Genomic DNA, 115,343 nt, shown 5'->3' with positions numbered 1-115,343 from the left:
CAAAATACGCCAAGTTTGCCAAGACTTCTTTTTGACGATCTGACAATTCAACTTTAGAGGCATTTACGAGGACATTCAACTCGGTTTTGAGACTTTTAATGCTATCTAGATGACTCTCATTTGCCAAAGTTAATTGTGCTAATTCTTGTTTGAGTTGTACATTCTCAGAAGAGAGTGTTTGCGCCAAGGTTTGTTGCTGTTCCTTCTCAGACAAAAATTTCCAACTATACAATAAGATGGAGAATAATAAAATAAATAAAAACTTAAAAGAAATGGCTGTAATGCTTCCCACCAAAGACCAAAAGCTTTGATCTATAAATTGCACCACTTGATCTTGTGGGATAATGCGATGCGACACCGCAATGACAATTAAGACAAATAATGAAAAAGTTGGCAAATACATAAACCTCATCTGTCGCCCAGAAAATGCATTGTTTAGTTCAAACAGCAATGAAATAGCCACAAAAATAGAAATTGGAATATCGATAAGCCAAGTGAAATTAGAACTCAAATCTGTGTTGGTGAAGGATGTTGCTATAAATACAAAAACAATCATTCCTAGTACACCGCCATACAACATGATAAACTCTTTTGTAGAAAACCGTTCTACCAAGCGCACCCCAAGTCCTCTAGTACTTTCATGTTCTATCGAAGGCAAAGACAGTAAAATAAACAGAGAATTTGCCAGCGAAATAAACACTCCCCAATAGACCGTAATTTTATGCGTACTTCCAAAGATTTCTGTACCTATTAAATTTCCAACAGCACCAATGCCCCAGGCAAAAATTGCCAAACCAAACCATTTAATTCCTTGTGCAGAAGCGGCACCTATTCCTTTTGCCCGCTCTTTTATAAAAATGCGTTGTATTACAACAGCACTAATGAGGCAAACAATGGCGGTGACAGTATATTCTATAGTTGCAAGCAAAGAAGTGTTTTTTGTTAAAGATATTATTTTCTTCGGAAATTTTAGAATCTATTATCCAGGATTAGTTTTTGACTTTTAAGTATGCGTAACTTTTTTATATCTGGATGCTTTGGATGTATTAAAATATTATATTCTAAAGGTAAAACAGCCGAAGGAACGCGTAATCCTAGACTTTTATAAGATTGTAACCAATTAGAGCCATAATCTTGGGTACTAGCATTTTGAGGATTATCTCTCCAATGTGTTGTAACCTTTTTTGGAGATTTTAAGGTAGTAATCAAAGCATCTGGCACCTCAACTTCCATATAGTAAAATGAATCATCCACAAATTGATACTCCATATGCACCAACATCTCTAGGGTTGCGAGTGATAAACTTTCAGAAAAATAAACCATCGCATCCCCTCTTCGGTTCCAACGCCCTCCATATAGTCGAGCGCCTTCACCACTGAGGTCTTTACGATATTTTTGTTTCGAAATTCTATAGATTTTCAAAATATAGCGCTATGAGTGAACACCATGTTCTATTCTACCAAGTATGTCTTTAATAAGCCGAGTTCCAAAACTAGTATCGAGAAAATCTAGCGGTTTTTTGTATTGAAGACTGCGTATATCTTTATGCAACCAAGCCACAAAAGTTTCTATAGTACCCATTACCTCGATACCTCTAGAAATTACCTGTGCAATTTCTAAAATCTGCTCTGTACTATATACATTGAGCAACTCATGACTTTCTTTGCGTTGTATGGTACGGTGCGATACATGAATAAGATTACTCATTTTCTCCATAGAAATACCAAGAATGGTACTTACCGTAACCACTACAGATTTGGGAAGCCCTTTACGGGTAATTTCAATTAAGTCTATATCACTATTTACAGTTTGACCTACTTGAACACTACCTCCTAAAACACTTACTATACGGTCATACTTATTTTGCATGCTATAGAAAGCTTGAGGCTCTTTAACCAAATTAATAACTTTTACTTCTTTTTTTTGAGCACACATAATCACGACATTTGACGCGAATATACTAATTTTTGTCGTGTTTTTGTATTTTTAACTCAACTATTTTTACTACTACACTACAAATAAGAGAAGATATTTACGGTCTCAAAGGGAAAGATTCACACACTTTTTCTGCGAAAAAGAGTACAGCAAAAAATCAAAAAGATCCCGAAGCATCCCGATAACTATCGGGACGGGATAAGCGATTCACACACTTTTTCTGCGAAAAAGTGGTTCTCTGCTTACATATTTCTTCTATACTGTCCGCCTACTTCGAACAACTTGGCGGTTATTTGTCCGAGAGAACATACTTTGGTTGCTTCCATGAGCTGCTCGAACATATTTTCGTTGCTAATGGCAGCATGCTGTACTTTCTTGATACTCTCTTGTGCTTTGTCTCCAAAGGCTTTGTGTAAGTTGTTAAGCGTTTCTATCTGGTACAACTTCTCTTCTTCGGTAGCTCGTATTACCTCGGCGGGTTGTACTGTTGGAGATCCTTTACTACTTAAAAAGGTGTTTACCCCAATGATAGGAAATTCTCCAGTATGCTTTAAAGTTTCATAGTACAAGCTCTCTTCTTGAATTTTACTACGTTGGTACATGGTTTCCATAGCTCCCAATACGCCACCTCTTTCGGTAATTCTATCAAACTCTAACAATACTGCTTCTTCTACTAAATCAGTAAGCTCTTCGATGATGAACGATCCTTGAATTGGATTTTCATTCTTAGCAAGCCCTAGCTCCTTATTAATAATAAGTTGGATTGCCATGGCTCTACGCACACTTTCTTCGGTTGGCGTTGTAATGGCCTCATCGTAGGCATTGGTATGCAACGAATTACAGTTATCATAAATAGCATACAATGCTTGTAATGTAGTACGAATGTCATTAAAATCAATTTCTTGGGCATGTAAAGAACGCCCAGACGTTTGGATGTGATATTTCAGCATTTGTGCTCTTGCATTGGCACCGTATTTATGCTTTAATGCTTTACTCCAAATCTTACGTGCCACACGACCAATAACCGAATATTCTGGATCAATACCATTACTAAAGAAGAACGATAGGTTAGGGCCAAATTTATTGATATCCATCCCACGGCTTAAATAATACTCAACGTACGTAAATCCGTTTGATAAGGTAAAAGCCAACTGTGTAATAGGATTGGCTCCTGCTTCTGCTATATGGTATCCACTAATAGAAACAGAATAGAAATTACGCACTTGCTTTTCAATAAAGTATTCTTGTACATCTCCCATCAATCGCAATGCGAATTCTGTAGAGAAAATACAAGTGTTTTGCGCCTGATCTTCTTTTAAAATATCTGCCTGTACCGTACCACGAACTTGCATCATGGTATCTGCTTTAATTTGATAATATACCTCTTTAGGTAATACCAAATCTCCAGTAACACCTAATAATAATAGTCCCAATCCATCATTACCTTCTGGTAAATCTCCTTGGTATTTGGGTCTGTCTACACCACGTTCTTTATAAATCGCTTCTATCTTAGCTTCTATTTCTTTTTCTAGACCATTTTCTTTAATATACTTCTCACAGTTTTGATCTATGGCTGCATTCATAAAGAACCCTAACAGCATAGGTGCTGGCCCATTAATTGTCATACTCACCGATGTCATTGGATGACTCAAATCAAATCCACTGTATAATTTTTTAGCATCATCTAGGCAACAAATAGAAACTCCTGCATTACCAATTTTTCCATAAATATCTGGACGGTGATCTGGATCATTACCGTATAAGGTTACACTATCAAAAGCTGTAGACAAACGCTTTGCTGGCATCCCAAGACTTACATAGTGGAAACGGCGATTGGTTCTCTCTGGTCCACCCTCTCCAGCAAACATTCTAGTTGGGTCTTCACCTGTTCTTTTAAATGGATACAGTCCTGAAGTGTATGGAAACTCCCCAGGCACATTTTCTTGTAAGGTCCAACGCAATATATCTCCCCAAGCTTGATACTTAGGTAACGCTACTTTTGGTATTTGTGTATGCGATAAACTCTCTGTATGGGTATCTATTTTAATCTCCTTGTCACGCACTTTAAAAGTGTACACAGGATTTTTGTACTTGTTTACTTTAGCATCCCAACCAAGAATTACTTCCCAGTTATAAGGATCTAGATTTAGTTTAACCCTATCAAATTCTGCTAAGAGTAATTTTAGCAGGTCTTTGTTTTCTTCGGAAATGTTAGCAGCATCTATTTCGATTCCTGATTTTTCGATGGAAGGAACAGCACCAGAAACAGATTCGATGGTTTTGAAAATCCCGTATAATTTTTGCGCAACTTCTGCTTGAATACCAGCTTGTTTATCGTAGGCTCTATTGCTTTCTGAAATTTCAGATAAATAACGAGTACGTGCTGGTGGAATCACAAATATTTTTTCAGACATCTCGTCTGTGATTTGGAAGGTAGATTTTAAATCGGTTTCTGTCTTTTCTTCCAACTCGGCCATAATAGCGCCATATAGTTTGTTCATCCCAGGATCATTAAACTGAGAGGCGATGGTACCATATACTGGCAACTCATCTTGAGGAGTTTCCCATAATTGATGGTTACGCATGTATTGCTTTTTTACATCACGAAGCGCATCTAAAGAACCACGCTTATCAAATTTATTTATGGCTACTAGATCTGCGAAATCAAGCATGTCAATTTTTTCTAACTGTGTCGCCGCTCCAAACTCAGGAGTCATGACATACAAGGAAACATCACTGTGTTCTAAAATTTCAGTATCACTCTGACCAATACCTGAAGTTTCTAAAATAATGAGATCGTATTCTGCTGCTTTAATTACCTCAATGGCTTCTGCTACATATTTTGATAAAGCAAGGTTAGATTGACGGGTTGCCAAACTACGCATGTAGACCCTTGGAGAGTTAATGGCATTCATTCTAATTCTATCTCCTAACAATGCACCACCCGTTTTACGCTTTGAAGGATCTACAGAAATAAGTCCGATGGTTTTTTCTGGAAAATCTATTAAAAAGCGACGCACCAATTCGTCTACTAATGAAGATTTACCAGCACCACCCGTTCCTGTAATACCTAGTACAGGAGTTTTTAGTGTTTTATTCTTTTTATGAATTTCATCTAAGGTTTCCGAAGCTATCTCAGGAAAGTTCTCTGCTGCAGAAATAATCCTTGCAATGGCCCCAGGTTTCTTATCAGCCAAATGTGTTAGTTCTCCATTTAAAGTATCCCCAATTGGGTAGTCTGATGTTTTTACTAAGTCATTTATCATTCCTTGTAAACCTAGCTCACGCCCATCATCTGGAGAATAAATCCTTGTAATACCATAGTCCATCAAATCTTTAATTTCAGAAGGAAGAATGACACCACCTCCGCCACCAAAGATTTTAATATGTCCTGCGCCTTTTTCTTGTAGCAGATCGTACATGTATTTAAAATACTCATTGTGTCCACCTTGATACGAAGTCATAGCGATAGCGTTTGCATCTTCTTGAATTGCAGTATTCACTACCTCTTCTACACTTCTGTCATGACCAAGATGAATCACTTCAACACCAGTAGATTGTATAATACGTCGCATAATGTTGATGGCTGCATCATGCCCATCAAATAGCGATGCTGCGGTTACAATTCTGACTTTATTTTTTGGTATATATGGTGTTTCTTGTTTCATCTTCTATTAGCTGAATCGTTTGATTGCAAATTTAGTTAAAAAGACAGTTTTTTTGTTCATCTAAAACCTTTAAAAACATTTAAAAAACATTTATTTATCTAAACTTATTGTTATATTGCCAGATATTACAAACTTAAATAACACATTATGAAAAAAATTTACATGTTAGCCCTTGTGGCTTTTGGTTTTGCATTTACCGGAAATGCACAGATTGCTGATGATTTCGAATCTTACTCGGAAGGTACAATCGCAGATCAATCTGATTACTTTAGTACTTGGTCTGGACCAACTGGTACAGGTGAAGATTCTGAAGTAACAACAATTCAAGCATCAAATGGAACAAAATCTATGAACGTTGTAGGTGGTAACGATATGTTATTTGACTTTGACGGTGGTGTGAGTGATGGAATCTACACATACCAATTTAAATTATATCCTGAAGCTGGAAGTACTGGTTTTATTGGTTTAATGTCTAGTCAAGGTGACACGAACACTTTTGGTGCTCAATTATACATCAATGAGCCAGTTAACGCATCTGGATCTGGAATTTTTGTTGCTGGAGGTTTAGAAGGTGACTTCTTTGACATTCCAGAAGAAGAGTGGAGTGTTGTAACAATGGTAATGGATCTTGATAATGACACTATGACTGTTGATCTTAACGGAACTCAAGTATATGATGGTATGTTAGCATTAGCTGGTGCTGGATTATTAGTTGCAGATATCTGGGCTAATGATGACAACACTGACTTCCACATGGACGAAGTAATTTTCCAAGAAGGTGTTCTTGGTGCTGATGATTTTAATGCAGATGTATTTTCTGTATATCCTAATCCAGTTGTAAACATGTTAAACATCAACTCTCAAGAGACTGTTGACAGTGTAATTGTTTACGATGTATTAGGTAAAGTTGTAGCTCAAGCTACTCCTGGAATCGCATCTCCATCTATCGACATGAGCTCTTTAAGCTCTGGTGCTTATTTAGTAAATGTTACTATCGGTAACACTTCTAAAACAATCAAAGTAATCAAGTAATTTATATTACTTCAATATACTTAAAAGGCTCTTCTTAAAAGAAGAGCCTTTTTTTTACCTTTATAAAAAAAATGAAAATGAAAATGAAAAAAATAGCCTTTATACTTATCCTTTTTAGTATTGCTTCCTGTGCCGAATTACAAAATGTGGTAAACACATTACCAACAAACACTGGACTAGACAGTGCCACTATAGCTAGTGGTCTAAGAGAAGCATTAGATAACGGTATTGATAAACAGGTAACAAAACTCACCCAAACAGATGGGTTTTACAAAAACAATCTCGTAAAAATACTACTCCCTCAAGAATTACAAAAAGTTGATCAAACACTACGAAACATAGGTCTAGGAAGCTTAGCAGACGAAGGATTAAAAGTTTTAAATAGAGCTGCCGAAGATGCCGTAAAAGAAGCCACCCCTATCTTTGTGAATGCAGTAAAAGGTATCACCTTTGCTGATGCTAAAAACATCTTATTAGGAAATGATACCGCAGCAACAAAGTACTTAGAAAATAAAACGACAACTGCTTTGTACCAAAAATTTAATCCCGTGATTAAAAACTCTTTTTCAAAAGTAGGAGCAGATAAAGTATGGAGCAACATTATCAAAAAATACAACGCTATTCCATTAACAAATAATGTAAATCCAGATCTTACCGATTATGTAACAAACGAAGCACTAGAAGGTGTTTACAAAATGATTGGTGAAGAAGAAAAACAAATTAGAAACAACTTAGCCTCAAGAACTACCAATCTTTTGCGCCAAGTATTCTCTCTGCAAGACTAATGCAAGCTTTTAAAGTATGAAAAGGCATGCTGCAATCTTGATCCATACCAAGAAAAATATTCACCATCTACTAGGATAACTTTTTTATTTGTTATTTCATGAAGCTCTCTAATATGCTTTTCTTTAAAAGGAAAAGGCTCTGAAGACAATAAGATGGTATCGGCTTGTTTTAGGGTCTCTTCAGTAACTTCTGGGTACCTAGAAGTTGGATCTTGAAATATATTTTGAAATTTATTTTCAAGCAATAGATCATGTATAAAGGTTTGCCGACCAGCAGCCATATAAGGATTTTTCCAAATAAGATAGGCGGCTTTTCTTGAGGGCTTTGAGGCCATAAAAGAACGAAATGCAGTAAGCTCATTTTCTATAGTATCAATAATTTTTCTTCCTTGTGCTTTCTTTTCAAATAAAGTAGCCAAAAGAGAAATCATTGCAAGACTGTCTTTAACAGTATATATATCACTCACCCAAACCGGAGCAATAGTAGCACAGGATGCTACAATTTCTTTTGTGTTTTCTTCCTTGTTGCAAATAATAATGTCTGGTTGTAAGGCTTCAATTTTATCTAAATGAATCGATTTTGTTCCTCCAATTATGTTACTTTTTGATACTAAAGATTTAGGATGAACACAAAACTTTGTAACTCCAACCAACTGAGATTGCAAGCCTAAATCGACTAGAAGCTCTGTTTGAGAAGGTACTAGAGATACAATACGTTTTGGTGTTTCTGAAAATTCTAAGACCCTATGTAATTGATCTTTACAACGCATCTATCACCACACTCATTTGTTCTTGTAAGTCTTTTGCAGCGGTGGCAGCGGCAGTAGCAAAATCGGTGTTATTAGAAGCGTAAATAATCCCTCTTGAAGAATTAATTAGTAAGCCTATTTGCGCATTCATTCCATAGGTACAAACCTCTTGTAAATTCCCTCCTTGAGCTCCTACTCCAGGAACTAACAGGAAATTGTTTGGCACAATCTTTCGGATGTCGGCAAGGTATTCGGCCTTTGTTGCACCTACGACAAACATCAAATTCTTTGCATTGTCCCAGGTGCTAGCTGTAGTGAGTACTTTTTTGTAGAGTTCTTCTCCTTCGGAAATTTTAGTTTGAAAATCAAAAGCCCCTTTATTTGAAGTGAGGGCTAATAAGATGGTATGTTTATCCTCGAAAGCTAAAAATGGTTCTACCGAATCTTTCCCCATATAGGGAGCCACGGTTACAGAATCGAATCCTAGGTCTTCGAAAAAAGCTTTTGCATACATGGTAGATGTATTGCCTATATCGCCACGCTTTGCATCTGCTATGGTAAATATTTCTGGATGGTTTGTATTGAGATACTGTATTGTTTTCTCTAGAGATTGCCACCCTTTAATACCATACGCTTCATAGAAAGCTGTATTAGGTTTGTAGGCTACAGCTAGATGATGTGTTGCATCAATAATTGCTTTATTGAAGGCAAAAATAGGATCTTCTTCTTCTAATAAGTGCTGGGGAATTTTAGAAAGATCAACATCTAATCCAATACATAAAAAGGATTTTTTTTGATGAATTTGGGCAACTAACATTTCAGTAGTCATAACAGTAAATTTAGAAGGTATCTCCAGATTCTTTGAGTCGTTCTGTATTGTCTACCAATTGTAATTCATCAATTATTTTTTGGATATCACCGTCGATGATATTTCCTAAATCATATAAAGTGAGTCCAATACGGTGATCAGTTACACGACCTTGTGGATAATTATAGGTTCTAATTTTTGCACTTCGATCTCCACTAGTTACTTGCGAGCCTCTTTTTAAAGCATCTTCGGCTTGTTTTTTTGCCAATTCTAAATCATACAATCGTGAACGCAATACTTTAAAGGCCTTCTCTTTGTTTTTATGTTGCGACTTTTGATCTTGACACTGCGCTACTAAGCCCGTAGGAACGTGTGTTAAACGAACCGCAGAATACGTCGTATTTACCGATTGTCCTCCAGGTCCCGAAGAACAGAAATAATCAATGCGCACATCTTTCATTTCAATTTGCACATCAAACTCTTCAGCTTCTGGAAAACACATTACGGTTGCAGCACTGGTGTGCACACGACCTTGAGTTTCAGTTTGTGGTACACGTTGTACACGATGTACTCCTGCTTCAAATTTTAGGGTACCGTACACATCATCACCTTCGATCTCCATTTGAATTTCTTTGTATCCACCACTGGTACCTTCACTAAAATCTACCACACTGGTTTTCCAACCTTTACTTTCGCAATATTTGGTATACATTCTATGTAAGTCTCCAGCAAAAATACTTGCCTCATCACCACCAGTTCCTGCTCTAATTTCCATCACGGCATTTTTAGCATCTTCTGGATCTTTAGGAATAAGCATAAACTTGATTTCATCTTCTAAAGTATTGATTTCATCTTTAGCATCGTCAAGTTGCATTTTTGCCATTTCTACCATTTCATCATCACTTCCATCTTTAATGATCTCTTCGGCCTCTTCCACTCTACTTGTAGCAGTGATATATGCCTCTCGTTTTTTCATTAAGGCGTTTAAATCTTTGTACTCCTTATTAAGCTGTACATACTGCTTTTGATCACTAATAATATCTGGCTGAATGATTAAATCACTCACCTCATCAAATCTATTTTTTACTATTTGAAGTTTTTCTAACATGGTATTATTTTAGTTCCTTAAATAGGAAGGACCACAAATTTACAATAATTTAACCGAACCTTTTTGAGGTTTTAATACTGAAATTACAAGAATTAATTTGGAGTAAAAAGAACAAAATATGGAGGCAGGAAATTTCCGAAGAAAAACAAAGCTTATTATAAAAATTTCTTATCCGAGACAGCTTTAGCTTCTTCATTAATGACAGTGTAATGTACTAACATCGATGATGACACAATTAACAATAGTCGACCAATATATACCGCCCAGTTACCATAAGCGAAATCGTAGTAACCAATTGCTCTGAACACCTCAGAAAACACCAATATGAAGAGAAACAATGAAAAAATAAGCGAAGCATTTGAGCTTTGTGTATAATTATACAATAAGGTAATAAAGCTTAAAAAAGTTATTCCTATTGCACTTATAAGCATAGAGACATACACAGTATTGCTACCTTCAATTTCCAGAATCATATCAATTAAAAGATACAACAAATAACCATTCAAGAGAATTAAACCCAAGAAAATAGCTATATAAGGTGCTGTAATTTTCTTTTTTCCAATCTTAGGTTTTAAATACAGGACTAAACTCATGTAACTTAAAAAATTAAGAGCCATCATTAACTCTGGGATTCTTGGTAATTCGTACCAAATAGATAGTACACTAGACGTGGCAAATAAAACTAAAAATATAGTAAGAAGTTTGCTGGTTTTAGGACCATGAAGATAAAACAACAACCCTAAAGACGATAGCGACACCATGGCCCTTAGAAAACGGTATATTTGGTAATCATTTTCTGTGTGAAAATATAAACTAGTCACAAACAAAATGACACCTACAATAAAGAGTAAGCTTTTGTGTTTTTTTTGTTGCACCAACGTTAGCGTGTTGAAAAATTTTTGAAATATAAGAAATAGTTCGCACCCAAAATAATAATTGTAAGAAAAACACTACTTAGTACTCGAATTTTCCATAAGCACTCTCGATAGTCAATTTTTTAGTATCTGCTGCTTCTACGCGCCCTATAATCTTAGCCGGAATATTAAATGATTCTGAAATTTTAATAATCTGATCAGCGATAGCTTCATTTACATACAACTCCATTCTATGCCCCATATTAAAAACCTGATACATTTCTTTCCAGTCTGTACCACTCTCTTCTTGAATAAGTTTAAAAAGTGGAGGTGTTTCGAAAAGGTTATTCTTTATAACGTGAACATTGTTTACAAAGTGAAGGACTTTTGTTTGTGCGCCTCCACTACAATGCACCATACCATGCAGCTGTTCTTTTTCACATTCTTGAAGTATTTTTTTTATAACTGGCGCATAGGTTCTTGTAGGCGACAAAACCAACTTACCCGCATCAAGATTTGTTCCAGCTACAGGATCGGTTAATTTTTTAGATCCAGAATAGACAAGATCTTCTGGTACAGCTTGATCGTAACTTTCTGGGTATTTATCTGCTAACTCTTTACCAAAGACATCATGACGCGCAGATGTTAATCCATTACTCCCCATACCGCCGTTATACTCGGTCTCATAAGTTGCCTGACCAAAAGAGGCTAAGCCTACAATAACATCTCCAGCTTGAATGTTTTTATTATCGATTACATCAGTTCGCTTCATACGCGCTGTTACTGTGGAATCTACAATAATGGTTCTCACCAAATCTCCAACATCTGCGGTCTCTCCGCCGGTAGAGTGTATGGCAACACCATGCTTTGCTAAATCTTCAATAAGTTCTTCGGTTCCATTTATGATAGCAGAAATAACGGCACCTGGAATTAAATTCTTATTACGCCCAATAGTTGAAGATAGGGTAATGGTATCTACAGCACCCACACAAATAAGGTCATCGATATTCATAATAAGCGCATCTTGTGCAATCCCCTTCCAAACAGAAAGATCTCCTGTTTCTTTCCAATACATATATGCCAGAGAAGATTTTGTTCCAGCTCCATCTGCATGCATCACTAAGCAATAGTCTTCGTCTCCTGTTAAATAGTCAGGCACAATTTTACAAAAGGCTTGCGGAAAGAGGCCTTTATCTACATTTTTAATTGCATTATGAACATCTTCTTTCCCTGCAGAAACTCCGCGTTGGGCATATCGCTTTGAAATATCTTGACTCATTGGTATGGCTTATTCCGCAAAAGTACAAAATGAAAAAACGCCTTAAAAACTTAAGGCGTTATATATTTTTAGAGATGAAATGTTAGTCTTCCCAATCTGGCATTTTTGCGTTTTCAAAGAGCACAATCGAGTTTCCTTCGGCGATATTGAAATCATGCGACCGAACGCTACTAACAGCATTTACATTTCTCGCTCTATATTCATACACCACTAGATTCTCTGCTGGAGAGAATTTAGGATCTAATTCATTAAATCCAATATCAATTCCTGTGGCTAATTGGGAAGCCACAAGTGTAGCTCTATCATACAAAAACAACCTTGAATCCCTAATTTTATAATCTGAAAATTCTAATCCAGATATATCATATGAATACAACACAATAGATCCATTTACATTTAAATCTAGCCCTCCAGCTGCGCCAGTAACCCCAGAAAGAATTGTTTCTTGTACAGTTCCAGAATCATCAAGAATGAGTATTTCTACATTATAGCCTATACTGTTATTAGTCTTAATTGCTATCACATTTTCTAGTGGACTCCATGCTATTTCTGTGATAAAATTACCATTCGAGCTAGTATAAAACTCTTGCCTTCCAGAACCATCTGTGTTAATACTAAAGATTTTGTCGAAAGAAGGATACAATAATTTATCTCCCTCTGGCTTCCAAGCAAATTCAATTTCATCAAAATTAAAACCATTTACAGGTGCTGTATTTGTTACTTGAAGTTGATTTGACCCATCAAAATTCATTGTAAACAAATGTATTTGACCGTTTACGGTTCTCAAAAAAGCTATTTTATTAGAAGCTAAGTTTCTTTTTGGCTTGAAACTATTTACGTTTTCGGAAGTAAGTTGAAAAAGATTCCCTTCGTCATCTGCAGAAAAAATAACTTGATTATCACCAACTTCTCTTACCACTAAAAAAGCACCTGTTGGAGAAGAAATTGTTGTAAACGAAAACACCTCACTTAACAAGGGTGTATTTAGTCCATCATTTACTGTTACCTGCCAAAAGTACTTTGTATTAACTTGTAAGTCGGTAAGCTCAAGCATAGGCTCAGTAAGTTCATCAAAAAGCAGCACATCATCATTATTTTCATTGAATAAAGATACCGTAAACATTAATTCATCTTCTGGGTCTGGGTCAATAGACTCCCACTCTAGTGTTACATCAACAGGAACTTCAGAAGCATTGTTCTCTGGAAACAATAACAATGGAGTTGATGGAGGTTCATTTAAAGAAGACTCTATCTCAAAGTCAAAAACTAAATCTATGGTAACATTCCCTAATACATTTGCTGGCTCAAATGCAGACACAAAGCCTTCTTTAGTAGCCTGAACAGTGTATGTGCCTTCTGGAACATTTTCTATGGTAAACGTACCATTACTCCCTGTAAAAACAGTACTTGTTGCGGGTACTGTAGAGATACGCACGTCTTCAATTCTTTCATTGCTATCTGCAGCTACAACAATACCAGAGATTGTACCTGTTTGCGCTCCATCTATTCTATCTTCGCTACATTGTATTAGCGTAAGAAAAACAAAGCTTAGCACTATATATTTTATTGTTCTCATCCTGTAATTATATTAAAAATCAAAACTATAATTTACCCCAATAGTAAAATTATAGAAGTAATCATTTCTTGAACCGTTTATTATATCGTCAATTTTATCTGTAAACGTATAATTAAACTTTGCCTTCGCGAACCAGTTTAATTTTTTAGATGTTTGATATTCAAAACCAACGCCATATTGTAACTTAAAAAATTGATCCCAAAGTTGGAGAAACTTACCTGGTGTATCATCTATAAAATAGCTAGTTCCTGGACCTGCAAAAACATAAGGTGAAAATTTATCTCGATCTAAGATTCTATATTCTAAACTAACATCTCCAGACAACCACCAATGCTTTATATCTGGGGCAGAAAACAGCCTAAAAATTTGAACATCCCCTTGAAGACGCCACTGATCTGACAAGTGATACTTTATACCAGCTCCCGCATTAAAATCAGGTTCTCTTGTACTAAGATCCCCATCTATATAGGATAGCCCAGCAAAAACACTCGCACTATATTTTGTATAATCGCGCTGTGTTCTTCCATAAAGACCTATACTTTCTTCTTCTACTTTTTCATTAAGGTAGTTAGAAACAATCTCATTTGATGTTTCTTCATCCCCTTCTGCTTTCCACAACTTATCTTTTATTCCTTCATAAATTAAGTTCTCTACAGCTTTTTCTATGGCTTCTTTTACAGCCAACTCTGTAGGTTCGTTTTTGGTGTATCCAATTTCTGCTTCTAATAAACGTTGAAAATTTACATATCTAAAAATACCAGCGTCAATTGCTTGAGATAGTATTGTTTTAGAAACATACACTGTTTTTAAAATTTCTCCTGTTGATGTAGAAACCGCTCTTAAATAAATTGTAATTCTATCCTGTCTGTATTGGGTGGAACCTCCAACACCAAAATAACGAGCCCCTGCACCACCTGTTAAAATGTTAGAATCGTATGACACAATTCCTCCCTCTAGTATGATTCCTGCAAAGAGCATTGGGTCTAGCCTTTTAACTTTACTTTTATCGGCAGCGTAATCAAAACGAGTTTTCTCAATCAACTTTCTTTCTTGTAGAAGGTTATTAAGGTTCTCTCTTTCGAGTGGCCTAAACCATTTGGAATCTTCGAGGGCTTTTAGGAGTATTGTTGTAGCCCCCTGTGGCACAGCTGTACTAAAATTACTTCCTGTTTGAGAAGCCTTATATTGCCCTGTTTGATCTTTAAAATTATAAACACCAACAATGATTTTTTTTGCTGGTTTAGGTAAATTCTCAAAGTCTTTTGTTTTCACTGTTAACTCCCCCAATCTAGCGTCCTGTTTATCAACAGGCTGATTTAAAAAGGAGCCACAACTTGTCATAGCTAGTGCTAACAAGACTATAAAAATGGATTGTATGTTACGCATTATTTTTAATTTAGTTAGGCACAATAATTTGCGTTTGCTCCCCATTGATAGTATCTAGAATATTGATCACTAGACCATCTAAGCTTTCTAAAATTTCTACTTCTAGTGTTCCAAAAGTAAAGGTCCCAGGCTGTAAGTCTTCACCATCAAATTGCTCTTCAAATAAATCGCGAGAAAGACGATTTAACAATTGCCTATTTAAGTTCTCAGAAAATCGATCTAAGGTAGAGTCATCGTTAGATTGCTGACTATTAGGATCTGTAAAACTATTTTGCTCATTGGCGGAGTTTAGCAACCACTGGTAATTGAAAGTATCTCCTCCAAAAGCAGGGTTCTTAGCCTTGTACACCAGTTGTTGAGAAAAACAAAACACAGGTGCTAAAAAAATAAATGCAAGTAGTATTTTTTTCAAAGTTAGTTGTTGTTTAGTTTTTAAATATATGTAATTACCATTAGAAATATCCTATGAATTTAAAACAATAAGAAATTAATACCCTTCAAACTGTTGATCCTGCCGTCTTCGTTGCTGAATAACTCTAACAATATTTGTTAAGGTAATAGATGACATTTGTTTTAAAAAGTCTTCTCTTGGTTGTAAAAAAAAATTAGCAACCAAAACGTCTCCTAGTCTCACTTCTATTCTTGTATTTCTTCTCCCTGCAAAAATTTCTTTTACCGAGATAATATCATCTGCATTTAAGCCTCTATTAAATTGTTCTTGAAAAAATATTCTATAAAAATCTCTTCCAGGTTTTGTTCTTGTGTCTTCTGTTACAAGTCCCTTAAAAAAGGAATTATCGTAACGTATAGACAAGTATTCTTTTTTAGACCATCTTGCTTTACCTAACAAAACATCGTTTTCATTATACAGTAACAAGAGCACAACAACATCTGCAAATTCTACTTTACTTACAGTTGTATCAAACAAGAGTTGGCTTTTGTATGATTCTAAAGAAATGACCCCTTCTTTCTTATCAGTAGAAAGCACCTCGCCATTTGCATCCTTGTTAATGATAGAAAAGTTATAGCGTACGTCTTGTATAACTTCTGAAATATTAGACGCTTTTGCAGTTAGGGAGATAAACTCTGTATTTTCATTCACTAAAATTTCCGAAGAAACAACTGTATTATATTGTGCGGTTAACACAAAAGGAACACAGACATAAAATATGAAGAGTAGATTTCTCATGAGTATACACTGAAATCTTAGAAACTAGTAACAGTTATCGTTTTAAAAGATCCTGTTTGATTTATTTGCAACCCATTTGAAATTGAATTGCTGCCAAATTTTTGAACACTTAGGTCATTCCCATTTTGTGTGATAGAAGTATTTATGACCCCTTGAGGATTGAAACTATAGTCTGTAACCGTATTATTGTTTCCATTTTGAACAACTAAAGAGTTAATCTCTGCTGCATTGTAATTTAAATCTATGGTGTTCTCATTACCATTTTGAAAGACCTGAACATTAGACTGTGAGGAAGTAACTTGTATAGATGCCAAATTATCTAAACCTATCTGTTCTACAAAAACAACATTTCCAGAGGTTTGAATATTCTTCACTGGTTGACTTGCCAAAAAAGCTTCCTGCAAATTTAATTGCCCAGTCTCATTTAGGGTGTTTACCTCTTCAATGGATTGCGCCAAAGAAAATGTAATTCCAAAAAAGAGAAAAATAACCGTTTTAATTTTTAGCATGTCAAAAAAATTTAAAAAAGGCACTATCCTTTTACTGGTTAGTGCCTTTAAATTTACAAAAATTTAAGTTACTCAAATCAAATTGAGTATGAGATTTTCTTAAATTTTAGTTGTTTACTTGCGTTACATTAGCTGTGTTAGCACCGCTTTGGTTTACAGTACTCAAGTTACCAGGTCCACCAACAGAATTAGTTTGTGTAACAGTAGCATTGTTGTTTGCACTTAAAACCATACCATCCATTTGGTTGATTGTAGAATCATTCAACTCTCCAGTTTGTAAAACAATTGCCTCATTCGTAAATGGATCTGCAGCAGGTCCACCAGCACTAGCACTTTGGTTTACATTAGAAATTTGGTTATCACCATTTTGAGTAACATTAGAGTTGTTTAAAGAACCTGATTGGTTTACAAAACTACCTTGTAGGTATCCTGTTCCACTTACAGCAGCTGCTAACCCATCACTAGTTTGGCTAGAAACAGAAACGTTACCATCACCATTTTGAGTGATAGATGCAAAGTTAGCATCGTTCATTTGATCAACATCAGAGTTGTTAGATAAACCGTCTTGATCAATCTGAGCGTTGTTACCTTGTGGATCTGCAGGACCATTTGTTTGTGTCACTGTAGAAATTTGTCCATCACCTTGTTGATCTACAACAGCTAAGTTTAAAGAACCTACTTGGTCAATAGTAGATGTTTGTTGAATGTCAAATGGAGTATAGAAACCATCTCCACCATCTTGGTCTACATCTGCTGTGTTAGATCCAGTTTGGTTTACTACAGAAGAGTTGTTACCAAGTTGCACAACATCTGCAAGGTTAGCGCCACCTTGATTTACATCACTGTAGTTTACATACGTACCAAGAGCAGTTTGTGCTACATTAGCTGTGTTAGCTCCTACTTGATCAACTTCACTTACGTTTTGTGCAAATGCAGTTGTTCCGAAAATTAGTGCAGTAGCACAAAGAATCATTTTTTTCATAATTTTAGAATTTAATTTATATTAATTGAGTTAAAAAAATACACTTCTATATACCCGCAGAGTTGATGCAGTTATAACTTAAAAATAATTCGAGGAGATAATTTAAGCTGAAGAGGAGAGCGCTTGAATTATAGTGGATTGTTTTAATAGTCTTATTCCACAACACAAATATCAACTTTTTTTTAATGCAAAAAACAACCCTAAAAAACGCGCTTCATTCCAATATTTGTATTGTAGGAAAAACCCTGTTAATTAAAGTTTTGTTTATCGTCATTTTATCCATTTCCTTCGGCGAAAAACAAAATAACCACGAAATATTTAAAATGTTAAAAAAACGTTAAAATAATTTATACGTAAGACCAACAAGATGAAATGTTTTATTCTGACGTTAAAGAACATAAACGATAGTTAGCAAGCTCAATTTCTAATAAAGTATGAATGCACAAACGCCTCATACAAATAAAATACCCCAACAAAGAGATCATTACTATATACACATACAAAAGCCCGTAATTTCTTACAAGTTTTTCGATCATAGCTAAGTATACATTTATTTTTAACATAGACTTTAAAATATCTTTTTAACATCCAGATACTATTACATCTTAGTATTTTCTCAAAAGAGATGCCTAAAACATCTAAATTAAAAAAGCCCGTAATTTCTTACGAGCTTTTTCTTATTTAGAAAGGTATGCTTATTATCGTGTAAACAATAATTCACGATACTTAGTTAAAGGCCAGATTTCATCATCTACCAATAACTCCAACTTATCACAGTGGTAACGAATTTCATCAAAATAAGGCTTAATGGTATCACAGTATGCAATAGCACGTTTCTCAGCATCATCAATCTTGTTTGCTTTTTTACGTGCATTGATCATATCGGTAATGCCGCTATTGATATTCTCAATATGGCTACTAATAGCTTCTATTAAGTTCATTTGCTCTTTGGCTAACTTCTTAAAGTCTTTACCATAGATATCCTTAATACCTTGCACATTCTCGATTAATACATTTTGGTATTTAATAGCGGTTGGTATGACATGATTTCTGGCAATGTCTCCTAATACACGTGCTTCGATCTGAATGTGCATCGCGTATTCTTCTACTTCAATCTCATGACGTGCTTCAATCTCTACTTTGTTCATGATGCCAAGACCTTCATACAAAGCAATGGTTTTTTTAGAAACTTGTTCTTTTAAAGCCACTGGTGTTGTCTTGTTGTTACTCAAGCCACGCTTCTTTGCTTCTTTCTCCCATGCTTCTCCATATCCATCTCCTTCAAAACGAATACGCTTACTATCTTTAATGTACTCTCTTAAAACATTGAAGATCGCATCATCCTTTTTCATCTTCTTTCCTTTGATAAGCCCATCTACTTGCGCTTTAAACTCCATTAGCTGTTTTGCAACAATGGCGTTTAATACTGTCATTGGTTTTGCACAGTTGGCTGTAGACCCTACTGCTCTAAACTCAAACTTGTTCCCAGTAAAGGCAAAAGGAGACGTACGGTTACGGTCTGTATTGTCTAATAAAATTTCAGGAATTTTACCTACAACATTTAATTTAAGCTCCGTTTTGTCTTCTGGAGACAACTTCCCATCCTTCACTTTTTCTAAAGCATCCAATACATCGGTTAATTGCGAACCAATAAATACAGAAATAATAGCTGGTGGCGCTTCATTAGCACCAAGTCGGTGATCATTACTAGCTCCAGCAATAGCAGCTCTTAATAATTCTTCGTATTCATTTACCGCTTTAATCGTATTGATAAAGAAGGTTAAAAACTGAAGGTTCTTCATTGGCGTACTTCCCGGGCTTAATAAGTTTACCCCAGTATTGGTAGCCAAAGACCAATTGTTATGCTTTCCACTACCATTAATTCCTTTAAATGGTTTTTCGTGAAACAGTACTTTAAAGTTATGTCGGTCTGCAACTTTGCTCATCACATCCATTAATAAGGAGTTATGGTCTACCGCAAGGTTGGTTTCTTCAAAAATAGGGGCTAATTCAAATTGGTTAGGCGCTACTTCATTGTGACGTGTCTTTACAGGAATTCCTAATAACATACATTCGGTTTCCAAATCACGCATATAATCTAAGGCACGTTTTGGAATTGACCCAAAATAATGATCGTCTAATTGTTGTCCTTTAGCAGAAGAGTGCCCTAATAAGGTTCTTCCAGCCAAGTTAATATCTGGTCTTGATTTCGCCAAGGCTTTATCAATCAAGAAATATTCTTGTTCCCATCCTAACGTTGGGTTTACTTTAGTAACGTTTTTATCGAAGTACTTTGCTACATCTGTTGCAGCGGCATCAATTGTCTGTAAAGCTCTTAATAAAGGTGTCTTATTATCTAAGGCCTCTCCTGTATACGAAACAAATACTGTTGGAATACATAAAGTAGTTCCATAAATAAATGCTGGAGATGTTGGATCCCAAGCAGTATATCCTCTTGCTTCAAAGGTGTTACGAATGCCTCCATTTGGAAAACTAGACGCATCTGGTTCTTGCTGTACTAATTGTCCGCCACCAAATTTCTCAATAGCACCATCTTCAGTAGTTTCAAAAAATGCATCATGCTTTTCTGCTGTGGTACCTGTTAAAGGCTGAAACCAGTGTGTATAGTGTGTAGCTCCTTTTGCAATAGCCCATTCTTTCATTCCCGTAGAAATATGATCAGCTATTTTACGGTCTATTTTTGTTCCGTTAACTACAGCATCTTGGACACTTCTAAATGAATCTTTTGTAAGGTATTGACGCATAGCTGCATCATTAAATACGTTGGTTCCAAAAATAGCTGAGCGTCTTTCTAGTTCTTGAACATCAATAACGGGACGGTTAAAGGTTTCTTTAATGGCATGAAATCTTAATGTGGACATAGTATGTGCTTTTTAAGTGTTTGTTTTTCTGAAATATCCTTCAGATTTAAAATATGAAAGTGCAAAATTACATTTTTATACCACATACCCCCTAATTTTTTAAATATTTTATCATGAAATCGCATTTATTTATCAACACACCCCCTATTTTTTGTTCAAACACCTAAAATAAATCAAAGCTTATAATATTTCCGAAGTTAAAAAGAACAATACTCCACTCTCAGGGCAAATTCCTATAATGCGGTAATAAAAAATGTATCGTCGTGAATTTTCATTTTCCCCGCCCTAAAGGGTGTGAAAATTCACTAAATTAAGATAAAACCACCCTTTAGTCCCGAAGCTTTGAGAGAAATCGATCTCGATAGCTATCGGGATGAAGTTGAAGTGATGTGCTACTGAATCGTATCTATAATATGCAACACACCATTTTGAGCTTCCACATCACTTAAAGATAGCTTATAAGAAACAGTGTCTTTGGCAACAACAAAATCCATGTCATTTCTTGAAAACTGAAACACCTCAGCTGTATAGCTTGGAAGCGTATAACTCCCCTGCCTATAGCGAATTGCTTTTGCAATAGCTATGGTAGAAAAAGCACCTTCTATTATATAGGTAGCAACAAAATCATTTTTCTCTTTTAAAGACAAGGAATCTTGTAAGGATAACACTTCCAGCACAGCATTTGAAGGCGCAAGTACCGTCCATTGTTTTCCTGAGAGCTGCAAGCTATCCTGCCAATCACTCTTTTCTATGATCGATGCAAAAGATTGTATTTCTTGTTTTGCTTGTATCCTATCTGCAATACTATGTTGCTTTAAAAAGATGGGCGTATGCGCTATCACAGCTGTGTCTTTCTCTTTTACTTTAGCATTAAAGGCTTCATGACTTGATTGCATAGACCCATCTGCACATGACAAAATCATTAGCAACAACAAACCAACTAAGAGACTAAAGGACTTATTATTCATGAGTTCATATTTCGGAGACAATCATCTAAATGTAGTAATTTTAGCTTCAACAAACCGACTAAAAATTGTACTTTTGTACTTTAATATGATTGCTATGGGATTACTATTTATTACACTCGCACTTTTATTGTTAGCCGTTGCCGGAATTGCTATTAAATTATGGGCAAAAAAAGATGGGGAATTTGCTGGAACTTGCGCTAGCCAAAGTCCTTTTTTAAACAAAAATGGAGAAGCTTGTGGTTTTTGTGGAAAAACACCAGATCAATTCGACACCTGCAAAGAAGAAACGCACGCCTAATCTTTTTCAACGTATCACACCTATTAACCTATGGTGCTACTCTACATACTAGGTGCAGTTACCTTTATTAATATACTTTATTATGTTTTATTTTCTCGTTTTGCCTTTAGCAAGACAGAAGCAATAACATATTCAAAAACTCCTGTTTCTTTAATCGTTTGTGCTAAAAATGAAGCAGATAATCTACAAGAAAACATTCCACATTGGTTGGCGCAAGCACATCCAAATTTTGAACTCATCCTTATTAATGATGCTTCTGTGGACAATACACTTGAAGTCATGGAAACATTTCAAGAAAAAGACTCCAGAATTAAAATTGTTAACGTAGCAAATAACGAAGCCTTTTGGGGAAGTAAAAAATATGCGCTTACCTTAGGTATAAAAAAAGCAACTCACCACCGCCTTATCTTTACAGATGCTGATTGTACTCCTGCAAGTAAGGATTGGCTTACTTCAATGAGTGCTCATTTTAAAGATAAAAAACACCTTGTACTTGGTTATGGAGCATATCAAAAAAAATCGGGAATTTTAAATGCATTGATTCGTTTTGAAACGCTACTCACAGCTACACAATATTTCTCCTACGCCAAAGCAGGAATCCCATACATGGGAGTTGGCAGAAATCTAGCATACACCAGCTCTTTATTCTACGAACAAAAAGGTTTTATGTCTCACATGAAAATTAAAAGTGGGGACGATGATTTGTTTGTCAATGAAGCAGCAACAAAAACGAATACAGCCTTATGTCTTGAACCAAATGGATTCACTTATTCGAAACCCAAAGCAACTTGGTCTAGTTGGTTTACCCAAAAAAGAAGACACATTAGTACTGCAGGACATTATAAAAAGAAGCATCAATTTTTATTAGGACTTTCTTTTATAAGCACTGTATTATTTTGGACACTCAGCATTCTCACTTTGTTAGGTCCTTATTGGATGATCGCTTCTGGTATCATTGGATTCAGAATCTTATTACAACACATGATTTTAGGCAAAGCAGCCTATAGGTTAAAAGAGCAAAGCCTAATCCCTTTTATCTTGTTCTTAGAGGCATTTTTATTTATACTGCATTTTGTTATCTTTATTTCTAATAGAATATCAAAACCAACGCAGTGGAAATAGACAAAGAACGTGTGCATATTCAAGTTGCCAATGCAAAATTAGGAAAACAGTCTGCATACAACTTCTTACTAGACCGCTTTTGGAATGAAGTGTACGGCTTTCAAATAAAACGAGTACAAAACGAATTTGATGCAGAAGATATCACCATTGAAACTTTTGCAAAAGCATTCGACAAAATAGACACCTTTAAAGAAGAACATGTATTTAGTACCTGGCTTATTGCTATCTCAAAAAACATACAGATAGACAAGACTAGAAAAAAGAATGCTGCTTTGCATGCACAAGCACATTCTGCTAGTGAAGCACAGTTAAAAAGTGTTCCCGACGCAAATCCAACCCCCGAAGACGTACTAATCACCAAGCAAAATTTAGCACAACTGTTACGGGATATCAAATTACTAAAACCAGCCTATCAAGAAGTAATTCAATTGCGTTATTTTCAAGAAATGAGCTATACCGAAATTGCTATAGAACTGGAAGAACCTCTTAGCAATATTAAGGTAAGATTACTACGCGCAAAAAAATTACTCGCTGCTATTATTACAAAAAACAACACGCATTGAAAACCCTCTTTTCTAAACTAGGACCTGGATTTTTATTTGCTGGAGCCGCAATTGGTGTATCTCATTTGGTACAATCTACCAGAGCAGGTGCCGATTTTGGTTTCGGACTGCTTTGGGCGCTACTCCTTATTAATGTGGTGAAATATCCATTTTTCCAATTTGGTCCTCGCTATGCTAGTGCCACTGGAGAAAGTTTACTAGAAGGATATAAAAAATTGAACAAAGGTGTCTTAGTGACATATTTCATTATTTCTTTTACCACCATGTTCACTATACAAACTGCCGTGACTATTGTTACTGCAGGTATTGCCACTTCACTATTTGGAACAGGCTCTTTACTTATCTGGACCCTCATTATCACCTTAGTGTGCGCTACCATATTACTTATTGGAAAATACAAAGTACTAGACACTGTGATGAAAGTCATTGTACTTTCCCTCACCGTGAGCACCGTTGCCGCTGTAGCACTTGCGCTTCCCGAAGCAAATACCATTAGTTTACAGCAAGTTATCCCAAACAACGCAGCAACTTTAGGTTTCTTAATTGCCTTTATGGGTTGGATGCCCGCGCCACTAGATATTTCTATTTGGAATTCTATTTGGACCGTAGAAAAGCAAAAAAACAATCCGAGTATCACGCCAAAACAATCACTATTTGACTTTAACACTGGCTTTATTACGACCACGATTTTGGCCATTGGCTTTCTTTCTTTAGGAGCCTTGGTTTTATTTGGAAGCGGCGAAACCTTCTCATCAAAAGGTGGCGAATTTGCAAATCAGCTTATTGGCTTGTACACCCAAAGTTTAGGAGAAGGTACAAAAATCATCATTGGTATTGCAGCTTTAACCACGATGTTTAGCACCACATTAACCACCTTAGACGGTTCTCCAAGAGTGATGCACCGTACTTCGGAAATTTTAGCAAACAAATCACTTCCCAAAGGATATCTATTTTGGTTAACCCTCTTAGTTACAGGAACACTTATTATCTTTTTCTTTTTTGTTTCTGAAATGGGCTTACTCATTCAAGTAGCTACTGTACTCTCTTTTCTCACAGCTCCTTTTTATGCTATTATCAATTATAAGGTAATCACTGGAAAAGACACTCCAATAGCTGCACAACCCAATAAGTTCATGAGACTGTATAGCTTGCTTTCCATTGCCATATTAATTGCATTTAGCGTTTGGTATATTACAACGCTTGTGTAGCCATACAACGAATATTTCCGAAGTTAAAAAACGTACATTATAATTTTCTATATGTATCTTTGTATTCTATGAGCACAGAAACGGTAGCACCAGAAAAAAGAACTCCAAAACCAAAGTGGCTTCGTGTAAAATTACCAACAGGTAAAAAATACACTGCGCTTAGAGGTTTGGTAGACAAATACAACCTACACACCATTTGCACCTCTGGAAGTTGTCCAAACATGGGCGAATGTTGGACAGAAGGAACCGCAACCTTCATGATATTGGGTAATATCTGTACTCGTTCTTGTGGATTTTGTGGTGTAAAAACAGGAAGGCCCGAAGATGTAGATTGGGACGAGCCAGAAAAAGTGGCGCGCTCTATTAAAATCATGGGCATTAAACATGCTGTTGTTACCTCTGTAGATCGAGATGATTTAAAAGATATGGGTTCTATAATATGGGCAGAAACGGTGAAAGCGATTCGCCGTATGAATCCAGAAACAACCTTAGAAACCTTGATTCCTGATTTTCAAGGAAACACCACGAATATAGATCGTATTATAGCAGTGAGGCCAGAAGTGGTTTCACACAATATGGAAACTGTAAAACGTCTTACCAGAGAAGTACGCATTCAGGCAAAATATGAAAAAAGTTTAGAAGTACTTCGTTACCTTAAAGACAACGGCATTAATCGTACCAAGAGTGGCATCATGCTAGGCTTAGGAGAAACAGAAGAAGAAGTATTGCAAACTATGCGAGACTTAAGAAATGTAGGTCTTGATGTACTTACCATCGGTCAATACTTGCAACCTTCCAAGAAACACCTACCTGTTAAAGAATTTATTACTCCAGAGCAATTCAAAAAATACGAAGAAATAGGCCTCGAAATGGGCTTTAGGCATGTGGAGAGTAGTGCATTGGTTCGTTCTTCTTACAAAGCACAAAAACACCTTACTTAATATAGTATGGCAGCAATTAAAGTTGGCATAAACGGTTTTGGACGTATTGGGAGACGTGTATTTAGACTATTACTAGAGCACCCAGATATTGACGTTATTGCTATTAATGATATTGCAGACGCCAAAACCCTGAGTCATTTGGTAAAATATGATAGTATTCATGGCGTGCTTCATAAAGATGTAAGTGCTACCGAAAATAGTATTATAGTAGATCAAACTTCGTATCGTTTTTCTTCAGAAAAGGAAATTTCAAATATAGATTGGAATGATGTAGACATTGTAATTGAGGCAACTGGGAAATTTAAAACCAAAGCTGAGTTACAACAACACATTCATTCGGGTGCTAAAAAGGTGCTACTTTCTGTCCCTCCCATAGATGATTCAGTTAAGATGGTTGTACTTGGAGTAAATGATGATATTCTACATGAAGATGATCTAATTATATCAAATGCTTCTTGTACTACAAACAATGCAGCACCTATGTTGCAGCTTATTCATAAAAGCTTTGACATTGAGCAAGCGTACATCACTACGGTGCATTCGTACACAACAGATCAAAGTTTACACGATCAGCCGCACAGGGATTTACGGAGAGCACGTGCTGCAGGACAATCTATTGTACCTACCACCACTGGGGCTGCAAAAGCACTCACAAAAATTTTTCCAGACTTAAACAATGCTATTGGTGGTTGTGGTATTCGTGTGCCAGTACCCAACGGTTCTTTATGCGACATTACTATTAATGTTAAAAGAGAAACTTCAATTGAAGCCGTAAATGCCTTGTTTAAAAAAGCAGCAGATACCACACTCCACGGAATTTTACAATACACAGAAGACCCTATTGTATCTGTAGATATTGTAGGGAATCCGCATTCTTGTATTTTTGATGCTCAGATGACATCTGTCATTGGCAAAATGATAAAAATCATTGGTTGGTACGATAATGAAACTGGATATTCTTCAAGAATTATTGATTTAATCTTGAAAATATCGAGGAAATAACTATATTTACCGACAAACTACATCTTTTTGATGAGCAAAGCGTTTATTTTTTACTTACGAACAGTAGTTATTTTTATCCTATGTATAGCCCCCTACACACTGGCGGCTCAAGATATGGATGCCACTCAAACTATGACACTACAAGACTCTATCATTCTTGTGGAACGCTACAAAGATGACACTAACAAAGCAATCAAAGCTTTAGATTTCGATCTTGCCGTAAAAAAAATAACCAAAGCAAATAAACTGGTACGTGACGTTGATAATTTTACCCTAAAGGGCGAAATTGTTCTCACAAATGCGCAACTTCAATATTATCTACAAAATTATGACAAAGCTGCAAAACTAAATAGTGATGCTATTGAGATTATAAAACTTTCAGATAATAAAGAAAATTTAGGTAGAGCGCATTTATTACAGGGGCTTATTACAACAAGGCTTAAAAAATATACGATTGCTGAAAGTAATTTCAAAAAAGCAGATTCTATATATACAAATGACGATGATCCTATTGGCAAATCTTCTATCCTTTTAGGAAAAGGGATTTTAGAACTTAAAAAAGGAAATCCTAAAGTCGCTGTCAATTATTTAAATGCAGGTATTCCTCAATACCAAGAATACAAAATGCCGTACCAAGAGGCATTTTCTTTATTAAACAAAGCACAAGCGCTGCTACTTCTTGAAGATACAGAAGATAAAAAATACCTAGCTGAAGCAAAAAAATCACTCGAAAATGCTCTAGAAATTATAGATGCCAGAGGATATGAAAAGCTTAAAATTGATAGTTACAAGATTGCCTCAGAAATAGCTATTAACGAAGGAGACACAGTAAAAGCATTAAGAATACTTGACCTTTACAGCTCCAAGATGGATTCTCTTAATTTGGTGTATATCAATGCTATCTCTGCTAGTATTGATGAAGATTCTAGTGTAGGAGAATTAAAAAAGACCATTGAGGCTCAAAAGAAAGATCTTCAAGACAAAGAAAAATCTGAAAGTTTTAATAAAGTAACAAACGGATTAAGTATTGCGCTTATCGCCATTTTATCATTGCTTACTCTCTCATTATATAAGAACAACAACTTAAGAGCAAAAGCCAATAACTTACTTCAAGACAAAAACACCGAGCTCCAACTAGCAAAAGAAAAAGCAGAAAAAGCATCCCTAGCAAAAGCGCAGTTCTTGTCTACGATTACCCACGAATTACGTACACCGCTCTATGCCGTAACAGGTCTTACCCACTTACTCATAGAAGAAAACCCAAAAGAACATCAAAAAGAACACCTTAACTCGCTTAAGTTCTCTGGTGAGTATTTATTATCACTCATTAATAATATCCTTGACTTAAATAAACTTGAAGCCAACAAAGTAGAGGTAGAAAAAACAACATTCGATCTCAAGAAAAGAATTAATGATGTATTGGTTGCCTTAAAGAAATCTGCAGACGACAAACGTACAGTACTAAAATTTGAGTATGACGACAGCATTCCAGAGAAATTATCTGGTGACCCATTAAAACTATCTCAAATTCTAATCAATTTGATTGGTAACTCAGTGAAGTTCACCCAAAATGGAGAAGTTGTTGTGCGTGTTAGAAAAATTGATCAACACAACAGAAGTATTAAATTGAACTTTGAGATACAGGATAATGGTGTGGGAATCTCCAAGAAAAAACAAAAAACTATTTTCGAAACCTTCTCTCAAGGATCACTTCAAATCAACAGAAAGTTTGGAGGAACCGGACTTGGATTATCTATTGTAAAAAACTTATTGGAGTTAATGAATAGTAAAATCCAATTAGAAAGTCAGCTAGGAGAAGGGTCAAAATTCTGGTTTAATCTTGACGTAGACATTTCTGAAGATGCACTTGTTGAAGATCTAGACAATTTAAGCAAGAAAGAAATAGACTATAAATTCCTTGAAGGCAAAAACGTCTTGGTTGTTGAAGATAACAAGATCAACCAAATGATTACCAAAAAGATTTTGGAGAAGAACAGTATGGTATGTCAAGTAGCAGACAATGGTATGGACGCTGTTAAATTGGTAGAAGAAAACAGATTTGATGTGGTACTAATGGACATTCACATGCCAGGTATAAGTGGTATTGAAGCTACTCAAAAGATTAGAGGCTTTAACAAAGAAGTTCCAGTAATTGCACTTACTGCTGTTACTATTGATGAAAATCTAGATGATTTTTACCGTGCTGGATTTAATGAAATTATTCCAAAACCATTTAAGCCAGAAGAATTCTTCGAAAAGATATTCAACACCCTTTCTTTAAATACAATAGACAACTAAACTATTGTTTCATTTCTTTGATAGCAGCTGTTATTGTTTCCTTAAAAAACACTTCTTGCTGGTTTAAGATAATCGTTTTGATTGGCAAATAATATAGGGCGTATTTACCAAGCGGCACTTGCAAACGCATAAAGTCTTTTTCTGTAGTAAGAATTAATTCTTCTTTTTGTAATGCTGAAATTTCCGCATCCGAAAAATTGTGATGGTCCGCATATTTTTTATGTGTAAATGAGAAGCCTTGTTGTTTAAGAAAAGTAACCAAAGGAGCTGGATTTGCTATACCCGTTACCAAGGTAAATGGCTTGTCTATTAAATATTGTAAGTGTTGTGTCTCGGTAGCACCAATAATAGTATCTCCATATCCAATTTTAGCAAAATATACTTTTTGATGCGGTTGTAACTGCAATAAAAATTTAATTTCCTGCAGCTTTGCATAGGCTACTTTCTCTGGACATTTTGTAACCACGATCACATCTGCGCGCTTGGCTCCTTTTCTAGATTCTCTTAGGTTTCCGGCAGGAAGAAAATAATCTTCATAAAACAAATCATCAAAAGCGGTAAGCAAAATAGAAAAGCCTGCTTTTACCTTTCTGTGCTGAAAAGCATCGTCTAATAAAATAACATCTGCTTTAGGAAGTAGTTGCTCAATTCCTGTGCGTCTGTCCTCACAAACCACCACTAGGGTTTCAGGAAACTTTTGCTTCATCTGTAGCGGTTCATCTCCCGTTTGCGATGCCACATGAGTGGTTGTAACTTCTAGATAACCTTTCGTTTTACGTCCGTACCCCCTGCTTAGCACAGCTAAGTCATATTGCTCTTTAAACATTGAAATTAGTAGTTCAATCATAGGAGATTTCCCTGTTCCTCCTACCGAAAGGTTTCCCACACAAATAATCGGTTTTTTGTACTGTGTACTTTTAAAACCAAACCATTCACGATCATAAAAGAGATTGCGTACAGTAACAATACCCCCATATACAATCGCAAAAGGAAATAACAATTTTCTAAAGCCTTTCATATAACGAAAGTACTCATCTATTTATTAATTACTTCTGAAATTTTAAAATTTCAGAAAAAAGAGCACAACATTACATGGTAGATTCTAGTATATTTACGGTATTGTTGAATTGATGACGGCTGACGGGTGACAGATGGCGGTTGAGTGATGAGTCTAAAAATTAGTTAAAAAGGAAAATGGATTATGGATTATGGACAACATGATGTTCACTACATGCACCTAAACTCAAAAAACACCTAAACTTCTAAACTATTTTTCGCTAATATGAACGCTAAAGATGATTGATGACGAATGACGAGTCTAAAAATGAATTTATTAAGAAAATGAAATATGGCCAACATGATGATGTTCAATACATGCGTCTAAACTCATAAACACTTAAACTTCTAAACTATTTCTTACAAATATGAACGTTAAAAAAGTAATTGCACTCTTAGAGGAATTTGCACCACAGGCCTATGCAGAAGGATATGACAATACCGGATTATTGGTTGGCGACCCTACTGCAGTAGTTTCGGGAATACTCGTTACATTAGACACCTTAGAAGCTGTGGTAGACGAGGCTATTGCAAATAATTGTAACCTTATTGTTAGCTTCCACCCTATCGTTTTTAAAGGCTTAAAAAAAATAACAGGAGCTACCTATGTGGAGCGTGTTGTACAAAAAGCCATTAAGCATGATATCAATATTTTTGCCATCCACACCGCCCTAGACAATAGTTTCGATGGAGTAAATGCACAAATATGCAATACACTCGGACTGAGCAATAAAAAAATATTGATCCCTCAAAAAGATACCATTAAAAAACTAGTGACCTACGCCCCACTCGATGCACTTGAGCAACTAAAAAACGAGCTATTCAAAGTAGGTGGTGGTACGATTGGAAACTACAACGAATGTAGCTTTAGCACAGAAGGAGTGGGCACCTTTAAAGGAAATGAAAATAGCAATCCAGTGCAAGGCACCCAGGGAATACGTGAAACAACAAAAGAAGTAATGATCGCGCTAACATTTCCAAAGCACGTAGAAAAAAACCTCATTAAAACGTTACATCAAGCACATCCCTATGAAGAAGTGGCTTATGAAATAAGTACCCTAGAAAACACCAACCAACATATTGGAATGGGAATGATTGGAACACTGCAAAAGCCTTTGTCTGAAGATGCCTTTTTAGCACATCTTAAAGAAAAAATGAATACTGCTTGTGTACGACACTCTGCAAAAGGAAAAAAAATGATTTCAAAAGTGGCGGTCTTAGGTGGTAGTGGTAGTTTTGCCATAGGTGCTGCCATCGCCCATGGAGCGGATGCTTATGTGACATCTGACCTAAAATATCATGATTTTTACACGGCAGAAAACAAGATTCTTTTGGCAGATATTGGGCACTATGAAAGCGAACAATACACAAAAGAGCTTTTACACACCTATCTTACAAAAAAAATCACTAATTTTGCAGTCGTTTTATCGCAAATAAACACAAATCCAATTAGCTATTTTTAATGTATGGCAACAAATAAAGAAATTTCTGTTGAAGAGAAGCTACGTGCTTTGTATGATTTACAATTAATTGACTCTCGTATTGACGAGATCAAGAATGTACGTGGGGAGCTTCCTTTAGAGGTTCAAGATTTAGAAGATGAAGTGGCTGGTATGAATACTCGCCTTGAAAAACTAACAACAGACCTTGACGTTATTGAGGATGAAATCAAAGCAAAAAAGCTTAGTATTGAGACTTCAAAAGAATTAATCAAGAAGTATACTTCGCAACAAGACAACGTACGTAACAATCGTGAGTACAATGCCTTGAGCAAAGAAGTTGAGTTTCAAGAATTAGAGATTCAATTAGCAGAAAAGCACATCAAAGAATTTAAAGCTCAAATAGAGCAAAAAAATGAAGTGATTGAGCAAACCAAAGAACGTGTGGGAGCAAGAGAAGAGCACCTTAAGCACAAACAAGGAGAGCTTAATGAAATCTTATCTGAAACAGAGAAAGAAGAAACTTCATTAATTAAAGAGTCTGAGAAATTCGAGAAGAAAATTGAAGACCGATTGGTAATGGCTTACAAACGTATTCGTACCAATGTAAAAAATGGTTTAGCAGTGGTAGCTGTAGAAAGAGGTGCTTCGGGTGGTTCTTTCTTTACCATCCCTCCACAAGTACAAATGGAGATTGCTGCGCGTAAAAAAATCATTACCGATGAGCATAGTGGTCGTATCTTGGTAGATCCAGAACTAGCTACTGAAGAAAAAGAAAAAATGGAAAAAGTATTTGCAAAGTTGAAATAACCAACTTTAGCATAACAATAACAAAGCCTTCACACCTCGTGAGGGCTTTTTTTATTAATTTAGATGTTATTCTGAAATGTTAAAACAATTACTTCGACAAACCAAAAAAAAATCATGAAATACCCTATCTTTCTTCTCCTTACAAGTCTACTTTTAGTAACTCAAGCTTCTTGCCAATCCAATGCAAACAAATCGAATCAAGAAGCAGCTGTAAAAGCACAACAAGCAAAAACTCCGGTGCAAGTTCCTGCAGTAAATGGCATGGAACGCGCGTATTTTGCCAGTGGATGCTTTTGGTGTGTAGAAGCTATCTATGAAAGCGTAAGAGGTGTACAAGAATCTATTTCTGGATACAGTGGCGGACATACGCAAAACCCAACCTATGAGTCAAGTAATACAGGAAGAACAGGACATGCAGAAGCAGTAGAAATTATTTACAATCCAAAAGAAATTACCTTTTCAGATTTGGTAGATGTGTATTTTGGTTCACAAAACATCACACAAGTAAACGGTCAAGGCCCGGATAGAGGATCTCAATATCGTTCTATTATTTTCTACCAAAACCAAGAACAAAAGGATATCATTGACGCAAAAATTGCCAAACTAGAAGAAAAACTAGGCGCTGGTAAAGTAGCTGCTCAAGTACTTCCCTTCGAGAAATTTTGGGATGGTGAAGGATACCATCAAAACTACGAACGTTTAAACCCAGGCAATCCATACATCCAAAATGTATCGATACCGAGACTTAAGAAATTTCAGAAGAAATTCCCACATTTGTTGAAGCAAGGAGCGCACTAGTCGAATGTCGAAAATTAAAAAAGCTTTGTTTACCCCTCCCGAAGCTTCGGGACTAAAGGGAGCAAAGCTTTTAAATTTTCATTCAGCAACAGTTGGCAGATAAACTAATTTAAAAATTCATCTTTGCCCCTTTGTAACTTTGCAACTTTGCAACTTTCTAATAAATGTCGAATCTCGAAAATCAGTCCAACACCTAAACTCCTAAACATTTAATCTTATAAACCATTTTTACCTCTTAACAGCTTTCACCGCAAACAACAAAGGGTACAATTTACTTGGCAACTCAAACATGCCATTTTTATTTATCACTAAATCTGGAAATACATTGTATGGTGAAGCATCATACTCTCCTAAGTTTTCAATGATAAGACCAGCTTTTGCTAGTGAGCTAATTACGGTTCCTAAAGGGTGGTTCCATCCATATTCTTTGCTTTCTATATCGGCATCTGGCACCGCATAACTTCCTGTGTACTCCTCATAAATCACTTCTTTTTGATGGTAGCCATAGCGCATAGCGGGTGGTGAAACGGTATAATCAAACATCCAAGCTATTGGGTGAAAATCAACAATATAAAAAGTCCCACCAGGTTTTAGTCGTTCGGCTATCATTTGCGCCCAAGGGGTTAGATCTGGCAACCAACCAATAGTTCCATAACTAGTAAAAACGATATCAAATTGTTCTTGTATATTTTTAGAAGTATCCAACACATTACAACACACAAAATTTGCATCCAATCCTAATTCACTATTTAAATTAGCAGCTAGTTTTATAGCCTCATCACTAATATCTACTCCGGTACATTTAGCTCCTAACCTACTCCAACTTAAGGTGTCTTGTCCAAAATGACATTGTAAATGCAGCAACGATTTTCCAGAAACATCGCCAAGTGCTTGAAGCTCGTACTGTGTAAGTGTCGAGGCACCTTTTTTAAAGGCATCCATCCCATAAAAATCACTAGCAGCGTGCAATGCTACGCGCTTATTCCAAGTTTCTTTATTGATTTCAAAAACTTTTTGAAAGTCCATATGCTATGTATTAAAAGAGCTGACAACAAAAAGACAGCCTAGGTTATTATCCTTTATGTGTGCCATCACAAAACGGCATATTTGCACTTTTTTCGCAGCGACAATACGATGCTCTTGCTGGTTTTACCTCTTGGGTACCGTCTGGATGCGTAATGGTATGCTCTCCCACTACAATCAAGGGTCCGTTTTCTATTAAATTTACTTTTGTCATAGTATTTTATTTTTGATTTCAAATTTATGTGTTCCGTAAATATAGGATTTTCTGAAATTTTAGAACACAAAAAAAGGTCTTAAAACCCTAAAATCGCACTAACATTTCAAATAAAAAAAGCGCCCTCAAACTAGTAAGGACGCTTTTAAAATTACCAAGACAATCGATCTGATTTCCTGAGTCCGGGATCTCCAGAAATAATCATGACCGATGATCTGTTCATGTTCTGTTTTCCACTCATACTGTCTACATACTCATCGTCTCTCAGCCAATAGCGCGTAAAGTAACTTTCTGCACAAGGTCTGCTTCCTAATACCGTATTAAACAAACCACAAGGAGTTGTTTCTTGTTCTGCCTGCGCATCCAATACAATTAAACTTTGCATAACGGTTCTAGAAGAAGCTGTATTAGAATCTCTCAATGCCGTATCAAAACGGTCTCCTTTATTCCATTCGCGCATAAACTTGTTCCATTGATTAGGATAGAAGTTTATATAACGAGCACCACAAACTGCCTTTGCTCCTGCGCCAATAAAGTTATTATTTAAGGTAGATCCATTGCAATTAATTTGATAAACCATTCTTAATGGAAAACGTCCTCCAGCATATCGACCTGTATCCAATCCATTAATATCACGATTTGTAATAGTAACGTTATCCTTCATTGGTATTTGCTCATACGTTCCATGACTATGAATAATAAGGTCTATAAAATACCCATCATCTGCAAGCTCACGCAACTTTGCAAAAATAGTTTCTTTAGAAGTGTCGCGTATATGCTCATCTGGCTTTACAGGTTCTGCAAATGTCTTTTTAAATAAGATACTCTTATCGTATCCATGAAAAGAATTACTGTAGGTGTTATGGGCATTTTGGACCAAATTGTAAAACTTACTATCTTCAAAAGACACAATGGTTACCGAAGCCGATTTTTTTGGAGAAATTACGTTATCAGATGATGATGCACTGCCAGAGACAGTTACCGTGTAGTGCAAAGTAACATTTAAACGTCCATCTACAATATGCACATTATTTTTACCAGCCTTCCAGCCATTACTAGCACGCAAGGTTACTGAGAATCGATCAAATTCATCTTGACCGTTAAATCCGCCATCTGCATCACCTACAAATCCACTAAGAGTGATTCTATCATTTTTATCTACAGTGACCTCTTTAGATTTTCTTAGTGAGATAGTAGCACCATCACGTGCTTTTTTAACATTCGATTTTGTTCTTTCTAACAAGGTCCTACCTTGTACTTTAAAACAGTAATACAATTCGCCATTTGTTTCATGTGAGGGATCCCCGTTGTCTGTTACATACAAAGAATCCAGTGAGATTTTTACTTTCATAATTAATAAAATTTAAATGAATATTTTTACTTTATTAATCATTTTACTACAAAAAGGGGAGTGTTAACGCGTTGACGACAAACCTATTACAAACAAAGTCTTTTCCCCTTTTATTTTTAGTACATAAACGTTTTTTTTAGTAAACAACACATTTCAACAGATAAAAACCTATATTCTTCTTAAACTTTTTATGCAGCATCGTACGAATGAAATACTTTCCATATTTTTACTAAAAAGAAAACCTCATGAAACAGTTAGCCTACCTTCTCCTCTTTTCGTTTCTACCTATAGGATGTAAAGACACACCGAAAGAACAAAATGATCGAGAACTCATTCCTGATCATGATAAAAATAAGGTGCTTACTACCGCCGAGACTATTGCCTATAAAAATGGTTTTGAGGCCTGGAAAGAGGTGCAGAAAATAGATTTTAAATTTAATGTTGCCAGAGAAGGCAAAACCCTTGGAGGAAGAATGTGGTCTTGGAAACCAAAAAGCAATGAAGTCTCATTACTCACAGAAACTGACACCATTACTTTTAATCGTGCTAGTCTCGATAGTATTACAACGACCTATGATGCAAATTTTATTAACGATAAATATTGGCTCTTAGCGCCGTTTAATTTAATTTGGGACGAAGGCACTACTTTTTCAGAAAAAGAAAACCAAATAGCACCTATCTCAAAAGACACGCTCAACATGCTTACCATTACCTATGGCAAAGAAGGAGGATACACACCAGGAGATGCATACGATTTTTATTATGGCAAAGACTTTATGATTAAAGAATGGGTATTTAGAGAAGGAAATTCAAAAGAGATGACCATGCAAACTACTTGGGAAGACTACCAAACTTTTAAAGGCATTGTCATTTCAAAATCACATAAAGATCCAGCTTCTAAACTAGAGCTTTTCTTTACAGACATTAAAGTACAATAACCCAAGCAGCACTATGACCTTTCAAAATTCAAGAACTTTTGCACAACAATGTGACCGTGAAGATTCGTTAGCACATTTCAGAAAACAGTTTTTATTACCTACAGACACCCAAGGAAATGAGTTGGTGTATCTCTGCGGAAATTCCCTGGGCCTGCAACCTGTTGCTACTAAAGATTATATTCAAGAAGAGCTCAACGATTGGGCAAAACACGGCGTAGAGGGCCACACAGACGCAAAGCACCCTTGGCTCCCATACCATGAATTTTTAACTCAAAGTATGGCTAAGATTGTAGGCGCTAAACCTAGCGAGGTCGTTGTCATGAACACCCTTACAACTAACCTGCACCTAATGATGGTGAGTTTTTACCAACCCACCAAAACCAAATATAAAATTGTCGTAGAAAGTGATGCTTTTCCGAGTGATAAGTACGCTATGGAAAGTCAGTTAAAATTTCATGGCTTCGATGCCAAAGAAGGGCTCATTCTCTGGACGCCTAGAGAAGGAGAAGAGTTATGCCGTTTCGAAGACCTAGAAAATATAATGACTACCCAAGGAGATGAGATTGCATTGCTCATGATTGGAAGTACCAATTATTATAGTGGACAACATTTCCCTTTAAAAGAAATTACAAAACTCGGGCACAAACATGGCTGCATGGTTGGTTTCGATTTGGCCCATGGTGCTGGAAACATACAACCCAACTTACATGAAACAGGACCCGATTTTGCAGTTTGGTGTACCTACAAGTATTTAAATAGTGGTCCAGGGTCTTTAGGTGGTTGCTTTGTACACGAACGTCATGCTAATAATGAGAAACTAAACCGCTTTGCTGGTTGGTGGGGTCACAATAAAGAAACACGTTTTATCATGCGCCACGAATTTGATGCCTTACCCGGTGCAGAAGGATGGCAATTAAGCAATCCTCCTATTCTATCCATGGCTGCCATAAGAGCCAGCTTAGATACTTATCAGGCAGCTGGTTTTGACAACCTACGTGCAAAAAGTGAAACACTAACGGGATATCTTGAGTTTTTATTAGATGAGCTTAACAATGATAACATCAACATTATCACACCAAGAGATAAAGCACAGCGTGGTTGTCAGTTAAGTATTCAAGTAAAAAATGCAAACAAAGAATTACACACCAAACTCACCAAGGCAGGAGTGATTAGTGATTGGAGAGAACCCGATGTGATTCGAGTAGCTCCAGCACCACTCTACAACAGTTATGAAGATGTATTTGAGTTTGTAGAACGGTTAAAGCAAATTTTGTGAAAGTAGTGACAACTTTTGAAGAATTAAGTAAATACAACACTTATAAGTGTTCTTAAATTAAGTAAAAACATCCCTCTAATCTCCCTTCAAAGGGAGACTATACTCTAGATGTAATAAAAATCTAGATTCCAGCAGAGTGTTCCCCTTTGAAGGGGAAGTCAAGGGGATGTTCATAGGATTAATGAAGCAAAACAATGAAAAACAACAATCAGAAAATACTCATCATCGGTGCCGGACTTTGCGGTAGCTTACTTGCGTTACGTATGGCACAACGAGGCTACCAAGTACAATTGGTAGAAAAACGTCCCGATTTGCGTGATGTGACTCAGGATGCTGGACGTTCTATTAATTTAGCACTTAGCGATAGAGGTTTAAAAGGATTGCGCCTAGCAGGTGTTGAAGAAGATGCTAAAAAATTATGCATTCCCATGTATGGGCGCATGATACACGATGCAAAAGGCAATACCTTTATGAGCAATTACAGCGGTCGCGAAGGAGAATATATTAATTCTATCTCTCGTCCGGGATTAAATATGTTATTACTAGACAAGGCAGAAGCCATGCCTAATGTTTCTATCCTATTCAACAAAGGATGTACACATGTCGATTTAGAAAATGGCACAGCTACCTTTAAAGATTACAGTACCAAAGAAGAAGTTGCGTATAGCGGCGATGTGATTCTCGGGACCGACGGAGCAGGTTCTTCTGTTAGAAAAGCCATGTTTAACCACAAGAAATTTTTATTTAGCTTTTCACAAGAATGGCTTACGCATGGCTACAAAGAAATCACCATTCCGCCAACAGAAACTGGTGATTACAGAACCGAAAAAGGAGCCTTACATATCTGGCCACGAGGTGAAGACATGCTTATTGCATTACCAAACCTAGATGGTAGTTTTACAGTAACATTATTTGCACCCTATGCTAACAGCGACTATTGTTTCGACAACCTCACCACACCAGAAATGGTCACCGAATATTTCAGCAAAGAATATCCAGATGCCATGAAATTAATGCCAAATTTGGTGGAAGAGTTTTTTGATAATCCAACGGGACCACTAGGTACTATTCGTTGTTCTCCTTGGCATTGCTATGGCAAAGTAGCACTATTAGGAGATGCAGCTCATGCCATCGTCCCTTTTTACGGACAAGGGATGAATGCAAGTTTTGAAGATGTCATTGTGTTTGATGAAATTCTAGATAAACACGAAGGCGATTGGAACACCGTATTAGCTGCTTATGAAAAAGCACGTAAAAAAGATACCGATGCCATTGCAAATTTAGCTTTAGACAATTTCCATGAAATGAAAGAGCACACAGCAAGTGCTTTGTTTCAAGAGAAAAGAAAACTAGAAATGGCCTTTGAAGGGGCTTTCCCAAAAGATTATTTCAGTAAATATTCTTTAGTGACTTTCAATGAAGATATATCCTATCATGAAGCCATGACTAGAGGAAGAGCACAAGACAAAACCATTTTAAATTTACTAGATGATGGCAAACTTCCAGACACTATGGAACTTGACCAAAAACTAGCATTAGTACAAGAAGAAACTAACCATCTATTGCACGAAGACGCAGTGGCTGGGAAACTTAAATAATTAACAAACAACAATATCCCCTCAAGCACATTGGGGGTGAAAACTAATAACGATGTCCCCTCGAGCGCAGTCGAGAGGTCTCTTTAAGATTACTATTTTAAATTAGGTCTCGACTGCGCTCGACCAGACAACAATATGACAACCAAAAGCAAACTAGTAGAAGGAAAAGCAACTCCAAGAGGTGCATATCCGCATATTAAAAGAGCAGGCGATTTTTTATTTGTAAGCGGTACCAGCTCTAGACTTCCAGACAATACCATTGCGGGAGCCAACAAAATTGATGAAATGGGCACCATTTTCTTAGACATCAAAGAGCAAACAAGAGCAGTATTAAACAACATTAAAGATGTGCTCGCTACCGAAAATGCTACCTTAGAAGACGTCGTTGATGTTGGCAGTTTTCTGGTGAACATGAACGATTTTGGAGGCTATAACGAAGTCTATGGCGAGTTTTTCAGCAAAGAAACGGGACCGGCAAGAACTACCGTAGCAGTGCACCAACTGCCACATCCACATCTGGTGATTGAAATTAAAGTAACGGCATATAAACCTCTATAATTTGCATCCTTGGAACATCTTAGAAAACATAGTGTGAAAATTTTAATTGCAGCTTTTTTGCTTTTCTTCGGAAATGTGGATGCTCAAAAGGCATTAGAAGAACAAAGCAAACGTCCGTTTGAAATTGGGGCTTCGGTTACGGTTCGCTCTGCTGTTTTAGATGAGGACCGTGTACTTAATATTTACCTTCCGCAAGGCTATGCAACTTCTAACAAAAAATATCCGGTCATTTATTTGCTGGATGGATCTGCAGATGAAGATTTTATTCATATTTCGGGACTCGTACAATTCGGTTCTTTTTCTTGGATTAACATGGTGCCAGAAAGTATAGTGGTGGGTATTGCTAACGTAGACAGGAAAAGAGATTTCACCTACCCCACTAGCATTGCACAAGACAAAATAGACTTCCCCACAACGGGAGGTTCAAAAAAATTCATCAGCTTTATCGAGCATGAACTTCAACCTTACATCAATTCGACGTATAACATTTCCGAAGAAAAAACCATCATCGGACAATCACTAGGTGGGCTATTAGCTGCTGAAATTTTACTAACCAAACCACAGCTATTTGACAACTATATTATTGTGAGTCCGAGTATGTGGTGGGACAACGAATCTTTATTGAGGCAAAAACCCGTTATAGCCAACACACACAAAAACATCTATGTAGGTGTTGGAAGTGAAGGTCCAACTATGGAAACAGGTGCTATCAAACTACGATACGCGCTTATGGAGCTGTATCAAAACAAAGGCACCGTATTTTTTAATTTATTTAAAGCGCAAGATCATGGAGACACCCTCCATCTTGCCGTATACGACGCCTTTGAAAAAATTTTTAAAGACCAAAAACAAAAGTAACATGCAAAAAATTAGCAACTACATCAATGGCAGTTATTGTGATCCTATTTCGGGAACTTGGATAGACAATTACAATCCCAGCAATGGAGAAGTGTATGCTAAAATTGCAGACTCTAACAACAAGGATGTAGCTGCAGCCTATGTCGCGGCAAAAGAAGCGTTTCCATCTTGGTCAAAAGCAACCATAGACACAAGAAGCAAAATCTTACTAAAAATAGCCGATCTTATAGAAGCCAATTTAGATCGCTTAGCAGCTGCAGAAGCCAAAGACAATGGCAAACCTTTAAGTCTAGCTACTGCAGTAGACATACCCAGAGCAAGTGCAAATTTTAGGTTCTTCGGAAATGCGATTACTCAATTTGCTAGCGAGGCACATGAAAGTGTAGGGCTAAACACCATGAATTATACCCTGCGCCAACCCATTGGTGTGGTAGGTTGTATTTCTCCTTGGAATTTACCTTTGTACCTATTTACCTGGAAAATAGCACCTGCCCTAGCGGCAGGAAACTGCGTGGTTGCAAAACCAAGCGAGGTTACTCCTATGACTGCCTATTTATTGGGGGAAATATGCACCGAAGCAGGATTACCTCCAGGCGTTTTAAATATTGTACATGGTACGGGTCCAAATACTGGACAAGCCATTGTTGAACATGAAGATATAAAAGCCATTTCGTTTACAGGAGGTACAGCAACAGGTGCTCATATTGCACGAACTGCGGCACCTATGTTTAAAAAACTATCGTTAGAGTTAGGAGGGAAAAACCCGAACCTCATCTTTGCAGATTGCAACTATGAAAAAATGCTCTCGGTAACGGTGAAATCTTCTTTTGCTAACCAAGGACAAATATGCCTTTGCGGAAGTAGAATTTATGTAGAAGAAACCATCTTCGAACAATTTAAAAAAGACTTTGTTGCTAAGGTTTCAGCATTAAAAGTAGGCAACCCATTTGATAATGACACCAACGTAGGTGCTTTGGTATCGAAGCCACATATGGAGAAAGTACAATCATATATCAACATAGCACAAGAAGAAGGCGGAGTTATTTTATATGGGGGAAACGCAGTCACTGTCCCTGGAAGTGAAAAAGGATATTACTTACAACCCACGATCATTGAATTACAAGACAACCAATGTCGCGTTAACCAAGAAGAGATTTTTGGTCCTGTAGTCACCCTTATGCCTTTTAAAACTGAAAAAGAAGCTTTAACACTCGCCAATAGTGTTAAATATGGTTTATCTGCCACGCTATGGACGAGTAACATCGATAGAACCATGCGACTTTCTAACCAAATAGAAGCTGGAATTGTATGGGTAAACACATGGCTCAATAGAGATTTACGCACTCCCTTTGGTGGTGTAAAACAAAGTGGTGTTGGTAGAGAAGGCGGCTTTGAAGCCCTAAAATTCTTTACCGAAGCTAAGAATGTGTGTATTAGTTATAGTAGTGAGTAGCTAGGTAAAACCTGCAAGGTATGAGGAGGTACGACCATCCTTGTAGGTTTAGGCAAAGGCGATTTAAATTATTGTTTAAAAAAAATGAATTATGTCCCCTCGAGTGCAGTCGAGAGGTCTCTTTAAGAGTACTATTTTAAATTAGGTCTCGACTGCGCTCGACCAGACAAAAATTATGAATTTAAACTTAAAAAATAAAAACGCCATGATCTGTGGCGGTACTGCAGGAATTGGAAAAGCAAGTGCGATGCAATTAGCAGCTATGGGAGCAACCATCACTCTAGTTGCTAGAAACGAAGACAAACTAAAAGCAACCCTTGCGCAACTTCCTACTCAAGATGATCAAACACATGATTATCTGGTGGTGGATTTCACAAACCCTTCGCAATTAAAAGAACAGGTATCAAAAGCAACTGGATCTAAAAACTACCATGTGTTATTGAATAATACGGGAGGCCCAAAAGGCGGACCAATATTCTCTGCAGATACTTCAGAATTTATCAATGCCTTTTCGATGCACTTAGAATGCAATCAGATTCTAGTACAAGCATTGGCTCCAGGAATGAAAGAAGATGGCTACGGACGCATTATAAACGTAATATCGACCTCTGTAAAACAACCTATCGACGGATTAGGAGTTAGTAATACCATTAGAGGTGCTGTTGCAAGCTGGAGTAAAACCATGGCAAACGAACTTGGTCAATACGGAATCACAGTGAATAATGTACTTCCAGGTTTCACCGCTACAGAAAGACTCGCAAGTATTATTAGCAATGCCGCCAAACGTTTTGACGGTTCTGAAGAGAAAGCTACAGCCTTTATGAAAAGCATCGTTCCTGCAAAGCGATTTGCTCAACCTGAAGAAGTTGCTAACGCTATTGCATTCTTGGCAAGTGACGCTGCAGGATATATTAATGGTATTAATTTGCCTGTTGATGGTGGGAGAACAAAGAGCCTTTAAAAAGTAAGCAGTGGCAGTAGGCAGTATAACAGCTACAAGAATAATATCCTGTTTTGTAAGTCTGTCAGAAAGTTGATTAACAAAACAGTTTTAAATATAACGACATGCACAACTGATCACTGCTACTGAAAACTGAATACTTATAGCTACTATTTTAAATTACATTCCATCTTTTAATTTATAATTGTAACTTTAACCTTAGCTAATAACCTCACAATCTCCAACCATGAGCAAAAGAAAATTACGTATTAACGGGCACTCGCATTTACTTCCCTACCCTGAGGAGATTCCTCAATTCATGAAAGATAAAGGGATTTTCTGGGTCGATAAAGATCGAAAGTTTATGCTTCAAAAAGATTGGAGCCGTCCTGTAACCGATTCTAGCTTTTTCTTAGATGAAAAATTAGCCTGGATGGAGCGTAATAAAATTGATCACGCTGTCGTACTCAACCTTTCTCAGCTCTATGGAAATGGACTGCGTGTTGAAGAAATGAAACAGGCATTGCGTTTTCAGAACGATTTTAATGCCAAAGTGCAACATGAAAATCCATCAAAATTTACCACTGGATTTGTAGTACACCCAGGTTTTGTGAGAGGAGCTTGCTGGGAAATTGAACGCTGTGTTGAAGAACTAGGTATGCAATTGCTTTGTCTGCCCACACACTATATGGATACCATTGGTACCTGGCGCTGTATTTTTGATGAAGAAAACGAACCTATTTTTGAGCTCGCAAACAAATACAATCTAGCTATTGAAGTACACCCTTACGATGGTGAAAAATTTATAAAGCTTGAAAATACGTCTTGGCGTTTCCACTTAATATGGATGTTGGCGCAATGCGCAGATGCGTATCACTTTTTAACTTTAAATGGCTACGCAGACAAGTATCCAAATATGCGTACCTGCTTTGCGCATGGAGGGCAATTAGCACAAATGAATTTGGGCCGACGCATTCAAGGATTTGATGGTAGACCCGATTTGTTTGAAGGGAAATCCCATCCGCGAAAATCGGTAGGACATAAAAACATATTCTTTGACACCCTTGTACATGATACTGGCGGACTAGAATTATTGATAAAAAACCAAGGAGCTAAACAAGTGGTTATGGGTCTTGATGATCCATATCCTCTTGGAGAAATGGAAAGCGAAAAGCAATCTTCTTACCCTGGAAAAATTTTAGATTTGGCCATGGAACGAAACATCCTAACCGACACCGAGTGTGATGCCATTTGGGAAGACAATGTGATTCAATGGCTCTGCGGTGATGATAAAGCAGCTAAAGAAAAGTTAGTTGCTAGAATTTTAGGAAGCTAATAGAAAATTTAGCATTCCATAAAACAGGAATAACAATGTCCCCTCGAGCGTAGTCGAGAGGTCTCTTTAATAATACTATTTTAAATTAGGTCTCGACTGCGCTCGACCAGACAGATATGCACTTCCTACCAGAAAACATTGATGAGTATGCTGTAGCACATTCGCAGCCTGAACCAAAATTACTAGCCGATCTTACCCGAGAAACTTGGCAAAAAGTTTTGGCGCCAAGAATGTCTAGCGGACATTACCAAGGACGCGTGTTGAGCATGATATCAAAACTCATCAATCCAACAAACATTCTTGAAATTGGAACCTACACAGGCTATGCCGCCCTGTGTTTGGCAGAAGGCATGAAAGAAAATGGAGTACTTCATACGATAGATATCAATGAAGAATTATACGACATACAACGCAAGTACTTCGATATGTCTCCATATGGTGACCGTATGTTACAACATATTGGAAATGCTGTAGATATTATTCCAACCTTAGACACTACATTTGATCTTATTTTTATTGATGCCGATAAAAGTAATTATCCCACCTATCTGGAGTTATTGCTTCCTAATTTACAACCAGGCGCTGTTATTTTAAGCGACAATGTATTATGGAGTGGCAAAGTAGTGGAACCTCTTAACCCAAAAGATACAGACACTAAAGTCTTATTGGCCTATAACAAATTACTAAATGAGCACCCAAAACTAGAAACGGTTTTATTGCCCATTAGAGACGGGTTAACCATAAGCAGGGTGAAGTAGTGAGAACTAAAATTTCCGAAGAAAAATAATCTATGTCCGGTTGAGCGGAGTCGAAACCTAGGGTAATGATATTTAGGTTGTAGTTCTCGACTGCGCTCGAACAGACAATTTTGTAATTTTGACTATTGCACCGCTTGCAATGCATCAATATTTCCGTAGCCTTTTGTACTGCTTCTATTTGGATACAATTCTGAGCTCTGACGCATTCTTTGCAATACTTGTGCTCTACTCCAGTTAGGATATTTAGACCATACCAAAGCTGCAATACCAGCTGTGGTTGCCGTTGCCACACTTGACCCTCCAACGTATGAAGATTGACCATTGTTAAATCCGACTACAGTACTGGTGCGACTGTTGTCATTATTACGCTCCATTACAATAGTAAATTCTATCTGACTTCCATCATGACACGTATCGCACTGCAAGTAGTTTCCATTATCTGTGATACCCGTTACAGCCACAGTTTCGTTCATACTCGCAGGGAATATCACAGGATACCAGTTTGTAAAATCTAATGAAGTACCTCCTGCTGCAAAAATGAGTTTACCACGATTGTATGCATAGCGAACTCCGTCTCTTACACTACCAATACTCCAAGGATACCCAATAGACATTGAAATAATTTTTACGTCATTTCTATTTCCTAACTGTACCAAAGCATCACGAACTCCCTTACGCTCATGGTAATCGTTTAAAACTACATCTTCTGTAGCACGATACGACACAAGGTTACTATTGTAGGCAACACCTACTGGTAAATTGTTATTGTTTCTTGGAGATGCTATGGTTCCAGCCATACTCGTTCCATGTCCACAACGATCGTTTGGACCATCATAGTTATTACTCCACCACCAATTTGAATCAATAAAAGTTCCATATTTTTGAACGGTACGTCCATTACTATAACCATCATTAAAATTACTTCCTAACAAGGATTGGTTTGGAGACAATCCTGTATCTACAACAGCAACAGTTACATTGGCACCAGTACTATGTTGCCATGCTTGGGTAATATTGTGTTGATCATAGGTCCAACTCACTAAAGAACCAGGTGCTACCGTTCTATAATCTGCCGGATTCAAATTTTGTCCGTTTTGATTACAACCACTTGAAGAACGCTGATTTTGGGGATAATTTACATTGGTAAAAAAAGAATAGCCACTTGGCTCTAGGTAACGAATATCTCTTCTTTTACGTAGCTCTGTAATGGTAGCTATATTTTCTACATGAATATCCACTAAATTAAGTACGTTGTCATCTTCTACAAGGGCTTGTTTTCTTGTTTTTCCTTCGGAAATTTGAACGGCCTCTAAGATGTTATTTTTTGAAGAAGTTAATCGAGTGGCATTCGCAGATGTAGTAAAACTTTCCCCTTTGGCACCATATCCTACCGTAAGTAAGTTTTCTCCATGAACAACGGCACTCCATAATACCTGATCTGTAGTTCGAGTCCAATCAAAATCACCGGAGGCTTGTAATTCCTTATCTATGATTTCATTAATATAATCTATAGATAGTATTTCTTGAGACGTTTGATTAAGTAACGAAGCGTCTAAATCTACAGGAATTTCTAATGGGTCTTGAGAACAATTAGTTAAAAACAAGAGACTTGCAGCCGCAAGGGTGAGGCGTAATTTTTTCATGATATATATTTAGGTTGATATTGGTACCTAAGATATACATTTTATATTTTTTTAACAAAATATTTAGAGATACTGTAGCCAATGAATGCAATTGTTGTTCCTACCATAGCTCCAACTAAAATATCACTGGGATAATGCACTCCTACATAGATTCTGCTTGTCACAAAAATGAGTGGCCATAGATAGGCTACATACACCCATGGATTATAGCTTCGGATGGCTAATACTAAAAAAGTAACAATACTAAAGCTTGAGGAAGCATGTCCCGAAAAGAAACTGAAGGTTTTTGGTTCTTGTAAAACACGAATCATTGCCGATAGTTCGGTTACATTATTAGGTCGAATACGGGCAACATATTCTTTTGTAATATTAGTAATGGTTAGGGTCACAAAAAAGGTTAGTAGCACACCACATAACATGAGTAATCCTTTTTTTCCTTTATAGTAATATAGTAAGATGATACTGAAATAAATAAAAAGAGCCGTCCAACTCTCAATTTTAGTAGCAAAAATCCAAAAAGAATCGAATGATGCTACCCCTAAATTATTAAGCCAAACAAAAAGTTCTTCGTCCCAATTTTTTAAGGTGGTGAACATTAAAACTTACGTTTGATAGAGCCCCCAAAATCTTCAACATCGTCTTTCATCTGTTTCAGTTCTTTTGTAAGGTCCTTTGTTATATTGAGGTCGACTCCTTCTTTCTCGGCAGTCTTGGTGATTTCAGACTTGATATCGTTGGTGGCATCTTTTATTTGGCGCATACCTTTTCCAAGGCCTCGAGCGATTTCAGGAATCTTGTCGGCACCAAAAACTAGTAGCACGACAAATAGAATAAAGGCTATTTCTCCACCGCTAATAAATAAAAAATGAGGTTGTAATCCCATGTGGCAAAGATAGGGAGATTTCAGATTATGAAATCAGATTTTTAATAAAATTTAGGCCTTGAACTAGGTTAGCAAATTAATGAAACAACAATGCTATCCATCTTATAGAAAACAAAAAACCCGCTATATTGCTATAACGGGTTTTGGGTTATTAAAATTTCAGAAATACTAGTTCTTTACTTTATTTTTAAAGTTATTAAACTCACCTAATTTTTTGCGTTTAGGCCATGCATTGTTTGATGTATCGATATCTGCAGTTTCTTCGTCTGGATCTACCATGATTTTAGTGATCTCTTTTTCTGAAGCCACTACTCTACTTAACTCAGCGTCATTCTTTCTCCAAATTTGTGCTGGATAGGTTTCACGCTTTGTACTTCCATCGCTATAGGTATACTCCACAATGATTGGCATTGGGATTCCTCCTGGCTTCTCGAAAGTTACATCGTAAAAATACTTTGGGTTTTTAAGGTTCGCTCTGTCTGCAGGGCTCACATTATCCATAATGTATTCTTGCAAGGTAGTAACGTCATTTAGGGTTTGCGTTTTCATGTCTTCTTCGAAATCTTCGCTACCTTCTTCTACTAGGTACACTAGAGGTGGCAAGTCGCTTTCTTTCATACCACGAGCTTCCATCATTTCTCTTACCTCGGCATTCATTTTTGAAGTTACATAGTATTTTTTCACTTCTTTAACTCCGATATCTGTGTAGTCTGTGCTATAAAACCAAGATCTCCAGAACCAATCTAAATCTACTGCAGAAGCATCTTCCATACTACGGAAGAAATCTTCTGGTGTTGGGTGTTTGAACATCCAACGTTGAGAATATGTTCTAAAGGCATGATCAAACAACTCACGTCCCATAATAGTTTCACGTAAAATATTTAATCCTGTTGCTGGCTTAGAGTATGCGTTGGCACCAAAACTATAGGTGTTTAAACCTTTTGTCATAATTGGAGCAATGTAATCTTGATCTCCAGCCATGTAGTTTACAATTTTGTTTGCAGGTCCACGACGTGATGGATACGCTTTGTTAGGCGCAATAGCATCTGGGTACCACTCTCCAAAATCTTGTTCTGCAACGTACTGTACAAAAGTATTTAAACCTTCGTCCATCCAAGTCCATTGACGCTCATCACTATTTACAATCATAGGAAAATAGTTATGTCCAACTTCGTGAATAATCACACTCATCATACCGTATTTAGTACGCTCACTATAATTTCCTTCTGCATCTGGACGTCCATAGTTCCAGCAAATCATTGGGTATTCCATCCCTTGCCCTTTGGCATGTACAGAGATCGCTTTATGGTATGGGTAATCGAAAGTCATTCTAGAATACGACTTTAAGGTACTAGCCACAACAATAGTTGAATAGTCTTCCCACAATGGGTTACCTTCTGGTGGGTACATAGAAACAGCCATTACATCTTTTTTACCAATCTTTACCGACATCATATCCCAGATAAAACGTCTTGACGTTGCAAAACCGTAATCACGAACATTTTCTGCTTTAAACTTCCAAGTTTTGGTAGCTTTTACATTTCCTTTAGAAGCAGCTTCTGCTTCCTCTTGAGTTACAATAATTACGGGCTTTTCGTATGATTTTTTAGCTTGCTCATAACGGTTCATCATGGTTTTGCTAAATACTTCTTTTCTATTTTCTAATACTCCTGTTGCGTCTAGCACGTGATCTGCAGGTACGGTAATGTTTACCTCGTAATCACCAAAAGGTAATGCAAACTCATCACGACCCCAGAACTGACTGTTTTGCCATCCTTCTACGTCGCTGTATACAGCCATTCTTGGAAAGAACTGAGCAATTACATATCCTTTATTTCCATCGGCAAATACTTCATATCCACTACGTGCTCTATCAATAGTGTGGTTTACAATATTGTACCACCACTTAATATCGAAGGTATAGCTATCTCCTGGCTCCATTGCCTTAGGAATATCAATGCGCATCATGGTGCGGTTGATAGTATGCTTTAGGTTATTTCCTTTGCTATCTTTTACGTAGTCAATTTTAAAACCACCATCAAATCCTGCTCCCATGTAGCTATTTACAAAAGTACTAGCTTGTTGTGCTGGTGCTACTCCGTTAGGCTCGATTAAAGGTGACTTAGAGTCTGTAGCACGAACGTTTTGGTCTAGCTGCACCCATAAATATTCTAATACATCTGGAGAATTGTTAGTGTAGGTAATTGTTTCTGTACCATAAAGTCTTGCGTTTTCATCGTCTAGACGAATATCCATTTTATAATCTGCCTGCTGTTGGTAGTATGCTGGCCCTGGAGCTCCACTTGCAGAACGGTATTGGTTTGGAGTAGAAAACTCTTGATATAACTGCTTAAAACGGTTGTTGTTTAAATGTCCAGGTTTGCGTTCTTCTGCTCCTTCTGCTTCCTGAGCATAGCCAAATCCAGCTGAAGAAACTATCAAAATAAAAGATAAAAATTTAAGTAATTTCATGGTATTAGATTATTTTAAAAAGTATTCAAAAATAGGGTAATATGTGGGTTGCGCTGTGTTATATTAAAAGTTTAACAATCCTTTAGGATTTTCTTTTTCCAGCACAAGGCTACGTCTTACATCTGGTGTTTTAAGGTGTATGATATTTTGTTGATCTTCAAAGCCATCAAACAACACCTGGTTTTCAATTTCTATGCTTTTCAAGATTTCAACATTGGTAACTTCTAGGTACATTTTTACACGGTCAATATCGTATTCCTTTCCAATATATGCATAGGGAACCTGAGTACCATTTACATAAATAGAAAGTTTTTTAAACACGTATTCTTTTAACAAAAGCTCGTCTTCTTCAGTCTCTTTTTTAGAGTCCAAGTACACTTTTCTTAAAGATCGTTTGCTTAAAACAGCTTCGATATCGTCTGTAAATATTTCGGTGATAATTTGAAGTGATTGTTCTTCAGGAACATATTCTATTCTTGTAGTACTTACATAAAACTTATGTAAGGTTGCTGCTGTAAGTATTGGAAAAACAAAAGCAAGTACAAGGATCTTAAAAGACTTCATAGGGTAACGTTAATGAGGGTTGCAAAATGCAAAAAATAGAGCAATAAGCATTCCTTTTTACTTCGGAAATTTTAAAAAAAGATAAAATTGTTAGTTAATCTTCAACTGGAATAGGCAACCCAGAAAGATATACTGGAGCTTTTGCTTCAAATATGCTTAACATTCCTAAGTGGTTTTTTATTTCTAATTCTCTTTCAACCTGCGTGGTCTCCAAACAATGTAACACAAAATCATACGAGCGATCTTCAGGAATTCCATACGCTTCCATGAAAAAGGAAGGTCTATAGATGTGTAATATTTCAGCTACTGTAATATCCTGGGCTAACCAATGACGTACCATTTTCAATTTTTTGTAATACCCAGTGAGGTGTTTATGCAATGCTTCTAGATCTACCGAAACAGGTGTGATGGTTTGCCCTACAAGGTTGGGTATTTTCTCTTCGGGCTCTCCTTTAAAACCAGGGATTCCTACATCGTCAAAATTAAATTCTTCTTCTGTTTTAATATTTCCTACATCTTTTAACAGATCCCCAGAAAGTGTATTCCCTAAAACTACCTCATCTAGTTCATTTAACAATACCACCAAAGCTACCGAGAGGTGTTTTTGGGCATATACAGCATCGGAAACCACGACTTTTTTGGGGAAGTATTTTATTCCAGAAAACACTAGCGTATCATAGCGATTTACCTCTATACTAAATTTACCTTCTTGGTTTGTAATTGCATTATACCGAGATGTTTTATTTAAAACATGAATATTCTCAACCTCATCTGGATTGGTAACATGTCCTTCTAAAACAATAGTTTGCGCTTTTCCGAAATAAAAAAAGCAACTAACAATAACAATAAATAAGTAGGCGTTTTTATTCAATGTTTTTTAAATATTCTTTACTTTTTGATACCATATAATCTAGTAACAACAATTCATTTTCTGATTGCAAATAAGAGACATCAAAATCACTTTCATGCACAAAATAGACAAAATCTGACACCTTCTCTTTTGGAATTTCATAATGAGTCACGATAAAATCTGTTGTGAATTTATCTTTTAATTCTTTCAATGAAGTGTCTGTAAGTTCATTAGCAGCATCTTCTTTTGGTTTTCCAAAAATAAGTCGTGTCAATAATGAAACTCCTCCAATTAAATTTGCCCCTTCTCTTACTTGTCCGTTATTATAAGCATCTCTAGCCACATTACCTTTCACAGAAGTTTGTGCATCTGGAGCAAATTCGTACTCAAATTCTAATGCTTTGTATGACAAATCGAAATTTCCGAAGCCTCCAAAGGTTTTAATTTTACCTACATCCACGGTAAGATCTCCTGTTAAATCATAGGTTTTCACCAAAACTTCATCCAAAACATTTACTTCTGGATTCAAAAAAATAGTGACTGTTTTCTTTTTTAGCACACTTTCCCTAACTATTAAATTAAAACTTATGTATTGCAATGACGTTACCTGCAACCTGTCATTGGTAGCAACATTGATTGTAAATTGTCCATTTTCATTTGTTACTACTCCTTTTTGAGATGAAATATTATAAATATGAATCCCCTCTACTTGATCGGCTACAGGAGTAATAATGGTACCCGTAATAGGAACACGCTTCACCTCTTGAGAAATAGCATTAAAAGCGCAAAAAAAGAAGAGGACACTAAAGAGACGAAATGATTTCATAGCACATAAATTTTGTTGGTTTATAATATGAAATTACAACGATTTTTCATAAAACTGGCCCAAATTTTTGTTAATACTATGATACTATTCTCCTTTATTTTGTTTTCTAAATAACAAACTTTGCTTTTCAACATATTCGAATAACAACAATTGATTTGCTGGCAATAAATAAGAAGATGGTATATAACTTTCTAGTAAAAAATACCTAAAATCAACTACTTGGTCTAACCCAATGCCAAAGTTTTCTACTAACGTTGTGTCATCAAATTTCTTTGTTAAAAGCGCCATTTGCGCATCTCTACTTCTATCAATTGCTATTGGAGTTGGTTTCTCTTTTGGAGGCCCAAAAATAAGTTTGGCAGCCAAGACTCCAAGTGCAATAAAATTTAGTCCGTTTTGCATAGGCTGCACACCCAATGCTTCTTCGGCCACATTTCCTTGGATGGCAGTTTGTCCATCCGGAGCAAACTCATAAGCATCATAATCACTATAAGACAAATCAAAATTTGTGTCGATCCTAAAGGTATCAATATTAGCAACATCGTCTTTTAAAATTCCTGTAAGATCGTGATCTTTTAATAGTACTTCATCCAATTTATTTATTGCTGGATTAAGATACAACACCAATGTTTTTCTCTCTACAGCTTTTTTGGTAACAATGACCTTATACCCCACAAACTGAATAGCTGTTATTTCTAACCTATCATTTTCTGCAACCGCAATTGTAAAAGCACCCTCTTCATTGGTGATGGTTCCTTTTTGAGAAGAAATATTATAAATATGGATTCCTTCCACCATCGCATCTGAGTCTGCTGTAATCTGCCCTTGGATTTGAACCCGTTCTACTTCTTGTCCAAATAAAACAGCAGCAAACAAAAGGAAGCAAATAGTAATTTTAAACATAGTTGGTTTGGTTTCTTGCAGCTAATATGTACAAAGTATATATGTATATTTACCTACAAACAAAATACGAATGAAAAACTTAATTGTTGCAAGTACCTCTACCATTTATGGAGGAAGGTATCTAGAATATCTAGAAAAAGCGCTAGAGATATTGTTTAAAAACACTTCGGAAATTTTATTTATCCCCTATGCAAGGCCAGGGGGAATAACTCATGACACCTACACAAACATTGCAGCAAAAGCATTTAAGAAATTAGGAAAAGAAGTACGTGGCATTCACACCTTTAAAAATCCTGTGGCAGCTATCGAAAACGCAAAAGGAATCTTTACGGGTGGAGGAAACACTTTTTTATTGGTACAGCAACTTTACAAAAATGAAATGATGGCTCCTATGAGAGCAGCGCTTCTTGATGGCACCCCGTATCTTGGTACCAGCGCTGGAAGTAATATTTGTGGGGTCACCATGCAAAACACCAATGACATGCCTATTGTGTATCCACCTTCTTTTAAAACGATGGGAGTGATTCCATGCAACATCAACGCACATTATCTAGATCCAGATCCAACAGGAACACACATGGGAGAAACACGTGAAACTAGAATTAAAGAATACCATACACAAAATACGGTTCCAGTAGTGGGACTTAGAGAAGGAAGTTGGTTAGAAGTGAAAGAAGATATCATGACATTAAGAGGAGCATTGGACGCTAGAATATTTGAACAGGGTAAAGATCCTTATGAAGTTACTTCAGGATCAATCATCAAGTTCTAGGAAACAAGACCGCTGCGCTGTTAGAAGTTAGACCATTCACTTCGTTCATTGTTAGACCGCTTTTTCTGCGTGGTAAACCACGACAGAAAGCTGTTAGACAAATATTACTAATTATTGACTTTTAAGAAATCTTTAAATACAACAGTGACCAGAGGGAACGGTCTATCCTCCAGCAGTGAACGAAGTAAACGGTCTAGCAGCCGTAGGCGGTCTCTTTACAGTTCCTTCACAAAATGATATCCCTTCGCCACAAAACCATGATTGTAATAAAATTTATGAGAAGGAAAATTATGTACATAGGTATTTAACTCTACCCATCTGCAGGTTTTCTTTTTGGCATAGTCGTAGACAAAATCTAATAATTTTGCTCCAATACCCTGACTTCGGTAGCTATCCATTACAATCACATGATCCATTTCTATGCTTCTACCTGCATAATGCCTTGTTTGAAACCACAAGCCACTGCAACCAATAAGTGTGTCACCATCGTAAATACCAGCACAGGCATAATTTTGTGATGCCATTTCAAGAATTCTCTCTTTAAGTAGCTCTTCGGAAATTTTAAAATCCCCTAGTATGCTAACCAAAGGTACAATCGTTAAAATTTCCGAAGGCTTTATAATGCGGATGTCAATTGTGTTTTTCAAATTAATCGTACTTTTAATATTTCAGAATAAAAGGATAATCATACGAAGATAAAAAATGAAACGAAAAGACTTTTTAAAAATAACAGGAATCTGTGGTATCGGATTACTAACATTTCCACAACTATCGTATGCAGCCTTACAAACCACATTTACAAGAGACCAACTTATTGGAAAAGGCAATCCTGATATTTCTGGAAATAGCTACACAAGTACCATGCACACCAAAACTGCCGCAGCTTTATCAAAGATGAAAACGGCTGCAGCTAAAGAAGGTATCGCCATTGAAGTAGTGTCTGCCTATCGAAGTTTTGAACGCCAAAAAGAGATTTTTGAAGGCAAATACAAACGTTTCACCAAACAAGGATTAACCCCAGAAGAAGCCATTGCTAAAATCATAGAATACTCCACCATACCAGGAACATCAAGACATCATTGGGGAACAGACATCGATATAATTGACGCAAATGGGAGTCCGAGACCATCCAGTGTATTGCAAGAACAGCATTTTCATGGAACGGGACCTTTTTGCAAATTAAAAGATTGGCTCAACATACATGCAAACAGTTTTGGGTTTTACGAAGCCTACACCAACAACGCCAACCGCAAAGGATTTAAATATGAACCTTGGCATTTTAGCTATGCCCCAGTCTCTAAACCCATGCTAGCTGCGTATAAAAAATTGGATATCAAAGCTATTTTACAAGAAGAAAAAATTCTTGGAAGTGAACACTTCACCGATACTTTTATAGCCAAATATCGAAAAGAGAATATTTTGGATATCAATCCTGAATTGATTTAGTATCTTGGAAAAGAACTTGAAATCGATCTCGAAGCTTCGGGAGAAATCGAAATCGAAATCGAACTTGAAGATGAAGATGAAAACTATATTAATTACAAAACTAATAACAATACTCTCCCTCTGGGAGAGTCAGATTCTTGAAGCTTGAAAAGCGCGCAAGAATCTGGTGAGGGTTTTAACGCTAAATATAAATACCATGAGAGGAAGTTGGAAAATACGTATTGTAATTGGTCTACTTATAGCCGGATACACCTACTGGCAGTATAGTAGCAGTAAAGAAGTAAATAAATACACAGGACGCGAACAAGCTATGGCCTTAGATCCGCAAGAGGAAATTGCTATGGGCATTCAATCTGCTCCACAAATGGCACAACAACATGGGGGCTTGTATCCCGATCAGCGTGCACAAAATATAGTCGATTTAGTGGGGCAAAAATTAGTTGATAACTCTATGGCTAGAGAAAGTGAATATCAATACGACTTTCATTTACTAGCAGATCCAAATGCAATTAATGCTTTTGCATTGCCAGGCGGACAAATATTTATCACCTACGCACTGTTCTCACAACTACAATCTGAAGACCAACTAGCCGGTGTATTAGGCCATGAAATAGGACATGTTTTAGGAAGACATTCTAGTGAACGAATTGCTGAAGCTGGTTTGTGGCAAGGCCTTGCGCAAGCAGGTTCTGTTGGTGGCGACATGGGCGGTATTATTGCAGGAATGGGACAAAATAAACTTCTTACCAATGGACGAGATGACGAGTTAGAAAGTGATGATTTGGGGATAAGGTTTATGATGAGAGCTGGATATGATCCGTACCAAATGATTGAAGTCATGAAAATTTTAAAAGCTGCTGCTGGTCCCAATAGAGTGCCAGAACACAAAAGCACACACCCAGATCCAGACAATCGTATCGAACAAATCATGAAATCTATTGAGCATTATAAAGGTCAGGGGCTTTAGAATATTAAGAATCACACATACAAAAAATAGTTTCAAAAATAAAAAATCTACTTTTGTCCGGTTGAGCGCAGTCGAAACCTACGTTAAGTATCAGAGAGTTGTAGTTCTTCTCAAGCTCTGTGAGCTTAGGAACAGACATAAAAGTATGTTTTTTAGATAGCCATTTTTTTATTCGATTCATTCCTTCTCTGTATCTTTGTTCCATGCATAAAAAAGCCCTCTTACTCATTTTAGATGGTTGGGGAAACACTCAAGATCCAAACGTTTCTGCACCAGCCCAAGCGCACACTCCTTTTATGGATAAAGCCTTAATCAACTACCCAAATGCAAGTCTTTTAACACATGGTATGCATGTAGGTTTGCCTGAAGGTCAGATGGGAAATAGCGAAGTGGGCCACATGAATTTAGGAGCAGGTCGTATCGTATATCAAGACCTAGCAAAAATCAATCTCGCTGTCACCAATAATACCTTGAAAGACGAAATTGTTTTAAAAGAAGCCTTTCAATACGCCAAAACAAACCATAAGAAAGTGCATTTGCTAGGTCTCGTTTCTGACGGCGGCGTACATTCGCACATAGATCACATTAAAGGATTATTAACTGCTGCTGCTCAAGAAGAAGTAGCCAATATTTTTGTACATGCTTTTACAGATGGACGTGATGTAGACCCTAAATCTGGAATAGGACATCTCGAGAATTTGCAAGACCATATGTCCAAAACAACAGGAACGCTCGCGAGTGTTATTGGTCGCTATTATGCGATGGATAGAGACAAACGTTGGGAGCGAGTTAAAAAAGCATATGATCTCTTATGCTTCGGAAATGGTACACCAACCACTAACATTTCCGAAGCGATGCAACAAAGTTACGAGGCCGGAATAACAGACGAATTTATTAAACCTCTTGTGTTAACAAAAAATGACACCCCGATAGCTACCATTGAAAAAGACGATGTTGTGATCTTTTTTAATTTTAGAACCGACCGAGGAAGACAGCTTACAGAAGTCTTAACACAACAAAATTTTGACGACTTCGGGATGAAGACACTTCCGTTACATTATGTGACACTCACAAATTATGACGCCTCTTTTAAAGGAATCGAGGTCGTGTACAATAAAGAAAACATCACCCAAACCTTAGGCGAAGTATTAGAGCAGCACAACAAAATACAAATTCGCATTGCCGAGACAGAAAAATATCCGCACGTTACTTTCTTTTTTAATGGTGGAAGGGAAACTCCATTTGAAGGGGAGAAACGTATTTTATGTCCATCACCAAAAGTGGCTACCTACGATTTACAACCTGAAATGAGCGCTTATGAAATTCGAGATAAAATCCTTCCAGAGATCGAAGCCGAAACTGCAGATTTTATTTGCCTTAATTTTGCCAACCCAGATATGGTAGGTCACACTGGAGTATTGGAGGCTGCTATTAAAGCTTGCGAAGTCGTAGATAGTTGTACCCAAAAAATTACAGAAGCTGCCCTAGCTCATGGCTACACCACCCTCATCATTGCAGATCACGGAAATAGTGAAACCATGCGCAATCCAGATGGTTCTCCAAACACAGCGCATACTGTAAACCCTGTACCATTAATTATTGTAGACAATGACATCACACAAGTAAAAGATGGTATTTTAGGTGATATCGCACCTACAATATTACACATTTTAGGGATTGAAAAACCATCTAAAATGACACAAAATTCACTTCTATAACTCAAGTAGCACATGAACTATAACATCACAAAAACAATCCTTTTAACGATATGCCTTTGCGCCTTTATCGCTTGTAAAAATAAAACACAAGAACAAGCAAAAGACAAGACTGAGACCATTCTAAAAAACGGTAAACTTATAGATGACCCAGAAAATGAAGGAGAAAAAATGCTCCTCGGACTTGTAACACATGAGGATTTTAAAAGTGAAACGCTCTTTCCATGGATGTACGAAAATTTCGAATTGTACAAACCAGACCCAAACACCGTACTTGCTCTAAAAGGAGCGCTAGAAGGGGTTACTATTAAAACTTTTATGGGTACTTGGTGTGAAGACAGTCAAAGAGAAATTCCGCATTTATACAAAATCTTAAACATAGCTGGTTTCGAATATGACAGCATGCAATTGGTTGCTGTATCTCATGAGAAAGATACACCAGAAGGTTATGAGAAAGATCTTGATATTGCCTACGTACCCACCATAATTTTTTACAAAAACGGAAAAGAATTAGGACGTTTTGTAGAATATGCCCAAGGGGAATCTCTAGAAAAAGACATGCTTACCATCCTAAAGGGAGAACCTTATGCACCAGCTTATTCAGAATAAAATAGGGGTATTGCCTTTATTCTTTGTAATTTTGCCAATTCCCAAACGAATTGAAGTATGAAAGACACGCTGAACATCGCCGTAGACTTTGATGGTACTATTGTAGAAGATGCCTATCCTAAAATTGGAAAACCTATTATTTTTGCTTTTGATACTATCAAAAGATTACAAGAAAAAGGACATAGAGTTATTTTATGGACCTACAGAAAAGGTAGAGCACTAGATGAGGCAGTGGCTTTCTGCAAAGAAAACGGTGTTACTTTTTACGCTGTAAATATGAGCTTTCCCGAAGAACAGTTTGACCCTGCCTATAGCAGAAAAATTAACGCAGATATTTTTATCGACGATAGAAATATAGGCGGGATGAAAAGTTGGGGAGAAATTTACCAAGAAATTATTGGGGAAGTAAACCCAGCAAAACCACCAAAGAAAAAAGGCTGGTTTAACTTTTAAGAGGCACTATGATCATTACCAAATCCAGAGAAGAAATTGAATTAATGCGCGAAGCTGCCCTTGTGGTTTCAAGAACATTAGGAATGTTAGCCAAAGAAGTAAAAGTGGGTGTTACCACCAACCAACTCAACACTATGGCAGAAGCATACATTCGAGAGCAAGATGCTGTCCCTGGATTCTTAGGATTGTACGATTGCCCTTCCACACTACTAACAAGCGTGAACGAAGCCGTAGTTCATGGACTACCCACAGACATCCCATTAAAAGAAGGTGATATTGTTAGTATCGACTGTGGTGCTATTAAACACGGCTTTTATGGAGATCATGCCTACACTTTCGAGGTAGGTGAAGTAGCTCCTGAAACAAAAAAATTACTCCAGATTACTAAAGAATCTCTATACGTCGGCATTAAAGAATTAAAAGCTGGAAATCGTGTGGGTGATGTAGGGTATGCCATCCAAAACTATTGTGAGGCTGAAGGTTATGGTGTTGTAAGAGAATTGGTAGGTCATGGATTAGGTAGAACCATGCACGAAGACCCAGAAATGCCTAATTATGGTCGCAGAGGACGTGGCAAAAAATTCTTAGAAGGAATGACAGTTGCTATCGAGCCAATGATTAATCTAGGAACACGCCGTATTACACAATTAAAAGACGGTTGGACCATCGTTACACAAGATGGAAAACCAAGTGCCCATTTTGAGCATAACATAGCCATTGTTGACGGGCAACCACAACTGTTGTCTACTTTCGATTATGTTTATGAAGCGCTGGGTATTAAAAGTGATGAAGAAGATGCTTTTAGGAAGTAAAATCATTGTCATGCTGAGCCTGTCGAAGCACATTCCTGAAAGACAAACCCATTAAAATCGAAATCAAACTAATTACAAATATTGCCCTTCGACTCCCGAAGCTTCGGGACAGGGTGACAGTAAGAATTCATAAAAAAGAGATGAACAAATGTTGTCATGTTGAGCCTGTCGAAGCACAATCCCTAATTACAGACTCCATTAAATCGATTAGAATATCGCCCTTCGACTCCCGAAGCTTCGGGACAGGGTGACAATGGGAATTCATAAAAAGGAGATGAACCAATGTTGTCATGCTGAGCCTGTCGAAGCACAATCCCGAACTAAATACTTTAATAATTTAAAATTTCAGTAATCTTAGTCTTTACTTTTTCTGTAGAAGGAATCATGGTTTGTTCTAACACAGAATTTAAAGGTATGGCTGGCATGTTTTCACTACCAATGACCATCACTGGTGCGTCTAAGGTTTGAAAACATTCTTCTTGAATTCGTCCTTGTAATGCTCTGCTGAAACTGTTCTCACTAGGCTCCTCTGTTACTACTAAACATTTTCCACATTTTTTTACAGAAGCAAACACGGTATCATAATCTAGTGGATGTAAGGTTCTTAAATCTACTACTTCAACAACATCTTCTATACCAAGCTCAGCTGTAGCATTCATAGCCCAATGCACACCCATTCCGTAAGTGATAATAGATAAGGTCTCTTCTTCCTCTTTTTTCCAAATTTCTTGCAGTACCCATGCTTTCCCAAATGGCAACATATAATCTGCAGCTGGCTCCACACTGGTTGCTCCTTTGGTACCTGGCACTTTTGACCAGTACAATCCCTTGTGTTCAAAAATAACAACTGGGTTTGGATCATAGTAGGCAGCTTTGAGTAATCCTTTTAAATCGGCTCCATTACTTGGATAGGCAATTTTGAGTCCGCGAATGTTACTCACCACACTCTCCATAGAAGAAGAATGATAAGGACCTCCACTTCCATAAGCCCCAATAGGCACACGTAATATCATAGATACTGGCCATTTACCGTTAGATAAATAACAACTTCTAGATACTTCAGTAAATAATTGGTTAAGCCCTGGCCAAATGTAATCTGCAAATTGCACCTCAACAATTGGTTTTAATCCTACTGCACTCATTCCAACGGTAGAACCAACAATAAAAGCTTCTTGAATAGGAGTATTAAACACTCTATTATCGCCAAACTTTTGAGCCAAGGTGGCAGCCTCTCTAAATACACCGCCCAATCTTCCTCCAACATCTTGTCCATACAGCAAACATTCTGGATGCTTTGCCATCAATTCTTCTATAGCAAACAAAGCGCAATCTACCATGACTACTTTATCGGCACCCTCTGGAGTTCGATTTCCTACTTCTTCGGTAATTGGAGTCGGTGCAAAATCGTGTGTAAATAAATCTTCTGGCTTTGGATCTTCAGCTTCCAGCGCCTTTTTTAGACTGTTTTCGATTTCGATTTCGATGTCAGTTTCAATGTCTTTTATTTCCGCTTCGGAAATTCCCTGTGCCTTTAATAATGTTAGCATCTTTGGATAGGGGTCTCGCGATCTTGCTTCATCCAAATCGTCACGATAGAACTCCATGCGCACCCCCGAAGTATGATGATTTAACAACGGAACTTTAGCATGCACCAAAAACGGTCGACGCTCTTCACGAATAGTCTTTAATACTTCCTGAATGGTTGCATAACTCTCTTCAAAATTTGTCCCATCGATAGAAATAGCTTCCAACCCATGAAAGCCCGCTGCATATTCGGCAGCATTTTGAGCTCTAGTTTCGGCAGCATTAGCAGAAATATCCCATCCATTATCTTGTACAACATATAAAATTGGAAGTTGCTTCAAGGCTGCCATCTGAAAAGCCTCAGCAATCTCCCCTTCAGTAACACTAGCATCTCCTAAAGAACAAACTACAACTGGCGCATTCCCGCGTAGGCGGGAATCTTGCGAATGAAGCTCTTGATTATAAGAACTATCAACTACACTTTTCAATTTTTCCACAATAGTACCATCTTGCTTGTCATCCTCTGTAGGATTACCGCCTTCGCGGTAATGGAACCCCAAAGCCACACCTGTAGCAGGAATAGCTTGCATTCCAGTAGCACTACTTTGATGCGGTATTTTTGGTTTATCATCATCTCGTAAACTTGGGTGACTATAATACGTACGCCCTCCAGAAAAAGGATCGTCCTTTTTAGCCAACACTTGTAGCATAAGCTCATATGGCGTCATACCAATAGCCAATAGCATGGAATCATCACGATAATACGGAAACATATAATCTTGAGGCAGCAATTGCATCCCTACTGCCGTTTGTATGATTTCATGTCCGCGCGATGTAGCATGCACATATTTTGACACTACTTTAAAATTCGCTTCATAAATCTCTGTCATTGTCTTTGCAGTGACAAGATTTTTGAAGGCTTTTAGAAGGGTGTTTTTATTCATATTTAATTTTCAATTCTTGTGTTTGTAAATAGACACTTCGACTCCCAAAACTTTGGGACAGGGTGACAGTCAAACTTTATCAAAACAGCAGGCAATAAATATTGTCATGCTGAGCCTGTCGAAGCACTTTCTTATAAGTATCGCCCTTCGACAAGCTCAGGGTGACAGTTAGTTGTATTAGCCTTTAATTTTCAAAAAAGGGGGAATAATTATTTTCTATACTATCCGATTAACATCAAACTGTCCCATGTTATCGGCAATGCGTTTCAAGAAAGAACCTGCTAGATATCCATCTACAATACGGTGATCAAAACTTAACGAAAGATACATCATGCTGCGTATCTCTATAGTATCTCCTTCTGGCTTTTCTATTACTTCGGCGCGTTTTTTTATGATCCCTGTTGCCAGAATAGCTGCTTCTGGTTGGTTAATAATGGGCGTCCCCATCAAACTACCAAAAGTCCCTACGTTACTTATGGTGAAGGTACTTCCTTTCATATCATCACCTTTTAAGTTGCCAGAACGCGACTTTCCTACAAGTTCATTCGTTGCTGCTGCCAGTCCTTTTAAATCTTTTTGGTCTGCATTTTTTACCACGGGAACAATTAAATTTCCCGAAGGCAATGCCGTTGCCATACCAATGTTTATATCCTCTTTTACAATAATATTTTTCCCATCAAGCGAAGAATTAATCATCGGAAAATCTTTAATCGCATTTGCGACTGCTTCAATAAACAAAGGTGTAAATGTTAACTTCTCGCCGTACTTTTCTAAGAAATGAATTTTATTGGCATTTCGCCAAGCCACCATGTTACTAAGATCTGCCTCAACATATGCAGTTACATGCGGTGACGTATGTTTGCTATACACCATATGATCTGCAATCATTTCGCGCATGCGATCCATTTCAACGATCTTCCCAGTGCCTTTATCAAATTGCAAATCTGGGACTTGAAATCCAGAAGGCGCTGCAACCGCTTGTGCAAATTGAAAAGGCCTTCCTTCTTCTATATAATTTGAAACATCACTTTTACGCAAACGCCCATCTTTGCCTGTTCCAGAAATTCGCGCTAATTCTTCATAGCTAATATGATGTTTTCTTGCCATGCTATCAACAAGTGGCGACACGAACACATTCTCATTTACAGTAACCGATGTTGCAGCAGTAGTCGCTTTCTTTCGTTTAGCTGGTACTTTTTTAACTTCTTTTGCAGGAGTTGCTTTTTTTATTTCTTCGGAAATTTTAGAAGATGGCACCGCTCCAGATAATTCTAAAATTGCTATCGTATCACCCACAGGCACTACATCTTTTACAGCTACTTTATGAGCCACCATCACACCCGATGCTGGGGCCGGAACCTCATTGTCTACCTTATCTGTTGCCACTTCAACCAATATATCTCCTTCTTCAAAAGACGCCCCTTCTTCGACCAACCAATTAAGAATGGTTCCTTCAGTAATACTCTCTCCCATTTTGGGCATTTTAAACACAGTTTCTGCCATCGGTAATTTCAGTTTTAAAAGCATGCAAAAATACAAAAAATAGAAATTCGACAGGAAGTATTAACTGCCTGAAAGTATTTGATTAGGGGTTTATTCTGAAATATTAAATATTAAATCCTTTTTATTCTATTTTTGAACCCAAATAACCGAATAAACAGACAATGAAACTTGACGCTACAGACATAGCCATCTTAAAAGCCTTACAAAAAGACTCAAATCGAACCGTAAAATCGCTAGCTAAAGATTTAGATAGATCGACAACCCCCGTTTTTGAACGTATTAAAAAACTAGAACGCGAGGGTTACATTAAAGGATATTCGGCTCGGTTAAATCCAAAAAAATTAGGACTCAAACAAACAGTTTTTGTAGCCATCACCTTGCAGGGTCATACTCGAAGCTATTTAGAAAAGTTTGTAAAGCAAGTAAACGAATTCCCAGAAGTTGTAGAATGTCATCGTGTAAGTGGAACCTTTGACTACTTATTAAAACTTATTGTAGAAGACATTGAGGCATACGAAACATTTATCATCACCAAACTCACCCTTCTCCCCTATCTTGGAAATGTTCAAAGCCTCATTACCTTATCTACCGGAAAAGAAATTAATGAGATTGATTTAAGTCATTTAAGCACATAAACATTGGTATTTTCGGAATACTATTTGATGCTTTTGAAACTGTAATCTATTGCTACTACTCGGACTTCGAAAATTTCAGAAGAACCCAAAAAAAGGAATTCATTAGATTTTAGTACATTTAAATACGTAAATTCCTGCTCATGAAACTGTTTTATACATACCTAACACTATTTTTTGCAGCATTACTCTATGCGCAAGAAGATGAACAACAGTTTTCTTTGTATTTCAAAAACGACCAGGCTTTATTGACAAAACAGCACATTAAAATTTTAGATAGCATTCAAAAGCTCCCTAACAAAGATGACTTAGATGTTCATATAAAAGGCTATACAAATAGTGTTGGAAATGCCGATTACAATTTAAAATTATCCCACAAAAGAGCTGAGAATGTCACCAGCAAATTGCGCGATTTCACTATCATTTCATCTCAAGGATATGGCGAATTAGAAACCGATGCTAAAAAAAATAGACGAGTAGATATTTTTATACATCACAAAGAAGATCACATTCCCGAAGAAGGTGAAATTGTTATAAAGCCACTAAAAGACGTTGCTCCAGCCTACAGCAAAGCTTTTAAAGAAGGAGACAAAATAACGATCGAAGGGATTATGTTTTACCAAGACAGAGATGTTATGATGAATGAGAGTAGAGAGTCTTTAAATAACCTAGTTACTTTTTTAAAACAAAACCCAAACATTACCTTTAAACTACTGGGACATATTTGTTGTGGAGACCCTAACAATCCTGGTAGAGATTTTAGAAATGTTAGAACTGGAAAAAACAATTTAAGCGAAGCAAGAGCTAAATCGGTGTATAGCTATCTTACCAAAAAGGGTATTAATAAAAACCGTATGAGCTATAAAGGAATGGCATTTAGACAGCCTCTTGGCAAAAACAGCACCGACGACAGACGTGTTGAAATTGAAATTATATCTGTGAATTAATTATCGAGATCTCCAGAAAAAAGGAGTAAATAAGATAAGCACCGTAAACAATTCTAGTCTACCAATAAGCATCAAGAAGGTGGCCCACCATTTTGCTAATCCTGGGAGGTTTGCATAATTATCTACAGGACCTAACTCACCCAAAGCAGGACCTACATTTCCTAAGGTAGAAGCTGCTGCTCCGAGGGCAGTTTTAAAATCTAATCCGAGTACCGAGAACACGATAACACCTACTATAAAAGAGAGCATATATAAAATAAAAAACCCTAAGATGTTAAATACAATAGGTTGCTGTACAGCTCTAGAATTATATCGTACTGGCAAGATTGCATTGGGATGCAGTGTACGTTTAAATTCTAAAATCCCGTTTTTAATCATAATTAAATGACGTACAATCTTAATCCCTCCCGAGGTAGATCCTGAGGAACCACCCAGAAACATTAAGCCAAAAACGGAAATGGTTAAAATAGGTGTCCAAATTGCGTAATCTGCTGTTACAAATCCAGTAGTAGTAACTATGGCCAATATTTGAAACAAAGCATGGCGAACACTTGCCTCTAAAGGTCCCCAAACCATTGGGTGTGCAATAGTACTAGCCGTTAAATCGACTTTAAAATAAATAACGGCAGCAAAAATAGTAGTGATCCCTAGCACTAAAAATGCAAAAGCCTTAAATTCTTCATCTCTAAATATTTTTGAAAACTTTCGTTTAAAAGCGAAATAACTCAAAACAAAATTTGTTCCTGCCAAGAACATAAAGAACATGATAATGTACTGTATTAATGGCCTATCATTCCAATACGCCACACTTGGATTTTTGGTAGAGAAACCACCTGTACTTAAGGTACTTAAAGAATGATTAATGGCATCAAAAAAACTCATGCCTGCAAGACTCAACAACAAAGTTTCTGCAGCCGTATAGCCCACATAAATAAACCATAAACGTTTTGCGGTATCGGTAATTCTTGGGTGTAATTTATCGCCTCCTGGACCTGGCGCTTCTGCAGCAAACAATTGCATACCGCCAATTCCTAATAAAGGTAAAATAGCAACAGCTAGCACAATAATACCCATTCCGCCAATCCAATGTGTAATACTACGCCAAAACAAGACCCCTTTTGGAAGGCTTTCTATATCGTTTAAAATACTTGCTCCCGTAGTGGAATATCCGCTCATGGTTTCAAAAAAAGCATTTGTAAAAGAAGGAATTGCTCCTGTAAACAAATAGGGTAAAGTTCCTGCTAGTGACATAATGAGCCACCCCATAGCTACCACAATATACCCTTCTCTTTTATGTAATTCTTTTTTGTGGTTTCGGGTTAAGAACATCACCACACCACCTATGAGCAAGGTAACAACACCAGACAACAACATATTTAAGAAAACACCATCCTGATAGGCTGCACTCATGATTGAAGCAATTAACATAAATGCTCCATTTACTGCCAATAGCAGTCCCATGATATGCGTAATAATTTTATGATTTACTTTGGTAAGAAAACTCATTAGACGAAAAGTTTTTCCACTTTACCTATAGATTGAGGTAGACAACACACAACAATACGATCGCCACTTTCAATTTTAAAATCTCCCAAAGCGATGAGTCCTTCTCCTTGTCTTACCACACCTCCAATAATAGCAGATCTTGGTATGTCAATATTACGTATGGTTTTATTGGCAACACTAGACGTTGGGGTTACAATAAACTCTAGTAGTTCTGCATTCATATTGTTGAGCTTAGTCATTGCTACCACCTCTCCTTTTCTAATATATCTAAAGATATTATTGGCGGCCAATAACTTTTTATTAATCAAGGTATCGATACCTATCGAATGAGATAATTGAAAATAATCCATATTCTCCACCAAAGCAATGGCCTTTTTAACTCCTTTCGATTTTGCTACTAAGCAAGACATGATATTGGTTTCACTATTTCCGGTTACCGAAATAAATGCATCCATATCTTGAATGTCTTCTTCTTGCAATAACTCTACATTTCTACCATCACCATTAATCACCAAACAACTAGGTATGTCATCTGCAATTTCGAAAGCTTTGTCTTTATCGTTTTCAACAAGTTTTACATTAAACCTGTTTTTACATAAATCTTTTGCTGTTTTGTAACCTATATTACTCCCACCAAGAATCATCACATTTTTAATTTCGTGACGCTCTTTCCCTGTGAGTTTATAGATTTCGTCTACCCCTTCTTTGGTGGTGATAAAATACACCTGATCTCCTTCTTTAAACATAGTATCCCCTCTAGGAATAATGGTATATTGAGTTCCGTATCGCTGAATAGCAATAGGCACATACTTTAAATTAGGATACAAATCTGCTACACCTCTTACGGTTTTATCCACAAAACTGTTGGTTCTATTTAAGTGCAAACCAATCATAGTTAGTGCCCCATCTTCAAACTCATAGGTGTCATTAAACCCACTCTGATTTAAAAGCAATTCAATTTCATTGGCTGCTAGAGATTCTGGAGAAATCAATTCATCAATTCCAAACTTGGTAAACCCAACCTCATCTTTGCGCTCAATAAACTCTGTATTCGAAATTCTTGCAATGGTACGTTTGGCACCCAATTGCTTCGCCAATACACAAACTGTAATGTTTGTAGTTTCTGAAGACGTAACAGCAATCACCAAATCTGTTGCACTCACGTTACTATCTTCTAATACTTTTATAGAAGTAGCATCGCCACGAACAACACGTATATCTAGGTGTGCATCGGCATACGACAAAGAGTCTCTATGGGTATCAATAAGTGTGATATCCTGAGATTCAAAAGATAATAGTTTTGCCAAATGGAATCCTACTTCACCTGCGCCGGCGATTATAATTTTCATAGGGATAGTTACAAATAGAATGCAAAGATATTGAAATTTTAAATCTCTACAGAGATAATGCATGTATTTGACAGTTTCTGAAATACTAGCAATCTAAAATCTGTCTTACTACAGAATAATTTTAAAGGGCTATTCTTTGTTTTTTAAAATTTCCGAAGAAAAAAGATTGTATTTTTGCACTCGAAATGACAACAGAAAAAAAAGTTACTCCATACCAAGATACAACACGCAATAAAAAAGAGCAGGTAGAGCATATGTTTGACACCATATCTACCAAATACGATGGTCTTAATCGTGTGATTTCTTTAGGTACCGATTTAAAATGGCGAAGAAAAGTCCTAAAAATGGTGCAAGCGCATGCTCCAGATAGCATACTCGATATTGCTACCGGAACAGGAGACTTGGCCATTCAATATGCCAAACATGTTCCTGCAAAACGAATTGTAGGTTTCGACTTATCTGAAGGCATGCTAGCAATGGCAAGAAAAAAAGTAGCCAATACACCTTTAGATGCTAAAGTAGAATTTATAAAAGGAGACGGAGAAGCCATGCCTTTTGAAGACAATAGCTTTGATGTAATTACAGTATCTTTTGGAGTACGTAATTTTGAAAACCTAGAACAAGGACTTTCTGAAATTGCTCGTGTCTTAAAAAAGGGAGGCCTCTTTATCATTCTTGAAACCTCTGTTCCTACAAAATTTCCATTTAAACAAGGGTATCATATATACAGTAAAAACATTTTACCTTTGGTAGGGCGTATCTTTAGCAAAGACAAAGTGGCGTATAAATATTTAAGTGAAAGTGCTTCTGTTTTTCCATATGGAGAGGCGCTCAACAATATTTTAAGAAAAACGGGGTTTATAGAGGTACAACACAAACCACAAACTTTTGGTGTAGCCACCATATATAGTGCTACAAAATAGTATGAAGAAATTAATAATCCTCCTAGCAATAGGACTGTTTGCGCAAAGTGTTCAAGCGCAATTATTTAGTAGAGAACGTCTAGCAAACCTAGAAACTTTTGATGCCAAATTTCTAACTTGGGGTTATTTCTTAGGCTTCAATAGCTACGATTTTAAGATAGAATATAACGATGAACTTGGCAATGCTAACACCGATGTTATTGTAGAACCTACAACAGGTTTTAATGTAGGACTTATTGGTGACATGCGTATTAATAGATATATCAATCTTAGACTAGAATCAGGATTATATTTCACCCAACGAAACCTGAGATTTCCTGGATTTGAAGAAGAAGCAGATATCTTGAGAGAAGTAAAATCTACTTATATACATGTTCCCTTACTTGTTAAATTCAGCACCAAGCGTTTAAATAACTGGAAACCCTTTGTCATTGGCGGTATATCAACTTCTGTCAACTTATCAAGTAACGAAAACAATCCAGAAGATAATAACTTAGGGCAATTTAGAACTACGAGAATCACCAACTATTACGAGCTCGGTTTTGGTGTAGATTTATACTTATACTTCTTTAAATTCACCCCTTCTATACGAGGTGTTTTTGCAACAAGCAACGAATTAGTACCAGATAATGATCCACAAAGCCCCTACACTTCTAACCTAAATAGCATCAACTCCAGAGGATTTTTCCTCAACTTTACATTTCAGTAGTACGAGAAAATTCGCTTAACAAAATGGCTGTAGCTGTAGCCACATTTAAACTTTCTGTTTCTTGAATGACTCCAAATTGCGGAATTGAGATAGCATGACTTGCCAATGCTTGAATGCTTGATGAAACTCCATTGGCTTCATTTCCCATCACCAACACACCATTTTTTGGGAGGCTTGCTTGATATACATTTTCACCATCCATCATTGCTGTATATATAGGCAACTCAGTTTCTTTTAGATACTCCTCGATGTTAAGATAATGAATAGACAACCTTGCTATAGAACCCATGGAAGCCTGTATTACTTTTGGGTTATAACAATCAACAGTATCTAAAGAACATAACAGCTGCGTTACTCCAAACCAATCACACAATCGAATAATGGTCCCTAAATTACCTGGATCTCTTACGGCATCTAACACCAAGGTAAGTCCGCTATTTCGAAGTGGAATTACCTCAGGAATATGAAACACTGCCAAAGAGGTATTTGCAGTAGTAAGACAACTAATTTTTTTTAGGTTTGCTTCGGAAATGTTAGTGGGTACTTCGCTGTTTTCGTCAACCAAGGTACTAAAATGGCTATGAATTTGTAGCTTTTCTTTGAGAAGCTCACCAATTACCTTGGGGCCTTCGGCAATAAAAAGTCCTTCTTTGTTTCGGTACTTTTTTTGCTGCAAACTCGTTATTAGTTTTATTTGACTTTTACTTATCAAATTATAGTATTTTTGATTACTAGATATACAACCTCTTGAATATAGACCTCACAAAAATATCACTAATTTTAGGAATTGCTACTGTACTCATCTCGTGTAATGCAGTAAAAAATGTACCTGACAATAAATTTCTCCTTACCAAAAACACCATTGAAGTTGATGGAGAAAAAATTGAAGATCAAGGTGTCTTTAGTCAATTAATACAAAAGCCTAACACTAAAATACCTTTACTAGGCATTCCTGCGGGACTTCATATCTATAACTTAGCAGACCAAGAAGCAGATAGCACTTTTAACAAATGGCTCTACAAAAAGCCAAAAAGGGAAGAAAGATGGATTCGTTTTATCTCCAAAAAACAACTAAACGAGTTAGGAAAAAGCTACATCGGGTTTAACGAATGGCTCAAGAAATCTGGAGATGCTCCAGTCATTATTGAGGATAGTAAAACCAAAAAATCTTTAGAGCGTATCAAACTATGGTATGCAAAACGTGGCTGGTTTAATGTAACAGCAGACTATGAGGTTAGTAAAAATGAAACCAAAGAAAAAAGAGCTAGCATTAACTACAATGTCACACTCAACAAACCCTACTTTATAGATAGCATTCAAGAAAAAATAGCCTCACCCGTAGTGGATTCTATTTTTCAAGCCACCAAGAGGCAAACATTTATCAAAGAAGGCACCCAATATTCGGCAACAGATTTCGAAAATGAACGTGAACGCATCACCATTCAGCTACGTAATTCTGGTCTGTATTATTTTGATAGAGACTATGTAAATTTCGAGTCAGATACTGTTAAAACTGGACACAAGGCAAATATTACTTACATCATCCCAGAACGTACCATTGAAGTTCATGACAGTACAGAAATAGTTCCTTTTAAAGTGCACAAAGTAAATGAAGTAAAAATTATTACCGATTATACATTTGCAAATCAAGGTAGAAAATTTCAAGATTCTGCAAGTTACAATGGCTACACATTATACAGCTACAAAAAGCTAAAATACAGACCTAAAGCCATAACAGATGCCATCTCTATATTACCCAACGAAATATACAAGGACGTAGACAGAAACCTTACGTACAACCAAATAAGTGATTTAAAAATATTTAGATATCCTAATATTTCTTACCAACTAGATCCTAGAGACAGTATTAACCAAGGGCTCATTAGCACCATTTTTTTAACGCCTAGAAAGAAGGCAACATTAGATGCAAGTTTTGACGCCTACACCTCCACCATCCAACAATTAGGTATTGGTTTTAGTGGTTCATTATTGTTGCGAAATGTATTTAGAGGCGCAGAAATATTACAAATCTCTGGAAGCGGTAGTGTGGGTGCTTCAAAAGATGTTGCAGACGATGAAAGCTTCTTTAATATTTCAGAATTTGGTATCACCACAAAATTATCCTTACCACGTTTTCTATTCCCAATTAATGTAGATCGATGGATTCCAAAATACATGTCGCCTACTACTAACATAAGTGTTGGTTTTAATGCACAAAATAATATTGGATTAGATAGACAAAACCTAAGTACAATTTTCAACTACGATTGGAAACCATCAAAAATTAGAACCAATAGCTTTGACCTTTTCAACGTGCAATATGTTCGAAATTTAAACACAGACAACTTCTTTAACATCTACACCAATTCGTTTAACCAAGTAAATGAAATTGCACAAGATCTTGAAAATGCAAATCCGGGTACTATAGATCCCGCTTTCTATTCTCGTGATGACAACAACCAGATTACTTTAGGTATTCCCTCAGGCATTGACAGTTTTTTAAACAACATTGGCGAGGGTGTCTACACTCTTGATCAAGACCAATCAAACACATTACTAAGTGTTATTGAACGTGGTGCTAGACTCACAGAAGACAACCTCATTTTTGCTTCAAACTTTACTTGGACGCATGATACTCGTGAAAATATATTTGACAAAAATTTCTCTAGGTTCCGTTGGAAAGTGGAGTCGGCCGGAGGGTTGCTTTCGGGTATTTCTAATCTTGCTGGACTTGAAAGAAATGAAGATGAAAAATTTGAAACCTTGGGTGTTGTGTTTTCACAATATGCAAAAGTGGAGGCAGAACTTATAAAACACTGGCAAGTGTCTAACGAAAATGTAGTTGCAGTAAGAGCCTTTGGAGGAATTGCCATTCCGTATGGTAATAGCGAAAGCATTCCATTTACCCGAAGTTATTTTGCTGGGGGCGCTAACGACAACAGAGGTTGGAGACCCTATGATTTAGGTCCGGGAAGTAGTGGTAGTATTTTCGATTTTAATGAAGCGAATTTCAAACTAACATTTAACGCAGAATATCGATTCCCTATACTAGGTGCTTTTAAAGGAGCCATTTTTGTAGATGCTGGAAATATTTGGAATGCCCTTGATAATATTGAAGATGAAGCCTCTCGCTTTAATGGGCTAGAAGATTTAAAAGAAATAGCCGTAGCTAGTGGCCTCGGACTCCGTTACGACTTTGGTTTCTTCGTTGCCAGATTAGATACTGGTTTTAAAATGCACAACCCTGGCCTTTCAGTAGGTAACCGCTGGTTTAAAGAATATAATTTTGCTAATGCGGTGTTTAATATTGGTATTAATTATCCTTTTTAAAATTAGACCGCTTGCTCCTCCGCTAAAGCTTTGGCGGCACGCGGACGCTGTTAGACCACTCACTTCGTTCGTTGTTAGATCATTCGCTTGCGCTCATTGGTAGACCGCATTTTCTTTATGGTAAACCATAAAAGAAAGCTGATAGACTTTTCTCTTATACAAGCTTGCGCTTGAAAGCGGATAACTTTTCAGTTTAAATTTCATCTTCGAATTCAAAAACCCCTCACCCCCTCCCGAAGCTTCGGGACCTCTCCCGCTGAGAAGGCAATTTAATTTTTCACTTTCTTTGCTTCTTTGCCCCTTTGCCACTTTTTAGCTTTGTACCTCTGCCACTTTGAAACTCAAAACAACCAAACCAATAACAAACCCTCTAACAGCTAGTCTGCCTTGCCCAGCAAGCAGACGAAGCGGTCTAACAACGAACGAAATGAGTGGTCTAACTTCCAACCACAAAGCGGTCTAAAATTCCCTACTTTGTATCACTAAATTTCACTATTTTTGCTGGAAAATAAACAGAACCTATGTCACATAACATTAAACCAGGAGTTGCTTCTGGAAAAGAAATACAAGCCATTCATGCCTACGCAAAAGAAAAAGGTTTTGCAATGCCAGCCGTTAACGTAGTAGGAAACAGCAGTGTAAATGCTGTGATGGAAACTGCTGCAGAGCTTAACGCGCCTGTAAACATTCAGTTCTCCAATGGGGGATGTTTGTTTAATGCAGGTAAAGGCTTATCAAATGAGAACCAACAAGCAGCGATTGCTGGAGGTATTGCTGGAGCTAAGCATGTACACCAATTGGCAGAATTATACGGAGCAACGGTTATTTTACACACAGACCACTGTGCAAAAAAATTATTGCCTTGGATAGACGGTTTATTAGAAGCTGGAGAACAACATTACAAAGAAACCGGAAAACCTTTGTATAGTTCTCACATGATTGACTTAAGTGAAGAACCTATCGAAGAAAACATAGCCATTTGTAAAAAATACCTAGCCCGTATGAGCAAGATAGGTATGACCTTAGAAATAGAATTAGGTATCACTGGAGGTGAAGAAGATGGGGTAGACAATAGTGATGTTGATGTTTCAAAACTATACACACAGCCAGAAGAAGTAGCCTATGCTTATGAAGAGCTAATGAAAGTAAGCGATCAGTTTACCATTGCTGCTGCTTTTGGAAATGTACACGGTGTTTACAAGCCAGGAAACGTTAAACTAACTCCTGTTATATTAAAGAATTCTCAAGAATACGTTCAAGAAAAATACAATACAGGATACAACCCAATCGATTTTGTATTTCATGGCGGAAGTGGTTCTACGGTTGCCGAAATTAGAGAGGCAATTGGATACGGTGTGGTAAAAATGAATATTGATACCGACCTACAATTTGCTTTTACCGAAGGGCCTCGTGATTACATGACCAAAAATATTGAGTATCTTAAAACCCAAATTGGGAACCCAGAAGGTGACGATTTACCAAATAAAAAATACTACGATCCAAGAAAATGGATGCGTGAAGGTGAATTGACATTTAAGGCAAGGCTTAAAAAAGCGTTCGAAGACCTTAATAATGTAAACACATTATAACAAAAAACAACTAACCAGAGTTTCGTCATACAACAAACTCCTCAAACATAGCACTATGGCTTGGTTTAAAAGAACAAAAAAAGGAATTAATACCCCTACCGAAGAGAAAAAAGACGTACCCAAAGGATTATGGTATAAGTCTCCAACTGGTAAGGTGGTCGATGCAGAAGAGCTAGAAAAGAACTTCTACGTAAGTCCAGAAGACGGGTACCACGTACGCATTGGAAGTAAAGAATATTTTGAAATCTTATTTGACGATAATAAATTCAAGGAATTAGATGCCGATCTTACCTCAAAAGATCCATTAAAATTTGAAGACAAAAAGAAATATACAGACCGACTCAAAGACGCCCAAAAGAAAACGGGATTAAAAGACGCGGTACGTACTGCTGTTGGTAAATCTATGGGACAAAATTTAGTGATAGCTTGTATGGACTTTAGTTTTATTGGAGGTTCTATGGGAAGTGTTGTGGGTGAAAAAATTGCCCGTGCTGCAGACCATGCTTTAAAAACGAAAACGCCTTTTTTACTCATCAGTAAAAGTGGTGGCGCAAGAATGATGGAAGCTGCTTTGTCGTTAATGCAATTAGCAAAAACAAGTGCAAAATTGGCGCAATTAGCCGATGCTGGAATTCCGTATATCTCATTATGTACAGATCCAACTACAGGAGGAACAACAGCTTCTTTTGCGATGTTAGGTGATATCAACATAAGTGAACCAGGAGCCTTAATTGGTTTTGCAGGACCCCGTGTTGTAAAAGACACCACAGGAAAAGATTTACCAGATGGTTTCCAGAGTGCCGAATTTGTTTTAGATCACGGTTTCTTAGATTTTATCTCTCATCGTAAAGACATGAAACGTAAGATTAATTTGTACCTAGATTTAGTGCAAAACAATCCTTTACGCGAGAAGACAGCATAGTAGGCTGTAGGCTGTAGGCTGTAGGCTGTAGGCTGTAGGCTGTAGGCTGTAGGCTGTAGGCAAAATTATTTTTTCTTCGGAAATATTAGAAGACAAAATCCATCCTCTCTGTTTGATAGGATGGATTTTTTATTTTCTTCTATTATACAAAAATATTACAATAGAATATCATATACCTGTCCACCAATTTCAATAGTAGCTTGATTATTGCAAGCACCATCTCCCCAATCTATAGTACCACTTTGGCTATTTTGAGTAATATCTAAAACCCCACTTACAATATAAGGACAACTCACTTTTGCAACCAAAGCTTGTGTAACATTACCTGATCTATTAAATCCATTAGTGAAGGTAGTATTCCAATTTCCCGTAACATGATACACATTATCCAACCAAACACCAGTACCAACTCCAGCAACCCATTCAGAAACTCTCATCCCAGTTCTTGTAGCTGTAATATTAGTGTTAGGAAATGACACAGTTATAGTTTCATTCACTGTAGATTGAGGATTGTCATTTTCATTTGCAATTTCTCTAAATATTTGACCGCCACCCATTACACTATTTTGGTTATAAACATAGTCTATAAAAGAATAATTAATCGTCCTTGTTCCTCCAGTAATAGCGCCATAGTCTAATACTATTTTTCCAGATACTAGGACTCCATTATTAAGTATACATCCAGAGCCAAAATCTAGCGTAATGACTCCTCCTTCTCCATTAGGCTCAATAGTAATTGTAGTACAATCTGTAAACAATGAACTTAATTGACTTCTACCTTCTTCTCCTTCTTGATAACCATTATCTATAATAGTTAGAGAGCCATCTACAGCGTTATCAACTTGTGCTGCTCGATTGTTGTCTACAAGATTAAACTGTGTATCTGTATTTGAATTTGTAATTTCATCTTTTTGACATGAAGTCATAAAAGTAACCGTCATTGCTATCAAAAGTAGCCCAATAGATTTTGTGATGTTTTTCATAAATAGTTTGTTTTGTTGTTTGTAGTACCCTAAAACGCAGGCAATTAAATCCTTCGTATGTTTTTTAAAAAACTTTTTTATTGTTTAGGAGTATGACTTTTTTTTATTGAAATAGTTTAATTAAAGTTTTTTTTAATAAAAATCACTTCAAATCCTTCCATATCATTGAATTTCATTATTTTTGCAGCCGAATTACGATAGTCGTAGTTCATACATAAAAATCATTTACACAAATATTAGCATGTATTTAGATCCAAAAGAAAAAGCAGAAATTTTCGCAAAGCACGGAAAATCTGCAACCGACACAGGTTCTGCAGAAGGACAAATTGCATTATTCACGTATAGAATCGAGCACCTAACAGGGCACTTGAAAGCAAACCACAAAGACTATAACACAGAGCGTTCTCTAGTTAAGTTAGTAGGTAAGCGTCGTTCTTTATTAGATTACCTAATGAAAAAAGACATCTTACGTTACAGAGCAATCGTAAAAGAATTAGGATTACGTAAGTAACTTATAAAAGAGCGCCCAAAAGGCGCTCTTTATCATTTCCACGCAGGTGGAAATCTCAAAAACAGCTCACGCAATAGTGATACTAGAGCTTTCAAAAAAAGATCACAACGTTCATTACACTAAAATTTCCGAAGAGCATCTAAATAAGATACTTTTTAAAACAAAATACTGAAAAGGCTACTCTTAGTTTTTCATTGGTCAAACCACAACAACACAACAACTACAATTGAGAACCAATTGTTGACCAATAATTAATGAACTCCTTTTGTTGTTCACTATCAATTTTTATAGTGAGTACCAGGATGAGTCTCCCGCCTACGCGGGAGTAAAACTAATGTTTTATGATACCTAAAGTATTTAAAGAGGTCATTGACCTTGGTGACGGTAGAGAAATTTCTATCGAAACCGGAAAATTAGCAAAACAGGCGCACGGATCCGTAGTGGTTCAGTCTGGAAAATGTATGTTACTTTGTACTGTAGTTTCTAACTACGAGCAAAAAGACGTAGATTTCTTACCTTTAACAGTAGACTACCGCGAAAAATTTGCAGCGGCAGGTCGTTACCCAGGTGGTTTCTTTAAGAGGGAAGCACGCCCAAGTGATGGGGAAGTATTAACGATGCGTTTAGTAGATCGTGTATTACGCCCATTATTCCCTAAAGATTATCACTCTGAAACACAAGTGATGATTCAATTAATGTCTCACGATGATGATGTAATGCCAGATGCTATGGCAGGACTTGCTGCATCGGCTGCTATCCAATTATCAGATTTTCCATTCGAATGCGCTATCTCTGAAGCAAGAGTAGGTCGTGTTAATGGTGAGTTTGTAATCAACCCTACAAGAGCACAGTTAGAAGAATCTGATATCGATATGATGATTGGAGCTTCTGCAGATTCTGTGATGATGGTAGAAGGTGAAATGGATGAGATTTCTGAAGAAGAAATGGCAGACGCAATCAAGTTTGCACACGAAGCTATTAAAGTTCAATGTGCTGCTCAACTTAGATTAGCGGAAGCTTTTGGAAAAAAACCAGTACGTGAGTACGCGCCAGAAAGAGAAGATGCAGACCTGAAGCAAAAAGTGCACGATATGGCATACGATAAAGTATATGCTATTGCTAAAGCAGGATCTGCTAAGCATGAGCGTAGCGCTGCTTTTTCTGAAATTAAAGAAAGTATCAAAGCTTCTTTTAGCGAAGAAGAATTAGAAGACTATGGTGATTTAGTTTCTAAATACTACAGAGCTGCAGAGAAAGCTGCTATTAGAAACCTTACCCTAGATGAAGGATTGCGTTTAGACGGTCGTAAGACAGTGGATATTCGTCCGATCTGGTGTGAAACAGATTACTTACCATCTGTGCATGGTTCTTCTATCTTTACACGTGGAGAAACACAAGCACTGGCAACCGTTACGTTAGGAACTTCTAGAGAAGCAAACAAAATTGACATGCCATCTTACGAAGGAGAAGAGACATTCTACCTTCACTATAACTTCCCTCCTTTCTGTACAGGAGAGGCTAGACCTATTCGTGGAACATCTCGTCGTGAGGTTGGACACGGTAACCTAGCACAACGTGCATTAAAAGGAATGGTACCAGCAGATTGCCCGTATACAGTACGTGTTGTTTCTGAAGTATTAGAATCTAATGGTTCTTCTTCTATGGCTACCGTATGTGCAGGAACGATGGCAATGATGGACGCAGGGGTACAAATGACAAAGCCAGTTTCTGGTATTGCAATGGGATTGATCTCTGATGCAGATTCTGGAAAGTATGCCGTATTATCTGACATCTTAGGGGATGAAGATCATCTAGGAGATATGGACTTTAAAGTTACAGGTACAGCAGACGGAATTACTGCTTGCCAGATGGACATTAAAGTAAAAGGATTAAGCTACGAGATTCTTGTAAATGCATTACAGCAAGCAAGAGACGGTCGTTTACACATTCTTGAAAAATTAACAGACACAATCGCTACTCCTAGAGAAGATGTGAAGTCGTACGCTCCAAAAATGGTGACTGCACGTATTGCAAACGAATACATTGGTGCGCTAATTGGACCAGGTGGAAAAGTAATTCAAGAACTTCAGAAAGAAACAGGGTGTACCATCGTTATTAACGAAGACCCTGTTACTGAAGAAGGTATTGTTGAAATTTTAGGTACAGGTCAAGAAGGAATAGACGCTGTATTAGCGAAGATAGATTCTATTACCTTTAAGCCTGAAGTTGGATCTGTATACGAAGTAAAAGTTATCAAAATGCTAGATTTTGGTGCTGTTGTTGAGTATATGGAAGCACCAGGAAATGAAGTATTACTTCACGTATCTGAGTTAGCTTGGGAACGTACAGAAAACGTAAGCGATGTTGTAAACATGGGCGATGTGTTTGATGTAAAATACTTTGGTGTTGACAAGCGTACACGTAAAGAAAAGGTTTCTAGAAAAGCCATCTTACCAAAGCCAGAAGGATATGTTCCTCCAAAGCCAAGAGAAGATCGTGGAGATAGAAACAACCGTGGTAGAGATAACCGTGGCAGAGATAACAGAAAAAGAGACTAATATTTCTTTTTATTTATAATAACTAAAGCGTCTTTTCTAATGGAAGGGCGCTTTTTTAATTCAAGACACTTCTTATACTACTAGTATATAGGATTTTACAAAAAAAAATGTATATTCGCTACCTGTAGGTTAATTCCTTCAAATAATAGTCCCCAAAAAATGAAACTATCTATTAACCGTTTTCTAACCAAAAACGAACCTACGACAAATCAAATAGAATTGCCTAAAAACCCTAGGCATGAATTGCTTAGTTATTTACTCAATTTCTGTTCCCATACCCAGAAATTCGAAACTTTAAAAAACAGTATTGAAGCTTTTGTCTTTCCCGATAATGAACTAGAGGCCAACAGTCATTTAGTTCGGCTATACCTTGACTTAGAGTATCATCTTCTTTACAAAGACCCAACATATATTGGTTCTAAGGAAAAGTTAAGAGCTACCATTCAAAGAGAATTTCCGAAGCATACAACTACCCAAGCATTTTTGCCTCTTTACGAAACAGGTAAAAATCAAGAAATACTAGTAGCCTCACAATTCTTAATACATACACTTCATACATTTGCTACTAAAGAAAGTACAAAAAAAATAGCCGCTAGCTGGTTATCCTTTTTTGAGTTAAATATCATGAAAAATAGCTCTGAAGATGTGGTAACACAAATTCACAATGCTCGCAAACTTCGTGAAAATGCAAAAAAACTTATAAAAGAATTAGAAAATGTAATTCCTGCTAACGATATACAAGAAACGTTTAATGAAACCTATTTAACGTATAAAAACTACTACGAACTTATTGAAAAATTTAATTTAGCTAAAGAATTAATTCCTTCTTATACTGTTCAGAAAGAGCTAGAGAATCCAAAAAAGAACAAAGACCAAGAAAAGAAACACTCAATAGAGACTACTAACGTTAATGTCATTGACTCTAGAGGGATTTTAGAAAACATATTGGATGGCTATATACTATTCGATGCAAGCGGCCATATTCTTGACCATAACAACTTAGCGACAGATATACTTGCAATACGTTCGGGCAGACTCAGAGGGAGAAGCATTTTTGATTTCTTATCTGAAGAAAAAAATACGATACTAAAAAAAGATCTAGAAGCAACTACGCTTGAAAAAAAGATGATTGGAAAACGTATTGAATCTTCTATAGAAAATCAAAACAACCAAACAGACTACTTTGAAATAACAATTTCAAACAACTATAATGAAGATGTAGATACCTATAGCATGTTTCTTAGAAACATTACACACACAAAAGATTCGCTAAAAATAATTGAAGATGCTAAGCAAAATGCCGAGCGTGTTGCAAAAACTAAATCGGCTTTTTTATCGAATATGAGCCATGAAATAAGAACACCACTTAATGTAATATTAGGCTTATCTGATCTGATTAAAAAGAACAAAGATTTAGACGAAGAAACGCTTCAAAAAAATCTAGATGGAATTAATTTTTCAGCAAAGAACTTATTAGCAATTGTGAATGACATCTTAGATTTTTCGAAAATTGAGGCTGGTAAACTCACCATTCAAGCCATCGATTTTAATGTTAGAAAGCTAGTAAGTAGCCTTTGTGATGGTTTTGAAATAAAAGCCAGAGAAAAGGGAATTGGTCTCACAACCTATTTAGACACAAATGTACCCGACATTGTTATAGGAGACCAATACAGACTGAATCAAATTCTAACCAATCTTATTGGAAATGCTATTAAATTTACTAAAAAGGGAGCTATAAAAATAACGGTTGATCTCACATCACAAACAGATACCGAAGCATACCTTTCTTTTAAAGTAGAAGATTCAGGTATTGGTATTTCAGAAGAAAAACTGAATCATATTTTTGAAAGTTTTTATCAAGTAGAAGACAAAGAAAATTCGAATGCTATTGGAACAGGGCTTGGCTTAACTATTACCAAAGAATTAATTGAATTACAAAAAGGGGAACTTCAAGCCTCTAGTAAACCATGCGTAGGCTCAACTTTTAAATTCACAATACCGTTCAAAAAGAGTGCGAAAATTGGAATTGATCATGCTGAAGCCAAAATCCAAAGAAAAGATAATCAACTATCAGGACTTCGAGTATTGGTTGCTGAAGACAACCAAATGAACCAGTTTTATATCAAACAATTACTTTCAAAATTAGATATCACTGTAGATATTACAGAAAATGGCGCCGAAGCTGTTTCTGCATTCAAACACTCTCAAGAGCAGTACGATCTTATTATGATGGACTTGCACATGCCTGTTATGAATGGTATTGAAGCAATTAAAACGATTCGAAAAACAAACAAAGATAATTTAAAGAAAATACCCATTGTGGCTTGTTCTGCAGATGTTTTTCCAGAAGCACGAAAAGAAGCCATTAAAGCGGGAGTAGATTTTTATCTTACAAAGCCATTAAGCGAAGAAGCTATTAAAGAGGTGTTATTCTGGCTTGTATCTGATAGTGAGAAAAGTATAAAACCACAAGAGGTTAAACACGATACAACTGTCAAAAAAGAAGAGAAGAAAAATCACGTAGATCTTAAGATGCTTATGGAAACATTTGATAATGACACAGAGTTTATAGCGTCATTATTAGATGTTTTCATTCAATCTACTCCAGAAGACTATAAGAGTATGCGCCATTGTATGGAGAAAGAGTATTACCCAAGAGCAAGTGTTTTAGCACATAAATTAAAATCAAGTTTCATGAATTTAGGGATGACAGAACTTGGCCATCATTTACAACAAATCGAATCAAATACCTTACATCCTAATGGTTATGAAGATGCTAAAATTCATTTTGAAGCATTTAACAAACAATACACAAAGGCATTGTTAGAGGTGAATATGCTTCATATTGATTTAAAACACAAAGACAATAAAGTACTCCAACCACATTAAAATTTTCTATAAGAGAGATACTTACTGGTCAATCTATGAAAACACCTTTTATTATAATAAAACCAAAACTCGAGTAAACTTTCAAAAAATAGTATATTGCAAGCATCGTAAATACCCAATTAAAACACTTTGTTATCTTCAATTATTTACATTAGCAGCGCATCAGCACATGTATCCCAAGTCGAGATAGACTCCCTATTAAAACATGCTGTATTCAATAATATTAAAAAAAATATCTCTGGTATATTGATGTACAAAGAAAAAAGTTTCTTTCAAATTCTAGAAGGAGAAACACATGCCGTACAAGAGGTTTATGCTAAAATTATTAGTGACAAAAGACACCACCAGATATTTAAATTTTCAGAAACACCCATACAGGAACGAGTTTTTAAAGAATACCAATCTTCTTTTAGTTTAGTAAACTCACCTACTCAAGTAGCTAAACTCTCAACCTATATCAATTGGATAAAACTTTCTGAAAATGAGGAAGCAAAAAAAGCTATTACTATTTTAGAATACTACTTAGACAAAATTAAATCGTAACGTTTTTTTTACCTTCGGAAATGTTAGCATCCAAAACAATTTCCTAGTTGCTCACTAAAAAAAGAAATTTTAAAATTGATAGTTACAAAATGATGAGCGTTCAAATTCAAACAGGTTTATCGACTTAGCTTTTAAATTTGTACCTTTGTATGAAATACTAAAGCAATTTTCAAAATATATAAAACTAACGACAGTATTTACAATGTAAACATACTGTTCGTTTTTTGATTGATGAATGACCTCCGGCTGATTACCGGAGGTTTTTTTTGTATCTTTAACAAAACAACTTTTACCAATTACAATCATGATTCACACTATTTGCTACTCCAGCAAAGCAGTAGATGGACTTTCTGAAGAAGAACTTGAATCCATCTACAACTGTACCTATACAAGTAATTCTCTTAGAAATGTTACAGGTATTTTGCTATATGAACTTGGAAATTTCTTTCAAGTATTAGAGGGAGAAAAAGACATTATCCTTCCTCTTTATGAAGAAAAAATAAAAAATGACCCTAGACATCATTCTATTTTTGAAATTATAAACAAACCCAAACAAAAAGCATTATTTTTGGACTACAGTACAGACTTTAATATTGTACGTACTCCAAATCAACTGGAAACAATAGATGCTTATTTAAAAGCAAACAAAGTAAGTACTTCAGAAAAAATACAACGTCTAATACAACCCTTTTTACTATTGCCATGAGCCATACTCTTATTGCCCCTTCTGTTTTAGCTGCAGATTTCGCCAACTTACAACGTGATGTAGAAATGATTAACAACAGTGAGGCAGATTGGTTTCATATAGATATCATGGACGGTGTTTTTGTTCCAAACATCTCTTTCGGGATGCCTGTGTTACGGGACATTGCCAAACACGCCACAAAAACAATCGACGTACATTTAATGATCGTAGATCCAGACAGATACATTAGTACGTTTAAAAATTTAGGGGCCAATATTTTAACGGTTCATTACGAAGCCTGTACACATTTACACAGAACTCTACAGGCTATTAAAGCTGAAGGCATGCAAGCTGGTGTTGCTTTAAATCCGCATACCAATATTTCACTTTTAGAAGACACCATTCAAGACATTGACCTAGTATGCTTAATGAGTGTAAATCCTGGTTTTGGCGGACAAAGTTTTATTGAAAACACCTATGACAAAGTAGTCGCTTTGAAAGAATTGATCACTCGAAAAGGTGCTAACACTAAAATTGAAATAGATGGCGGTGTAACCAACAAAAACGCAAAACAATTAGCAGATGCGGGAGCAGATGTTTTAGTAGCTGGCAGCTATGTTTTTAATTCTGAAAACCCAACCAAGACCATTCTAGATTTAAAAGAGCTATTGGCATAATGAGAACAAAAACCAATGTACTTATCATTGGAGCGGGTCCTATTGGTATTGCTTGCGCATTGGCCTGCAAAAAGAACAACCTAAACTATATTGTAATAGAAAAAGGAGCCCTCACAAACTCCATTTACAACTACCCTTTAAACATGACTTTTTTTTCTACTTCGGAAAAATTAGAGCTCGAACATATTCCTTTTATTAGCACGAGTAACAAACCCAACAGAAACGAAGCATTAGAATACTACCGAAGAGTTGCAACTAATAATACACTAAACATACAACTCTTTGAAACGGTGACCACTGTAAAAAAAGAAATGAATACATTTACAATTACCACCTCAAAAAACACCTACCAAGCCGAACAAGTAATTGTTGCAACAGGCTTTTACGACATTCCTAAATTATTAAATATCCCAGGCGAAGACCTCCCAAAAGTAACGCATTATTACAAAGAAGCACACCCATATGCCCTTCAAAAAACGATGGTGGTTGGTGCTAGCAATAGTGCTGTTGATGCTGCCCTAGAAATTCATCGCAAAGGAGGTGAGGTAACAATGATCGTTCGTGGAGCAGAAATTGGAGAACGCGTAAAATATTGGGTCCGCCCAGATATTATAAATCGCATCGAAGAGGGAAGTATTAAAGCTTATTTCAATAGCGAATTGGAGGAAATTTCAGAAAATGAAGTGAAAATTAAAACACCTAAAGGAAGCATTATATTAGCTAATGATAATGTTATTGCACTTACAGGCTATCTCCCAAACTTTGATTTTTTAAAGCACATGGGGATTCAAATTTCCGAAGAAAAAAATACCCCAAACTATCACCCAGAAACCATGGAAAGCAATGTGCCTGGATTGTATTTGGCGGGCGTTATTTGTGGCGGAACAGAAACACACAAATGGTTTATTGAAAACTCGAGAGTGCATGCCGAGATGATTGTAAAGCATATCGTCAGCAACTAAAAGCGACACAAATTTAGGTATGGAGTCCCAAAGAAACAAGAAACCCTGGCCTACCAAAAATGCGATGACCCAAGTATATGAGCAACAGCTTTGGGGAAGCAACACGAACCCTTTTTACTCGGGCGAAGGATCGCATGACCCTGAATTAGTGAATCCATATATATCTGCCGTCACTTCATTTTTAAATGCCTTTAAAACACCGCTTACAGTATGCGATTTAGGTTGTGGCGATTTTAATATTGGACACCAATTACTCTCCTACGCAAAAGAATACCATGCGGTAGATATTGTTCCAAATCTTATTGCCTACAATCAAGACACTATTAAAGCAGCAGGCTTAACGTTTCATTGCTTAGACATTTCAAAAGACACACTTCCTATAGGAGATTGTGCTTTGGTGCGACAAGTATTACAACATCTATCAAACACAGAAATACACCGTATTTTAGAACAACTTTATAATTACAAATACATCATTCTTACAGAGCATCTCCCGCTAGGAGATTTTACACCAAACAAAGACATCATTTCGGGACAAGGCATTCGATTAAAAAAGCAAAGTGGGGTTAGCATTTCAGCTGCTCCTTTTCATTTTAAAGCACTTGAAGAAAAAGAACTATCTTCAATTATATTGCCAAATAATAAAGGAGTTATAAAGACAATACTGTATTCCTTATAGAGACTTACACCTCTAGGCCACAACAAAACCCAAATTTAGCATTTTATCTACATGAGTATATACTTTAGGAAAATGCTCTTCCAGCTCTTTTGGAGATTCAAAATAATACTCAGCCAAGACCGCCATAAACTCGTACTGATTGGTAAAGGCATAGGCCCTAAAAAAACGAGTTTCGTCCAATTTCTTTTTAAGATCTTCATCACTTAAACGTTCTAAGAGCAGCCTAAAATGTTTCATAAACCGAGCAGAATCTATGTCCTTCCCTACTTTGGCTTCAATATGCATGGCGTGCATAAACTCGTGCAAGCCGAGATTAAAGTTATCATCTTCGATGCGATACCCTTCTTCAAAATCTTTCCAAGATAAAACCAAACTCTTTTCTCTAGGGTTAAATTCTCCCTTATGATAGGCTTCATTTCTATTGCTATAAAAAGTTCCTGGGTACACCAATATGTAATCTATAATTTTATAAGTGTAGTTTTTGCGTCCAAAGCTTAACATACATGCCTTTGCTGCAATTAAAGTTTGTTTTGCAACATCTAAATCTATTGCTTCTCGAGCGACATACTCTTTGTTATTAATAAAGGTAACTACTCTATGCTGAAATTGCTTTTTAAACTTTGGAGCCAAGCCAGCATAAAAAGAAAACTCTTGCTCTAATAACGTTTCTTGCACTTTAGAGAGTTTTTTATACACCAAAAAATGCCTAAAGAGTGGCTTGTCATAGCGTGCAGCATACCAGTTCTCAAAAACTTGAAATAAAAAATAGAGAATCACCAAGAAGATCACGTAATAGGCGTAATAGCCTACGAGTGATGGGGCATCTTCTTGAATTAGTGCTGGTATCATAAAAAAGTTCGGTTGCAAGACAAGATAGTAACTATCTCCTTACAACCGAACGATTTATTCTGTCTTTTGTTTTACGCGTGTTTAATCTCTACTTAAAATACTTAAGATGTACCAGAACAATAACATTAAAGAAGCAAACAAGCCTAAGGCAGCGCCTACATATTGATCCTCGTTATACTTGTGTACCATGTTTGATGTTTGGTACAGTATAGAACCCGATGCCAAAAGGATCATCCCAACACTAAACCATAAACCTAAATTAAAACCAAACAAGGTTCCTGCTACAATCAAACCAATAGCTACAAAAAAGCCAATAGACAACATCGATTTCAAAAATGAAAAGTCTTTTTTGGTAAGTAACACAATAGCAGACAAGCCAGAAAATAAAGACAAGGTCATAATCGCGGCCTGACTTAAAATATTAGCACCTCCACTACCCGCTATATTCATAGCAATATAAATGAGTGGTATAAAGATAAAAGCTTCGGCAATGACATAAATGAGTAAGGCAATGTATTGTTTAGAGGTATCATGATTTTCTACCGCCATCTTTTCTGCATAATTTGTAACGAGCATAAAACCTCCTAATAACATCAACCAAGTCCATCCTTGGGTTAAGGATAATGCAAAATTCACCAAAGGTCCTATCTGAAAAAAGATCATTTCAACCAATACAAATAATAACACTGCAAGTGCTAGGTGCGTATAGGTTTTTCTATAAAAGGCCACACGCTTTTCTGAGCTTAAGTCTCCAATAAAAAGTTGCGAGGTTTCTTGAGGTTCTTGTACTTGTTCCATAAATATTTTTTGTTTTATTTTAATTCCAGTGCAATCAATATGCCGTTATTTTTTGGAACTATCGCCCTTAAATTGTTGCGAGTTATTTTTAAACAATACATTAAAAGTAGTTAAACTACCGTAACATCTTGTGATGTATTGTTGTAAATCTACTTTGTCTTGATCATCTAGGGTTTTACTACTGTTTATTTTTTGTTCCATCACACGCAATCTATCGCGCAGCATGACTATTTTATGAAAAAAGGTTTTGATAGGGATTTCCTTGTTTGACAAACCAACATCTGCAGGTTGTAAAATCATCTTCCCATTTTTGTATTTATCTGCTATAGGCACAATCTCGCTTACATCACTCCAACGTTTTAAAATATCACGTAAGGATTTTTCTACTTCATATAAACTCACCGTATCCACGTCATCTTCGGCAGCTTCAATGACCTCAAAATCGGCATCGAGGGCTATGGTTTCAAGACCATCCTCAATAAAGGTCACCCAATACATTGTTGCTGTGACATTGGTAACGACTCCTTTTCCATACTCGGGATGATTAATTCTTGATCCTATTCCTAATAATTTTTGCATAGTTTTTCTTGTTTGCCCGCTGCATCTTTATGAGGAATGTGGGCGGAAATTTTAAAAAGATGATACTTGTTTTAATAGATACAAAATACAGAAAAACTAAAATTTCAGAAAAGGAAACACACATTTTATCACTACGTACCCCTACGTAAAAATCGACATCGATACGTATTGTAGGAGAATTCCACTAGATGTAGCTTTGTTTCAAACTAAACTTTAACGCAAATTAACATTCTCTATAAACACTATACCTATGAAAACTACAAAAATTCTCACCGCTTTATTTATGTTGCTTTTTCTAGCACCAGCATTTGCACAATCAACCATAGGGATTCCTGTGCAAGGGATTGCTAGGGACAACAATGGTACTGCGCGTATTAGCGCTCCAATTATATTAACATTTGACTTATATTTTATTGAAGGCGGGAACGAAACTTTATTATACACGCCTTCTCAAGTAGAAAATCTTACCACTGATAGTTTTGGAGTCTTTTCAACAATTGTAAATACCGCAGGAAGAAGAGGTGTTTTTAATAGTAAAGAAATTTTCTTACGTATCTCAGAAAGCGGCACTGTGATTTCTGATGAAAAACTAAATAGTGTTCCTTATGCAATCTCAGCAGATAATGGGGTGCCTACGGGGGCAGTAATGCCATTTGTAGGAACTACAGCTCCAGAAGGTTGGTTGCTTTGTGATGGCGCTGCCATTCCAAATGGTTTAGAATATGATGCACTAAAGGCGCTACATGGCCCAAACACTCCTGATTTACAGGGTATGTTTTTACGCGGTGTAGGCACAAACAATCTTACAAATGTAACCACGACACTTAATGGAGTTCAAGATGACTCAAATTTAAGTCACAGACACACGGTTAATATCAATACAAATACAACTGGTGCTCATACTCATGGTTTCAATGACTTAGTTAATACAACAAATACTAATCTAGGACAAAGCCCTAGTGGTACAAGCAGTGCTAGACCAGGAATTTATACTACAATAGGAAATACAACACTTAGCAGTGGAAATCACTCTCATAATGTAAATGGAAATACAGGTTTTGATGGTGGTGAGAGTAGGCCTGTTAATTATGGTGTAAACTACATCATTAAACTTTAATTGCTATAGCCATGAGAAAAATTATAGCAATGCTCCTGCTTCTTGCAGTATGGAGCACAATAGCACAAAACCAGGACCAGAATGTGAGGCCTATTACGGCATCACAAGCCATACAGGCGAACAACTATACCATACAGGTAGGAATCCCTACTTTAGGTACAACCATCGGGCAAACTGATAGAACTACAGAACCATTAGATGTTCGTTTCCCTTGGAGTATTTTATACTTACCTAATACCTTTTCAGAGACCTCCTTTGATGTTTCTAAAGGGTATTTTGGAGACATGATCCGCATAAGCTGGACACTACAATCCAATTTCAATTTGGTGTCAAACATTGCTGTCTTTAGAAGAGAATACACAGAAGATGGCAGCAACCCGTATGTACAAATAGCAAATACAGCACCCATCGCTACAGAATATGAAGATGAATTTGTAGAAGGTGGTATTTTATACGAATATAAACTTGAAGCCCAAGGTATTGGTGGCAACGAAGGCAGACTACTTACCTTTATAGATGGTATTGGCTACAGAAGTCCTACGGCCATTGTAACGGGTAGCGTTAATTTTGAAGGTGGAAATCCTGTACAAGATGTGGTCATTAGAGCTACGGCACAGGCAGCAGCAGATAATGATGGCACTGGTGTACAAATACCAGCTACAGGAGCATTGCGCATTAATACCCCTATAGCAAACGCCATTACTACGGCAGCTACTTTACAAGCATTTGTAAAACCAGAAAGTCTATTTACTGCTGGTGCAACGCCTATTACATTATTTTCGTTAGGCACAAACGATTTGGCTATTCCTACCATAGATACACAAGTATCTTTAAATGCAGCAGCAAATGAGTTAACGGTAGCTATTGACGGAAATAATTATGTGATTGGTGGGTTTTATCCTTCGGGAGAATTACTAGCAGATGGAAACGATGAGCTTACACCTGTTTCTAATTTTAATTCGTCTTTTATTCATATTTCAGTACAGATTGCAGAAGGGCAAACACCCTTATTATTTATCAATGGACGTCAGTTAAATGCTGCTTACCAAGCCGCTAATAATGAAGAGTACCCAGATTTCTTAGTAACAGAGCCCACAGGTACTATTTCATTAATGCCTGGAGGAACAGCACTTAATTGGAATAAAATTAACATTGGTGGTGGAAAAGAAAGTTTGATAGACGAAGTACGTATCTGGAAAAATAATATTTCCGAAGAAAACATACGTGTAGATTACCGTCGTTTTATCAATGGTAATAATACAAATCTAATTTCTTACTTAAGAGCTAACGAAGGTGTAGGAGAATTTGCCTATGACTTATCACGTACAGGTTTTAACTACAACAATAACCATGGCCGATTATATGATAGAGGTACCGCAGATCCAGACAAAGTAATTTGGGTGAGCGGCGAAGGCAATGTACCAACACAACAGCAATTAGGCGTTTTAGGGGTAACCGATGAAAATGGAAACTACGAAATTACAGCGATACCTTACACGGGAACAGGAGAATCGTTTAACATTACACCACTCTTAGGAGTGCATGAATTTGCGCCCAACCAACAATTAGTTTTTCTAGGTCAAGGAGCAGAAGTAGTAAACTCTATTAACTTTACAGACATCTCTTCTTTTGTATTTAAAGGACGTGTGATGTATGATTCTCGAGGTATCTTCGGTCCTATTGCCGGAGCAGAAATAGTACATCCAGATATTGATGAAGTAGGCTACAACCAATACCAAGTAGGTCCTCTACGATATGAAAAAGGAGAATACTGGCTTAATGATAACGGCACTCCTGGTGATCAAACAGATGATTTTTTAGAAAACTACGCTACTATTTTTAGTGAAGGTGTAAATGTATTTATCGATGGCGAAATTGTACTCGATGAAAACAACACACCCGTAGTTACTGATACCGAAGGCCGTTTTGAGATTAGCGTCCCTATAGGAAACCACTACATTACGATAGGAAAAATAGACCATGAATTTGAATTTATGGGAAGATTTCCAGCAGTATCTGGGACCTTTGAAGAGTTTTTTGAAGACCGTAATAACACCACTACATTTATTGACAATACCAAAGTAACAGTGGTGGGTCGCGTAGTAGGCGGCTCTGTAGAGAGTGCAAAGCCCATAGGTTTTGGAGCAGATGGCTTTGTAGAATACACCTACACAGATGGTGAAGGAATACAACAGGCCTTTCCAATCTCTAGTAAAAACAACATAGGGGTTGCAGACCTTACACTTGGATACCAACCACCAGCAGGTATGGTAACAAATGATACCCGTTTTAACTTTAGTACGAATGAGACTTCTGGTGAGTATCGTATTACACTACTTCCATTAAATTACAAGCTAGAATCTGTCAATGCTAATTTAAAGACAGGAGAAGACACAAGCGGTAATGATATTGTAACAAGCATTAATTTGTTAAGTGCTCAAGAGGACCTCAACCTTAAAAACATTCCAGAACTCGTTGTTCCTTTAGTAGAATTACCTGATGGAAACATTCAAGAAGGAGAACCGTATCACTTAGCAAAAAGCACGATTTACAGAGCAACTCCTACCCTACGTGTTATTGGACAAAGCTCTGAACAAGAAATTGAAATAGACATTGACAATGATGGAGAGCTCGATATGGTTTCTACCGAAGGATTTCAATTTCCTGTGTACAGACAATTTATCCCCTATTTAATAGATTTAAAACGATTTGAAGAGTACACCAACTATGACGACATGAACATGCCTGTTGTGACTCAAGACCCAATTGTTGATGGAGAACTTTTAGTAACTAACAACTTAGCATTAGAAGGCACAGAATCTATTGAAGTAGATGCTTTAGATGCCAGTCTTATTCATTATAATTTTAAAGGTGGTTTGCCAAGAATTTCTTCGCCATACACCCGTAATATTTCTATCAATTACCGCATTCAAGGCATCGACTATCCTGCCGAAAATGTACTCACAGAAGGAATTATCTTAGGAGGTGCCAGTGATGGGAGTCAGACCTTTTTAACGGCTGCACCCGATGTTCCAGACCTTATACTTCGGGATCCTCCAGGATCTGGAAGTAGTGCTACCATAGAAAGTGGCGAGTCTATTAGTTTTATTAAATCGACTGCATCTACGGCAAGCAACAACCTTTCTGCTTCAGTAAACATCCTAACAGGTGTAAAATTAGAAACAGGTGGTGGTTTAGCTGGACCCGTAATTTCTTCACAATCTGTAAATGAAGGGACGATAGGAATTGGACTTACTACAACTTCAGAAGATGCGTCTAGTGTTCAAAAAACCTATACCTTTTCTCAGAGTATCTCTACAAGTTCAGAAACTGATTTTGTAGGCTCTGAAGGAGATTTATACATTGGTCAATCTGTTAACTATGCCTATGGTTCTTATGATGATGTGTACGCATCGCCTAACAATGTTCCTGGTGTTACAGATCTTACCTTAACAAATGATGCAGGTGAATCTTTATTTGTTGGAAAACAAAAATCGATTTTCTTTAATGAAGAACCTTCAGAAACGTTTTATGTATTATCACAAAAAGCGATTCTTGACACCACCATTCCAGAATTACAAGCTGTCATTGATGGTATTGTTAATGGGACTTTAATTGTTGGAGTAGATGGTATTCAGCCACAAGCTTTTTATGAGCAGCAAATCTTTTTATGGCGTAAAACTATTTTAGAGAATGAGCGTAGTAAATACACAGCTTTAAATAATGCGCCACAATTTAGAGAGGAGCTTATTGCAGATATTCAGACCGAGTTTGACGAAATAAATGCTGCAATTACCGTAGCGCAAATGGCACTTGACGCATTAAATGCATCACTTCCAACATCACCTGCGCAAGATGTTGTTGGCTTTCAAATACGCCAAATTGAAAAAAGATTGGAAGTCTTTAATCTTAAAAAATTAGATTTACAAGAGCTCATCACTTTAATCAATGATGGTTTTTCAGACAACATTTCTTTTGATTCTGGAGTAGGTGATTTTACAAGAAGTGTAGGTACCACCGTTGCCGTAAACACAGCTACTACGTTCACTCTTGAAACAGACGATGCTTTTGAAGCACAACTAGGAGTGGTGTTAAATGGCATAGGACTTATTGGTAAAATTGAAGGAAAATATAGCCAAGGAACTACAACTACTTTGAGTCAGGAATCAGAGTCTAGCACCAACATTAGCTACACCCTAAATGATCCAGATCCAGACAACTTGTTAAGTGTAGATGTTATTAATTTATTTAATGGAAATGGACCTGTATTTTCTACAGTAGGTGGACGTACTTCTTGCCCTTATGAAGGTGCAGAGACTGCTATTTTTTACAACCCGGCTACCTATGATCCAGATGCTACTGTGATTGAACCATTAGACCCATCTGTAGAAGTTCTCTTAAGCGTTGCAACACAACGTGTAGAGGTACCGCTCATCAATGTTGAAACTGCTAGTGTTACTAACATCCCAGAATCTCAAAACGCAGAGTTTGTGCTATTATTAGAAAACAATAGTGTGACCGAAAGCGATGCAGATTTTGTTTTAAAAGTTGACAACACGACCAATCCTAACAATGCCATTATTAACATTGAACCCAACGGTACTATTGTAACTGTACCTTATGGAGTACAAACACCCTACGCATTAACATTGACTAAATCTGTATCGGATGTATTTGTCTATGAAGACATTAGAATTGTGTTAGAATCTTTCTGTGATGGAGAGGCTGTTAGTGATGATGTACTTATCTCTGCAACCTTTATACCTGCTTGTTCAAGTGTGAGTGTTACGGCACCCTCAGAGAACTGGGTATACAATAGAGAAACTGCCTTTAATGAAGATGGCACCTCAAACCCAGTGCAAGTAGACCTCAACGGTTTCAATCTAGCCTTTAATAGTTTTGAGAAGATAGACTTAGAATATCGTTTAACAACTGCGCCAAACTGGAACAGATTGCAAACCTATTATACCACGCAAGCATTTTTTGATGACGCTCAAATGGCTGGCGAGACAGAAATTTCACTTATTAGTGCACCAAACTTGATATATCCTTTCGATATTGTAGGGGCTGCATTGCAAGATGGAGACTATGAAATAAGAGCGAGAACGAGTTGTGTAAATGGTACCGAATTTATTTCAGAATCTATTCCTGGAACAGTGGACCTCACAGCACCGCGTCGTTTTAATGCACCTTCACCGCAAGATGGAATTCTATCTTCTGGCGATGATATTAAAGCGAGTTTTAATGAGGATATTTTCTATAACTCTGCTATTAGTCAGATTACCATTACCGGAAGAACAAACCAGTTACCTATTAATAATAGTGTATCGGTTCGCTTTGATGGAGGGAATGATATGGCAACCATTGTAGATCCAGATATTGTAAATGGAGATTTCTCTTTAGAATTTTGGATGCTTAATGAAACCACAGCCGGATCTGCCTTAATTATAGATCAGGACCAAGGTTTGTCTGTAGAAGTTAGTGAAACTGACCTAACGTTTACCCTAGGTGGCGTTATTGTAGAGGCCAATGTACCTGCAGATGGACTGTTCCATCATTATACATTTACCTACAATGAGGAGCTAGGTCGTATGAGTGCCTACCGTGATGATATGAATATTCAAGAAATCAATGATTTAGGAACACTTCAATTTACAAACAATAATGATTTGATTTTGGGTGATGAAGATTTCATCGGAAATATTCATGATTTAAGATTGTGGAGTAAACCATTAACCCTAGAAGATGCCTTTGCAAATATCTATACCGATTTTATCGGGAACGAACGTAATTTGGTAGGATATTGGCCCATGGATGAAGGACGTGGCGCTATTGCCAGAGATGATGCTAGATTTAACAATATGATTCTTGACACAGGTTGGGATATTAAACCTAAAGGAGAATCGTACCAGTTTGAAGCAGGTCAATTCCAGACCTTAGACAACGTTAATTTTGTGCAACTTGATGATGAGACAGACGCTACCATTTCCTTTTGGATGAAAACAGGAACTGCACAAGAAGCTACTATTTTTAGTAACGGTCGTGGCGATGGAACAGATCTCGAACAATCAAACGGACTCCAAAATAAATGGGCGCTTAATCTTGCTGCAGATGGTAATATGGTATTTGCTTCAGAAGGAACAAACTACCCACTAACCACACAATCTGTAGCCGATGATGATTGGCACCATATTACCTTGTTGTTAAACAGAAATGGTTCGTTGATCACCTATGTAGATGGAGCGCAAGTAAGCTCAAACCCTACTCCTACTATTGGAGGCTTCTCTGGAAACCGAATCTGGCTTGGTGCTAGAGGACAAACAGACAACACAGGGGCAATTACCATAGATAGAGAATACATAGGACAGCTCGATGAGTTTAGACTCTGGAATACACTTCGTAATGAAGAGCAGATTTTTAGAGATCAGTACTCAGAAGTAGATCCATTTACCATAGGGATGATGCTATATGCACGTATGAATGAACCAGACCCGGCAACAGGAAACGGCCCAACTTACTATCATGCCTTTAGTAATGGTGATATTATTACCAGCGATGCTGTTCTAAATAATGGTGTTGTAAATTATAATACAGATACACCACCAATTAAACCAGAACGTGAGATTATTAGTTTCCAAGTAAATAGAGTCATCAATGGTGACGAAATTATTCTAGAACCTGTAATATCTGACCCAGCTGCTATAGAAGGTCAAATTTTGGATATCACAGTACACAGAATGTTTGATGCTGCCAATAACAGGCAAGAATCTCCTATTACGTGGACTGCCTTTATACAACGCAACGATGTATCATGGTTTGCGCCAGGATACAATGAAGTGATAGACTTGATTAAAGAAGAAGGGGAAGATGCTTCTTTTAATATTACTATTGTAAATCAAGGAGGTACCAATCAACCGTATAGTATTAGTAATATTCCTTCATGGTTGAGTATTGAAGACCCCACTGGAGTATTAATCCCTAGTAGTACCATTACACTTTCGGCTACAGTTTCTAACGATATCACTTCTGGTGATTATACAGAAGACATCTACCTAGAAACCGATTTTGGCTACGATCAAAAATTACAAGTAGATCTAAAAGTGCTAGCACAAGACCCAGAATGGAATGTGAATCCAGATGATTATGAATTTAGTATGAATGTCATTGGTCGGGTGAGTATTGATGGTATTTTCTCTAGAGATTCTTTTGATCGTATTGGAGCCTTTGTAGATGGTGAAGTAAGAGGATCTGCATCACTGGTTTTTGATGATAACTATGAAGAATATTTTGTATTCTTAACAGTATATAGCAACACCAATTTTGGTGAAGAGGTGACCTATAGAATATGGGATGCTTCTCAAGGAAGTGTGTTGCATGCTTCTGTAGATGGTGCGCCTTCAAATACCTTCTCAGAAAATGATGTAATTGGTTCTCTAACAAACCCTACCCTATTTGAAAACACGGGAGAATACTTCCAAGAGTTATCTTTTAATGGGGGTTGGACATGGATATCGATGAATGTAAATGATATCGACTTTCAAGACATTGACCAGCTTACTGATGGAATGGATCTTGAAACATCAGATAGGATTACTTCTAGTGCTCCAGGCGAAACTTTTGTTGAATTGTATTATGAAGATCCTTCCAATCCAGAGAATAGCGGATGGAGTGGTTCAATTTCTGCAAATGGTGGTCTAAGTAGCACACAAATGTATAAAGTGTTTACCACCAATCAACAACCCTTGACTATTGAAGGAACTCCTGTAGATTTAGAAACATGGACTTTTGATGTCGTGCAAGGTTGGAACTGGCTTCCCTATCCTTTTAGCAGCAACCACAATGTAAATGAAGTATTATCATTGTTAGAACCTAGTGATGGTGATGTGATTAAATCACAAACAGCATTTGCCATTTACGACGCATTAAATGGCTGGAGTGGTACACTAACATCGCTTCAAGGAGGAAATGGATACATGCTTAGTGCTGCTACAGCACAAGAGCTTAGCTATCCTTCCTATTTAAATAGATCCTCATCAAGTACAAGTACTACTATAAATGTGATTGACGACTTTGCATCTTTTTCAGAAAACATGAATGCGGTTGTTCAACTTCCAGAAGGATATCATGAGGTATTTGCTTATGATAGCTTCGGAAATATGAAAGGCTATGGAGCATTGCAAACCATTAATGATAGTGAGTTAAGCTTTATGACCATTTATGGAGAAGCTTCTGAAGCACTCACCTTTTTTGTAGGCAATGGAAATGAGAAAGTAGCTACACAACAAGAATTTACATTTAAAGGAAATGATATTCTAGGAAACACAAGAGAGCCTGTTATCCTTACTTTATTTGAAAGTGGTGTGAACATACACCCTAACCCATTTGAAAATGAAATAAATCTTGATTTCAACGTTGAAAATGCGGAGACGGTAACGGTTCAGATATTTAATATTTCAAACCAACTAATCCATAGTAAGGTCTTGAATATTTCCGAAGGTATCAATAGCTATACATTAAAAACAAACTTAAGCTCTGGAGTATACTTCATGCATATTAATATGAACGACAACACTTGGGTTGAAAAAATAATAAACAAATAATCTATGAAAGCAATCACACAAATAATACAGCGCTTTCCCAAAAAAGCATGGATGATTATTTTGGGACTCATGATAAGTACATCGGCTTTTGCACAAGACCCAAATTGGTCTGTGAATGAAAGCGATTATGAACACAATATGACATTTCTATCTTTTATCACTATTGACGGCAATAGACTTGCCAATGAAAATGATAAAGTTGGTGTTTTTGTAGATGGCGTATGTCGAGGTACTACAAACCTTACCTACGTTGCCAGTCAGGATAGCTATTTCGCTTTCTTGACTGCCTTTGCAAACATCGCTGGAGAGACCATGACTATTCAGGTCTATGATTCTCAAAATGATGTGGTAAGAGACATTACGACCACATTTACTTTTCAAATTAACAGTCATTCTGGAACTTTATTTCAAGCAGTAAGCTGGGCAGATCCAGTGTTGAGTTCTGAAGCAGAAATTTTGGAATTTGGTTTTGAGGGTATTTCAATTTTAGATCAAAGTACCGAAGACAGAGCAATCACAATCATTCTGGAAGATGCAATTGACCTTACATCGCTTACACCAGTATATACACTAAGTGATAATGCAGATGTATTTATAAATACAGTGCCACAGAACTCTGGACAAGACCAAGTAGATTTTACGGCGCCTGTGAGTTATCAAGTACGCTCTCAAGATCAAGCAACACTTAATACATGGACGGTTACCGTATTGCAAGTACCAAACGATTTGATATACAGAAAAAGAAACGCTGTATGTTATGAACTAGGTGCCATAAAAATTTCGAGTACACAAAACGGTGCCCAAGCATTATTATTACAAAATGGGTCGCTACTAGAAACAAAGACTATACTAGATGAAGAAGTGCTTTTTGATGCTTTAGAAGTAGGCACCTATCAGGTTCAAATAGGAAATCTAGTAAAAGAAATTGAAATTAATTTAATCTCAAACTAATTATGAAATCAACATATATATCCTTGTTGGCATCGCTATTCCTTCTTTTGGGATGTGGAAGCGATGATGACGCACCAAGCACCTTTATGGTTTCTGCAGCTAACATTAGCATTGTACTTCAAGATGGAAGTGCCATAGACCAAATAGATTGCATTGATCCTAGTCAAAACTATGCGGTTAAAATTAGTGTGTCTGCAAATGGTCAAACCGGAACACTAGAACCAACAACAATAGACTATACTGTAAATGGCAGCACTGCCAGTGTAACGTTTATAAATCAAGAACCAAAAATCATCAATATTTCATTAGTCGAAGGTGAAAATATTGTACAATTGGTTGAAGGTGGTCAAAGTGACACAGTACGACTCATAGCACCACAAGAATTTGAAATAGTATTATAAGTATTACTTCTAAACAAAAAAAGAGGCACTCTAAAAAGTAAAAACTAAGGTATGTCTGGTTGAGCGCTCCCGAAGTTTCGGGACGAAACCTATGTTCATCATCAATGAATTCTGGTTCTCGACTAAGTTCGAACAAACAACTGAGTTTGCTTTTAGACTGCCTCTTTTTTCTGCATCAACCATACTACAATTTATACATTGTCACATTTGCAAGAATAAGCAATCCAAAAAAGGCTACATTTAGTAAGGAAATACCAATAGGATCTTTGTGTGCCATGTGCGCCACAATAGAGGTGATAATAAAGAGTCCCATACCCACATGCGCCCATTCTTTATAGCGTACAGGTACCATAGGAACAAGCATCAAAATTCCAGCAATAATAGTTAATATCGCAAGTTGTGTAAGTAAATAACCAGGAAACCCTAGTTCTTTCCCAGCAGCAATCATAGTTGGATTGAATAAATAAGAATACCCACTCCAAAGTGCTAGTATTGAAACAAGAATGGTAGAGGACCAATGTAAAACAGAGACTGACATAGACATTTTTTAAAAAAAATAAAATATAAGTCACCTTATCTGTTTGCTGTATTTGTGACTTTTAAGATACAGGTTTCAAACTTTTTGAATCCAGATATCCATATAATTTTTCAATTGGAAATAACATAATATACTAAGAAACCATAATATTTAAATCATTAATGCTATCGTTTGAACTTTAGTTTCTTTTCGATAGCTTCAATCATAATATTAGCAATATCGAGACCTGTTGCGGCTTCAATTCCTTCTAGCCCTGGAGAAGAATTTACTTCAAGTAATAATGGTCCTTTGTTAGACCTTATAATATCAACTCCAGCAACTGGCAAGTCAAGTATCTTGGCAGCTTTAATAGCAAGTTTACGTTCTGCAGCGGTTATTTTGATTTTTGATGCTGATCCACCCTGATGGATATTGGCTCTAAATTCTCCTTTTTCTGCTTGACGTTGCATTGAAGCCACCACTTTACCATTTACCACAAAACAGCGTATATCTTGTCCATTTGCTTCTTTAATGAATTCTTGAACCAGGATATTCGTCTTTACACTTTTAAATGCATTAATAACACTTTCTGCAGCTTTAGTAGTTTCTGCCAATACCACTCCTTTTCCTTGGGTGCTTTCTAATAGTTTAATAATAAGAGGGGCTCCATTTACCATTTTAATTAAGTCCTTCGTGTCTAGCGGAGAATTTGCAAAACCTGTAATAGGGATTTGGATATCGTTTTTTGCAAAAAGCTGAGTTGCTAACAGTTTGTCTCTTGATTGCGTAATGGCGTCCGCAGAGTTTAAGCAATACGCTCCCATGGCATCAAACTGACGTATTAAAGCACAAGCGTAAAATGTAACCGAAGGCTTTATTCGTGGGATGATGGCATCGAACTCATCAATAACATTGCCACCTCGATAGCGTATTTGAGGTTCTTTAGCATCAAACTTCATGTAGGCTTGCTGTACGTTAAGAAATACAATTTCGTGACCTCGTGCTTTGCCAGCTTCTATCAATCTTTTGTTACTAAATAAGTCGGGATTACTAGCAAGTAATGCGATTTTTAATCCCGTTTTTTCTTTTTGAAAAGAAGCGTATTTCGTATCGAGGTCATTTTGAGTAAATTCAGGTAATAAACACGCCGCCGAAGGATTTACAAGATATCGCTGGTATAAAGCCTCTCGCCCAAGTAACATTCTAAACTCCATAGAGTCTCGATTGGCAAGAGTAAGCTCAATATCAAATGTTTTTGAGTCTAGTGTTATAGATGCTTTGATTACGATGCGTTCTTCTGAAATTCCCATGGAACTTTTTATAGATCTCTTGGCATGAATTTTGGCCTCGCAAGTAATGCTAATACTTCTATTTACCTGAAGTGGGTTTACCTCAAAACGCACCCATTCTTCAGTTTCCTTAAAGAAGGTTTTTATATTATTAGCCTGTATCGATGATGTTTTAGCACCAGAGTCTACACGAGCTTTGATGGCTGGAATTCCGAACGTCTCAAACGAGCACCATTCCTCACTTCCTATAATTGTTAAGTCTTTCAATATGATAGTTTAAGTAATATTATTTTTTCTTTAATTCGAAGAGGTCTTTTCTTCGGTCTTTTAGGTTTTTAACGGCACCAAACTGATGTAATTCTCTCAATAAATCGATATCTACATCAGCGATAAGAATCATTTCAGTGTTTGGAGTGGCTTCTGCTTTTATACCGTTTGTTGGGAATGAGAAATCACAAGGCGTAAACACCATAGATTGTGCGAACTGTATATCCATATTCTCTACATTAGGTAAGTTGCCAACACTTCCAGCAATAGCAACATAGCATTCATTTTCTATTGCGCGTGCTTGGGAGCAATAGCGAACTCTGGAATAACCATTTTGAGTATCGGTTAAAAACGGTACAAAAAGAATATCCATTCCTTCATCGGCCAAGAGTCTACTCAATTCTGGAAATTCTGAATCATAACAAATGAGTACACCTATTTTCCCGCAATCAGTATCAAAAGCCTTTATCTGAGTTCCACCCTGCATTCCCCATACCTTAGCTTCATCAGGGGTTACGTGTAGTTTTTCATAACGTTCCACAGTGCCGTCTCTACGACATAAATAGCCTACATTATATAAACGGCCTTCCCTCATTTCAGGCATACTACCTGATATGATGTTGATGTTATAAGTAATAGAAAATTCTGAAAACTTACTTACGATAGCTTCGGTGTGTTTTGCTAATTCTCGGATAGCATCAGGAGTTTTTAAATGGTTGTCTTTTGCCATAAGTGGCGCATTGAAAAACTCTGGAAATAATGCAAAATCTGAACGATACCCTGCTACCGCATCGATAAAATATTCGGCTTGCTTGAGCAATTCATCTAGGTCTTTATAAGGGCGCATTTGCCACTGTATTAATCCAAGACGTACAATGCTCTTTTTAGTTACTGCTTTTTTTGTGGGCTTCTTATAATAAATATTATCCCACTCCATAAGGATGGCAAACTCACCGGATGCTTCATCACCCTCCAAATAACCCTGCATTACTTTAGTAGGGTGAAAATCATTAGAGATTTGAAAGTTAAGTACTGGGTCATTTATTTCCTTACGTTTTACTTTCTCAATGTATTCCTTTGGAGAAATAGTTTCAGCAAATTGATGGTAATTAGGCATACGACCGCCAAAGGCAATGCCTTTTAAATTTAGCTTTTCAGCAACCTCTTTTCTGTAATCGTATAAGCGCCTACCCAACCGCAAGCCTCTAAATTCAGGTTTTATAAAGACATCAATACCATATAGAACATCACCACTATCCGTATGGGTGCTAAAGGAATAATTTCCTGTAATATTCTTGTAGGTATGTGCTGCTTCAAAGCTATCATAGTCTACAATTATGGATAGTGCACAACCAGCAAGCTGCCCATTAATTTTTATGACTACCTGCCCCTCTGGGAACTTATTAATTAATGCGTCAATGTGGTGTTCTTTCCAATACGAATCTGGCATATTAGAATAAGCCGATATCATTGTAGATTTGAGCTCTTGATAATCATTTAAATCAAGATACTTAAGTTCTATATTCTCTATGTCTTTTGTGTTCATTTAGTCGTCTGTGCTGAATATTTCTTCAGGATATTTAAAACTTTTGAATTCAATATTATATCCATCTGGGTCTTTTACGAAAAAGGATAGATGTTCGCCTGTTTTGCTCTCTAGAAACGTAGCTTCCGTGGTCACTTCTAGATCTTTTTTAATGAGACGCGAGTAAATTTCGCCCCAAGTTTCTGAGTCTACAATTACGCCAAAGTGAAACGAAGGTAATACTTGGTCATTAAGACGTTAGTTCTTAAAATCGAAGTTGAAAGTGCCAGCCTCAGTAAAAGTAAGCTGGTTATCATAAAGATTAATATCTACCCATTTTTCTGCTTTTCTACCTTGGTTTGCTCCCAAGATATTGATATAAAATTCTCTGGTAGCCTCAATGTTCTCACATGGAAGTGCTAAGTGAAATGCTGCTTTCATATTACATTATTTTATTTTATTTTTTGTCTAAACTGGTCAAAATACATAACCACTGCACTGCGGTCTTCTTTATCTAGATATTCTAATGCCTGATACCAAGGTACCCAGTTAACCTTCTTGAACTTTTCAGGTTCTAAGAGTGCTACATTTTCAATTTGTTTTGTGGTGATGAAATAGTGTTTATAAACCTCAAGCTTATCTTTAGTAATATTACGTCTAGACAAGAAATAATTTAGGTCTTCTTTTGTAAGAAATATACCAATTTCTTCCTTTGTTTCCCTTATTAAAGATTGGCTATGAGTTTCTTTTTTCTTTTTAACACCACCAGGAAGTGTATATTCCTTTTTGAAACCAACTTTTTCCATCACTAAAAGCTTCTCGCCTTTAAAAGCGAGAAGTCTAGTTTTGTCTTTGTGATTATGAAGGTTCATTTTTTGTATGGTTTTCTGATTCCTCAAAAGGGTCTTTTATAGCATCTGGATCATTATACTCATAATCATCATAATCGTCCTCATCATAATCTTCCATTACTTTCTCAAGTTTCGCACTCACTTTTATGAGATATTTGGTGTCTTCTGTTTCCAATTGCACAGCTTCTACCCATTCATTTTTTGCATTTTTAAACTTGATAATATTGTAATCATCATATCCATCTGGGTATTTTTCTACTAAAAGAGCTAATACCTCAGGTGTTAGCTTTTTAAAGTCTACAATAATTCGTTTTCTGGTATCCATAGCTACATATTTAATAAGTAAGCAAAAATCAATGGCGCTACAATAGTAGCGTCACTTTCAATAATAAACTTAGGCGTATCTATATCTAGCTTCCCCCAAGTAATCTTTTCGTTAGGTACCGCTCCACTATAAGACCCATAACTTGTGGTGGAGTCACTTATTTGACAGAAATAACTCCAAAATGGCGTGTCAGGCCGCTCCATATCCTGATATAACATAGGCACAACACAAATTGGGAAATCACCAGCAATACCACCACCAATTTGAAAGAACCCAATGCCTTTTTCAGAATTATCGATATACCAATCTGCTAAGAAGGTCATATATTCTATTCCAGATTTCATTGTGCTTGCTTTTAACTCACCTTTTAGCACATAACTTGCAAAAATGTTACCCATCGTACTATCTTCCCAGCCGGGACATACAATAGGCAAGTTTTTTTCTGCTGCTGCATACATCCAAGAGTCTTTCAAATCTATTTCGTAGTATTCTTCTAGCACTCCAGACAATAACATTTTGTACATATACTCGTGTGGTAGAAAGCGTTCGCCGTTAGCCTCAGCATCTTTCCAGATGTTAAGAATATGTTTTTGTAAACGTCTAAAAGCTTCCTCTTCTGGAATACAGGTGTCCGTAACTCGGTTCAATCCTTTTTCAAGTAGATCCCACTCATCTTGTGGAGTTAGGTCACGATAGTTGGGTACACGTTTGTAGTGAGAGTGTGCTACCAGATTCATGATATCCTCTTCGAGGTTTGCGCCTGTGCAAGAGATAATCTGTACTTTATCTTGACGTATCATTTCGGCAAAACTTTTTCCTAGTTCTGCGGTACTCATAGCACCTGCTAGTGATACAAGCATTTTAGCACCAGATGCTAACTGTGCTTCATATCCTTTTGCAGCATCAACTAATGCGGCTGCATTAAAATGAAGATAGTGGGTCTCTATAAATTGTGAAATTGGGCCTTTAGTACTCATCGTCTTCGTTGTATTTTGGTGTGTTGTTTTTAGTTGTTGTTTGGTATTCGTTATCAAAATCATCTTCAATTTCGTTATCCTGAAATTTATAACTCAACATTTTGTAGTAGAGTTTTGCTGCTAAGAAGTCTGAAGATTTGTCTAGTTTATTAGGACATAACTCCACAATATCAAAACCTACAACATTCTTTTCTTCGAATACTTGTTTTAAGTATTCAAGCGTTTCATACCATAATAATCCTCCAGGTTCGGGCGTGCCCGTACTGGGCATAATAGATGGGTCAAAAACATCAAGGTCAATTGTAATAAAAACATTTTCTGTCATTTGATCTATGGATGCATCTATCCAAGTATCGTCTTGGGTCATTTCGTGAGCAAAATAGGTTTTGTCTTTGTCCATTATCCCTGTTTCAGAAACATCCATAGAGCGAATTCCTATTTGAATTAAGTTTGTAGTTTGGCTAGCTTCATAAACAGCACAAGCATGATTGCACGGAGAACCTTCGTATTCTTTTCTTAAATCTGCGTGTGCATCCAGTTGAAGAACGGTTAGGTTATTATAACACTCATTAAAAGCTCTAATCGTCCCAATAGAGATTGAATGTTCACCTCCGAAAATGGTAACAAATTTGTTCTTCTTTATGAAGCCCTTTGTCGTGGCGTGTACTGCAGCTACCATCGCTTCTGGAGAACTGTTTTCAGTAATAGCATCAGCCAAATAGACCCCTTGTTTGTAAACTTCTGTCTCTGTTTCGATGTCGTACAATTCCATATTTTCTGATGCATTTAAAAATGCTTCTGGACCTTTATCCGCACCTTTTTGCCACGTGCTTGTACCATCATAAGGAACTGGGATTAATACGATTTTTGCGTTTTCTAGTTTTCCAAGCTCTTGTGGAATTCCAGCGTATGTTTTGGTTGTCATTGTTTTAAAATATTTTCTTTAGTATGATAATTTGATTGCTTTAGAATCTGAATCGTTAGCGTTAGCGCCTCGCTCTCCCTCTTCTGGTCGTGAATCTCGCAAACTCGATTTCGCGAAAGCAGCATTAATGCCATAATCATATCCTAAAATGGATAGTAATTGCTCTGAGGTTTGTTGTTCAGCAAATACCGAAGTATGCAGTTTTCCATTCTCATCACGATTAATAAGGATATGCTTTGGTGTTGGGATTAAACAATGCTGTAAGCCTCCAAAACCACCAATGCTTTCTTGGTAAGCTCCAGTATTAAAAAATCCGATATATAGCGGTTTATCTTGTGTATACTTTGGTAAGTAAATAGCATTCATATGCTGTTCGCTATTGTAATAATCATCACTATCACAGGTCAATCCACCTAAAAGCACACGCTCATATTCTTTATCCCAACGGTTTATAGGAAGCATGATAAAACGTTTGTTAATTGCCCAAGAATCTGGAAGTGTTGTAATAAATGATGAATTAATCATATTCCATTTCTCACGATCATTTTGTTGTTTTTGATATAAAACCTCATAAATAGCGCCACCGCTTTCTCCAACTGTGAAGCTTCCAAATTCTGTGAAAATATTAGGTACAGCTACATTGTATTCATCACATATTTGCTTTATCTGACGGATGATTTCGCTTACCATATAGGCATAATCGTAATCAAAAGCCAGTGAATTCTTAATAGGAAAACCGCCACCTATATTTAAACTATCTAAGGTTGGGCATTCCTTTTTAAGCTTTACGTAGACTTTCATACACTTTAAAAGCTCATTCCAGTAATAGGCAGTATCACGTATTCCTGTATTAATAAAAAAGTGTAACATCTTAAGGGTAACCTTAGGGTTGTTTTTAATCTCACGGTTGTAAAAAGGCACAATGTTTTTATAGCCTATTCCCAATCTAGAGGTATAAAACTCAAATTTTGGCTCTTCCTCTGATGCAATGCGTATACCCACATTGTAGGTGTCTTCAACAACTTGATCAAAAAGGTTAATCTCTTCATAGTTATCGAGTATTACTATACAGTTTTTGTGCCCATTATTTATAAGGCGGGCAAGATTATGAACGTATTGATTACGCTTAAAACCATTACTTATAACATAGGTGTTATCTGTGATTTTGCCTTGTGCCTTTAAATTTTCAACAATATCTACATCAAAAGCAGAAGAAGTTTCGATATGAATATCGTTCTTCAATGCTTCATCAAGCACATGCTTAAAGTGAGAGCTTTTTGTGCAGTAACAATAATTGTAGTTACCATCATAGCTATGCTCTTTTATAGCATCTGTAAACCACCCTTTTGCTCGATTAATATTATCAGAGATTTTAGGTAGGTAAGTGAATTTTAAAGGTGCTCCATATTCTTCGATAAGCGCCATTAAATCGATTCCGTGGAAGTTTAATTCATTTGTGTTTAGGGTAAATTCTTCCTGAGGAAAATCAAAAGTTTGATCTATAAGATCAACATATTTAGTCTTCATTGTAAGTATGTGAAAAATTAGAAAAATGTAAATCTTGTTCTAAAGAACAAATGCATGTAAGTTTCTAAAAATTCAGATACGGAATATAAAAATAGTAGAAGGGTCAAAGCTATTTTGCTTTAACATAAGAAAAGTACTATATATTTCAGAAGTCAGCCTGATAATTCGGGTCTCTATCCCTAGAGCAGCTTTTGAAGTAGACTCCTTTATCCTTCTAAGCCCGAATATGAAAAAAGATTTCATTTCAAATATGGCAATGCGTTCTTCTTATGAACTCATTATAAAGCAAACATAATAAAAAAATGATATGGTTGTTTTTTTTCTTTATTTTTTTTATTTTTTTTTAAAATATATTTATACAGATTTAAAATTCATAAACTTAAAAAGGTTTACCCAAAATACCCACAATCATAGGTATATATTCAATATAAAGTGAAGTTACTTCTACATCAATGTGTTTCTATTTCAAATTCAAAACCGCATAGTTGAAAGAGATATAACTATTTAATCAAGCACTATTAAAAACTTATAAATCAAGGAAAAACAAAAAATCTATTTATATCGATGATTTATAGAGTTTTTAAATACTTTATAACCTTGAAATGTATAGATCCCACAAAGCTAAGCTTTGAAAATAGAAAAACCGAAAACAAAATTTTGAGTGAACTCAATTTCGTTTCCGGTTTCCATTTATTTGTGACCTCGAAGGGAAAGAGTTCAAACTTATTAAAGGAAGATATTGAGGTAATTCTTTGTAAATCAAATTTTGTTAAAGCCTAATGCAATTATGTTTTTCTCATCAACATCTAAGAATAAATGAATCATAAAATCAATAAAAGAGATTAACTTCAGTTTATATTTTAATATTTACACAAACTAATAGTTTGTATATTTGATTTATAATAAACTCTCATAAGTTTAAAAATAGACTTATAAACAAACTAATAGTTTGGAAAAGCAGCAGAAAATAAACAAACTACTTCAATCACAACCAGCAGGAACTGTGTTTCTGAGTTCGTGGTTAGCACAAAATGGATTTTCAAGTCAATTAATTAATCGATATAGAAAAAGCAAATGGCTTTATTCATTAGGTAATGGTGCATGGATGCGTGTAGGAGAAAAAGCAACTTATCAAAGTGCAATTTACGCTTTACAAAATCAGTCTAATTTAACCATACATTTAGGAGGAAAAACTGCACTGTCAATACATGGAAAAGTCCATTATCTAGAATTAAATAAAGAGCAAATTACGCTATTTGGGGCAACTGAGGAAAAACTACCAACTTGGTTTACAAACTACCAATGGGGCTTAAAAATAAATTTTTATCGAAGCTCCTTTCTTCCTTCAAAATTAGGGTTACAGCTATTAAAAGTGGAAGCTTTTGATTTACAAATATCAGATCCTATAAGAGCTTTCTTGGAATGTCTATATCTAGCTCCTAAAAAGCAGGGTTTGATAGAATGTTATGAAATAATGGAAGGATTAAATAACCTTAGACCAAAACAAGTTCAAAGCTATTTAGAACAATGTAACTCAATCAAGGTAAAACGAATGTTTTTATATATGGCAGATAAGGCAAATCACCAGTGGTTTAAATTTATTGATTTAAAGAATATAGACTTAGGTAAGGGAAAACGATCATTTGTTAATGATGGAGTTTACATATCTAAATATTCCATTACTGTTTCTAAAGAGTTAGTAAACTATGAGTAATTACAAAAGTCAAGTCGCATTACTGTTAGATATATTACCTGAGGTTGCAAAACAAAAGTGCTTTGCTCTACATGGAGGAACAGCAATTAACCTTTTTATAAGAGATATGCCTAGACTATCTATAGATATAGATTTAACATACATACCTATTGAAGATAGAGAAACCTCTATAAATGCTATTATTGTTGGACTGAAAGGGATAAAGCTTCATATTGAAAATTAAACTTGGGTATTCAGGTCACTTTAAAAAAGAAGGTTTTGAAATTACAAATCGCAAATTCTAATGCTCTTGTAAAGCTAGAGGTTAATCAAATTAACAGAGGTCTCATGGAAGATCCCGTTGAGATGGCTTTGTCAAATAAAACTCAAGAAGATTTTAATGCATTTTGTAATATTCAAGTTGTTCCATTAGCGCAACTTTATGGAGGTAAAATTTGTGCGGCATTAGATCGCCAACATCCAAGAGACTTATTTGATGTTAAATATCTTTTAGACAATGAAGGTTTTACCGAGGATATTAAAAAAGGATTCCTTTTATTGTTATTATCCAGTAGCAGACCTACACATGAAATACTAAACCCTAACTTAATTAATCAAGAGGAAGCTATGGTGAATCAATTCCATGGAATGAGCTCTGAACCTTTCGCCTATAATGATTTTGAGGAAACTAGAACTGTACTTATCAAAACCATTCAGAACAGCTTAACTAAAATTGACAAACACTTTTTACTAGCATTTAACAGACTCGAGCCAGACTGGGGTAATTATAATTTTGAAAAGTTTCCCGCGGTACAATGGAAACTTAGGAATCTAGCTAGACTAAAAGAATAAAATAAAGCAAAATTTGACAAAATGAACCAATTATTATCTGAGTTATTAAATTAGGAACTAATCCAAGTATGTTAGACTTTTTAGAAGCATACACTTCTAGGATGGAGGTGATATTACAATTATCTATGTGCAGTAATTTTAAACTTGGTATAAGCGCAAATGCTATAGGTAATTCTTTAAAATCATTATATCTTGAGTGAACACCTTATACGTTCTCTATTTTTGAAATATTCACTGGAGTTTCTTATAGTTTATTTTGTTCTATTATATAAAAACTGAAGTTGTGAGAGATTAAATATCTGTTCTTGGAGCTTGCTAAAATAGTTGTCTGTTTATTATCGCTTTCGCGAAAGCGTTAGAAAAATCACTAAGAAGATTAGGGGTGAAAGTCACAAAAATATTATTATTTACAATTCATATGTAAAGCATCACCGCATACACGGATGCTTGTTATCTTACCTGTTTATTTAAAATAGTGTTTTAGCTAAAAATAAGTTGTCGATGTGTTAAACTACGCTTATTTAAAAAACATCATCCATATCTCTCACTAAAAAAGCGCATATAATTCTCGTTAGCCCTTGTTTTTACGGAGTGCCATACATTTTTCTTTGACCACAGGGACTCGTATTATAAAACCTAGCGTCACAATGATCGCATAAATTAACCAAGTTTTATCTAAAATGGCAACGTGAATTAAACTCAAAGCAATAGCAGTATAGGCATACTGTTGTAGCTTTTTCCAATTCTTTTTTAACCGTTTCATCGCCTTGCGATTTGATGTGAAAAATAACGGTACTAGAATTAAAATAGCCAGAAACCCTAATACATAATTTACTTGCGTAAATGTCTCAAGAAATCCCACTGCCCAAATAAAGAATATAAAGTGAAGGAAACTCCATACTGCTGTTGCAATACCCATTGCCTGTCTTACATAAAGATTTGTAACCCCAAAAAGGATAAAAAAAGGTGTAAGAGTTAGGACTGCCGTCATCCATCGTATAGCAAACTCACCGGTTATATGGTATAACATTCCAACCGCATTATTCCTAGCTTCCAAACTCAACTCTTTATTTGAAAATACCGTTACTCCTTTTGTAATATCAATATCTAACATATTGAATATAGGGAGTAACGGTAAACTCGCTAGTACTGCTACAATCATCCAACCATAATTCTTTTTCAAAAAACTCATTCTATAAATTTAAATATGGGTGCTAGATTTATATTAAACTAGTGGTCTAATTAATACTGCCTTGTTATTATAAAGTGATTCAAAACTATAGTTTCCACTATTTTGTACAGCGTTTAAAAAAGACTGCGTGTCTCTCATATCTGCATTATCTACATAGATTATTGTGTTGCTATGGAAATTATGCTCAAGCATTTTAAATAATGGTAAATACAAATTCTTCCAACCATCTAAAAATAATAAGTCTATGGATGTATTATAATCCTTGAGGGTTTGCATTGCATCACCTGTTCTCACTTCTATCACATCACTTACACCGGCGTTTTTAAAATTTTCAATCGCCTTTTGCGCCTTGGATTCAATCAACTCTGTGGTTACAATTGTGCCACCAGTCTCAAGAGCACCTTGTGCAAGAAAAAGAGTAGATATCCCAAAGGAAGTTCCAAACTCTACAATGCTTTTTACATCATTATCAATAACAAGTTGCTTTAAATCTACTCCTTGTTCTTTTGAGATAGAAAGATACACATCTTTAAAATCTGCTGGTCCAATGGGTCTAAAAACACTTCTAGCAAACCCCTTAATCATTTTAAGGTGGTCGTTTTTAGAATTTGAAAACAGCTTATCCAAGGTACTTTCTATACGTTCTTGTTCTATCGCTATCATTCTTTTTTAATTTAAGTCTATAGTGAAATTTTGACCTGGTGTAAAATCATACCCTTCACCTATCTCCACAACTAGTACAAAATCAGAATCAATTCTAAGATTTACAGAAGGGTTACTTGATGAAAAATCGTCTACATCTTGCGCTGTGTCAAAGGTTAAATAATATCTGTCAAACGTATTAGGCTCAAGTACTCTAAATAAGGTACCATAATTAGGATCGTCATTTTGTGCTACACAAACAAAAGAGATACTATCCTCACTAATATCTATATCATATAAATTAAGGAGGTAACTTGGAAACTCTACTGCATTTCCAACATTGGCAGTTGCTGCTAGCGAACCTGCTGGTGCATTAAATAAATCTTCTATCGCAACTTCAGCATCATTTGTAAACGCTGTTGATTGAAATGTATTAGTAACGGTTACACTTGATCCTACTTCAATAGCATCAGAATTTCTTCGGTCATTTCTAGCATCATCATCTCTATTGCAAGATGTAAAAACAGTCAATGACAATAATCCAATAACAACAAGTGAATTTAATTTTAATTTTTTCATAACATTTTATATTTAATCATTAATAATGATGCAAAGATAGAATGACAACAAGCGTAGCGGACTATACTAAAATGTTTATAAACTGTAAAAATGGGAAAAAAATTTTCAAAATGCTAACTTACCAGTTACAGCTAAGCCATTTTATGTTAAATTTTCTTAACAAAAAAAGAACAGTCTTAAATTTCAACTAGCTTACTGTTACTTCTACTTAAAATTTTAGTTGTAAGTACAAACTATCTAATATATTTAGAGGATATTTACAATTTAATATATAAAGCCTATAGCACTAAATACAATCCAAAATTGTGCTTAGCTTTTCCGTAAAGTAACCTATAAATATTTAAAATACTGTAATTGAGTATTTTAAAATCAATTAAAGAAAGTATCTGACACTATTTTATTTGAATCACCAATGTATTTGCTCTTAAGATGTATTCTTACCAGCGCTTCGTTTATTAAAAAAGAAAAGCTAGTACTAAGAATAAGAAAAGTTTAGATTTTAAAACATTAGAAAGAGTCATCGCTGTCTACCCAATTATTTTAAAGGAAGTGGTTTTCAATTATAAAAATATCTTTTTCTGAATTCAATTAACTGTAATTTTGAAACTGTCAGATAGCTTCGCATAAAGAATATGGCTATCCAGTTTCATTTTAAAACCATTATTAGGAACCTATTTGTGATAAGAAGAAGCGTGTAATTAATGTTACATTAACACATCATTTACTGGCTTTAGCTTTTCAGGGATATCTGCTTCTTGTAACATTTCTCTTAAATCAATCTCTATGGTTCGACAGATAGCAGTTAAAGGAACGTCGTTTATTCCATTTTCAAAAGGGTTTTCGCTGGCATCACCCACATTTTCCATAGTTTGAAAAATCCAAGAGATTAATACGGAAGCTGGTATGGTAATCCAAACGAAGCTCTGTTGAGCTATCACAGAAACCATCCCAAAAGGTAAAAGGAGAATAAAAATGCTCACAAACACTTGGCTAAAAAAACCGTATTGCCTCGGAAAAGGAAATGTTTTAATACGCTCTGCGGCTCCTTGATGACTATAAAAATCTTGTACCATTTTCTCTAGGTCGCTGTGTTCAAATTCTGTCAACAAACCCTTTCTTTTTAAAGCTGTGAGATGGGCACTTTGTTCTTGTAAGAGATAAGTAGCTTTGTTTGATTTATTAGGTAGTTCTTGGTACTCTTTTTCATTAAGGAAATTTTCGCCTATGAGCTTTACACTTTTTTGATACATTTCCTCTAACGTCTCCCCTGTTGTTTTTGAGGATATTTTATGGTAATCTCGACCTTCCCACACGGAAGTTTTTCTCAAATGGGTTCTCAGTACGTTTATATAAGCCAGATGTCTGTAGATAAGCTCTTGCCTAATTTTCATTAATTCATCCCTAGGTATTTGATTATCATCTACCCAATTTACAACCCAGGCACCAAAAGTCCTGCTGCTGTTTACAATACTTCCCCAGATTTTACGTGCTTCCCACAGTCTATCATAAGACGCATTATTTTTAAAACCTATATAAAAGGCTACCGCAGTACCAATGGTAGCAATTGGCAGAAACGGAATCGCGATAAATTTCCATTGCAATAATTCATAACAAACACAAACTAAAGTAGAAAGTAATCCAGTATAAAGGATAAGTTTCCATCCAAACTTGAATATGAGATTTAAACGTATATTTCTTCTTGTATACATATAGTATTGTTTTATGATACTTCTTTAAACCTAATCGGATTGAAGAAGTACAGCTCAATCTTAATAAGCGCATTCAGAGCAAATCTAGTAATCTTTTTTATACCATTTTGTCAGGTAGCGATGATAGTATATTATTTAAGCTAATTAATGGTGTATTGATCTAATTATAGTGTACAATGTATCGCTATTTTTAAATTAATATTTAATAAATGTGATTTTTCTAAAAAAAAAGCAATATTGGGTAGTGAAATTAGATAATCAATTAAAAGTAATTTGATTGTCCGTAAACACTCATAATTGATAATTATTTTGTATTTTAGATTAAAATAATGGATATGAATATATTTAGT

The 115,343-nt window shown here is 36.4% G+C and carries 103 protein-coding genes (1 of these 103 running past the window's edge); 50 read left to right on the top strand and 53 right to left on the bottom strand.

The annotated features are described in order from the left end of the window. The 4 genes from ACY2RS_RS08315 to ACY2RS_RS08300 form a co-directional block, all read right to left on the bottom strand. Window positions 1–928: the 5' portion of a helix-turn-helix transcriptional regulator gene (locus ACY2RS_RS08315; protein ID WP_490098176.1), read on the bottom strand. Its footprint begins 185 nt before the window's first position; only the first 928 of its 1,113 coding nucleotides appear in the window; the start codon lies at window positions 926–928; its stop codon lies beyond the left edge, outside the window. A gap of 41 nt (window positions 929–969) precedes the next feature. Next, window positions 970–1,422, bottom strand: coding sequence for an RES family NAD+ phosphorylase (locus tag ACY2RS_RS08310; protein ID WP_490098175.1), 453 nt, complete (start codon window positions 1,420–1,422; stop codon window positions 970–972). 9 nt (window positions 1,423–1,431) lie between these two features. Beyond that, a complete protein-coding gene (locus ACY2RS_RS08305; protein ID WP_490098174.1) occupies window positions 1,432–1,869 on the bottom strand; it encodes an Xre family toxin-antitoxin system antitoxin in 438 nt (145 codons plus the stop codon). Between the two features lie 308 nt (window positions 1,870–2,177). Continuing rightward, on the bottom strand, window positions 2,178–5,603 hold the full coding sequence (locus tag ACY2RS_RS08300; protein ID WP_490098173.1) for a methylmalonyl-CoA mutase family protein: 3,426 nt from the start codon (window positions 5,601–5,603) through the stop codon (window positions 2,178–2,180). Window positions 5,604–5,750: 147 nt separating this feature from the next. Between ACY2RS_RS08300 and ACY2RS_RS08295 the strand changes: the two genes are divergently transcribed. Both ACY2RS_RS08295 and ACY2RS_RS08290 read left to right on the top strand, forming a co-directional pair. Then, a complete protein-coding gene (locus ACY2RS_RS08295) occupies window positions 5,751–6,635 on the top strand; it encodes a T9SS type A sorting domain-containing protein (RefSeq protein ID WP_490098172.1) in 885 nt (294 codons plus the stop codon). Between the two features lie 83 nt (window positions 6,636–6,718). Continuing rightward, window positions 6,719–7,420 carry a DUF4197 domain-containing protein gene (locus ACY2RS_RS08290; protein WP_490098249.1) on the top strand — a complete coding sequence of 234 codons (702 nt, stop codon included), beginning with the start codon at window positions 6,719–6,721 and terminating at the stop codon, window positions 7,418–7,420. On the opposite strand, the gene ACY2RS_RS08285 is transcribed toward ACY2RS_RS08290, so the two are convergent. The 13 genes from ACY2RS_RS08285 to ACY2RS_RS08225 all read right to left on the bottom strand — a co-directional run bounded on the left by ACY2RS_RS08285 (window position 7,417) and on the right by ACY2RS_RS08225 (window position 21,710). Further along, entirely contained in the window at window positions 7,417–8,190 is a 774-nt protein-coding gene (locus ACY2RS_RS08285; RefSeq protein WP_490098171.1) for an ABC transporter substrate-binding protein, read from the bottom strand. The genes ACY2RS_RS08290 and ACY2RS_RS08285 overlap by 4 nt on opposite strands. Next, on the bottom strand, window positions 8,180–8,998 hold the full coding sequence (gene pyrF, locus ACY2RS_RS08280; RefSeq protein ID WP_490098170.1) for an orotidine-5'-phosphate decarboxylase: 819 nt from the start codon (window positions 8,996–8,998) through the stop codon (window positions 8,180–8,182). Before pyrF ends, ACY2RS_RS08285 begins: the two co-directional genes overlap by 11 nt. Before the next feature lie 10 nt (window positions 8,999–9,008). Beyond that, window positions 9,009–10,085, bottom strand: coding sequence for a peptide chain release factor 1 (prfA, locus tag ACY2RS_RS08275; RefSeq protein WP_490098169.1), 1,077 nt, complete (start codon window positions 10,083–10,085; stop codon window positions 9,009–9,011). Window positions 10,086–10,240: 155 nt separating this feature from the next. After that, on the bottom strand, window positions 10,241–10,963 hold the full coding sequence (locus ACY2RS_RS08270) for a hypothetical protein (RefSeq protein WP_490098168.1): 723 nt from the start codon (window positions 10,961–10,963) through the stop codon (window positions 10,241–10,243). Between the two features lie 76 nt (window positions 10,964–11,039). After that, window positions 11,040–12,218, bottom strand: a complete 1,179-nt coding sequence (locus ACY2RS_RS08265) for an AIR synthase related protein (RefSeq protein ID WP_490098167.1) — start codon at window positions 12,216–12,218, stop codon at window positions 11,040–11,042. A gap of 82 nt (window positions 12,219–12,300) precedes the next feature. Then, on the bottom strand, window positions 12,301–13,794 hold the full coding sequence (locus ACY2RS_RS08260; RefSeq protein ID WP_490098166.1) for a carboxypeptidase regulatory-like domain-containing protein: 1,494 nt from the start codon (window positions 13,792–13,794) through the stop codon (window positions 12,301–12,303). Between the two features lie 12 nt (window positions 13,795–13,806). Next, complete coding sequence (locus ACY2RS_RS08255) at window positions 13,807–15,180, bottom strand: CsgG/HfaB family protein (protein WP_490098165.1); 1,374 nt, start codon at window positions 15,178–15,180, stop codon at window positions 13,807–13,809. A gap of 10 nt (window positions 15,181–15,190) precedes the next feature. Next, the gene (locus ACY2RS_RS08250; protein WP_490098164.1) at window positions 15,191–15,592 is read right to left on the bottom strand and encodes a curli production assembly/transport component CsgF; all 402 of its coding nucleotides are present in this window, start codon (window positions 15,590–15,592) and stop codon (window positions 15,191–15,193) included. Window positions 15,593–15,667: 75 nt separating this feature from the next. Then, on the bottom strand, window positions 15,668–16,369 hold the full coding sequence (locus ACY2RS_RS08245) for a CsgE family curli-type amyloid fiber assembly protein (RefSeq protein WP_490098163.1): 702 nt from the start codon (window positions 16,367–16,369) through the stop codon (window positions 15,668–15,670). A 17-nt stretch (window positions 16,370–16,386) separates the two neighbouring features. Next, window positions 16,387–16,878 carry a hypothetical protein gene (locus tag ACY2RS_RS08240; RefSeq protein WP_490098162.1) on the bottom strand — a complete coding sequence of 164 codons (492 nt, stop codon included), beginning with the start codon at window positions 16,876–16,878 and terminating at the stop codon, window positions 16,387–16,389. Window positions 16,879–16,984: 106 nt separating this feature from the next. After that, window positions 16,985–17,860 (bottom strand): hypothetical protein, encoded by an 876-nt coding sequence (locus ACY2RS_RS08235; protein ID WP_490098161.1) that lies wholly within the window; start codon window positions 17,858–17,860, stop codon window positions 16,985–16,987. 698 nt (window positions 17,861–18,558) lie between these two features. Continuing rightward, window positions 18,559–20,742, bottom strand: a complete 2,184-nt coding sequence (locus ACY2RS_RS08230) for a glutamine synthetase III family protein (RefSeq protein ID WP_490098160.1) — start codon at window positions 20,740–20,742, stop codon at window positions 18,559–18,561. A gap of 392 nt (window positions 20,743–21,134) precedes the next feature. Further along, window positions 21,135–21,710, bottom strand: coding sequence for a fasciclin domain-containing protein (locus tag ACY2RS_RS08225; protein ID WP_490098159.1), 576 nt, complete (start codon window positions 21,708–21,710; stop codon window positions 21,135–21,137). Window positions 21,711–21,804: 94 nt separating this feature from the next. On the opposite strand from ACY2RS_RS08225, the gene ACY2RS_RS08220 reads away from it, so the two are divergent. From ACY2RS_RS08220 to ACY2RS_RS08190, 7 genes are all read left to right on the top strand, one after another. Continuing rightward, window positions 21,805–22,008, top strand: coding sequence for a membrane or secreted protein (locus tag ACY2RS_RS08220; protein WP_490098248.1), 204 nt, complete (start codon window positions 21,805–21,807; stop codon window positions 22,006–22,008). Between the two features lie 30 nt (window positions 22,009–22,038). Beyond that, window positions 22,039–23,130 (top strand): glycosyltransferase, encoded by a 1,092-nt coding sequence (locus ACY2RS_RS08215; RefSeq protein ID WP_490098158.1) that lies wholly within the window; start codon window positions 22,039–22,041, stop codon window positions 23,128–23,130. Continuing rightward, on the top strand, window positions 23,121–23,693 hold the full coding sequence (locus ACY2RS_RS08210) for an RNA polymerase sigma factor (protein ID WP_490098157.1): 573 nt from the start codon (window positions 23,121–23,123) through the stop codon (window positions 23,691–23,693). Before ACY2RS_RS08215 ends, ACY2RS_RS08210 begins: the two co-directional genes overlap by 10 nt. Continuing rightward, window positions 23,690–24,901, top strand: coding sequence for an Nramp family divalent metal transporter (locus ACY2RS_RS08205; protein ID WP_490098156.1), 1,212 nt, complete (start codon window positions 23,690–23,692; stop codon window positions 24,899–24,901). The genes ACY2RS_RS08210 and ACY2RS_RS08205 overlap by 4 nt, the downstream gene beginning before the upstream one ends. 68 nt (window positions 24,902–24,969) lie before the next feature. Beyond that, window positions 24,970–25,842: a lipoyl synthase gene (lipA, locus tag ACY2RS_RS08200; protein WP_490098155.1), complete on the top strand. Its 873-nt coding sequence runs from the start codon at window positions 24,970–24,972 to the stop codon at window positions 25,840–25,842. Window positions 25,843–25,848: 6 nt separating this feature from the next. Further along, the gene (gene gap / locus ACY2RS_RS08195; RefSeq protein ID WP_490098154.1) at window positions 25,849–26,844 is read left to right on the top strand and encodes a type I glyceraldehyde-3-phosphate dehydrogenase; all 996 of its coding nucleotides are present in this window, start codon (window positions 25,849–25,851) and stop codon (window positions 26,842–26,844) included. A gap of 132 nt (window positions 26,845–26,976) precedes the next feature. Further along, entirely contained in the window at window positions 26,977–29,142 is a 2,166-nt protein-coding gene (locus tag ACY2RS_RS08190; RefSeq protein WP_490098153.1) for a response regulator, read from the top strand. A gap of 1 nt (window position 29,143) precedes the next feature. On the opposite strand, the gene lpxK is transcribed toward ACY2RS_RS08190, so the two are convergent. Next, window positions 29,144–30,160, bottom strand: coding sequence for a tetraacyldisaccharide 4'-kinase (gene lpxK / locus ACY2RS_RS08185; RefSeq protein ID WP_490098152.1), 1,017 nt, complete (start codon window positions 30,158–30,160; stop codon window positions 29,144–29,146). 406 nt (window positions 30,161–30,566) lie between these two features. Between lpxK and ACY2RS_RS08180 the strand changes: the two genes are divergently transcribed. The 3 genes from ACY2RS_RS08180 (at window position 30,567) to msrA (ending at window position 33,245) form a co-directional block, all read left to right on the top strand. Next, complete coding sequence (locus ACY2RS_RS08180; RefSeq protein WP_490098151.1) at window positions 30,567–31,661, top strand: Nif3-like dinuclear metal center hexameric protein; 1,095 nt, start codon at window positions 30,567–30,569, stop codon at window positions 31,659–31,661. Between the two features lie 3 nt (window positions 31,662–31,664). After that, window positions 31,665–32,447: a zinc ribbon domain-containing protein gene (locus ACY2RS_RS08175; RefSeq protein WP_490098150.1), complete on the top strand. Its 783-nt coding sequence runs from the start codon at window positions 31,665–31,667 to the stop codon at window positions 32,445–32,447. 114 nt (window positions 32,448–32,561) lie between these two features. Continuing rightward, entirely contained in the window at window positions 32,562–33,245 is a 684-nt protein-coding gene (gene msrA / locus ACY2RS_RS08170) for a peptide-methionine (S)-S-oxide reductase MsrA (protein ID WP_490098149.1), read from the top strand. 228 nt (window positions 33,246–33,473) lie between these two features. On the opposite strand, the gene ACY2RS_RS08165 is transcribed toward msrA, so the two are convergent. The 3 genes from ACY2RS_RS08165 to ACY2RS_RS08155 form a co-directional block, all read right to left on the bottom strand. Then, on the bottom strand, window positions 33,474–34,271 hold the full coding sequence (locus ACY2RS_RS08165) for a class I SAM-dependent methyltransferase (RefSeq protein WP_490098148.1): 798 nt from the start codon (window positions 34,269–34,271) through the stop codon (window positions 33,474–33,476). Window positions 34,272–34,317: 46 nt separating this feature from the next. Continuing rightward, complete coding sequence (locus ACY2RS_RS08160; protein WP_490098147.1) at window positions 34,318–34,482, bottom strand: CDGSH iron-sulfur domain-containing protein; 165 nt, start codon at window positions 34,480–34,482, stop codon at window positions 34,318–34,320. Between the two features lie 151 nt (window positions 34,483–34,633). Then, window positions 34,634–35,833 carry a hypothetical protein gene (locus ACY2RS_RS08155; protein WP_490098146.1) on the bottom strand — a complete coding sequence of 400 codons (1,200 nt, stop codon included), beginning with the start codon at window positions 35,831–35,833 and terminating at the stop codon, window positions 34,634–34,636. 245 nt (window positions 35,834–36,078) lie between these two features. On the opposite strand from ACY2RS_RS08155, the gene ACY2RS_RS08150 reads away from it, so the two are divergent. The 9 genes from ACY2RS_RS08150 to ACY2RS_RS08110 all read left to right on the top strand — a co-directional run bounded on the left by ACY2RS_RS08150 (window position 36,079) and on the right by ACY2RS_RS08110 (window position 45,548). Beyond that, complete coding sequence (locus ACY2RS_RS08150; RefSeq protein ID WP_490098145.1) at window positions 36,079–36,771, top strand: hypothetical protein; 693 nt, start codon at window positions 36,079–36,081, stop codon at window positions 36,769–36,771. Window positions 36,772–36,784: 13 nt separating this feature from the next. Next, complete coding sequence (gene kynU / locus ACY2RS_RS08145; protein WP_490098144.1) at window positions 36,785–38,047, top strand: kynureninase; 1,263 nt, start codon at window positions 36,785–36,787, stop codon at window positions 38,045–38,047. Between the two features lie 194 nt (window positions 38,048–38,241). Then, window positions 38,242–39,645: an FAD-dependent oxidoreductase gene (locus tag ACY2RS_RS08140; RefSeq protein WP_490098143.1), complete on the top strand. Its 1,404-nt coding sequence runs from the start codon at window positions 38,242–38,244 to the stop codon at window positions 39,643–39,645. A 135-nt stretch (window positions 39,646–39,780) separates the two neighbouring features. Continuing rightward, window positions 39,781–40,203 carry a RidA family protein gene (locus ACY2RS_RS08135; RefSeq protein WP_490098142.1) on the top strand — a complete coding sequence of 141 codons (423 nt, stop codon included), beginning with the start codon at window positions 39,781–39,783 and terminating at the stop codon, window positions 40,201–40,203. Between the two features lie 33 nt (window positions 40,204–40,236). Further along, complete coding sequence (locus ACY2RS_RS08130; protein WP_490098141.1) at window positions 40,237–41,061, top strand: alpha/beta hydrolase; 825 nt, start codon at window positions 40,237–40,239, stop codon at window positions 41,059–41,061. 1 nt (window position 41,062) lies between these two features. Further along, on the top strand, window positions 41,063–42,514 hold the full coding sequence (locus tag ACY2RS_RS08125; protein WP_490098140.1) for an aldehyde dehydrogenase: 1,452 nt from the start codon (window positions 41,063–41,065) through the stop codon (window positions 42,512–42,514). A gap of 175 nt (window positions 42,515–42,689) precedes the next feature. Continuing rightward, window positions 42,690–43,475, top strand: a complete 786-nt coding sequence (locus ACY2RS_RS08120) for an SDR family oxidoreductase (protein ID WP_490098139.1) — start codon at window positions 42,690–42,692, stop codon at window positions 43,473–43,475. A gap of 226 nt (window positions 43,476–43,701) precedes the next feature. Continuing rightward, entirely contained in the window at window positions 43,702–44,790 is a 1,089-nt protein-coding gene (locus tag ACY2RS_RS08115) for an amidohydrolase family protein (protein WP_490098138.1), read from the top strand. Window positions 44,791–44,906: 116 nt separating this feature from the next. Next, window positions 44,907–45,548, top strand: a complete 642-nt coding sequence (locus tag ACY2RS_RS08110) for an O-methyltransferase (RefSeq protein WP_490098137.1) — start codon at window positions 44,907–44,909, stop codon at window positions 45,546–45,548. 122 nt (window positions 45,549–45,670) lie between these two features. Here the strand turns inward: ACY2RS_RS08110 and ACY2RS_RS08105 are convergent, their stop codons facing one another. The 8 genes from ACY2RS_RS08105 to ACY2RS_RS08070 form a co-directional block, all read right to left on the bottom strand. Next, window positions 45,671–47,191: a S8 family peptidase gene (locus tag ACY2RS_RS08105; RefSeq protein WP_490098136.1), complete on the bottom strand. Its 1,521-nt coding sequence runs from the start codon at window positions 47,189–47,191 to the stop codon at window positions 45,671–45,673. Between the two features lie 41 nt (window positions 47,192–47,232). Beyond that, entirely contained in the window at window positions 47,233–47,787 is a 555-nt protein-coding gene (locus ACY2RS_RS08100; protein WP_490098135.1) for a phosphatase PAP2 family protein, read from the bottom strand. Continuing rightward, complete coding sequence (locus ACY2RS_RS08095) at window positions 47,787–48,074, bottom strand: Sec-independent protein translocase subunit TatA/TatB (RefSeq protein WP_490098134.1); 288 nt, start codon at window positions 48,072–48,074, stop codon at window positions 47,787–47,789. The genes ACY2RS_RS08100 and ACY2RS_RS08095 overlap by 1 nt, the downstream gene beginning before the upstream one ends. A 168-nt stretch (window positions 48,075–48,242) precedes the next feature. After that, window positions 48,243–50,546: a M1 family metallopeptidase gene (locus tag ACY2RS_RS08090; RefSeq protein WP_490098133.1), complete on the bottom strand. Its 2,304-nt coding sequence runs from the start codon at window positions 50,544–50,546 to the stop codon at window positions 48,243–48,245. Between the two features lie 63 nt (window positions 50,547–50,609). Then, on the bottom strand, window positions 50,610–51,110 hold the full coding sequence (locus ACY2RS_RS08085) for a DUF6702 family protein (protein ID WP_490098132.1): 501 nt from the start codon (window positions 51,108–51,110) through the stop codon (window positions 50,610–50,612). A gap of 94 nt (window positions 51,111–51,204) precedes the next feature. Next, window positions 51,205–51,981: a hypothetical protein gene (locus ACY2RS_RS08080; protein WP_490098131.1), complete on the bottom strand. Its 777-nt coding sequence runs from the start codon at window positions 51,979–51,981 to the stop codon at window positions 51,205–51,207. Beyond that, on the bottom strand, window positions 51,974–52,786 hold the full coding sequence (locus ACY2RS_RS08075) for a carboxypeptidase-like regulatory domain-containing protein (protein ID WP_490098130.1): 813 nt from the start codon (window positions 52,784–52,786) through the stop codon (window positions 51,974–51,976). The genes ACY2RS_RS08080 and ACY2RS_RS08075 overlap by 8 nt, the downstream gene beginning before the upstream one ends. 84 nt (window positions 52,787–52,870) lie before the next feature. Continuing rightward, window positions 52,871–53,689 carry a carboxypeptidase-like regulatory domain-containing protein gene (locus tag ACY2RS_RS08070; RefSeq protein ID WP_490098129.1) on the bottom strand — a complete coding sequence of 273 codons (819 nt, stop codon included), beginning with the start codon at window positions 53,687–53,689 and terminating at the stop codon, window positions 52,871–52,873. Between the two features lie 70 nt (window positions 53,690–53,759). Between ACY2RS_RS08070 and pepE the strand changes: the two genes are divergently transcribed. Continuing rightward, complete coding sequence (pepE, locus tag ACY2RS_RS08065) at window positions 53,760–54,461, top strand: dipeptidase PepE (RefSeq protein WP_490098128.1); 702 nt, start codon at window positions 53,760–53,762, stop codon at window positions 54,459–54,461. A 215-nt stretch (window positions 54,462–54,676) separates the two neighbouring features. On the opposite strand, the gene ACY2RS_RS08060 is transcribed toward pepE, so the two are convergent. Continuing rightward, window positions 54,677–55,108, bottom strand: coding sequence for a GNAT family N-acetyltransferase (locus ACY2RS_RS08060; RefSeq protein WP_490098127.1), 432 nt, complete (start codon window positions 55,106–55,108; stop codon window positions 54,677–54,679). A 55-nt stretch (window positions 55,109–55,163) separates the two neighbouring features. Here ACY2RS_RS08060 and ACY2RS_RS08055 point away from each other — a divergent pair, with 55 nt between their 5' ends. The 6 genes from ACY2RS_RS08055 to map all read left to right on the top strand — a co-directional run bounded on the left by ACY2RS_RS08055 (window position 55,164) and on the right by map (window position 60,463). Further along, a complete protein-coding gene (locus tag ACY2RS_RS08055) occupies window positions 55,164–55,907 on the top strand; it encodes a M15 family metallopeptidase (protein WP_490098126.1) in 744 nt (247 codons plus the stop codon). 196 nt (window positions 55,908–56,103) lie between these two features. Then, window positions 56,104–56,874 (top strand): M48 family metalloprotease, encoded by a 771-nt coding sequence (locus tag ACY2RS_RS08050; protein ID WP_490098125.1) that lies wholly within the window; start codon window positions 56,104–56,106, stop codon window positions 56,872–56,874. Between the two features lie 203 nt (window positions 56,875–57,077). Next, window positions 57,078–58,592 carry a 2,3-bisphosphoglycerate-independent phosphoglycerate mutase gene (gene gpmI, locus ACY2RS_RS08045; RefSeq protein WP_490098124.1) on the top strand — a complete coding sequence of 505 codons (1,515 nt, stop codon included), beginning with the start codon at window positions 57,078–57,080 and terminating at the stop codon, window positions 58,590–58,592. Between the two features lie 12 nt (window positions 58,593–58,604). Next, window positions 58,605–59,198 (top strand): TlpA family protein disulfide reductase, encoded by a 594-nt coding sequence (locus ACY2RS_RS08040; protein ID WP_490098123.1) that lies wholly within the window; start codon window positions 58,605–58,607, stop codon window positions 59,196–59,198. A 57-nt stretch (window positions 59,199–59,255) separates the two neighbouring features. Continuing rightward, window positions 59,256–59,651: a BT0820 family HAD-type phosphatase gene (locus ACY2RS_RS08035; RefSeq protein WP_490098122.1), complete on the top strand. Its 396-nt coding sequence runs from the start codon at window positions 59,256–59,258 to the stop codon at window positions 59,649–59,651. Between the two features lie 8 nt (window positions 59,652–59,659). Further along, window positions 59,660–60,463, top strand: a complete 804-nt coding sequence (gene map, locus ACY2RS_RS08030) for a type I methionyl aminopeptidase (RefSeq protein ID WP_490098121.1) — start codon at window positions 59,660–59,662, stop codon at window positions 60,461–60,463. A 329-nt stretch (window positions 60,464–60,792) separates the two neighbouring features. On the opposite strand, the gene ACY2RS_RS08025 is transcribed toward map, so the two are convergent. Both ACY2RS_RS08025 and ACY2RS_RS08020 read right to left on the bottom strand, forming a co-directional pair. Next, window positions 60,793–62,931 (bottom strand): alpha-ketoacid dehydrogenase subunit alpha/beta, encoded by a 2,139-nt coding sequence (locus ACY2RS_RS08025; RefSeq protein WP_490098120.1) that lies wholly within the window; start codon window positions 62,929–62,931, stop codon window positions 60,793–60,795. A gap of 216 nt (window positions 62,932–63,147) precedes the next feature. Beyond that, window positions 63,148–64,434 carry a dihydrolipoamide acetyltransferase family protein gene (locus tag ACY2RS_RS08020; protein ID WP_490098119.1) on the bottom strand — a complete coding sequence of 429 codons (1,287 nt, stop codon included), beginning with the start codon at window positions 64,432–64,434 and terminating at the stop codon, window positions 63,148–63,150. A gap of 161 nt (window positions 64,435–64,595) precedes the next feature. Between ACY2RS_RS08020 and ACY2RS_RS08015 the strand changes: the two genes are divergently transcribed. Both ACY2RS_RS08015 and ACY2RS_RS08010 read left to right on the top strand, forming a co-directional pair. After that, a complete protein-coding gene (locus ACY2RS_RS08015) occupies window positions 64,596–65,069 on the top strand; it encodes an Lrp/AsnC family transcriptional regulator (protein WP_490098118.1) in 474 nt (157 codons plus the stop codon). Between the two features lie 140 nt (window positions 65,070–65,209). After that, window positions 65,210–66,013 carry an OmpA family protein gene (locus ACY2RS_RS08010; RefSeq protein WP_490098117.1) on the top strand — a complete coding sequence of 268 codons (804 nt, stop codon included), beginning with the start codon at window positions 65,210–65,212 and terminating at the stop codon, window positions 66,011–66,013. Here ACY2RS_RS08010 and ACY2RS_RS08005 read toward each other — a convergent pair whose 3' ends face one another. Both ACY2RS_RS08005 and trkA read right to left on the bottom strand, forming a co-directional pair. Continuing rightward, window positions 66,014–67,519, bottom strand: a complete 1,506-nt coding sequence (locus ACY2RS_RS08005) for a TrkH family potassium uptake protein (RefSeq protein WP_490098116.1) — start codon at window positions 67,517–67,519, stop codon at window positions 66,014–66,016. Further along, window positions 67,519–68,868, bottom strand: coding sequence for a Trk system potassium transporter TrkA (gene trkA / locus ACY2RS_RS08000; protein WP_490098115.1), 1,350 nt, complete (start codon window positions 68,866–68,868; stop codon window positions 67,519–67,521). The genes ACY2RS_RS08005 and trkA overlap by 1 nt, the downstream gene beginning before the upstream one ends. Window positions 68,869–69,053: 185 nt before the next feature. Between trkA and ubiE the strand changes: the two genes are divergently transcribed. Both ubiE and porT read left to right on the top strand, forming a co-directional pair. Then, window positions 69,054–69,791, top strand: a complete 738-nt coding sequence (ubiE, locus tag ACY2RS_RS07995) for a bifunctional demethylmenaquinone methyltransferase/2-methoxy-6-polyprenyl-1,4-benzoquinol methylase UbiE (RefSeq protein WP_490098114.1) — start codon at window positions 69,054–69,056, stop codon at window positions 69,789–69,791. A 1-nt stretch (window position 69,792) separates the two neighbouring features. Beyond that, on the top strand, window positions 69,793–70,500 hold the full coding sequence (gene porT / locus ACY2RS_RS07990) for a type IX secretion/gliding motility protein PorT/SprT (RefSeq protein WP_490098113.1): 708 nt from the start codon (window positions 69,793–69,795) through the stop codon (window positions 70,498–70,500). Here the strand turns inward: porT and ACY2RS_RS07985 are convergent. Beyond that, on the bottom strand, window positions 70,487–71,212 hold the full coding sequence (locus tag ACY2RS_RS07985; RefSeq protein WP_490098112.1) for a TrmH family RNA methyltransferase: 726 nt from the start codon (window positions 71,210–71,212) through the stop codon (window positions 70,487–70,489). The genes porT and ACY2RS_RS07985 overlap by 14 nt on opposite strands. Window positions 71,213–71,247: 35 nt before the next feature. Between ACY2RS_RS07985 and tamL the strand changes: the two genes are divergently transcribed. The 3 genes from tamL to accD all read left to right on the top strand — a co-directional run bounded on the left by tamL (window position 71,248) and on the right by accD (window position 76,341). Then, a complete protein-coding gene (tamL, locus tag ACY2RS_RS07980) occupies window positions 71,248–73,830 on the top strand; it encodes a translocation and assembly module lipoprotein TamL (RefSeq protein ID WP_490098111.1) in 2,583 nt (860 codons plus the stop codon). Between the two features lie 521 nt (window positions 73,831–74,351). Then, entirely contained in the window at window positions 74,352–75,419 is a 1,068-nt protein-coding gene (gene fbaA, locus ACY2RS_RS07975) for a class II fructose-bisphosphate aldolase (RefSeq protein ID WP_490098110.1), read from the top strand. 55 nt (window positions 75,420–75,474) lie between these two features. Then, window positions 75,475–76,341, top strand: coding sequence for an acetyl-CoA carboxylase, carboxyltransferase subunit beta (gene accD / locus ACY2RS_RS07970; RefSeq protein ID WP_490098109.1), 867 nt, complete (start codon window positions 75,475–75,477; stop codon window positions 76,339–76,341). Between the two features lie 155 nt (window positions 76,342–76,496). On the opposite strand, the gene ACY2RS_RS07965 is transcribed toward accD, so the two are convergent. Beyond that, window positions 76,497–77,324: a hypothetical protein gene (locus ACY2RS_RS07965; protein WP_490098108.1), complete on the bottom strand. Its 828-nt coding sequence runs from the start codon at window positions 77,322–77,324 to the stop codon at window positions 76,497–76,499. A gap of 241 nt (window positions 77,325–77,565) precedes the next feature. Here ACY2RS_RS07965 and rpsO point away from each other — a divergent pair, with 241 nt between their 5' ends. The 8 genes from rpsO (at window position 77,566) to ACY2RS_RS07925 (ending at window position 86,828) form a co-directional block, all read left to right on the top strand. Next, window positions 77,566–77,835, top strand: coding sequence for a 30S ribosomal protein S15 (rpsO, locus tag ACY2RS_RS07960; RefSeq protein WP_490098107.1), 270 nt, complete (start codon window positions 77,566–77,568; stop codon window positions 77,833–77,835). Window positions 77,836–78,176: 341 nt separating this feature from the next. Continuing rightward, complete coding sequence (locus ACY2RS_RS07955; protein WP_490098106.1) at window positions 78,177–80,393, top strand: polyribonucleotide nucleotidyltransferase; 2,217 nt, start codon at window positions 78,177–78,179, stop codon at window positions 80,391–80,393. 159 nt (window positions 80,394–80,552) lie between these two features. Then, complete coding sequence (locus ACY2RS_RS07950) at window positions 80,553–83,282, top strand: ATP-binding protein (RefSeq protein ID WP_490098105.1); 2,730 nt, start codon at window positions 80,553–80,555, stop codon at window positions 83,280–83,282. A gap of 129 nt (window positions 83,283–83,411) precedes the next feature. After that, a complete protein-coding gene (locus ACY2RS_RS07945; RefSeq protein ID WP_490098104.1) occupies window positions 83,412–83,825 on the top strand; it encodes a BLUF domain-containing protein in 414 nt (137 codons plus the stop codon). A gap of 304 nt (window positions 83,826–84,129) precedes the next feature. Then, window positions 84,130–84,531: a BLUF domain-containing protein gene (locus tag ACY2RS_RS07940; protein WP_490098103.1), complete on the top strand. Its 402-nt coding sequence runs from the start codon at window positions 84,130–84,132 to the stop codon at window positions 84,529–84,531. Then, window positions 84,528–85,187, top strand: coding sequence for a ribulose-phosphate 3-epimerase (rpe, locus tag ACY2RS_RS07935; protein ID WP_490098102.1), 660 nt, complete (start codon window positions 84,528–84,530; stop codon window positions 85,185–85,187). The genes ACY2RS_RS07940 and rpe overlap by 4 nt, the downstream gene beginning before the upstream one ends. Continuing rightward, window positions 85,187–86,149 carry a YpdA family putative bacillithiol disulfide reductase gene (locus ACY2RS_RS07930; protein WP_490098101.1) on the top strand — a complete coding sequence of 321 codons (963 nt, stop codon included), beginning with the start codon at window positions 85,187–85,189 and terminating at the stop codon, window positions 86,147–86,149. Before rpe ends, ACY2RS_RS07930 begins: the two co-directional genes overlap by 1 nt. A 19-nt stretch (window positions 86,150–86,168) precedes the next feature. Then, window positions 86,169–86,828: a class I SAM-dependent methyltransferase gene (locus ACY2RS_RS07925; RefSeq protein WP_490098100.1), complete on the top strand. Its 660-nt coding sequence runs from the start codon at window positions 86,169–86,171 to the stop codon at window positions 86,826–86,828. Window positions 86,829–86,840: 12 nt separating this feature from the next. On the opposite strand, the gene ACY2RS_RS07920 is transcribed toward ACY2RS_RS07925, so the two are convergent. The 3 genes from ACY2RS_RS07920 to ACY2RS_RS07910 form a co-directional block, all read right to left on the bottom strand. Continuing rightward, window positions 86,841–87,677 (bottom strand): zinc-dependent peptidase, encoded by an 837-nt coding sequence (locus tag ACY2RS_RS07920; protein ID WP_490098099.1) that lies wholly within the window; start codon window positions 87,675–87,677, stop codon window positions 86,841–86,843. 81 nt (window positions 87,678–87,758) lie between these two features. Then, window positions 87,759–88,475: a Bax inhibitor-1/YccA family protein gene (locus ACY2RS_RS07915; protein WP_490098098.1), complete on the bottom strand. Its 717-nt coding sequence runs from the start codon at window positions 88,473–88,475 to the stop codon at window positions 87,759–87,761. 45 nt (window positions 88,476–88,520) lie between these two features. Further along, complete coding sequence (locus tag ACY2RS_RS07910; RefSeq protein ID WP_490098097.1) at window positions 88,521–89,054, bottom strand: DUF8685 domain-containing protein; 534 nt, start codon at window positions 89,052–89,054, stop codon at window positions 88,521–88,523. Window positions 89,055–89,304: 250 nt separating this feature from the next. Between ACY2RS_RS07910 and ACY2RS_RS07905 the strand changes: the two genes are divergently transcribed. The 4 genes from ACY2RS_RS07905 to ACY2RS_RS07890 are packed head-to-tail and all read left to right on the top strand — an operon-like array spanning window position 89,305 to window position 100,123. Beyond that, the gene (locus ACY2RS_RS07905; protein WP_490098096.1) at window positions 89,305–90,171 is read left to right on the top strand and encodes a tail fiber protein; all 867 of its coding nucleotides are present in this window, start codon (window positions 89,305–89,307) and stop codon (window positions 90,169–90,171) included. A gap of 11 nt (window positions 90,172–90,182) precedes the next feature. Then, window positions 90,183–98,771, top strand: a complete 8,589-nt coding sequence (locus ACY2RS_RS07900; protein ID WP_490098095.1) for a LamG-like jellyroll fold domain-containing protein — start codon at window positions 90,183–90,185, stop codon at window positions 98,769–98,771. Window positions 98,772–98,774: 3 nt separating this feature from the next. After that, entirely contained in the window at window positions 98,775–99,722 is a 948-nt protein-coding gene (locus ACY2RS_RS07895) for a hypothetical protein (protein WP_490098094.1), read from the top strand. Window positions 99,723–99,724: 2 nt separating this feature from the next. Continuing rightward, window positions 99,725–100,123, top strand: a complete 399-nt coding sequence (locus ACY2RS_RS07890) for a hypothetical protein (RefSeq protein WP_490098093.1) — start codon at window positions 99,725–99,727, stop codon at window positions 100,121–100,123. Window positions 100,124–100,307: 184 nt separating this feature from the next. On the opposite strand, the gene ACY2RS_RS07885 is transcribed toward ACY2RS_RS07890, so the two are convergent. The 10 genes from ACY2RS_RS07885 to ACY2RS_RS07840 all read right to left on the bottom strand — a co-directional run bounded on the left by ACY2RS_RS07885 (window position 100,308) and on the right by ACY2RS_RS07840 (window position 108,326). Further along, on the bottom strand, window positions 100,308–100,661 hold the full coding sequence (locus ACY2RS_RS07885) for a DoxX family protein (protein ID WP_490098092.1): 354 nt from the start codon (window positions 100,659–100,661) through the stop codon (window positions 100,308–100,310). A gap of 164 nt (window positions 100,662–100,825) precedes the next feature. Next, window positions 100,826–102,196 carry a 30S ribosomal protein S6--L-glutamate ligase gene (gene rimK, locus ACY2RS_RS07880; RefSeq protein ID WP_490098091.1) on the bottom strand — a complete coding sequence of 457 codons (1,371 nt, stop codon included), beginning with the start codon at window positions 102,194–102,196 and terminating at the stop codon, window positions 100,826–100,828. Window positions 102,197–102,215: 19 nt separating this feature from the next. Continuing rightward, window positions 102,216–103,742 (bottom strand): bifunctional GNAT family N-acetyltransferase/carbon-nitrogen hydrolase family protein, encoded by a 1,527-nt coding sequence (locus tag ACY2RS_RS07875; protein ID WP_490098090.1) that lies wholly within the window; start codon window positions 103,740–103,742, stop codon window positions 102,216–102,218. After that, a complete protein-coding gene (locus ACY2RS_RS07870; protein WP_490098089.1) occupies window positions 103,743–103,877 on the bottom strand; it encodes a hypothetical protein in 135 nt (44 codons plus the stop codon). Window positions 103,878–103,979: 102 nt separating this feature from the next. Beyond that, entirely contained in the window at window positions 103,980–104,162 is a 183-nt protein-coding gene (locus ACY2RS_RS07865; RefSeq protein WP_490098088.1) for a hypothetical protein, read from the bottom strand. 11 nt (window positions 104,163–104,173) lie between these two features. After that, complete coding sequence (locus ACY2RS_RS07860; RefSeq protein WP_490098087.1) at window positions 104,174–104,593, bottom strand: NUDIX hydrolase; 420 nt, start codon at window positions 104,591–104,593, stop codon at window positions 104,174–104,176. After that, window positions 104,580–104,897, bottom strand: a complete 318-nt coding sequence (locus tag ACY2RS_RS07855) for a hypothetical protein (RefSeq protein WP_490098086.1) — start codon at window positions 104,895–104,897, stop codon at window positions 104,580–104,582. The genes ACY2RS_RS07860 and ACY2RS_RS07855 overlap by 14 nt, the downstream gene beginning before the upstream one ends. Before the next feature lie 2 nt (window positions 104,898–104,899). Further along, window positions 104,900–105,874: a deoxyhypusine synthase family protein gene (locus ACY2RS_RS07850; protein ID WP_490098085.1), complete on the bottom strand. Its 975-nt coding sequence runs from the start codon at window positions 105,872–105,874 to the stop codon at window positions 104,900–104,902. Further along, complete coding sequence (gene speB, locus ACY2RS_RS07845; RefSeq protein ID WP_490098084.1) at window positions 105,864–106,799, bottom strand: agmatinase; 936 nt, start codon at window positions 106,797–106,799, stop codon at window positions 105,864–105,866. Before speB ends, ACY2RS_RS07850 begins: the two co-directional genes overlap by 11 nt. 18 nt (window positions 106,800–106,817) lie before the next feature. Beyond that, window positions 106,818–108,326, bottom strand: a complete 1,509-nt coding sequence (locus ACY2RS_RS07840) for an arginine decarboxylase (protein ID WP_490098083.1) — start codon at window positions 108,324–108,326, stop codon at window positions 106,818–106,820. Window positions 108,327–109,275: 949 nt separating this feature from the next. Between ACY2RS_RS07840 and ACY2RS_RS07835 the strand changes: the two genes are divergently transcribed. The 3 genes from ACY2RS_RS07835 to ACY2RS_RS07825 are packed head-to-tail and all read left to right on the top strand — an operon-like array spanning window position 109,276 to window position 110,871. Beyond that, window positions 109,276–110,040, top strand: a complete 765-nt coding sequence (locus tag ACY2RS_RS07835; RefSeq protein WP_490098082.1) for a type IV toxin-antitoxin system AbiEi family antitoxin domain-containing protein — start codon at window positions 109,276–109,278, stop codon at window positions 110,038–110,040. Beyond that, window positions 110,033–110,263, top strand: coding sequence for a nucleotidyl transferase AbiEii/AbiGii toxin family protein (locus tag ACY2RS_RS07830; protein WP_490098081.1), 231 nt, complete (start codon window positions 110,033–110,035; stop codon window positions 110,261–110,263). Before ACY2RS_RS07835 ends, ACY2RS_RS07830 begins: the two co-directional genes overlap by 8 nt. A 35-nt stretch (window positions 110,264–110,298) precedes the next feature. Continuing rightward, complete coding sequence (locus ACY2RS_RS07825; RefSeq protein WP_490098080.1) at window positions 110,299–110,871, top strand: nucleotidyl transferase AbiEii/AbiGii toxin family protein; 573 nt, start codon at window positions 110,299–110,301, stop codon at window positions 110,869–110,871. A gap of 571 nt (window positions 110,872–111,442) precedes the next feature. On the opposite strand, the gene ACY2RS_RS07820 is transcribed toward ACY2RS_RS07825, so the two are convergent. From ACY2RS_RS07820 to ACY2RS_RS07805, 4 genes are all read right to left on the bottom strand, one after another. Further along, window positions 111,443–112,063 (bottom strand): ferric reductase, encoded by a 621-nt coding sequence (locus tag ACY2RS_RS07820; RefSeq protein ID WP_490098079.1) that lies wholly within the window; start codon window positions 112,061–112,063, stop codon window positions 111,443–111,445. A 33-nt stretch (window positions 112,064–112,096) separates the two neighbouring features. Further along, entirely contained in the window at window positions 112,097–112,726 is a 630-nt protein-coding gene (locus ACY2RS_RS07815; protein WP_490098078.1) for an O-methyltransferase, read from the bottom strand. Window positions 112,727–112,732: 6 nt separating this feature from the next. Continuing rightward, window positions 112,733–113,284, bottom strand: coding sequence for a hypothetical protein (locus tag ACY2RS_RS07810; protein ID WP_490098077.1), 552 nt, complete (start codon window positions 113,282–113,284; stop codon window positions 112,733–112,735). Window positions 113,285–113,988: 704 nt separating this feature from the next. Next, complete coding sequence (locus ACY2RS_RS07805; RefSeq protein ID WP_490098076.1) at window positions 113,989–114,993, bottom strand: bestrophin family protein; 1,005 nt, start codon at window positions 114,991–114,993, stop codon at window positions 113,989–113,991. Window positions 114,994–115,343 lie beyond the last annotated feature (350 nt).

This window comes from Patiriisocius sp. 208BN25-11 (assembly GCF_058147145.1).
Note: the sequence above shows the minus strand (reverse complement) of the source record. Positions and strands in the feature narration are given on the sequence as shown.

Coding starts and splice junctions, on each gene's coding strand:
- prfA (WP_490098169.1), bottom strand. CDS start 10,085: ATGTTAGAAAAACTTCAAATAGTAAAAAATAGATTTGATGAGGTGAGT.
- porT (WP_490098113.1), top strand. CDS start 69,793: ATGAAGAAATTAATAATCCTCCTAGCAATAGGACTGTTTGCGCAAAGT.
- ACY2RS_RS08120 (WP_490098139.1), top strand. CDS start 42,690: ATGAATTTAAACTTAAAAAATAAAAACGCCATGATCTGTGGCGGTACT.
- ACY2RS_RS07860 (WP_490098087.1), bottom strand. CDS start 104,593: ATGAACCTTCATAATCACAAAGACAAAACTAGACTTCTCGCTTTTAAA.
- ACY2RS_RS08090 (WP_490098133.1), bottom strand. CDS start 50,546: ATGAAATTACTTAAATTTTTATCTTTTATTTTGATAGTTTCTTCAGCT.
- ACY2RS_RS08150 (WP_490098145.1), top strand. CDS start 36,079: ATGAAACAGTTAGCCTACCTTCTCCTCTTTTCGTTTCTACCTATAGGA.
- lipA (WP_490098155.1), top strand. CDS start 24,970: ATGAGCACAGAAACGGTAGCACCAGAAAAAAGAACTCCAAAACCAAAG.
- speB (WP_490098084.1), bottom strand. CDS start 106,799: ATGACAACCAAAACATACGCTGGAATTCCACAAGAGCTTGGAAAACTA.
- ACY2RS_RS08010 (WP_490098117.1), top strand. CDS start 65,210: ATGAAACTGTTTTATACATACCTAACACTATTTTTTGCAGCATTACTC.
- ACY2RS_RS07910 (WP_490098097.1), bottom strand. CDS start 89,054: ATGCAAAAATTATTAGGAATAGGATCAAGAATTAATCATCCCGAGTAT.
- ACY2RS_RS07855 (WP_490098086.1), bottom strand. CDS start 104,897: ATGGATACCAGAAAACGAATTATTGTAGACTTTAAAAAGCTAACACCT.
- ACY2RS_RS08235 (WP_490098161.1), bottom strand. CDS start 17,860: ATGAAAAAAATGATTCTTTGTGCTACTGCACTAATTTTCGGAACAACT.
- ACY2RS_RS08180 (WP_490098151.1), top strand. CDS start 30,567: ATGAACGTTAAAAAAGTAATTGCACTCTTAGAGGAATTTGCACCACAG.
- ACY2RS_RS07925 (WP_490098100.1), top strand. CDS start 86,169: ATGGAGTCCCAAAGAAACAAGAAACCCTGGCCTACCAAAAATGCGATG.
- ACY2RS_RS07875 (WP_490098090.1), bottom strand. CDS start 103,742: ATGAACACAAAAGACATAGAGAATATAGAACTTAAGTATCTTGATTTA.
- ACY2RS_RS08255 (WP_490098165.1), bottom strand. CDS start 15,180: ATGCGTAACATACAATCCATTTTTATAGTCTTGTTAGCACTAGCTATG.
- ACY2RS_RS07895 (WP_490098094.1), top strand. CDS start 98,775: ATGAAAGCAATCACACAAATAATACAGCGCTTTCCCAAAAAAGCATGG.
- ACY2RS_RS07950 (WP_490098105.1), top strand. CDS start 80,553: ATGAAACTATCTATTAACCGTTTTCTAACCAAAAACGAACCTACGACA.
- ACY2RS_RS08220 (WP_490098248.1), top strand. CDS start 21,805: ATGGGATTACTATTTATTACACTCGCACTTTTATTGTTAGCCGTTGCC.
- ACY2RS_RS08155 (WP_490098146.1), bottom strand. CDS start 35,833: ATGAAAGTAAAAATCTCACTGGATTCTTTGTATGTAACAGACAACGGG.
- ACY2RS_RS07805 (WP_490098076.1), bottom strand. CDS start 114,993: ATGTATACAAGAAGAAATATACGTTTAAATCTCATATTCAAGTTTGGA.
- ACY2RS_RS08305 (WP_490098174.1), bottom strand. CDS start 1,869: ATGCAAAATAAGTATGACCGTATAGTAAGTGTTTTAGGAGGTAGTGTT.
- ACY2RS_RS08215 (WP_490098158.1), top strand. CDS start 22,039: ATGGTGCTACTCTACATACTAGGTGCAGTTACCTTTATTAATATACTT.
- ACY2RS_RS07890 (WP_490098093.1), top strand. CDS start 99,725: ATGAAATCAACATATATATCCTTGTTGGCATCGCTATTCCTTCTTTTG.
- ACY2RS_RS08105 (WP_490098136.1), bottom strand. CDS start 47,191: ATGAAAAAATTACGCCTCACCCTTGCGGCTGCAAGTCTCTTGTTTTTA.
- ACY2RS_RS08115 (WP_490098138.1), top strand. CDS start 43,702: ATGAGCAAAAGAAAATTACGTATTAACGGGCACTCGCATTTACTTCCC.
- ACY2RS_RS08050 (WP_490098125.1), top strand. CDS start 56,104: ATGAGAGGAAGTTGGAAAATACGTATTGTAATTGGTCTACTTATAGCC.
- ACY2RS_RS07940 (WP_490098103.1), top strand. CDS start 84,130: ATGATTCACACTATTTGCTACTCCAGCAAAGCAGTAGATGGACTTTCT.
- ACY2RS_RS08265 (WP_490098167.1), bottom strand. CDS start 12,218: ATGAGTCAAGATATTTCAAAGCGATATGCCCAACGCGGAGTTTCTGCA.
- ACY2RS_RS08100 (WP_490098135.1), bottom strand. CDS start 47,787: ATGTTCACCACCTTAAAAAATTGGGACGAAGAACTTTTTGTTTGGCTT.
- gpmI (WP_490098124.1), top strand. CDS start 57,078: ATGCATAAAAAAGCCCTCTTACTCATTTTAGATGGTTGGGGAAACACT.
- ACY2RS_RS08140 (WP_490098143.1), top strand. CDS start 38,242: ATGAAAAACAACAATCAGAAAATACTCATCATCGGTGCCGGACTTTGC.
- ACY2RS_RS08245 (WP_490098163.1), bottom strand. CDS start 16,369: ATGAGAAATCTACTCTTCATATTTTATGTCTGTGTTCCTTTTGTGTTA.
- ACY2RS_RS08110 (WP_490098137.1), top strand. CDS start 44,907: ATGCACTTCCTACCAGAAAACATTGATGAGTATGCTGTAGCACATTCG.
- ACY2RS_RS08260 (WP_490098166.1), bottom strand. CDS start 13,794: ATGAGAACAATAAAATATATAGTGCTAAGCTTTGTTTTTCTTACGCTA.
- ACY2RS_RS07820 (WP_490098079.1), bottom strand. CDS start 112,063: ATGAGTTTTTTGAAAAAGAATTATGGTTGGATGATTGTAGCAGTACTA.
- ACY2RS_RS08085 (WP_490098132.1), bottom strand. CDS start 51,110: ATGAAGTCTTTTAAGATCCTTGTACTTGCTTTTGTTTTTCCAATACTT.
- pepE (WP_490098128.1), top strand. CDS start 53,760: ATGAAAAACTTAATTGTTGCAAGTACCTCTACCATTTATGGAGGAAGG.
- trkA (WP_490098115.1), bottom strand. CDS start 68,868: ATGAAAATTATAATCGCCGGCGCAGGTGAAGTAGGATTCCATTTGGCA.
- ACY2RS_RS07840 (WP_490098083.1), bottom strand. CDS start 108,326: ATGAAGACTAAATATGTTGATCTTATAGATCAAACTTTTGATTTTCCT.
- ACY2RS_RS08135 (WP_490098142.1), top strand. CDS start 39,781: ATGACAACCAAAAGCAAACTAGTAGAAGGAAAAGCAACTCCAAGAGGT.
- ACY2RS_RS08190 (WP_490098153.1), top strand. CDS start 26,977: ATGACACTACAAGACTCTATCATTCTTGTGGAACGCTACAAAGATGAC.
- ACY2RS_RS08055 (WP_490098126.1), top strand. CDS start 55,164: ATGAAACGAAAAGACTTTTTAAAAATAACAGGAATCTGTGGTATCGGA.
- ACY2RS_RS07810 (WP_490098077.1), bottom strand. CDS start 113,284: ATGAAAAAATTAAAATTAAATTCACTTGTTGTTATTGGATTATTGTCA.
- ACY2RS_RS08125 (WP_490098140.1), top strand. CDS start 41,063: ATGCAAAAAATTAGCAACTACATCAATGGCAGTTATTGTGATCCTATT.
- ACY2RS_RS07930 (WP_490098101.1), top strand. CDS start 85,187: ATGAGAACAAAAACCAATGTACTTATCATTGGAGCGGGTCCTATTGGT.
- ACY2RS_RS08160 (WP_490098147.1), bottom strand. CDS start 34,482: ATGACAAAAGTAAATTTAATAGAAAACGGACCCTTGATTGTAGTGGGA.
- ubiE (WP_490098114.1), top strand. CDS start 69,054: ATGACAACAGAAAAAAAAGTTACTCCATACCAAGATACAACACGCAAT.
- gap (WP_490098154.1), top strand. CDS start 25,849: ATGGCAGCAATTAAAGTTGGCATAAACGGTTTTGGACGTATTGGGAGA.
- pyrF (WP_490098170.1), bottom strand. CDS start 8,998: ATGACTACTGAAATGTTAGTTGCCCAAATTCATCAAAAAAAATCCTTT.
- rpsO (WP_490098107.1), top strand. CDS start 77,566: ATGTATTTAGATCCAAAAGAAAAAGCAGAAATTTTCGCAAAGCACGGA.
- ACY2RS_RS07815 (WP_490098078.1), bottom strand. CDS start 112,726: ATGATAGCGATAGAACAAGAACGTATAGAAAGTACCTTGGATAAGCTG.
- ACY2RS_RS08290 (WP_490098249.1), top strand. CDS start 6,719: ATGAAAAAAATAGCCTTTATACTTATCCTTTTTAGTATTGCTTCCTGT.
- ACY2RS_RS08295 (WP_490098172.1), top strand. CDS start 5,751: ATGAAAAAAATTTACATGTTAGCCCTTGTGGCTTTTGGTTTTGCATTT.
- ACY2RS_RS08020 (WP_490098119.1), bottom strand. CDS start 64,434: ATGGCAGAAACTGTGTTTAAAATGCCCAAAATGGGAGAGAGTATTACT.
- ACY2RS_RS07865 (WP_490098088.1), bottom strand. CDS start 104,162: ATGAAAGCAGCATTTCACTTAGCACTTCCATGTGAGAACATTGAGGCT.
- kynU (WP_490098144.1), top strand. CDS start 36,785: ATGACCTTTCAAAATTCAAGAACTTTTGCACAACAATGTGACCGTGAA.
- msrA (WP_490098149.1), top strand. CDS start 32,562: ATGAAATACCCTATCTTTCTTCTCCTTACAAGTCTACTTTTAGTAACT.
- ACY2RS_RS08015 (WP_490098118.1), top strand. CDS start 64,596: ATGAAACTTGACGCTACAGACATAGCCATCTTAAAAGCCTTACAAAAA.
- ACY2RS_RS08225 (WP_490098159.1), bottom strand. CDS start 21,710: ATGAATAATAAGTCCTTTAGTCTCTTAGTTGGTTTGTTGTTGCTAATG.
- rpe (WP_490098102.1), top strand. CDS start 84,528: ATGAGCCATACTCTTATTGCCCCTTCTGTTTTAGCTGCAGATTTCGCC.
- ACY2RS_RS08035 (WP_490098122.1), top strand. CDS start 59,256: ATGAAAGACACGCTGAACATCGCCGTAGACTTTGATGGTACTATTGTA.
- ACY2RS_RS07955 (WP_490098106.1), top strand. CDS start 78,177: ATGATACCTAAAGTATTTAAAGAGGTCATTGACCTTGGTGACGGTAGA.
- ACY2RS_RS07885 (WP_490098092.1), bottom strand. CDS start 100,661: ATGTCAGTCTCTGTTTTACATTGGTCCTCTACCATTCTTGTTTCAATA.
- ACY2RS_RS07965 (WP_490098108.1), bottom strand. CDS start 77,324: ATGAAAAACATCACAAAATCTATTGGGCTACTTTTGATAGCAATGACG.
- ACY2RS_RS08070 (WP_490098129.1), bottom strand. CDS start 53,689: ATGTTTAAAATTACTATTTGCTTCCTTTTGTTTGCTGCTGTTTTATTT.
- ACY2RS_RS08165 (WP_490098148.1), bottom strand. CDS start 34,271: ATGGACTTTCAAAAAGTTTTTGAAATCAATAAAGAAACTTGGAATAAG.
- ACY2RS_RS08175 (WP_490098150.1), top strand. CDS start 31,665: ATGGCAACAAATAAAGAAATTTCTGTTGAAGAGAAGCTACGTGCTTTG.
- ACY2RS_RS07905 (WP_490098096.1), top strand. CDS start 89,305: ATGAAAACTACAAAAATTCTCACCGCTTTATTTATGTTGCTTTTTCTA.
- ACY2RS_RS08025 (WP_490098120.1), bottom strand. CDS start 62,931: ATGAATAAAAACACCCTTCTAAAAGCCTTCAAAAATCTTGTCACTGCA.
- ACY2RS_RS07920 (WP_490098099.1), bottom strand. CDS start 87,677: ATGATACCAGCACTAATTCAAGAAGATGCCCCATCACTCGTAGGCTAT.
- fbaA (WP_490098110.1), top strand. CDS start 74,352: ATGTCACATAACATTAAACCAGGAGTTGCTTCTGGAAAAGAAATACAA.
- ACY2RS_RS08095 (WP_490098134.1), bottom strand. CDS start 48,074: ATGGGATTACAACCTCATTTTTTATTTATTAGCGGTGGAGAAATAGCC.
- ACY2RS_RS08005 (WP_490098116.1), bottom strand. CDS start 67,519: ATGAGTTTTCTTACCAAAGTAAATCATAAAATTATTACGCATATCATG.
- ACY2RS_RS08075 (WP_490098130.1), bottom strand. CDS start 52,786: ATGAAATCATTTCGTCTCTTTAGTGTCCTCTTCTTTTTTTGCGCTTTT.
- ACY2RS_RS07850 (WP_490098085.1), bottom strand. CDS start 105,874: ATGAGTACTAAAGGCCCAATTTCACAATTTATAGAGACCCACTATCTT.
- ACY2RS_RS07900 (WP_490098095.1), top strand. CDS start 90,183: ATGAGAAAAATTATAGCAATGCTCCTGCTTCTTGCAGTATGGAGCACA.
- ACY2RS_RS08240 (WP_490098162.1), bottom strand. CDS start 16,878: ATGCTAAAAATTAAAACGGTTATTTTTCTCTTTTTTGGAATTACATTT.
- ACY2RS_RS08300 (WP_490098173.1), bottom strand. CDS start 5,603: ATGAAACAAGAAACACCATATATACCAAAAAATAAAGTCAGAATTGTA.
- ACY2RS_RS07830 (WP_490098081.1), top strand. CDS start 110,033: ATGAGTAATTACAAAAGTCAAGTCGCATTACTGTTAGATATATTACCT.
- lpxK (WP_490098152.1), bottom strand. CDS start 30,160: ATGAAAGGCTTTAGAAAATTGTTATTTCCTTTTGCGATTGTATATGGG.
- ACY2RS_RS08230 (WP_490098160.1), bottom strand. CDS start 20,742: ATGTCCACATTAAGATTTCATGCCATTAAAGAAACCTTTAACCGTCCC.
- ACY2RS_RS08285 (WP_490098171.1), bottom strand. CDS start 8,190: ATGCGTTGTAAAGATCAATTACATAGGGTCTTAGAATTTTCAGAAACA.
- accD (WP_490098109.1), top strand. CDS start 75,475: ATGGCTTGGTTTAAAAGAACAAAAAAAGGAATTAATACCCCTACCGAA.
- map (WP_490098121.1), top strand. CDS start 59,660: ATGATCATTACCAAATCCAGAGAAGAAATTGAATTAATGCGCGAAGCT.
- ACY2RS_RS08040 (WP_490098123.1), top strand. CDS start 58,605: ATGAACTATAACATCACAAAAACAATCCTTTTAACGATATGCCTTTGC.
- ACY2RS_RS07915 (WP_490098098.1), bottom strand. CDS start 88,475: ATGGAACAAGTACAAGAACCTCAAGAAACCTCGCAACTTTTTATTGGA.